The 115343-nt window shown below is 41.4% G+C and carries 95 protein-coding genes and 1 tRNA gene (1 of these 96 running past the window's edge); 47 read left to right on the top strand and 49 right to left on the bottom strand.

What is annotated here, in order from left to right:
- From pnp to Q7J63_RS15350, 4 genes are all read right to left on the bottom strand, one after another.
- On the bottom strand, positions 1 to 988 hold the beginning of the coding sequence (gene pnp / locus Q7J63_RS15365) for a polyribonucleotide nucleotidyltransferase (protein ID WP_019600246.1). It extends 1154 nt beyond the left edge of the window; only the first 988 of its 2142 coding nucleotides appear in the window; the start codon lies at positions 986 to 988; its stop codon lies beyond the left edge, outside the window.
- Between the two features lie 110 nt (positions 989 to 1098).
- Positions 1099 to 1374, bottom strand: a complete 276-nt coding sequence (gene rpsO, locus Q7J63_RS15360; RefSeq protein ID WP_019600245.1) for a 30S ribosomal protein S15 — start codon at positions 1372 to 1374, stop codon at positions 1099 to 1101.
- Between the two features lie 74 nt (positions 1375 to 1448).
- On the bottom strand, positions 1449 to 3242 hold the full coding sequence (locus Q7J63_RS15355; RefSeq protein ID WP_304887401.1) for an LptF/LptG family permease: 1794 nt from the start codon (positions 3240 to 3242) through the stop codon (positions 1449 to 1451).
- An 81-nt stretch (positions 3243 to 3323) separates the two neighbouring features.
- Positions 3324 to 3719: an START-like domain-containing protein gene (locus Q7J63_RS15350; RefSeq protein WP_019600243.1), complete on the bottom strand. Its 396-nt coding sequence runs from the start codon at positions 3717 to 3719 to the stop codon at positions 3324 to 3326.
- A gap of 90 nt (positions 3720 to 3809) precedes the next feature.
- Between Q7J63_RS15350 and Q7J63_RS15345 the strand changes: the two genes are divergently transcribed.
- Positions 3810 to 3883 (top strand) — tRNA-Met (locus Q7J63_RS15345).
- Between the two features lie 331 nt (positions 3884 to 4214).
- Here the strand turns inward: Q7J63_RS15345 and rplT are convergent.
- The 5 genes from rplT to Q7J63_RS15320 all read right to left on the bottom strand — a co-directional run bounded on the left by rplT (position 4215) and on the right by Q7J63_RS15320 (position 8771).
- Positions 4215 to 4559: a 50S ribosomal protein L20 gene (gene rplT, locus Q7J63_RS15340; RefSeq protein ID WP_019600242.1), complete on the bottom strand. Its 345-nt coding sequence runs from the start codon at positions 4557 to 4559 to the stop codon at positions 4215 to 4217.
- Between the two features lie 102 nt (positions 4560 to 4661).
- Positions 4662 to 4856, bottom strand: coding sequence for a 50S ribosomal protein L35 (gene rpmI, locus Q7J63_RS15335; protein ID WP_019600241.1), 195 nt, complete (start codon positions 4854 to 4856; stop codon positions 4662 to 4664).
- Positions 4857 to 4876: 20 nt separating this feature from the next.
- Positions 4877 to 5428, bottom strand: a complete 552-nt coding sequence (gene infC / locus Q7J63_RS15330; protein WP_019600240.1) for a translation initiation factor IF-3 — start codon at positions 5426 to 5428, stop codon at positions 4877 to 4879.
- Between the two features lie 82 nt (positions 5429 to 5510).
- The gene (gene thrS / locus Q7J63_RS15325) at positions 5511 to 7460 is read right to left on the bottom strand and encodes a threonine--tRNA ligase (protein WP_019600239.1); all 1950 of its coding nucleotides are present in this window, start codon (positions 7458 to 7460) and stop codon (positions 5511 to 5513) included.
- Between the two features lie 111 nt (positions 7461 to 7571).
- On the bottom strand, positions 7572 to 8771 hold the full coding sequence (locus tag Q7J63_RS15320; RefSeq protein ID WP_304887396.1) for a 6-bladed beta-propeller: 1200 nt from the start codon (positions 8769 to 8771) through the stop codon (positions 7572 to 7574).
- Positions 8772 to 8861: 90 nt separating this feature from the next.
- On the opposite strand from Q7J63_RS15320, the gene lhgO reads away from it, so the two are divergent.
- From lhgO to Q7J63_RS15265, 11 genes are all read left to right on the top strand, one after another.
- Positions 8862 to 10061: an L-2-hydroxyglutarate oxidase gene (gene lhgO / locus Q7J63_RS15315; RefSeq protein ID WP_304887394.1), complete on the top strand. Its 1200-nt coding sequence runs from the start codon at positions 8862 to 8864 to the stop codon at positions 10059 to 10061.
- Positions 10062 to 10569: 508 nt separating this feature from the next.
- Positions 10570 to 11082, top strand: coding sequence for a sigma factor (locus Q7J63_RS15310; RefSeq protein WP_304887392.1), 513 nt, complete (start codon positions 10570 to 10572; stop codon positions 11080 to 11082).
- 32 nt (positions 11083 to 11114) lie between these two features.
- The gene (locus Q7J63_RS15305; RefSeq protein WP_304887390.1) at positions 11115 to 11723 is read left to right on the top strand and encodes a Crp/Fnr family transcriptional regulator; all 609 of its coding nucleotides are present in this window, start codon (positions 11115 to 11117) and stop codon (positions 11721 to 11723) included.
- A 92-nt stretch (positions 11724 to 11815) separates the two neighbouring features.
- Positions 11816 to 12346 carry a DinB family protein gene (locus tag Q7J63_RS15300; RefSeq protein ID WP_304887388.1) on the top strand — a complete coding sequence of 177 codons (531 nt, stop codon included), beginning with the start codon at positions 11816 to 11818 and terminating at the stop codon, positions 12344 to 12346.
- Between the two features lie 52 nt (positions 12347 to 12398).
- Entirely contained in the window at positions 12399 to 13478 is a 1080-nt protein-coding gene (locus Q7J63_RS15295) for a hypothetical protein (protein ID WP_304887386.1), read from the top strand.
- A 326-nt stretch (positions 13479 to 13804) separates the two neighbouring features.
- Positions 13805 to 14683, top strand: coding sequence for an alpha/beta fold hydrolase (locus tag Q7J63_RS15290; protein ID WP_304887384.1), 879 nt, complete (start codon positions 13805 to 13807; stop codon positions 14681 to 14683).
- Between the two features lie 350 nt (positions 14684 to 15033).
- Positions 15034 to 16182, top strand: a complete 1149-nt coding sequence (locus Q7J63_RS15285; RefSeq protein WP_304887382.1) for an aldo/keto reductase — start codon at positions 15034 to 15036, stop codon at positions 16180 to 16182.
- Between the two features lie 493 nt (positions 16183 to 16675).
- Positions 16676 to 17071, top strand: coding sequence for a PAS domain-containing protein (locus Q7J63_RS15280; protein ID WP_019600014.1), 396 nt, complete (start codon positions 16676 to 16678; stop codon positions 17069 to 17071).
- The gene (locus tag Q7J63_RS15275; protein WP_304887380.1) at positions 17068 to 17901 is read left to right on the top strand and encodes an MBL fold metallo-hydrolase; all 834 of its coding nucleotides are present in this window, start codon (positions 17068 to 17070) and stop codon (positions 17899 to 17901) included. The genes Q7J63_RS15280 and Q7J63_RS15275 overlap by 4 nt, the downstream gene beginning before the upstream one ends.
- A 363-nt stretch (positions 17902 to 18264) precedes the next feature.
- The gene (locus tag Q7J63_RS15270; RefSeq protein WP_304887378.1) at positions 18265 to 21042 is read left to right on the top strand and encodes a DEAD/DEAH box helicase; all 2778 of its coding nucleotides are present in this window, start codon (positions 18265 to 18267) and stop codon (positions 21040 to 21042) included.
- A 12-nt stretch (positions 21043 to 21054) separates the two neighbouring features.
- Positions 21055 to 22851, top strand: a complete 1797-nt coding sequence (locus tag Q7J63_RS15265) for a hypothetical protein (RefSeq protein WP_304887376.1) — start codon at positions 21055 to 21057, stop codon at positions 22849 to 22851.
- 85 nt (positions 22852 to 22936) lie between these two features.
- Here Q7J63_RS15265 and Q7J63_RS15260 read toward each other — a convergent pair whose 3' ends face one another.
- Positions 22937 to 28138, bottom strand: a complete 5202-nt coding sequence (locus Q7J63_RS15260; RefSeq protein ID WP_304887374.1) for a T9SS type A sorting domain-containing protein — start codon at positions 28136 to 28138, stop codon at positions 22937 to 22939.
- 516 nt (positions 28139 to 28654) lie between these two features.
- On the opposite strand from Q7J63_RS15260, the gene Q7J63_RS15255 reads away from it, so the two are divergent.
- Positions 28655 to 29074 (top strand): hypothetical protein, encoded by a 420-nt coding sequence (locus Q7J63_RS15255; RefSeq protein ID WP_304887372.1) that lies wholly within the window; start codon positions 28655 to 28657, stop codon positions 29072 to 29074.
- A gap of 18 nt (positions 29075 to 29092) precedes the next feature.
- Here the strand turns inward: Q7J63_RS15255 and tnpA are convergent, their stop codons facing one another.
- From tnpA to Q7J63_RS15215, 8 genes are all read right to left on the bottom strand, one after another.
- Positions 29093 to 29539, bottom strand: a complete 447-nt coding sequence (gene tnpA / locus Q7J63_RS15250; RefSeq protein WP_304887370.1) for an IS200/IS605 family transposase — start codon at positions 29537 to 29539, stop codon at positions 29093 to 29095.
- Positions 29540 to 30562: 1023 nt separating this feature from the next.
- Positions 30563 to 30952 (bottom strand): hypothetical protein, encoded by a 390-nt coding sequence (locus Q7J63_RS15245; RefSeq protein ID WP_304887368.1) that lies wholly within the window; start codon positions 30950 to 30952, stop codon positions 30563 to 30565.
- A 110-nt stretch (positions 30953 to 31062) separates the two neighbouring features.
- The gene (locus tag Q7J63_RS15240; RefSeq protein ID WP_304887366.1) at positions 31063 to 31839 is read right to left on the bottom strand and encodes a hypothetical protein; all 777 of its coding nucleotides are present in this window, start codon (positions 31837 to 31839) and stop codon (positions 31063 to 31065) included.
- 131 nt (positions 31840 to 31970) lie between these two features.
- Complete coding sequence (locus tag Q7J63_RS15235; protein ID WP_304887364.1) at positions 31971 to 32726, bottom strand: hypothetical protein; 756 nt, start codon at positions 32724 to 32726, stop codon at positions 31971 to 31973.
- Positions 32727 to 32827: 101 nt separating this feature from the next.
- On the bottom strand, positions 32828 to 33394 hold the full coding sequence (locus Q7J63_RS15230; RefSeq protein ID WP_304887362.1) for a hypothetical protein: 567 nt from the start codon (positions 33392 to 33394) through the stop codon (positions 32828 to 32830).
- A gap of 248 nt (positions 33395 to 33642) precedes the next feature.
- Positions 33643 to 34305, bottom strand: coding sequence for a hypothetical protein (locus Q7J63_RS15225; RefSeq protein ID WP_304887360.1), 663 nt, complete (start codon positions 34303 to 34305; stop codon positions 33643 to 33645).
- A 48-nt stretch (positions 34306 to 34353) separates the two neighbouring features.
- On the bottom strand, positions 34354 to 34668 hold the full coding sequence (locus Q7J63_RS15220) for a hypothetical protein (RefSeq protein WP_304887358.1): 315 nt from the start codon (positions 34666 to 34668) through the stop codon (positions 34354 to 34356).
- A 21-nt stretch (positions 34669 to 34689) separates the two neighbouring features.
- On the bottom strand, positions 34690 to 37917 hold the full coding sequence (locus Q7J63_RS15215; protein WP_304887356.1) for a type ISP restriction/modification enzyme: 3228 nt from the start codon (positions 37915 to 37917) through the stop codon (positions 34690 to 34692).
- Between the two features lie 446 nt (positions 37918 to 38363).
- On the opposite strand from Q7J63_RS15215, the gene Q7J63_RS15210 reads away from it, so the two are divergent.
- The 5 genes from Q7J63_RS15210 (at position 38364) to Q7J63_RS15190 (ending at position 43679) form a co-directional block, all read left to right on the top strand.
- Positions 38364 to 38498, top strand: a complete 135-nt coding sequence (locus tag Q7J63_RS15210; RefSeq protein ID WP_304887354.1) for a hypothetical protein — start codon at positions 38364 to 38366, stop codon at positions 38496 to 38498.
- A 290-nt stretch (positions 38499 to 38788) separates the two neighbouring features.
- Positions 38789 to 39244 (top strand): (2Fe-2S)-binding protein, encoded by a 456-nt coding sequence (locus Q7J63_RS15205; RefSeq protein ID WP_304887352.1) that lies wholly within the window; start codon positions 38789 to 38791, stop codon positions 39242 to 39244.
- A gap of 21 nt (positions 39245 to 39265) precedes the next feature.
- Positions 39266 to 41527: a molybdopterin cofactor-binding domain-containing protein gene (locus Q7J63_RS15200; protein WP_304887350.1), complete on the top strand. Its 2262-nt coding sequence runs from the start codon at positions 39266 to 39268 to the stop codon at positions 41525 to 41527.
- A gap of 324 nt (positions 41528 to 41851) precedes the next feature.
- Entirely contained in the window at positions 41852 to 42721 is an 870-nt protein-coding gene (locus Q7J63_RS15195) for a hypothetical protein (protein WP_304887348.1), read from the top strand.
- Between the two features lie 52 nt (positions 42722 to 42773).
- Positions 42774 to 43679 carry an AraC family transcriptional regulator gene (locus tag Q7J63_RS15190; RefSeq protein ID WP_304887346.1) on the top strand — a complete coding sequence of 302 codons (906 nt, stop codon included), beginning with the start codon at positions 42774 to 42776 and terminating at the stop codon, positions 43677 to 43679.
- A gap of 424 nt (positions 43680 to 44103) precedes the next feature.
- Here the strand turns inward: Q7J63_RS15190 and Q7J63_RS15185 are convergent, their stop codons facing one another.
- Positions 44104 to 45075: a YheT family hydrolase gene (locus Q7J63_RS15185; protein ID WP_304887344.1), complete on the bottom strand. Its 972-nt coding sequence runs from the start codon at positions 45073 to 45075 to the stop codon at positions 44104 to 44106.
- A gap of 250 nt (positions 45076 to 45325) precedes the next feature.
- Between Q7J63_RS15185 and Q7J63_RS15180 the strand changes: the two genes are divergently transcribed.
- Positions 45326 to 46681: an amidohydrolase gene (locus tag Q7J63_RS15180; RefSeq protein WP_304887342.1), complete on the top strand. Its 1356-nt coding sequence runs from the start codon at positions 45326 to 45328 to the stop codon at positions 46679 to 46681.
- Between the two features lie 81 nt (positions 46682 to 46762).
- Here Q7J63_RS15180 and Q7J63_RS15175 read toward each other — a convergent pair whose 3' ends face one another.
- From Q7J63_RS15175 to Q7J63_RS15145, 7 genes are all read right to left on the bottom strand, one after another.
- Complete coding sequence (locus Q7J63_RS15175; protein WP_026333851.1) at positions 46763 to 47839, bottom strand: VOC family protein; 1077 nt, start codon at positions 47837 to 47839, stop codon at positions 46763 to 46765.
- A 161-nt stretch (positions 47840 to 48000) separates the two neighbouring features.
- Positions 48001 to 48693 carry a TIGR04283 family arsenosugar biosynthesis glycosyltransferase gene (locus tag Q7J63_RS15170; protein WP_304887339.1) on the bottom strand — a complete coding sequence of 231 codons (693 nt, stop codon included), beginning with the start codon at positions 48691 to 48693 and terminating at the stop codon, positions 48001 to 48003.
- A gap of 11 nt (positions 48694 to 48704) precedes the next feature.
- The gene (locus Q7J63_RS15165; protein ID WP_304887337.1) at positions 48705 to 49298 is read right to left on the bottom strand and encodes a DUF6134 family protein; all 594 of its coding nucleotides are present in this window, start codon (positions 49296 to 49298) and stop codon (positions 48705 to 48707) included.
- Positions 49299 to 49352: 54 nt separating this feature from the next.
- A complete protein-coding gene (gene arsM / locus Q7J63_RS15160) occupies positions 49353 to 50324 on the bottom strand; it encodes an arsenosugar biosynthesis arsenite methyltransferase ArsM (RefSeq protein WP_304887335.1) in 972 nt (323 codons plus the stop codon).
- Complete coding sequence (locus Q7J63_RS15155; protein WP_304887333.1) at positions 50321 to 50944, bottom strand: TIGR04282 family arsenosugar biosynthesis glycosyltransferase; 624 nt, start codon at positions 50942 to 50944, stop codon at positions 50321 to 50323. Before Q7J63_RS15155 ends, arsM begins: the two co-directional genes overlap by 4 nt.
- A gap of 4 nt (positions 50945 to 50948) precedes the next feature.
- A complete protein-coding gene (gene arsS, locus Q7J63_RS15150) occupies positions 50949 to 51992 on the bottom strand; it encodes an arsenosugar biosynthesis radical SAM (seleno)protein ArsS (protein ID WP_304887331.1) in 1044 nt (347 codons plus the stop codon).
- On the bottom strand, positions 51992 to 52324 hold the full coding sequence (locus Q7J63_RS15145; RefSeq protein WP_304887329.1) for an arsenosugar biosynthesis-associated peroxidase-like protein: 333 nt from the start codon (positions 52322 to 52324) through the stop codon (positions 51992 to 51994). Before Q7J63_RS15145 ends, arsS begins: the two co-directional genes overlap by 1 nt.
- A 261-nt stretch (positions 52325 to 52585) precedes the next feature.
- Here Q7J63_RS15145 and Q7J63_RS15140 point away from each other — a divergent pair, with 261 nt between their 5' ends.
- Entirely contained in the window at positions 52586 to 53221 is a 636-nt protein-coding gene (locus Q7J63_RS15140; RefSeq protein WP_304887327.1) for a peroxiredoxin, read from the top strand.
- Positions 53222 to 53367: 146 nt separating this feature from the next.
- Entirely contained in the window at positions 53368 to 54444 is a 1077-nt protein-coding gene (locus Q7J63_RS15135) for a 3-oxoacyl-ACP synthase III family protein (RefSeq protein ID WP_304887325.1), read from the top strand.
- Between the two features lie 4 nt (positions 54445 to 54448).
- On the opposite strand, the gene Q7J63_RS15130 is transcribed toward Q7J63_RS15135, so the two are convergent.
- The 4 genes from Q7J63_RS15130 to Q7J63_RS15115 form a co-directional block, all read right to left on the bottom strand.
- Positions 54449 to 55234, bottom strand: a complete 786-nt coding sequence (locus Q7J63_RS15130; protein WP_304887323.1) for a PhzF family phenazine biosynthesis protein — start codon at positions 55232 to 55234, stop codon at positions 54449 to 54451.
- Between the two features lie 8 nt (positions 55235 to 55242).
- Complete coding sequence (locus Q7J63_RS15125; RefSeq protein WP_304887322.1) at positions 55243 to 55755, bottom strand: META domain-containing protein; 513 nt, start codon at positions 55753 to 55755, stop codon at positions 55243 to 55245.
- Positions 55756 to 55986: 231 nt separating this feature from the next.
- Complete coding sequence (locus Q7J63_RS15120) at positions 55987 to 56991, bottom strand: bile acid:sodium symporter family protein (RefSeq protein ID WP_019600039.1); 1005 nt, start codon at positions 56989 to 56991, stop codon at positions 55987 to 55989.
- A 59-nt stretch (positions 56992 to 57050) separates the two neighbouring features.
- Positions 57051 to 57791 (bottom strand): RNA methyltransferase, encoded by a 741-nt coding sequence (locus Q7J63_RS15115; protein ID WP_304887319.1) that lies wholly within the window; start codon positions 57789 to 57791, stop codon positions 57051 to 57053.
- 17 nt (positions 57792 to 57808) lie between these two features.
- On the opposite strand from Q7J63_RS15115, the gene Q7J63_RS15110 reads away from it, so the two are divergent.
- Both Q7J63_RS15110 and Q7J63_RS15105 read left to right on the top strand, forming a co-directional pair.
- On the top strand, positions 57809 to 60223 hold the full coding sequence (locus tag Q7J63_RS15110) for a BamA/TamA family outer membrane protein (RefSeq protein ID WP_304887317.1): 2415 nt from the start codon (positions 57809 to 57811) through the stop codon (positions 60221 to 60223).
- Between the two features lie 93 nt (positions 60224 to 60316).
- Complete coding sequence (locus Q7J63_RS15105) at positions 60317 to 60610, top strand: hypothetical protein (RefSeq protein WP_019600042.1); 294 nt, start codon at positions 60317 to 60319, stop codon at positions 60608 to 60610.
- 32 nt (positions 60611 to 60642) lie between these two features.
- Here the strand turns inward: Q7J63_RS15105 and Q7J63_RS15100 are convergent, their stop codons facing one another.
- The 4 genes from Q7J63_RS15100 to Q7J63_RS15085 all read right to left on the bottom strand — a co-directional run bounded on the left by Q7J63_RS15100 (position 60643) and on the right by Q7J63_RS15085 (position 65405).
- The gene (locus tag Q7J63_RS15100; protein ID WP_304887314.1) at positions 60643 to 61575 is read right to left on the bottom strand and encodes a YihY/virulence factor BrkB family protein; all 933 of its coding nucleotides are present in this window, start codon (positions 61573 to 61575) and stop codon (positions 60643 to 60645) included.
- 153 nt (positions 61576 to 61728) lie between these two features.
- On the bottom strand, positions 61729 to 62685 hold the full coding sequence (locus Q7J63_RS15095) for an aldo/keto reductase (RefSeq protein ID WP_304887312.1): 957 nt from the start codon (positions 62683 to 62685) through the stop codon (positions 61729 to 61731).
- Between the two features lie 83 nt (positions 62686 to 62768).
- Complete coding sequence (locus Q7J63_RS15090; protein ID WP_304887311.1) at positions 62769 to 64154, bottom strand: NAD(P)H-binding protein; 1386 nt, start codon at positions 64152 to 64154, stop codon at positions 62769 to 62771.
- Entirely contained in the window at positions 64155 to 65405 is a 1251-nt protein-coding gene (locus tag Q7J63_RS15085; protein ID WP_304887310.1) for an NAD(P)/FAD-dependent oxidoreductase, read from the bottom strand.
- Between the two features lie 166 nt (positions 65406 to 65571).
- Here Q7J63_RS15085 and Q7J63_RS15080 point away from each other — a divergent pair, with 166 nt between their 5' ends.
- A complete protein-coding gene (locus Q7J63_RS15080) occupies positions 65572 to 66801 on the top strand; it encodes a serine hydrolase (protein WP_304887309.1) in 1230 nt (409 codons plus the stop codon).
- A 121-nt stretch (positions 66802 to 66922) separates the two neighbouring features.
- Here Q7J63_RS15080 and Q7J63_RS15075 read toward each other — a convergent pair whose 3' ends face one another.
- Entirely contained in the window at positions 66923 to 68464 is a 1542-nt protein-coding gene (locus tag Q7J63_RS15075; RefSeq protein WP_304887307.1) for a DEAD/DEAH box helicase, read from the bottom strand.
- A gap of 499 nt (positions 68465 to 68963) precedes the next feature.
- On the opposite strand from Q7J63_RS15075, the gene Q7J63_RS15065 reads away from it, so the two are divergent.
- From Q7J63_RS15065 to Q7J63_RS15035, 7 genes are all read left to right on the top strand, one after another.
- Positions 68964 to 70007 (top strand): carboxypeptidase-like regulatory domain-containing protein, encoded by a 1044-nt coding sequence (locus tag Q7J63_RS15065; protein WP_304887304.1) that lies wholly within the window; start codon positions 68964 to 68966, stop codon positions 70005 to 70007.
- A gap of 1 nt (position 70008) precedes the next feature.
- Positions 70009 to 71853 carry a gamma-glutamyltransferase family protein gene (locus Q7J63_RS15060; RefSeq protein WP_304887302.1) on the top strand — a complete coding sequence of 615 codons (1845 nt, stop codon included), beginning with the start codon at positions 70009 to 70011 and terminating at the stop codon, positions 71851 to 71853.
- Between the two features lie 385 nt (positions 71854 to 72238).
- Positions 72239 to 73534, top strand: coding sequence for a tyrosine--tRNA ligase (gene tyrS / locus Q7J63_RS15055; protein WP_304887300.1), 1296 nt, complete (start codon positions 72239 to 72241; stop codon positions 73532 to 73534).
- Positions 73535 to 73757: 223 nt separating this feature from the next.
- The gene (locus tag Q7J63_RS15050) at positions 73758 to 74459 is read left to right on the top strand and encodes a TetR/AcrR family transcriptional regulator (RefSeq protein WP_019600056.1); all 702 of its coding nucleotides are present in this window, start codon (positions 73758 to 73760) and stop codon (positions 74457 to 74459) included.
- Positions 74460 to 74982: 523 nt separating this feature from the next.
- A complete protein-coding gene (locus Q7J63_RS15045) occupies positions 74983 to 76110 on the top strand; it encodes a chemotaxis protein CheB (RefSeq protein ID WP_304887297.1) in 1128 nt (375 codons plus the stop codon).
- Positions 75993 to 77543 (top strand): CheR family methyltransferase, encoded by a 1551-nt coding sequence (locus Q7J63_RS15040; protein WP_304887296.1) that lies wholly within the window; start codon positions 75993 to 75995, stop codon positions 77541 to 77543. Before Q7J63_RS15045 ends, Q7J63_RS15040 begins: the two co-directional genes overlap by 118 nt.
- Positions 77544 to 77597: 54 nt before the next feature.
- Positions 77598 to 80048, top strand: a complete 2451-nt coding sequence (locus Q7J63_RS15035; protein ID WP_304887294.1) for a PAS domain-containing sensor histidine kinase — start codon at positions 77598 to 77600, stop codon at positions 80046 to 80048.
- Positions 80049 to 80151: 103 nt separating this feature from the next.
- Here the strand turns inward: Q7J63_RS15035 and Q7J63_RS15030 are convergent, their stop codons facing one another.
- Positions 80152 to 81120 carry a zinc-dependent alcohol dehydrogenase family protein gene (locus tag Q7J63_RS15030; RefSeq protein WP_304887292.1) on the bottom strand — a complete coding sequence of 323 codons (969 nt, stop codon included), beginning with the start codon at positions 81118 to 81120 and terminating at the stop codon, positions 80152 to 80154.
- A 322-nt stretch (positions 81121 to 81442) separates the two neighbouring features.
- On the opposite strand from Q7J63_RS15030, the gene Q7J63_RS15025 reads away from it, so the two are divergent.
- From Q7J63_RS15025 to Q7J63_RS15005, 5 genes are all read left to right on the top strand, one after another.
- A complete protein-coding gene (locus Q7J63_RS15025; protein ID WP_304887290.1) occupies positions 81443 to 82210 on the top strand; it encodes an SDR family NAD(P)-dependent oxidoreductase in 768 nt (255 codons plus the stop codon).
- A gap of 11 nt (positions 82211 to 82221) precedes the next feature.
- Positions 82222 to 83430: an acyl-CoA dehydrogenase family protein gene (locus Q7J63_RS15020; protein ID WP_304887288.1), complete on the top strand. Its 1209-nt coding sequence runs from the start codon at positions 82222 to 82224 to the stop codon at positions 83428 to 83430.
- A complete protein-coding gene (locus Q7J63_RS15015; RefSeq protein ID WP_304887286.1) occupies positions 83427 to 84470 on the top strand; it encodes a phosphotransferase family protein in 1044 nt (347 codons plus the stop codon). Before Q7J63_RS15020 ends, Q7J63_RS15015 begins: the two co-directional genes overlap by 4 nt.
- A gap of 3 nt (positions 84471 to 84473) precedes the next feature.
- Positions 84474 to 85352 carry a 3-hydroxyacyl-CoA dehydrogenase gene (locus Q7J63_RS15010; protein WP_304887284.1) on the top strand — a complete coding sequence of 293 codons (879 nt, stop codon included), beginning with the start codon at positions 84474 to 84476 and terminating at the stop codon, positions 85350 to 85352.
- Between the two features lie 141 nt (positions 85353 to 85493).
- A complete protein-coding gene (locus Q7J63_RS15005) occupies positions 85494 to 87833 on the top strand; it encodes a hybrid sensor histidine kinase/response regulator (protein WP_304887282.1) in 2340 nt (779 codons plus the stop codon).
- A 1-nt stretch (position 87834) separates the two neighbouring features.
- Here Q7J63_RS15005 and trmB read toward each other — a convergent pair whose 3' ends face one another.
- From trmB to holA, 9 genes are all read right to left on the bottom strand, one after another.
- Positions 87835 to 88497 carry a tRNA (guanosine(46)-N7)-methyltransferase TrmB gene (trmB, locus tag Q7J63_RS15000; protein WP_019600066.1) on the bottom strand — a complete coding sequence of 221 codons (663 nt, stop codon included), beginning with the start codon at positions 88495 to 88497 and terminating at the stop codon, positions 87835 to 87837.
- Position 88498: 1 nt separating this feature from the next.
- On the bottom strand, positions 88499 to 89791 hold the full coding sequence (locus tag Q7J63_RS14995; RefSeq protein WP_304887279.1) for a folylpolyglutamate synthase/dihydrofolate synthase family protein: 1293 nt from the start codon (positions 89789 to 89791) through the stop codon (positions 88499 to 88501).
- A 4-nt stretch (positions 89792 to 89795) separates the two neighbouring features.
- Positions 89796 to 90761, bottom strand: coding sequence for an energy transducer TonB (locus Q7J63_RS14990; RefSeq protein ID WP_304887277.1), 966 nt, complete (start codon positions 90759 to 90761; stop codon positions 89796 to 89798).
- Between the two features lie 6 nt (positions 90762 to 90767).
- A complete protein-coding gene (locus tag Q7J63_RS14985) occupies positions 90768 to 91160 on the bottom strand; it encodes a biopolymer transporter ExbD (protein WP_026333853.1) in 393 nt (130 codons plus the stop codon).
- 1 nt (position 91161) lies between these two features.
- Complete coding sequence (locus Q7J63_RS14980) at positions 91162 to 91854, bottom strand: MotA/TolQ/ExbB proton channel family protein (protein ID WP_019600071.1); 693 nt, start codon at positions 91852 to 91854, stop codon at positions 91162 to 91164.
- A gap of 1 nt (position 91855) precedes the next feature.
- Positions 91856 to 92572 (bottom strand): SPOR domain-containing protein, encoded by a 717-nt coding sequence (locus Q7J63_RS14975; protein WP_304887274.1) that lies wholly within the window; start codon positions 92570 to 92572, stop codon positions 91856 to 91858.
- Positions 92573 to 92664: 92 nt separating this feature from the next.
- The gene (locus Q7J63_RS14970) at positions 92665 to 94329 is read right to left on the bottom strand and encodes a TonB-dependent receptor (RefSeq protein ID WP_236613182.1); all 1665 of its coding nucleotides are present in this window, start codon (positions 94327 to 94329) and stop codon (positions 92665 to 92667) included.
- 29 nt (positions 94330 to 94358) lie between these two features.
- Complete coding sequence (locus Q7J63_RS14965) at positions 94359 to 97346, bottom strand: tetratricopeptide repeat protein (RefSeq protein ID WP_304887271.1); 2988 nt, start codon at positions 97344 to 97346, stop codon at positions 94359 to 94361.
- A 16-nt stretch (positions 97347 to 97362) separates the two neighbouring features.
- Entirely contained in the window at positions 97363 to 98385 is a 1023-nt protein-coding gene (gene holA, locus Q7J63_RS14960) for a DNA polymerase III subunit delta (RefSeq protein WP_304887269.1), read from the bottom strand.
- A gap of 299 nt (positions 98386 to 98684) precedes the next feature.
- On the opposite strand from holA, the gene Q7J63_RS14955 reads away from it, so the two are divergent.
- Positions 98685 to 99410: a tetratricopeptide repeat protein gene (locus tag Q7J63_RS14955; protein ID WP_304887267.1), complete on the top strand. Its 726-nt coding sequence runs from the start codon at positions 98685 to 98687 to the stop codon at positions 99408 to 99410.
- On the opposite strand, the gene Q7J63_RS14950 is transcribed toward Q7J63_RS14955, so the two are convergent.
- Positions 99407 to 100249 carry a universal stress protein gene (locus Q7J63_RS14950; RefSeq protein ID WP_304887266.1) on the bottom strand — a complete coding sequence of 281 codons (843 nt, stop codon included), beginning with the start codon at positions 100247 to 100249 and terminating at the stop codon, positions 99407 to 99409. The two genes, Q7J63_RS14955 and Q7J63_RS14950, sit on opposite strands and share 4 nt — an antisense overlap.
- A 10-nt stretch (positions 100250 to 100259) precedes the next feature.
- The gene (locus Q7J63_RS14945) at positions 100260 to 101180 is read right to left on the bottom strand and encodes a glyoxylate/hydroxypyruvate reductase A (RefSeq protein WP_304887264.1); all 921 of its coding nucleotides are present in this window, start codon (positions 101178 to 101180) and stop codon (positions 100260 to 100262) included.
- Positions 101181 to 101398: 218 nt separating this feature from the next.
- On the opposite strand from Q7J63_RS14945, the gene Q7J63_RS14940 reads away from it, so the two are divergent.
- The 4 genes from Q7J63_RS14940 (at position 101399) to serA (ending at position 105048) form a co-directional block, all read left to right on the top strand.
- The gene (locus tag Q7J63_RS14940) at positions 101399 to 102250 is read left to right on the top strand and encodes a DUF2911 domain-containing protein (protein ID WP_304887262.1); all 852 of its coding nucleotides are present in this window, start codon (positions 101399 to 101401) and stop codon (positions 102248 to 102250) included.
- Between the two features lie 102 nt (positions 102251 to 102352).
- Positions 102353 to 102859, top strand: coding sequence for a CatA-like O-acetyltransferase (locus tag Q7J63_RS14935; protein WP_304887260.1), 507 nt, complete (start codon positions 102353 to 102355; stop codon positions 102857 to 102859).
- Entirely contained in the window at positions 102856 to 102978 is a 123-nt protein-coding gene (locus Q7J63_RS14930) for a CatA-like O-acetyltransferase (protein ID WP_304887258.1), read from the top strand. The genes Q7J63_RS14935 and Q7J63_RS14930 overlap by 4 nt, the downstream gene beginning before the upstream one ends.
- A gap of 177 nt (positions 102979 to 103155) precedes the next feature.
- A complete protein-coding gene (gene serA / locus Q7J63_RS14925; RefSeq protein WP_304887256.1) occupies positions 103156 to 105048 on the top strand; it encodes a phosphoglycerate dehydrogenase in 1893 nt (630 codons plus the stop codon).
- A 147-nt stretch (positions 105049 to 105195) separates the two neighbouring features.
- Here serA and Q7J63_RS14920 read toward each other — a convergent pair whose 3' ends face one another.
- The gene (locus Q7J63_RS14920; protein WP_304887254.1) at positions 105196 to 105945 is read right to left on the bottom strand and encodes a TerC family protein; all 750 of its coding nucleotides are present in this window, start codon (positions 105943 to 105945) and stop codon (positions 105196 to 105198) included.
- A gap of 166 nt (positions 105946 to 106111) precedes the next feature.
- Here Q7J63_RS14920 and Q7J63_RS14915 point away from each other — a divergent pair, with 166 nt between their 5' ends.
- The 5 genes from Q7J63_RS14915 to Q7J63_RS14895 are packed head-to-tail and all read left to right on the top strand — an operon-like array spanning position 106112 to position 110932.
- Positions 106112 to 106723, top strand: a complete 612-nt coding sequence (locus tag Q7J63_RS14915; protein ID WP_304887253.1) for a fumarylacetoacetate hydrolase family protein — start codon at positions 106112 to 106114, stop codon at positions 106721 to 106723.
- A complete protein-coding gene (locus Q7J63_RS14910) occupies positions 106710 to 108566 on the top strand; it encodes a M23 family metallopeptidase (protein ID WP_304887251.1) in 1857 nt (618 codons plus the stop codon). Before Q7J63_RS14915 ends, Q7J63_RS14910 begins: the two co-directional genes overlap by 14 nt.
- Positions 108567 to 108591: 25 nt before the next feature.
- Positions 108592 to 109041 (top strand): thioredoxin-dependent thiol peroxidase, encoded by a 450-nt coding sequence (gene bcp, locus Q7J63_RS14905; RefSeq protein ID WP_304887249.1) that lies wholly within the window; start codon positions 108592 to 108594, stop codon positions 109039 to 109041.
- A gap of 10 nt (positions 109042 to 109051) precedes the next feature.
- A complete protein-coding gene (locus Q7J63_RS14900) occupies positions 109052 to 109903 on the top strand; it encodes a transketolase (protein WP_304887247.1) in 852 nt (283 codons plus the stop codon).
- Positions 109904 to 109963: 60 nt separating this feature from the next.
- Positions 109964 to 110932, top strand: coding sequence for a transketolase family protein (locus Q7J63_RS14895; protein WP_019600087.1), 969 nt, complete (start codon positions 109964 to 109966; stop codon positions 110930 to 110932).
- Between the two features lie 92 nt (positions 110933 to 111024).
- Here the strand turns inward: Q7J63_RS14895 and Q7J63_RS14890 are convergent, their stop codons facing one another.
- The gene (locus tag Q7J63_RS14890) at positions 111025 to 111780 is read right to left on the bottom strand and encodes a DUF1080 domain-containing protein (RefSeq protein WP_304887245.1); all 756 of its coding nucleotides are present in this window, start codon (positions 111778 to 111780) and stop codon (positions 111025 to 111027) included.
- A gap of 131 nt (positions 111781 to 111911) precedes the next feature.
- On the opposite strand from Q7J63_RS14890, the gene Q7J63_RS14885 reads away from it, so the two are divergent.
- The gene (locus tag Q7J63_RS14885) at positions 111912 to 114452 is read left to right on the top strand and encodes a M14 metallopeptidase family protein (RefSeq protein WP_304887243.1); all 2541 of its coding nucleotides are present in this window, start codon (positions 111912 to 111914) and stop codon (positions 114450 to 114452) included.
- Positions 114453 to 115343: the final 891 nt, after the last annotated feature.

The following is a 115343-nucleotide window of genomic DNA, read 5'->3' as shown; positions in this document are numbered from 1 at the left end:
GTCTGATTTCGTCCGTTCTTCTACCATCTAGTCTTTTCTTTTCATTCAGCGTAAGATTTCTGGCCGCTTCCTTGTGGATTTTGGCGAAATATGGGCTGATCAAGCTTGCTTCAAATCCATGGTCTTCGCCCAAACTCTGGACAAATCCTTCCTTGATGGCTTTGATCAATGCGCTTCTTTCGTTTTTGTTTGGAATCTGCCTTGCGACAACTTCGTAACACTTTTCGTATAATTCAGCCCTCATTTTTTCAAACAATTGAGGATCTGATTTCTCGTGGTTGTATTCTCTTTTGATTTCTTTTCCTACTGCCTTTGTCAATTCCAATTGAACTTGACAATGTCTCTTGATTTCTTCATGGCCAAATGCGATCGCATCTACCATTTCGTCCTCAGAAATTTCATTGGACTCACCCTCTACCATCAAGATAAAATCAAGTGATCCGGCAACGATGAATTCACATGTTGCTTTTTCCAATTGTTTAGGAGTCGGATTGATCATGAATTCACCATCAATTTTGGCAACTCTTACTTCTGAAATAGGTCCATTGAATGGGATATCAGAAACTGCCAATGCAGCTGATGCAGCCAATCCAGCCAAACAATCAGGCAAAACTTCGGAGTCAGAAGACATCAAGGTGATCGCTATTTGGGTGTCAGCGTGGTAATCATCCGGGAAAATTGGTCTGATGGCCCTATCGACCATTCGGCTTATCAAAATCTCGTAGTCGGACAATCTGCCCTCTCTTTTCAGAAATCCGCCGGGGATTTTGCCTGAAGCAGCAAATTTCTCTTGGTAATCCACTGACATCGGGAGGAAATCAACGCCTTCACCAGCTTCTTTTTTTGACATTGCAGTGGCCAAGAGCATCGTATTGCCCATTCTTACCACTACTGCACCATCAGCCTGTTTGGCCAATGCACCTGTCTCAATAATAATCTCTCTACCATCCTTAAGGATTATAGATTTTGAAATAACATTTGGTAACATAAAGTTTTTTTAAGAATTACTCTAGACTATAATAGATTTAAAAGTAAGGTTTAATCTTTGGTGAAAGCAAAAAAGTAAGGTCCTCCCGAAAGAGAACCTCACAATGTCAATTATTTACGTATTCCTAGGTCAGCAAGCACAGCTCTATATCTTTCAATATCATTCTTGATAAGATAATTCAAAAGACTTCTTCTCTTACCTACAAGTTTCAAAAGACCCAATCTTGAAGAGTGGTCTTTTTTGTTGGTTTTCAAATGGTTTGTTAAATGCTGAATCCTATAAGTGAATAGTGCGATTTGGGATTCAGGAGAACCTGTGTCCGTATCAGCTTTTAACCTGCCATGATTTTTAAACAACTCCGTTTTTTTCTCTGATGTTAAATACATGCTTAGTTAATTAATTTTGTAAAACAAACACAAATATAAGCCTATTATTTTGAATATAAAAACCAGTTTTCGTTTTAGGAAAACTTTGACTTAAACCAATTGATGAGTTTTTTCACCCCTTCCGTGTAGGTTTCTGGCTCAAACAACCGAGCGTCTTTTCGTGCCTGTCTCAGGAAGAAAAGCCCGAAAGGCAAAAGCATCAAATTTGAAAAGGCGGTACCGAAAAATGGATCCGTCAACCCCTCCTTCACCCACTTTTCCCCTGTGATGGTAAGCATGTAATAAACAATAAAGAAAATAATGGAAATAAGAACAGGCATACCCAGTCCCCCTTTCTTGATGATCGCTCCCAAAGGTGCCCCAATCATGAACATGACGATACAGGCAAATGCGGAAGTATACTTTTGATACCATGCGATTTGGTATCTTCTGTATTCCCTTTCCAGATTATCTATTTGTGAAAGTTTGTTGTTGAAATTATTTTTGAGCGTTCTGGCATTGTTCAGTGCCACTGTGGCTGCACGGGTTTTGTAATTACCCGCAACTATCATCGAATCCATCCACGCCTTCTTTTCGGGGGAAAACACTCTTTGGGGAATTTCCTTTTGAACCTGTACGGGAAAAGTAGGTTTGGCCAAGCTGGAATCATTTCCCGAGTCGGACGCGGCAGGATCCTGAACATCATCCATCAATTTTTTCCTTTTTTCAATCAGCGCATTTGGATCGAATCCACCATCGGAACGCTGTGAAAGGTCAGAATCAAGGGATGCCAAAGCCTGATCCTGGGTTTCGGACATCACGGAAAAAGCCAAGGAGTCAAGAGCCCCCGATCCATTCACTGTGATACTATCTTTTCTCCTTGTCAACTCACGGTCTCGTCTCTCCTGCTCAAGCGTTTTTAGGGCTCGGATGGAATCGTCTGTTCTTTTCCTTTCAGAAATATCTTTTGGGGGAGTTAGTTTCCTTTCCCTTGCGAAATAGGGATAGGAAGATTCCGTATTGAGGTAGTTGAGATAGGTGATTTGATTGATTTCACTTGCCAGGGAATCTAGGCCCATTCGCAATCCCGCTATATTCTTGATGGACCGATTGGTAGACCAGAGGTCCTCCGGGGTCCGGTTCAACTGAAAAGACTCCAAATTGAAAATTATCTGGTTTTCGGAAAATTTGGTTCGACTGAAATCCACGGGTTTTTCCATTATCCCCCGTTGTCCCCTAGATTCTTTATAGTTATACCCATGGTAAAGGGTAAGACTCATATAACTGTCATTGAAAAACGGTTCCATACGACCGGAATCTGCCAGTATGATGCCGATATTGCCCTGTCCCTCTGAATGGTCATAGATAATGACATCCTGCAACCTGACTTCGTCCAATTTCCTATTGACTTTGATGCTATAATTTGGGATACCATTATAAAATACTCCTTCCTTGATGTCCAATGCCGGAGATTTCATCCGGATGTCGTACAGGAGTCCAAAGGTCTTGAGGTTCACTTTTGGCACCAGATAATTGTTGGATAAATAAGCGCCGATGGCCAGGAAAAACACAAAAATCCCAATGGGTCTCAATGCCCTCAGCAGGGAAATGCCACTGCTCTTGATCGCCGTGAGCTCAAAATGCTCCCCAAGATTCCCAAAAGTCATCAAGGAGGAAAGCAATACCGCCAAGGGCAAAGCCATGGGAGATATACTGATGACAAAGTAGCCAATAAGCTCCATGTACACCGAGAAGGCCAAACCTTTGCCGAAGATTTCGTCAAAGTATTTCAGCATATTCACGGTGAGCAGAATAAAATCCACTACAATAAAAGTCAATAAAAAGGGACCTAAAAAGGACCCTAGTATTAATTTATCAAGTTTTTTCATGAAACCCCGAGGCTCTTTTTCTTTTTGTTAAGAACGTCAAAGGTCATGATAATATTCCAAAAACAGGAACACTTCATAAAACTAACCTCCAATTATCTCTTTTAATGAACCGATAAGGCTTTCCCAAATCGATTCTTGCTCGTCATCATCATAAGTATCGCTATAATCAACGACCTTCAAAAACAAGGTTTGGGTAAGTTCATTTTCATCAAGTCGGAATTCTATGAAAGAATGATCGGTCTCATCAGGGTTTTTTGGATCATAGAAATCAAACTTGATATGGATATTGGTTCTCAGCGCCACGATTCTGGCATAGTGATCCTCTCCATCGTAATTGAAAATATAATTTTTATCCTCATTGATCTTCACGTCATCTGCAAACCATTCCGATAAACCACTCGCTGTACTCAGGTACGGGAAAATTATTTTCCTTGAAGTATTTATCTGATAATCAGAAACAAATTTATTCTTAACCATTTTAATTTTAATTGATTTGTAAATAATGCTTTTTTTAACGCGTAAGACTTGCATTTTAGTCCTTAACCCTGCATATTTGCATTCCGATTTGGCGAGGTAGCTCAGTTGGTTAGAGCGCAGGATTCATAACCCTGAGGTCACGGGTTCAACTCCCGTCCTCGCTACATTAAAAGCTTCTCCATGTGAGAGGCTTTTTTTATGCCTTTATTTTTTTGATGGACAATGGTTCAGAGAACCATCGGTTGAATTGGACAAAACCACTTTCATTTATTTGTTAACGTTAGATTCAAATCTTTGACCAGCAAAAGAGCGCCTTCCCATTCCACAGGTATTTTTTGAAATTATCCAAGTTGCAATTGGAGATATGCTTTCGGGTCTGATTTGATCTTTTGTAATATAGTGAAAAATAAGAAAGAGAACCTATTGGCTTAAAAAAAATGCACAAAAAAAAAGCCCCTTTATCAGGGGCTTTTAACAAGTAAGTTAAGTGCCTTCTTACTTTACTTTTTCAACAACAGCTTTGAATGCCTCGGGATGATTCATAGCAAGATCGGCTAGAACTTTTCTGTTCAATTCGATTTCTGCTTTTTTCAACATTCCCATCAATTGTGAATATGAAATACCATGTTCTCTGGCACCGGCGTTGATACGTTGGATCCATAAAGCTCTGAATTCTCTTTTCTTCGCTTTTCTGTCCCTGTAAGCATACTGTAAGCCTTTCTCATATTTGTTCTTTGCTACCGTCCAAACGTTTTTACCTCTTCCGAAGTAACCTTTGGTGGCTTTTAATACTTTTTTCCTTCTAGCTCTAGACGCGACGGAGTTTACTGACCTTGGCATAATTTACTGATTTTTGACTCTTGGTGCCTTTCGGACTTTATACCAATGAATCTGGTGAATAATTTAACCTTACTGATGATTTTTAATGGACGAATCGTTTGATCAGATTCTCAACATTGCTTTTACTCTTCCTTCATCTGACTCGTGAACCATTCCCATTTGGGTAAGATTTCTCTTTTGTTTGGTTGTCTTTTTTGTCAGGATGTGGCTTTTGTAAGCATGCTTCCTTCTGATTTTACCGGATCCAGTCAATTTGAATCGCTTTTTTGCACTTGATTTTGTTTTTACTTTAGGCATAACTGTATTATTTGTTGAAATTATTTTTTTCCTGGTTTGGCGGCAATAAAGATATGCATCCTTTTACCTTCCATTTTTGGCATTTGTTCTACGATGCCGTATTCTTCGAGGGCTTGCGCAAACTTTAGCAATAGCATTTCCCCTCTTTCCTTAAACACGATACTCCTTCCCACAAAATGAACATAGGCTTTTACCTTTGCTCCCTCTTTCAAGAAATTGATGGCATGTTTCAGTTTAAAATTGAAATCGTGATCATCGGTATTCGGACCAAAACGAATTTCCTTTAAAACAGTCTTGGAAGCATTGGCTTTGATTTCCTTTTGCTTCTTTTTTTGCTCATATTTAAATTTCGCATAATCAATCACCTTACACACAGGAGGCTCGGCATTTGGTGAAATTTCTACGAGATCAAGTTCATTTGCCTGGGCAATTTTAATTGCTTCATCTAAAGGTAAAACGGCGTTTCCGCCTTCTACAAAATCACCTACAACCCTTACTTCTTTGGCTCTGATTCTGTTATTTACTTTATAAGGCTCTTCTTGTCTTGGTTTGAACGGTGTTCTTCCTCTCAAAATATTTTATGGTTATTTAATGAAATAGGACGCAAATATCGAAATAATTATGAGATTTAAAAAACCTCCTGCCTTTTTACTTTTAATTTTTCAGTGAATCCGCAATTAGGCCCTTGAAATATTTTACAAATTCCTCAGGAGTATAACTTCCCAAATCACCGTCAATGTGTTTCCTTACCGATACTTTTTCCTCCTCCTGCTCTTTTTCTCCTACGATCAACATGAATGGGATCTTTTTAACTTCTGCATCCCGGATTTTTCTCCCGATCTTTTCATCTCTGTTGTCGATAAATCCGGTGATGTCATTTTCATCCAATAACATCCTGATTTTTTCGGCATATTCGGTAAATTTCTCTGAAATCGGCAAAATGGTGATTTGATCAGGGGACAACCAAAGTGGGAAATTCCCTGCACAATGTTCTATCAATACGGCCACAAATCTCTCCAAAGAGCCAAATGGCGCGCGGTGGATCATCACTGGTCTGTGTTTCTGATTGTCTGCTCCGATATATTCCAATTCGAACCTATCCGGCAACTGGTAATCCACCTGAATGGTACCCAACTGCCATCTTCTGCCCAAGGCATCCTTCACCATGAAATCCAATTTTGGACCATAAAAAGCTGCTTCTCCCAGGACTGTGACGGTTTCAAGACCTTTCTCAGCAGCCGCTTCTATAATTGCGGATTCTGCTTTGTTCCATGCCTCATCTCCTCCAATGTATTTTTCTCTGTTATTGGGATCTCTCAAGGATATCTGGGCTGTGTAATCATTAAATCCCAACACCTTAAAGACATGCAATACTAGGTCGATGACTTTGATAAATTCTTCCTTAACCTGATTCGGCATACAAAAGATATGCGCATCATCCTGCGTAAATCCACGTACACGGGTCAAACCGTGTAATTCACCACTCTGCTCGTATCGATAAACAGTACCAAATTCAGCATAGCGAATCGGTAGATCTTTGTAGGATCTTGGTTTGTATTTGTAGATCTCACAGTGGTGAGGACAGTTCATTGGTTTCAATAAAAACTCCTCTCCTTCATTTGGAGTAGCGATCGGCTGGAATGAATCCTTGCCGTATTTTTCATAATGGCCAGAGGTTTCATACAAAGCCTTGTGCCCAATATGTGGAGTGGTCACTTGCTGATACCCGGATTTGTCCTGGGCCTTTTTCATGAAATTGATCAAACGCTCCCGAAGCAAGGTGCCTTTTGGCAACCACAATGGAAGTCCCATGCCTACTTTTTCGGAAAAGGTAAACAATTCCAATTCCCGTCCGAGCTTTCTGTGATCCCTCTTTTTGGCTTCCTCCAGCATAAATAAATATTCCTGAAGTTCTTTCGCCTTGGGAAAGGTTATGCCATAAATACGGGTGAGCATCTTGTTCTTCTCATCTCCTCTCCAATAGGCACCGGCGATGTTCAATAACTTTACCGCTTTGATGAACCCCGTGTTTGGAATGTGGGGTCCACGGCAAAGGTCTACAAAGTTGCCTTGCTCGTAAAAAGTAATGGTGCCGTCGGCAAGTCCTTCCAACAAGTCCAATTTATATTCGTCTCCCTTGTTTTCGAAATAAGCGATGGCTTCGCTTTTGGAGATGTCTTTTCGTATGTATTCGCTTTTGTTTCGGGCCAACTCTATCATTTTGGCCTCAATGGTTTCCAATTCGGCGCCTTCAAAAGTCCTGTCGCCGAAGTCAACATCGTAATAAAACCCGTTTTCGATAGAAGGGCCAATACCAAGTTTAACACCCGGATAAAGGGCTTCCAAGGCTTCAGCCATCAAGTGGGCTGATGAATGCCAAAAAGTGGATTTCCCTTCCTTATCATTCCAGGTGAGCAATTGAACGGTGGCATCTTGCTCAATCGGACGGTTTGAGTCCCATATTTCGCCGTTTACCTTTGCCGCCAATACGTTTCTGGCCAAACCCTCGCTGATACCAAGAGCAATTTGTAGTCCTGAAACTCCTTTGTCCATTTCCCTTTCCGAACCATCCGGAAGGGTTATTTTGATTTTTTGATTAGACATTTATGATTTTAATTTTATGAAACATGCCATTCTATACAAACAGATGGCTTACTGAACGCAAATATGCAAATTCATAGGCGGTTTAGAAAGGCTGACCCTAAGAAGATGTTGTTATTTTTTTGTTTTGAGAATCATCAAGACATAATTCTCTGTTTCCTTTCCATAAAAAGCTGCCTCGATGAAATCCTTTCCCTTTCCTTTTTGGTAAGCTTTCCACTCCTCATCTGACATGGTTTGCTTTTTTGCCACCGCTTGATTGTACAAAGCAGGTCCCCGCATGGAAATGGCAACTTCTCCATTGGCTAGATTATGAGACGGATGATAAAAATCAAAGGATTCATCAATATCATTGACGAGCTTGAAATTGATTATTTCAAAAGATTGATTCTGCTTATCAAAAATTGACACATAGGCTTTGTCATTATGATAAACTCTTGTCATCAAAAATTTGGAATTTGAAAATCCAAAAGGAGAGAATGACATTCCTTTGTTATTTTTGAAATATTCAGAGAAATCTTTTCTATCCATTTGGGTTTCCTTTTCAATCATTTCCCTGTGATTCATTTTCAACTCTCTATAATCAAATATAATTTTTGGCTCAAATTGACCACTTTCATACCTGTAAAGAGTATCCAAATATGTCTTCGTAAAGTAAAAACCGTCTGATTCCCCATAAAAATTGTAGGGATCACCCATATTACCAACATAGTTATCAGAATATGGCGTAAAATAATGATGAATCGTTTTGCCAGAATGATCCACTGCTTTCACCAAATGATCAGCTCTCGATCCCGGATAAATAAAAAATAAATTTGAACCGGTATCATAGTGGAAAGTTCTGCCCAGGAAGTCAATTTTAAACTCATTGATAAATCGACCATTTAAGTCGAATTTCATGATTTTAAGCGGTTGGGCCAAAACATAAATAGTATCCTGAACAACATGGATATCAGCAAGCTCTATATACTTTTCAGGTCCTTCTCCAAAACTTCTTATCCTATTTATAAAATTCCCTTGTCGGTCAAATATTTGAATGCTTTTCCCAATCCACCAATCAAATACAAATAATCTATCCTTATAAGCGACCAATTTAGCTATTTCACCAATCTGAGCTTCGGAAATATCATTGTCCTCAAGCAAAACATATTCAATCTCAGGCTCAAAATAATCTGTCAACTTCCCATCTTTCACGGACTCCAAATCAACCTTGATAGCAATGATTCCGTCTTTTTTGGTTACTGTACCTGTTTCTTGTTGACTGGTACAGCCAACAAGAAACAAAAAGAAGATTCCAATGATTTTATTCCCCATATTCAAAACTAAGATTTTAAACTAAATTCCAATCATCCATTCGATACATTTTTATCAAACAACAGTATATTTGTCCAAAGCTTAAATTTCATGTTATACGACATCATCATCATTGGCGGAGGAATAGTTGGACTGGCCACCGGTTTAAAAATCAAACAGCAAAAACCCGAATTGAAGATTGCTCTTTTGGAAAAGGAATCCGATGTAGCGATGCATCAGACCGGAAACAATAGTGGCGTGATCCATTCAGGATTGTATTACAAACCCGGTTCTCTCAAAGCGACCAATTGTATTGATGGATACCATGAACTGATCCGGTTTTGCCAAGAAGAGAACATTCCGTTTGAATTGACGGGGAAAGTTGTTGTGGCCACCAACCAAGAACAAGTACCCTTGTTAAATGGGCTTTTGGAAAGGGGATTGCAAAATGGACTGACAGGCATCCGCTCGATTTCCCTGGATGAGCTCAAGCAACTTGAGCCCTATTGCAGCGGTGTAGCGGCCATTCATGTTCCCCAAACTGGAATCGTGGATTATAAAAAGGTAGCGATTGGGTACAGTGAGAAATTCAAATCCCTTGGAGGAGAAGTGTTTCTATCGCACCGCGTGTTGAAAATCAAAAATTTGAATGCCATTTCTTATGTGGAGACTTCAAAAAAAGAATTTGCCGGAAAACTGGTTATTAATTGCGCGGGGCTTTATTCCGACAAGGTGGCACAAATGAACCAAACGGAAGAATCAGATGTCAAAATCATCCCTTTCAGAGGTGAATATTTTAAGCTTAAAAAAGAAAGGGAATACCTGGTAAAAAACCTGATTTACCCTGTTCCGGATCCAAATTTTCCATTTTTGGGGGTACATTTTACCCGTATGATGAAAGGGGGCGTTGAGGCCGGTCCCAATGCGGTTTTGGCCTTCAAAAGAGAAGGATATAAACGCTCCGATGTCAATTTGAAGGAACTTGCCGAAACCTTGGCTTGGCCTGGATTCCAAAAAGTGGCCGCAAAATACTGGAAAACGGGAATGGGTGAAATTTACAGGTCCTTTTCAAAAGCAGCCTTCACCAAAGCACTACAAGAACTCATCCCGGACATTCAAGAATCGGATCTGGTAGAAGGAGGTGCGGGAGTCCGTGCGCAGGCCTGTGACCGAACCGGCGGACTTTTGGATGATTTCAGCATCCAAGAATCCGAGTTTGCCATCAATGTGCTGAATGCCCCCTCCCCTGCCGCAACGAGTTCTTTGGCTATCGGTGGCACAGTGAGTGCCTTGGCTTTGAAGCGGTTTTAAAAGAAAAGGAAGAATTGACCAACACCTTATAATAAAAAAAGAGAAAATAAACCTTAAAAATCACTAAATGCGCACTAGGAATTCAATTGAAAATTAAATCCATTTTATTGTATCCTTTACACCATTTGTAAGTCTCCATATTGAATTAAAACTTATTTTGGTATGGAAAAATGTATCTGCACAAACTGCGAATGCCAGCAAGGCGAATGTAAAAATTGCAAAGAAAATGACTGCCCTTGTGAAAAATGCACGTGTACGAAATGTGAGTGTTGTTAAACCAGAAATATGAATTGGGTTTCCAAATGGAATCGAAACTGCAAGAAATCAGATGATTGGGAGACTAATTCCTGAATCCAATAGGGTGAAGTCAAAACAATCAACACCTAATTGATTACCCGTGAATTACAATCTTGAATTGAGTTTGTAATGCATAAAACTTGTTAACCACGCGGGTTGGCAACAATGCCAACCCGCGTATTTTCTGAAGAATTATGGAAACTGAGAGATTTTGGAAGGAATACCATCAATCCTTGTATTTTTTGGCCTGAAACGTGTTGGGGATTTAGAGGCCACAAGTGATATACTTCAAAATTCATTTCTCAAAGTGCACCTGCATCGCCATTCCCTCAAAAATACAAAACATGCTAAAGCTTGGGTTTATCAAATCGTGAGAAATGAAATTTCCGATTATTACAATAATATACAACAACAGAAACAAAATTCCGGATTGGAATTTCATCCAGCCAACCAAAACCTATTTCAGGACTATTGCTGTTTCGATAGATTTATGAATGATCTTCCGTTAATTTACAAAAGTCCAATCGAGATTGTCTATTTAATAGGTAAAAAGAAAAAAGAGGCCGCAGATATTTTGGGTATAGGTCTGTCAAATTTGAAAGCCAGAATAAGAAGAGGTAAAGCTCTTCAAAAAATGAATTTTTTAAATTGTTGTAAGTTTAAAATAGATAAGAATGGATATCTGACCGGCGAAGCAAATTGCGGTGTCTGTGGAAAATTATAAATAAAGTTGGAGAATAGTGATAAATTTCAGCAATGAACAAAAACTCAAAAACAACTTCCTGTCAACCCTTGCTCGACTATTTTGTAAATCTGATTCCATTGAACCAGAAAGAAAAAGACATGGTCATGACAAAATTCCATCCGCATTTGTTTTTAAAAAAACAATTCGTTTTGCAACATGGTGGGGTTTGTGAATATTTTGATTTTGTAGTGCAGGGATGCCTCAGGCTTTATAAACTGGATGATAAAGGAGTTTATCATATCCTTCAATTTGCCAATGAGAATTCCTGGATCCTGGATTTGACCAGTTTTCACAAAATAATTCCGGCGGTTTTGAATATTGATGCCTTGGAGGATACTGTAGTATTGCGGATCACCCACCAAGATCTTTTGGACCTATATGACAAAGCCCCAAAATTTGACAAGATATTCAGGGTGCTCTTGGAAAACCATTTCATGCAACAACAAGAGCGGATCGGACAACTGTTCAGTTCTACTGCCGAAGAGCGGTATGAATTATTTCTAAAAACCTATCCCCATCTTCTCAACAGAATTCCCCAAGTGCAGATCGCTTCTTATCTTGGGATTACTCCCGAATTTTTGAGCAGGATTAGAAGCCGTATGGCAAAGGGTGAGCGTTAATCTTAATACAGATCAATATTTTTTCTTAAACTAGGTCATTGGACTGCAGCGGTTACTTGATGTAGCTTTGCATAAATTAAAAGTCCAACACCATGAATACCAAAAAAACACTCCTAAGCATTGCCCTTTTTATTGGGGCTGTGCTGTTTTCTTATGCCCAAAAGTCAGTGGATGAATCAATCCAAGATTGGGAAAGAGCCAAAAACTATACCAAAGAATACTTGGACGCCATGCCTGAATCAGGCTATTCTCTAAAACCCACACCTGAAATCAGGTCATTCGCAGAAGTAATGCTGCATTTGACAGATGCGAATTATGGGTTTACAGCCGGAGCCTTGAGTATAGAAAGCCCGGTGGCATTTGGGGAATCAGATAAAACTGAGGACATCTCAAAAGAAAATGTCACCAAATTGGTTCTGGCAGGATATGACTTTGTTATCGCAAATCTAAAGAAAGTGACTGTTGACCAATTAAATGAAAAGACCACATTGTTTGGGAGCTTTGAAATGCCAAAAAGAACGGCTTTCGACAAACTATTTGAACACCAAACCCACCATAGGGGTCAGACCACTCTCTATTTGAGATTGGCTGGAGTTGTTCCTCCAAATGAAAAATTATTCTAAAAACCGCGATAAAACAATCCCTAAATTGGGTAATACTCAAAATTGACCTAACATGAAAAAGTTACTTGCAATACTTAGTTTGATTTTCTTTTCCCAATTCCCATCAATGGGACAAATTGAAAAAGGAAGCCTCTATATCAATCCTCAATCCGGGAGAGACGACAATTCCGGTGAAAAAGGAAGTCCACTTCAGTCTTTATATGAAGCTGGCCGTCGTATCAATGTTGCCAAAGGGAATGGAGCAATGACAATTTTCCTTTCTAAGGGAATTTATGCACTTGACACCACTGTTCGGTTTCAACCGGAAAACTGGAAATTCACCAAGGATGCCCGGTTGACCATTCGGGCTGAGATCCTACCGGATGATCCTAATTGGGATCATGGAAAAATGCCCGTTTTTATTTCAACCATGGCTTTTAACAATATTCCAGACGACAAATTGGGAGGCGCCTCCAATGGGATACAAATAGAGACCAGCCATGTAACGATACAGGGTTTGAGGATGTTGGGTTCACCGGTCCATGAGCGGCCCGAAGAAGGCATGGTGATCAGAAACTATCCCATTATCCGGGAAGGGAGAGATTTGGATGACCTTCGGGTGACGCAATGCTTGTTTTTGGGAGATATTCATGCGGCACCAAATCACCTTCCTGTTTTGGCGAGTGGACAAGGAGTGGTTGTTGATCATTGTGTCTTTTATGGAGTAAAGGATGCTGTGGTTTTTTGGCATTCCGATCGACCTTCTGAACGCTCCGAAATGCACCACAATCTGATCGTCAATATTTATGGCGCAGCAGTTTGGTCTTGGTCATTGGCGGAGGATTTCAAATATTATAACAATGTAGTGACCCAAGCAGAGGCGTTCTGGATATTGAATAAAGATGAGAAAAACAGCTTCAACTTAGAAAACTCCCTTGTAGTGGGATATAATCATTTGGTCAACAATGGAGGAGGTCCCGCTAATTTGGGGGAAACTTCAGATCCTACCAAACTGAAATCAGGCAAGAATGTAATTATTCAGAGAGAAGGGAGTCTGGAGATTGTCAAGGATCCAACAAGTAAATACTACCTTCATTTAAAGCCGGGATCATTGGGCAGCGAACTTGGAGCGGGATTGTTTTATAAAAAATGATGAATTGCCCTCGGAAAATTATTGTTAGGTTCAAATCCCATGTATTCATTCAGGTCCAATTATTCATCTCCACTATTGGAAAACAGTATCTAAGGACGATTTTGGCTTTAGAATGAACCCTTATTATGCATTACGAACCCAATGCAATAGTATAATTCACTGATAATCATTAGGTGTTGACTGTTTTTAACTTCACCCTATTGGTGCCGGGAATTATTCTCCCAAGAGCCTGATTTTCATGCAGTTTCGACCCCATTTGGAAACCTTTTGCATATTTCGGCTTGAAATAGGGTTGGAATTGAAATTCAAGAAATTAATTATTTAGAATGAAACATCTTCTGTTTTCCCTTGGGCTCCTGATCAGCTTCAGCAGTTTTGGCCAAACGCCAATAGCAAAACCAATGCGGCATTTTATGCAGCAGAATCCATCTTCATCAGGAGCCATATCATATGGTAACAACCCCTCAGCAGGAAGGTATGTCAATGTTGGGGATGCCCAGATTTACTATGAGGTTTATGGAACAGGAGATCCAATCCTGATCCTGCATGGGGGACTATTGGGTTCTACTTTCGAAATGCATCAGTTCATCGACAGCCTTTCCCAAAGTTTCCAGGTGATCGCTATTTCAACCCGAGGTCATGGAAAATCTGAGCTTGGAACCCAACCATTGAGCGTGGAACAAAAAGCAGGAGATATTATGGCTGTTGTAAATGCTGTGACCGATGAGTGCGTAAGCATCATTGGTTTCAGTGATGGCGGTTTTGGTGGATATATGTTTGCGAGCCTATATCCTGAGCGGGTGAAGAAACTGATTGTCATCGGAGCAGGTGAGCAAACCCCCAAATTAAGAAAAATGGAATTTAATGCTGTTGAATTGTTTCAAAATGATCCCGCCTACATGGAGCAACAATTGGCTTTGATGCCTGAACCAAACCGATTGATGGAATTGGGGAATCAAATTGCGGATTTTTACAATTCTACTTCGATAAGCAAAGATATGTTGGAGAAAATTCAGTGTCCGGTCTTGGTTATTGCAGGTGAAAAAGATCGGAATGCATCCTTGGAAACTGTCATCAATGCCTATCGAATGATCCCAAACAGTCAGCTTAGTATCATTCCCAATGGATCGCATGGCGTGTTTTTAGAAAATTTCCCAGCGGTATGGTACAGTTTGGTTCCTTTTCTCAAAACAAAAGGTGAATGAAACACATGATTTAACCCGTTTTATGCATCACGAACTCAATTCAACAGTAAAATTAACTGATGTTCAATTAGCTGTTGATTGTTTTTGACTTCACCCTTTTGGTGTCAGGAATTAGTCTCACATATAGTCTGATTTTCTTGCAGTTTGGATCCCATTTGGAAAATCATATGCAAATTTCCATATAACTTTCTTTAAGTCAACCCCTTTACATTACTTTTTCGGTCTCTTAGAATTCAGGTTAAATTCAATTTTGAAAAAAACTTGTTTGATTTTCGTAATTCATTATTTGCTTGCCGTTATTGGTTCCAATCGCATAACCTTAAATTTGGGATGCTAAAATAACTTACATCATGACAAAACTAAAAATCAACGAACCGGAATCGGGCAGACGCAGCTTTTTAAAAGTCGGTGCAACGTTAAGTGCTGCTTTGCTTGGCGCTCCTTCGATTGCACATGCATTTGATGGAGGTACAAAACAGAAAAACCCTGAAAATGCCAACATCACAAAATTCCGTACACTCGGTACAGGAAAACACAGTCTTGAAGTGACTGCCCTTGGTCTGGGTTGTATGGGTATGAGTTACCATAGAGGCCATATCCCCAATAAAAATGCAAGCATAGCCTTGATGCGCAAAGCGGTAGAAATGGGTGTAACCTTGTTTGATACAGCAGAAGTGTATGGAGCCTATACCAATGAAATATTGGTTGGTGAGGCTATTTCCCAATTTAAAAATGAAATCTCCATTACCACCAAGTTTGGGTTCAATATCGAAAATGGAAGGATGGCTGGACTCAACAGCCGACCAGAGCAAATCCGAAAAGTAGCCGATGAGTCCCTGAAAAGGTTGAAAATCGATGTGATTGACCTTTTCTATCAACATAGACAAGATCCTGACGTTCCTGTCGAAGAGGTTGCCGGTACTGTCAAAGACTTGATACAGGAAGGCAAAGTAAAAAACTTTGGCTTGAGTGAGGTCAACGTGGAGACTATCCGAAAAGCACATTTGGTACAACCCCTTACAGCCATTCAAAGTGAATACCACTTGATGTGGAAAAAGCCTGAAGAGGGTGTTTTGGCTGCTTGCGAGGAGTTGGGAATCGGCTTTGTGCCCTACAGTCCAATGAATAGAGGCTACCTGACAGGAATGCTCAACGGGCAAACCAATTTCTATGCCGCCAACGACAACCGAGCAGGATTGCCTAGATTTCAAAAAGAGGCCATGATAGCCAACTGGCCCATTGTGGAATTTATATCCAATTTTGGTCATGAAAGAGGCCTCACGCCTACTCAGGTAGCCTTGGCATGGCTTATGCATCAAAAACCTTGGATAGTACCGATCCCGGGAACAACCAAAATCGCGCATTTGCAGGAAAATATGGCTGTTGCCGATATTCAGTTTTCTGCCGAAGAAGTGCGTGAAATTAATGATGCAGTATCCAAAATCATAATTTATGGAGATCGGTATACACCTGTTGAGCAAAAACGTGTTGAGAATTGATTTTTCGGCAAGGTATTCTTATGTGAAAATTTCTGTTGGCTTGTCAAATGTTTGATCATTTTGGGCCAAAAAGATTTTCTGAGGATATAGGCAAACCAAGGTATGAGCACTTGGTCATTTAACCCGTGTTTTGCATTACGAACCCAATTCAAGATTGTAATTAATTGATAATCAATTAGATGTTGATCATTTTAACTTCACATTATTGGTGTCAGAAATTAATCTCCTAATAGTCTGATTTTCTTGTAGTTGAACCCTTTTTTTTTTAAACTAAATGCATACTACGGGTTTAAAGGTTCGATCCATTCAGGATGGATTTTTCTGCAAAGTGTAGCTAGAGAAATGCGGCGGAAAATTGGATCAGGTCATGATTCGCAAACTGAAAATCTGGAATCAAGGAACTTGGTTTTCGATCTATAATTGCATATTAAAGCGCTCATTTATATTGATTGTATTGCTTATATTTATATAAGCAATACAATCAACTCCCAAAATGGCCTCATACGAAATCGAAATCATTCTCAATCGGCAATTGGCAGATTGCCTTTCCATCCCGGTTTTTATCACGGATATTTCCGGGAACCTTATTTTCTACAATGAGCCCGCTGAGGAAATCCTGGGTACACGGTTCGGCGAGACCGGCGAAATGAAAGTTGAAACCTGGTCAACAATTTTCAAACCCCTTGATGAAAAAAGAAAACCTTTGCCTCCGGAAGGTCTCCCTCTGGTAAAGACTTTGCAGGACCAACATCCGCACCACAAAGTATTCTGGATTGAGAATTTGAAAGGAAAACTTGAAAAAATTTCGGTAACCTCCTATCCTATTATCGGCCGCATGGGAAAATTTCTTGGTGGAGTGGCTATTTTCTGGGAAACAAAAGACACATGAAGGTTTCCATCAAAGGCGTTCGGGGATCTATTCCCACATCCAGTCCAGAAACCTCCTATTTTGGAGGGAATACTTCATGCGTAACCGTCGTGGAAGATAATTGCTTGCTTATTTTGGATGGTGGTTCTGGAATGCAGAAAGTTATCCTTCCGGATCAGTCAACAAACCGTGTTGATATTTTATTGACTCATCTGCATTTTGATCACATTCAAGGGCTTGGATTTTTTAACCCATTGTTTGAGGCATCGAAAGAAGTGCATATTTGGGCGCCGGTCAGTACCACACAATCTTTACTGTCAAGACTTAGCAAGTTCCTCTCTCCACCTTTGTTTCCGGTATTGATGCGCGATCTCCCATGCCAACTCACTTTGCATGAAATTTCAAACAGTAGTTTTGAAATCGGTCCATTTCAAATTGACTCCCTGTATGTCATCCATCCAGGACCGACTGTTGGATTACGGATCAAGAGCAAAAATTCTGTGTTGGCTTACATTCCTGACCATGAACCTGCCTTGGGTCCCGCTGGGATGATCATGGACAAAAAATGGATTTCAGGATTTGACTTGGTGGACCAAGCGGATTTATTGATCCACGATGCCCAGTTCACCGCAGAGGAATATAAGGGCAAGATTGGATGGGGCCATTCCGGCATGGAAGACGTGATCAAACTTGCAACGTTTGCAGGCGTAAAAAAACTTCTATTTACCCACCATGACCCCTCACGTACCGATGCCCAACTTAAGGAAATCATGATCGGCTTGAAGGAAACCCATTCCGGAGATTTGGACTTTGAATTTGCGCGGGAAGGAATGGAAATAGAATTGGATTGATTTTTAACCCGTTTTTTGCATTAAGAACTCAATTAAATACGGCAATGTACTGATATTCAATTATTAGCTGATTTTTTTTTGACTTCACCCTATTGGTGTCAGGAAAAAGTCTCCCAATAGGCTGATTTTCTTGCAGTTTCGATCTAATTAGGAAACCTAATGCATATTTCGGGTTTAAGGTTTTTAAGGAGTTGAACTTATCTGCACAAAATTCAAAAATATTTAAGAGGAAAAGGTTCTATTCAATAAGGATTTTCTCAAAACTATTGACCAAAAAGTAATGGAGAAAGTAAAAAATTCTTTTCAATAAAAGAAAATATTACAGCCTGCTATTATCTTTAGGATAAAAATAAAATCAAAAGAATGTCTGATTTATCATTCGATCCTTTCGAAAGGCTCAAGAAAAAAACTTTCAATCTTTCTCAATCCAAAAAGCCGGAAGAAATCTTTTTTATGCTAGATTTTGACGACCATGGGGCTTTTATCCAGATCGTAGATGGGAAATTGAAACCTACGAAGGTCATTTATAACAATTACAATGGTGCAGTAAGGGATGCCGTCCGAACCATTAACAATATTGGGGAAAGAAATGATTTTGTGATTGATTGGGAAAAACAATCAGAAACCATCTACCTCGCTGAGAATGATTTTTTGCTCCGACAATTGAAGGATTGCGGTAATTTATTGACCAAAGATGGAGTCCTCATTCATTTCAACAAAGGTGAGGCAAATTTGACACTACAAATTTCTGAATTAGAATCCGGAAAAAGCGGCAGGTTGAGGCTAGAGCATGAAGGCATGATTTCATACGTATCCAAGTTTTTGAATGAAAACCATGTTTTTTCAGAGGATCAGATTTATGAGGTCAAACCACTCGGTGCCAATTTCAATCATCTCCCCTATTTTGTCACCCAATTTGGAAATCAAGATCTGGAAAAATTTATGAGTCTTGCTTGGAGCACATTTGAAAACCTCCAAATACAGTATTTGGATTTCAAGGTAAAGCTATCCAAAGAAACCATCCCTGCATTGCCCAGTCTTATCTTTGAAAAAATCGATGCCGACAATTCCTTGTATTTAAAAGTTTGCCACACGCTTAAAGGTTTTGAAATAGACCTCCTCTCAAAATATGAAATTAGCCATTTAGCCCGCTTGAATGAAATGGAGAAAACCATTTTCATCAATGAAATTTCAGATCAGGACAATTATGATATCATTTCCCAAATCAGCAAAATGCTGGACAAGCATGCAAAGAAAAAAAAATCCCTCATTTATGAAGTGGATGAAAATCTGCTCATTATAGATGAAGAAATTGCCAAGGAATTTATCACCAAGGACCTGCCTTCGCTTTTAGGGAAATTTGAACTCTTTGGCGCTGAAAAATTAAAAGCGTATAAGGTCAGACCCGTATTCCCAAAATTGAAACTTAACTTAAGCTATGGTATCGATTTTCTCGAAGGTGATGCTAGCCTGGATATTGGCGGTGAAAATTTCAGTCTTTTTGATGCCATCAACCAGTTTCGCAAAAATTCATATATCTCCTTAAGCGATGGAACCAGCGCCATCATTCGGGAGGAATACATCAAAAAGCTTGAAAGAATTTTCAAGAAGAAGAAAAACGGTGTCAAGCTTTCATTTTTTGACCTGCCTTTGGTCGAGGAGCTGCTCGAGAGCAATCAGGAGAACCATGTTTTCAACAAATCCAGAGAGGTCTTTGAAGGATTCAATTTACTTCAATCCAAAAAAACAAAGTTACCCAAGGTAAATGCTACACTCCGGCCCTATCAGGAACAGGGTTTCAAGTGGCTCGATTACCTCCATGACCACCAACTGGGAGGCTGCTTGGCAGATGACATGGGTTTGGGCAAAACCCTTCAGGCAATCACCTTACTTTCCAAAATCTATCCAAAGCAAAAACAGCCTTCCATCATCGTGATGCCCAAAAGCTTGCTATTCAACTGGGAAAATGAGTTGGCTAAGTTCAATCCGAATCTCTCTTTTTACACTTTTTATGGAAACAACAGAGATCTTTTGGAAGCCCAAAAACATCAGCTGATCCTCACCACTTATGCCATGGTGAGGAATGAAGTAAAAGGATTAAAGGATGTTCCCTTTTATTATGTGATTCTGGATGAGTCCCAAAACATCAAAAACATCAACACCCAATCAGCCCAATCCGTGATGCTGCTTCAAAGCAAGCACAGATTGGCACTGAGCGGAACACCTATCGAAAACAACCTGAACGAATTGTATTCACTTTTTCGCTTTCTCAATCCTTCCATGTTTGGGTCCGAAAATGATTTCAACCTGCATTACAGTGGCCCCATTCAAAAAAACAATGATAAGGACGCCATCCAGCAACTTCGAAAGAAGATCTATCCCTTCATCTTGAGACGTTTAAAAAAGGATGTTTTAAAAGAACTTCCCGACAAAATGGAACATACCATTTTTGTGGAAATGAGTGAAGACCAGAAAAAATTATATGAACAGCGGCGTCGGTATTTTTTCGAATCCGTCCAAAATCAGATCAAAGATCAGGGCGTCCAGAAGTCACAATTCGTCATCTTACAAGCCCTTAGTGAACTGAGGCAAATCGCTTCCATACCAGAATCCCGAACTGATGGTATGATTATTTCCCCTAAAAGAGAAGTATTGATCGACCAGGTACTGGATGCTGCCGCCAATGGACATAAAATCTTGATCTTTGCCAATTTCATAGCTGCCATAGAAGTCATCGGAGAGGAATTGGAAAAAGCCGGAATAGACTATGTCAGCATGACCGGTGCCACCAGAGACAGACAGGCATTGGTCAATCGGTTTCAAAATGATCCAGAATGTCAGGTGTTTTTGATGACCTTAAAGACTGGCGGCGTAGGTCTCAATCTTACAGCAGCCGATATGGTCTTTATATTTGATCCATGGTGGAACAAGGCCGCCGAAAACCAAGCGATAGACCGCGCCCATCGAATAGGTCAGCAAAATACGGTCATGAGTTATAAGTTGATTACAAAAGGAACAATCGAGGAGAAAATTCTTCTTTTGCAAGAAAAGAAAAGGGCGCTCTTGGAAAGTATCGTTTCCAGCGACAGTGCTTCCATCAAGTCACTCACCGAAAAAGATGTGGAATTTATCCTAGGTTAGATCAAGAAGAAAATGAATATCCCTGATAATTTATTAATTGACATCGATAAAAGCTACACCAAGCTATCTATTGAAACCTTTATCAAAAAACACCTGATCCAATTTTTTTCAAAAAATGAAGAACTGTTCAAAAAAAAGGGAATCAAGCTGGATATATTGACACAAAAGAAGTTGACCAAGCATGATTTCACAGATTTTTTTGCTCAAATCATTTATGACAAAGAAATATTCCTTCGACTGCTCGCCACCCTGCCGAAAACCATCCAAGAAATATTCCACTCTATTTTGTTAGAGGGAGCAAAGTCAAATATTGAGCTATTGCTGGAATTCCCAAAATTGGTTGAGCACCTTAGAATCTATGGCAACCAGATAATCATGAACCCGGAATGCTTTGTGCTGCCTCATAAAGTAGAGCAAAAATCATCCTATTATAATCCTAACGAAACAAAGATTCACTTCTATATCCCAGAAGAACTCAGAAAACATTTTCTCTCCTTTATCCCCATTCCCGATGAATACAAGCTTCAACCTGTAGACGGACCCTTTTTACAAAACCATGTATTCAATGTAGAAAAAGAAATCATTTCCGACCTACCACTTTACATCGCTTACTATCTTCAGGGCGACATCAAATATACCGCCAGTGAAAAGGTTCAACCGGGTTCTATCGCCAAAATGAAAAAAGCCTGTAATATCCGGGAATTTTATGAGGTTGGAGATAAAGAACTTTTGGGTTTAAGGACCACCTTTTTAGCAGACTTTTTACCCTCGCAAAAAAGAACCGATCCACCCCAGGCTGAGGACGTCCCCATTATTCTTGTCGAGATGATGACTTCCTTAATCAATGAAAATAGAATATCTCCTCTTTTCCACTGGCTTCGACATGTCAAAGGAACTGGTTATGTCAAAAACAATTACGAGGATTATACCGTAATCGTCAAACTGCTTAGGAGGATACAAACCCTCCCACCTGGAGAGTGGTTTTCTTATCATAATCTTCATAAGTACCTCAATCTGAACTTCCCAAAGCTTGAGCCTGTAACCCCATCAGTGGCGGTCAATTACCTCTATCTCGATGTTTATGGAAGATATGGTAATGACAAGTTGTTCATCACATCCGAGCTTTTTGATCAAGTGATCAGGGAACCCTTGGTCAAAGCCTTTTTCTTTTTTCTTGCTTCCCTGGGCCTGCTGGAAATCGCTTATGACTATCCACCAGATCAACCATCAGGGATCAACCAAAGCAATAGAAGTTACCTATCTCCTTATGATGGGCTTCAATTTGTAAGGACAACTGACTTGGGTGCTTTTGTTTTGGGACTGAAAAAAGATTACCAAGTCCCTGAGCAAGAAAAAAATTATACCCTGGACCTTCACACAGAGTTCCTACTCATCAGTTACTCGGGAGGGCATAAAATACTGGACATGTTCTTGGAAAAGATCGCCAACAAAAGTGGAGAGCACAGGTATAAGGTAGATTCCACCAGTTTTTTAAAGGACTGTAAAAGCCATGCGGATATCCACAACAAAATTGTACAATTCCACAAGCTCATTGAAGAAAACCCACCTTTGGTTTGGACAGAATTTTTCTTAACGCTCTTGGAAAAATTCGATCCATTACAGGAGGTCAGCAATTACCATGTCTTTAAAATTAAGCCGGACAACAGGGAATTGGCCTCCCTTATCGCCCGGGACGAGATCCTGAAAAAGATCATCATCAAGGCCGAAAACTTTCATTTCCTTGTCAAGGAAAACAACAAGTCCACGCTGAAAAACCGCCTTGCAAGCTTTGGATATTTGATGACTTGATGGGGATGGTTTAGATTTTTCCATAGCTAGAATTGCAAATCCTGTTCATCTGTGGTTCGAGATTGCGAATCTCGAACAGCACGCTTTACCTTTTTATCAGACGTTCGGTCATGATGATATGTCCGATCTTGACCTGAACCATGTACATACCTTGTGCCAGGCCGGTCAAGTCTAAGGTTTGAATAAAGGTCTCTTCCCGGTAAAGATGATCCTCGATGACCAATCGGCCCACGGCATCAAACACTTTTATTTCGACTTCTCCTCCATGATCTAAGTCAACCCTTACATTGGTTAGGTTTTGAGCTGGATTAGGATACAAGTGAAATCTATTCGATCCGATTTCTCTGGAAAGAAGAATTTCCTTGCTAATGGTTTGACCTGCTCGATCCGTACTGAAGACGGTTACTTTCATCTGATCTGCTGGAGGTTCTGTTCCTATCCAAATTAATCTGTTGCCTTTTATTGCCAGACTTGGATTTTCTTGACTGTAAATATGGATATTATCATCCGGATCAATGGTGCTTAGGGTTCCTATAAGGGATCCAACTTGTACATTTTTGGCAATCACTTGATTATTTAGCTCAATATCGAGGGCTTTTGGTTTGTCTTGAACAAGAATACTGAATGGAATAATATTTTTCCCCAACTCGTCCAACTCTAGTTTGTTAGCCAATGCAACCGCGTAGAATCCCGGTTGGAGTGGATTATAATCACTTTGTTTTATCTCCATTTCTTGAAGCACTTCCTTATCCAATCCAAGGAATTCTTCTTGAACCCTTGATAAGGATGTATTCCATGGAACCTGTATGCGGGAGCCATCCTCAATTTCCTCCATCCTAAAATTAAAGAGTGATTTAAATTTCAGTAGCCGTAGCCTGATTGTTAAACTTCTCTGTGATGTATTTCCAGCTGGGTCTACCGCAATAAACATTACTTGAATATTTCCAGACTTAGAAAATTTAGCTCCTGGAGCTGGGAATTGTTTTAAATCATAGCCACAGTTGTCCTCAGCTATAGCCAAAAATCTAAGGTCAGGCATTGTATAAGATTTCCCTTTTAAGACAATCCAAGGATAAGATGATCTTAACAATCTAAGCGTTGGTCTAATATTGTCTACTACATTTACCTTTATTTCTTTTGATTCCTTGAGACCAAATCCATCCGAAGCGGTTATCAAAACCTTGTTCAATCCGATATTGGTGCAATCAAATATCGATTTATCCAGCTTCAAGGTTATAGGACCACATTTGCTGGTTGTAGCAAGGTTAATTTGGCTAAGCGTTAGCATGGCTTCACCTGTAGCATTCAAATGCAGCGTAATATATTCTTTGATTTCCCAATCTACAGAACATACCTTACCAATAATTGTAACCAATTGGACTGCCGAAGAAACATTTCCATTTTCATCTTCTGCCGTCCATATTACCGATGTTGTTCCTATTCCAAAGCTTGTTGGTGCATTATTTCCGATTTTAACCGTACTGCAGTTATCTGTAGCCACTGCTAATCCCAAATCTATTTCAGAAATAGTCACTTGACCTGCCTCTAAAGTAATTAGTAGGTTTTCAGGTGCTTGAATTTCGGGAACAGTGGTATCCTTCACGAATACGGTTTGCTCCTGGGTTGTGGTATTTCCATTGCCATCGTTGTAAGTCCAGAGAATCGTATAAGTCCCCTGCGCGCTGTAGGTCAGCGGATTTTCTGTCGTTCCAGTGATGGATCCTTTGCAATTGTCTGCGGCAGTTGGTGCAGTGACTGTCGCTGAACACTGGCAATTGATTACTGGCAATTGAGCCAAAATCGGAACCGGTGCAGTGGTATCCTCCACGATTATGGTTTGCTCTTGGGTCGTAGTATTTCCATTGCCATTGTTGAAAGTCCACAGAATCGTATAAGCTCCCTGCGCGCTGTAGGTAAGCAGATTTTCTGTCGTTCCAGTGATGGATCCTTTGCAATTGTCAACAGCAGTTGGTGCCGTGACTGTTGCTGAACACTGGCCACTGATCACTGGCAACGCAGTCAAAGTCGGAACCGGTGCAGTGGTATCCTCCACGATTATGGTTTGCTCTTGATTAGTAGTATTTCCATTTCCATCGTCATAGGTCCAGAGAATCTTATATGTTCCCTGCTCGCTATAGGTAAGCGGATTTTCTGTCGTTCCGGTGATTGTTCCTTTGCAATTGTCTGCGGCAGTTGGAGCAGTTACTGTTGCTGAACACTGACCACTGATCACCGGCAACACAGTCAAAGTAGGAACCGGAACAGTGGTATCCTCCACGATTATGGTTTGCTCTTGGATTGTGGTGTTTCCATTGCCATCCTCGTAGGTCCAGATAATCTTATAAGTTCCCTGCTCGCTGTAGGTCAGCGGATTTTCTGTCGTTCCGGTGATTGTTCCTCTACAATTGTCTGCGGCAGTTGGTGCAGTTACTGTTGCTGAGCATTGACCACTGATCACTAGCAAGTTAGTTATGGTAGGAACCGGAGCAATGGTATCTTTCACAATTACGGCTTGCTCTTGAGTCGTAGTATTTCCATTGCCATCGTTGAAAGTCCAGATAATCCTATAAGTTCCCTGGTCGCTGTAGGTCAGCGGATTTTCTGTCGTGCCAGTAATCGTGCCCACGCAGTTATCTAAGGCCGTTGGATGATTGACCGTAGCTGAACACTGGCCTGTGATCACGGGCAACTCAGCTATGGACGGAACCGGTGCAGTGGTATCATCAATTATAATATTCTGGGTCTGAGAACTTGTATTTCCCGCTTCATCGGTGTAAATCCAAATGATGGTGATAGGCCCTTGGAGTGTAATCGGAAAAATGCTCCGATTGGTTGTCCCCTGAACGGTCCCATCTACATTGTCGGTGGCAGTAGGAATGATGACCTGATCATATAAAACATCGCATTGGAAATTGAGATCAGGAAGAATTTCAATGCTTGGCATCGGTTTTTCAGAATCTGATACCCAATCCCCGTAAAGTCTGGCTATCCTTCCCCGACTCACACCTTGATATTCAGTGAATTCTCCTGCTATCAAAATCTTCCCGTTGGGTTGAATGGCGAAATCGTGAATTTGGGTAGATGCCCCTGTCATCTGATTAAGTTTTCCTCCTGAGGGTCCTACACCTGGATCAAAAGAATAATCTAAGTGGCCATTTTCATTCAATCTCGCTATAAAATTTCTCGGTGTATTCGTGTAACTGGTAAACTCTCCTCCGATCAAAATCTTCCCGTCAGGCTGAAGTGCGAGTGCGCTAACTTGGCGCATTAAGCCTGCGTATGAAAAAGTTAAATCCATACTACCATCCGCATTTAGCCTCCTAATATGGTTGCTAAAAGTACCACTGAAAGAGGTGAAATCTCCTCCAAGCAAGATCTTTCCTCCGGGCTGAAGGACGATTTTCCAAATCCAGCCTAATATTTCATTACTGGGGTTAAAAGAAGCATCGAGACTACCATCAACATTCAAGCGGGCGACTGCTTTACTCGTAATGCCGTTGAATTGGGCAAAATCTCCTCCTATCAAGATCTTTCCGTCTGACTGCAGGGCGATGCTTAAAACATTAGCGTAATTATCAGCTCCTGCCATTAAACCATAGGCTACCCCCGTTCCTGGATTAAAAGTGGTATCAAGGCTGCCGTTAGCATTGAGCCTGGCTATTCCGTTAAGAGCGGTTCCGTTGTAAGAAGTATAGGCTCCTCCTACCATAATCTTCCCGTCCGGCAGCAGGGCAATAGCCCAAACTGTGCTGTTGGCCCCCGATCCCGGATTAAATGAGGTATCCAAGCTACCGTCAGCATTCAACCGGGCAATTCGATTATAAGATTTTCCGTTGAAGGAAGTAAATTCTCCAGCTATCAAAATCTTTCCGTCTGGCTGAAGTGCAATGCTATTCACTGTATTGTTTGCTCCTGTGCCTGGGTCAAAGAAGGAATCAAGGCTACCATCGGCATGCAAGCGGGCAATTCGGTTTATAGATGTTCCGTTATAGGAAATAAATTCTCCTCCTATCAAAACCTTCCCGTCTGGCTGAAGTGCAATAGACCTAACCCTGCTACTTGCCCCATTATCGGTGGTAAGGCTACCGTCCGTATTTAGTCTTGCTACATATTTAATCGGTGTACTGTCATAGAGGGTAAATTCTCCTCCTATTAAAATCTTTCCATTTGCTTGCAGGGAGATGGTAATTACTTGACTGAATGCCCCCGTATTTGAGGAAATTATGCCGCCGGATACTCCCAAACCTGGATTAAAAGAGGTGTCCAAATTGCCATCGGCATTTAATCTGGTGACGCCTCCCTGATATGTTTCGTTATAGTAGTTGAAATCTCCTCCTATCAAAATCTTTCCGTCTGCCTGAAGTTTAAGGGTTCTAACTTGGCTGTCTGTTCCGGTGCCGGGATTAAATGAGGCATCCAAGCTTCCATCTGTATTGAGTCGTGCAACATTGTTTCTTAAGGTTCCCGAATAGGAATGAAAAAATCCTCCTATTAAAATCTTTCCGTCTGGCTGAAATGCCGTGGACCAAACAAAGCCAGATGCCCCAGTGCCTGGATTAAAAGAGGTATCTAGGCTGCCTTCGGCATTCAACCTGGCAATTCCTCTTCTCGAAATGCCGTTATAAGTGCTGAAATTTCCTCCTATTAAAATCTTCCCATCTGCCTGTGGTGTGATGGTCAAAACTATGCCGTAATATTCATTCGTATTGGGATCAATAACGCCAAAGTCTACCCCTGTTCCGGGATCAAATGAGTTATCCAGACTTCCGTTCGCATTGAGTCGGGCAATTCCGTTAATAGATGTCCCATTGTAGGACGTAAAAGCACCACCTATCAAAATCCTGCCGTCCGGTAGCAAAGCAATGGTCCAAACTGTGCTGTTAGCCCCCGTTCCGGGATTAAAAGTGGTGTCCAGACTTCCATCCTCATTTAACCGGGTAAGTCCGTTAGTGAAAAATCCTCCAATTAAAATCTTGCCATCAGGTTGAATAGCAATGGTCAAAACTGCGCTGTTAGCTCCGGTAAATTTAAAAGAGGTATCAAGGCTACCATCGGCATTCAACCGGGCAATTCGACTAATATCTGTTCCGTTGTAGGAGGTGAATAATCCTCCTATCAAAATCTTCCCATCTGGTTGAATTGCGGAGGCATATACTGTGCTGTTTGGTCCTTCTCCATAAATCACTGCATCAGCATTAAAGCTCAGGTCAAGGTCAGCAGGGTTTTGGGCGTGGAGACCTGAAATACTTAAAAGCAATCCTGTCAATATAAGTAGAAATCGTTTCATGGCTCCGTGTGATTAAGAAAGCAGGCATTTCAGTTTGTAAAACAAAGAATCGCTATTTTTTATAATTTGAAGACGCTTGAGGCAAAAGCAAAATAAGTATTCAGCATGTTTGGGAGAGACATTGAAATGGGTTATATATTTCAAATCCTACCCCTAATCATGATATGTTTTATGCCTTTATTCTTCACTAAAGGAACTCAAAGGAATGTTTAAAACCAATGATTTAAATCATGTAAACACCTGTTAAAAGGACTAAATCCAAGCATTTTTCCTGAAAACCATTTTCTTATTTCGATTATCTATTTCGATCTGGTTTGAGAAGGAATTTTATTTTTAAAGGGGCAGAAAGATTGGGACAAAGTTATTCGGTGACCAGGATTGAAAATCCTGATTATCTGTAGTTCGAGATTATAAATCTCAAACAGCAGAAATCTCGAACAGCAGAAAAAAGGGCAGCGCCGTGATCTCTTCGTAGCACCAAATAAATCGGTTTTCCATGGGTTTCACCCATGGCTATTGAGAGGTTTGACCCCGTTGGGGTCGGGTATTTGGACAAATGTTCGCATTATCGATAAGACCACGAAGTGGTCAAACCTTTCAATAGCCCCCGGCGAAACCGGGGGTTTTGATGATCAGCGTATCGCATGGACAACACCGAATGGGGTTGAACCTTTTGACTACAGAATGGGAAATATCGGGATTGAAAAAAGTTCGACACCCTTCGGGGTCACGGGGATTTCCGGGATCGGTTTTCCACGGGTTTTACCCATGGCTATTGAGAGGTTTGACCCCGTTGGGGTCGGGAAATCAAAACATGTTTATGGTACCGCGACCACGGAGTGGTCAAACCTTTCAGTAGCCCCCGGCGAAACCGGGGGTTTTGATGAACATCGTATGGTATGGACAACCCCGAATGGGGTTGAACCCATATCTTAACATTTGCCTAATATAATCCTAAAGCATGTATTTGGGATCGAATTGGATTTCGTGTTTTTCCAACAAGGCCTGATATTCCTCTAAAAATGTGACTTTTTTGTGATGCTCTTCTTGGTTTTTGATATAATTCATCAAACCTTCTTTGGCTTTGATGCTTTCCGAAAAGGCACCATATCCATACTGCCAGCCCTTGAATTTTGGGAAAATTCCTTCCCTTGAAATAAAGTCGCTAGAGGCGAGTTTGATATCCTTTACAAGGGATGACACCGACAGAGATGGGTGGACATGAGACAAAATATGAATATGATCTTCCACTCCGTTGATCCGATATAGATGGCATTTTTTGTTGGTGAGCATGTTGTGGACGTAAGCAAATAACCTCTTTTTTTCTTCGTGCCGAAGTGTTGCTTCCCGATTCTTTGTGGAAAAAACGATGTGGTAAAGGATCTGTGTGTAAGTACTCATGGTGGTTTATGTTGAAAAGTAAAATATAAAGGAAATTAGTTAATATTTCTGAAGGAAAAAAGTTCGACCCTTCGGGGTCGATGGGGATTTTTGGGATTGGTTGTCCATGGGTTTTACCCATGGCTACTGAAAGGTTTGACCCCGTTGGGATCGGGTATTTGGACATGGTTGTGATGACCTTAGACTAATATTTAGGTGATATTCATGACCATAAATGATCGATATCTATGATCACAAAATATTCGACAATCCCTACCACGGAGTGGTCAAACCTTTAAATAGCCCCCGGCGAAACCGGGGGTTTTGTTGAACATCGTATGGTATGGACAACCCCGAATGGGGTTGAACTTTTTGTCCACGGAGTGGGAAATATCGGGACGGGAAAGTTCGACACCCTTCGGGGTCGGTGGGGATTTTTGGGATCGGTTGTCCATGGGTTTTACCCATGGCTATTGAAAGGTTTGACCCCGTTGGGGTCGGGTATTTGGACATGATTGTGATGACCTTTGACTAATATTTAGGCGATATTCATAACCATAAATGATCGATATTCATGATCACAAAATATTCGATAATCCCGACCACGGAGTGGTCAAACTTTTCAGTAGCCCCCGGCGAAACCGGGGGATTTGATGAATATCGTATGAAATGGACAACCCCGAATGGGGTTGAACTTTTTGTCCACGGAATGGGAAATATCGGGATGGGAAAGTTCGACACCCTTCGGGGTCGGTGGGGGTTTTTGATATTGGTTTTCCATGGGTTTTACCCATGGCTACTGAGAGGTTTGACCCCATTGGGGTCTGGTATTTGGACATGGTTGTGATGACCTTAGACTAATATTTAGGCGATATTCATGACCATAAATGATCGATATTCATGATCACAGAATATTCGACAATCCCGACCACGGAGTGGTCAAACCTTTCAATAGCCCCCGGCGAAACCGGGGGTTTTGTTGAACATCGTATCGCATGGACAACCCCGAATGGGGTTGAACTTTAGGTAAAGATTTAGTAAAACTTATACATTCAAATAAGTAATCGGATTAACAGCCCCTTTTTTGAAAAAATGGCGCACTGACTGTCCTATATATTGATTTCTGATGAATTCTTGGGCCAATCTTCCTTCAAATTCATAACGGTGAGACAGACCTTCCTTAAGATTGACTTTTGCTCCTTCCTGATAGCTTGGTAAGACAGGTAAACTTACCGCGGGATGCCAAGAAATAATTTCATAGACTTCCATTATTTCGCCTTTATAAACAGCAAATGCATACAAGGCCTTCTTTGCTCTTTCTGGATTGATTTTCCATTTGCTTCGGGTACATTCGTAAAGTTCCTCCTTACTCATGGAGGATTTATATGCCCGATTGATTCGGATCAAAATGGAAGGATATGGAATTTGGATCATCTGAGGGTTGATTTTAAAGAAGTATAAATTCTAATATATTTTATGAAGGAGTTGAAAACTAAATTGAGGCAAACGCTTATTTTACACCCTGATGAGCCATCCTCACTATTCTATTTCCGGCTAACTAAGGTCCGATCTTCCTGATTGTAAAAAAACAGCTTATCCACGTCCTTTCGATATTTGGCCAAATTAGCAAGATGCTGTACCGGTTTCTGAAATGCCTGAATGGGAATAATGTAAAGAGAATTAGGAGCTGATGGCTTGCCTCCGATACCTAAGGCGATAAAGACTGGATTGCCGGTTTTGTCCTCAAATTCCTGATACCGCTTCAACTGAGCTGGACTTGCAAACTGGACAAACGGGGAAGTAGGCTCACTTCTCCACTTACATTCCACAGACAACGGATAGACTTTTCCTGCTAATTTTAAAGAAAGTTGGATATCAGGATGCATGTTTGACTCAGCAAATTGACCATCAATAAACTTATCACTGGCCCAGTTCTGGATGGTAAAGTACTTTTTATCGAATTTGGCTACGATAAACTTCTCAAAATCATATCCTGCTTTTTGATTTTTATCGATCAACTCGGTTTCTGAATCCTCGGTAGAATCGGCAAGATCCTGTTTGATTTGGTCAAGGACCAAATCGGGGTTTTCACCTGCTAGGCCCGCATATTTCCGAATACTTTTTTCCTCATTTGGGGTAATCACTCCATCTGCTATGGCAGTAGCGATCACAAGTGAAAGAGAATCCAAAGCAATTTGCTTCGAATCAGAAGAAATGACTAACTCAGATTTTTCAGGAAAAACAACTACCTGAGCGATTTCAGCCTTTTGAGATTCAGGAGTTTTGGTCAACACCCAAATCCCACCAAGTAGAAAACTCATTCCGATACCTATTAATATGATTCCTAACATTTTTGACATTGAGTAATTTATATAAGTTTTTGGGGCGTATCCAATCGTTTATCAAATAGATTTATAAATTTTTTAATGGTAAAAATAAGCTTAAGGTTAAATCAAAGCGTAGGATCAAGTGCTTTTTCCAAGAATTTTATTGTGTTTTCAAATTTAATTTGAGTAAATGGATCAAGTGGTCCTTTTTTATAATTGTTGAAATTCTCAAAAATTGATTCCTTTTTATTTTTAAATGATTCCATATTTAATGTTCCATCCACTAACCTTAATGCAAACTCATTTTCAAAAAATATTCCGCGTTTATAGGGAATATTATACTTTATAGCATAACTATCTAAAAATATGTCTGGGTTTTCACCTAAATTAACGATTTGATCTAAAATAGATTGATCAATTACTGTTCCAGCCCAATCTTGAGACTCAGCCTTTTCATAAGCGTTTATAAGACCTTTTCCGTAGATAGAATTAATATTGTAAATGAAGTTTTTCTCATTTTTATGTGAAAAATTTGGTGATTCAATTTCTCCCCAAACTATTGATCCTCTAACAGGAAAGAAAAAAATATTTGTTTTCCAATTGAACAAATGCCCTACTTTTAATATTTCAATTAATGATTCTAAGGAATCATCATTCGTCCAATAAACAATTGTATCTGAGAAATTTATACAATTAATTTTAGCTTTATTTAAATCAGCAATTGCAGCACCACTTTTTGCTATAACTATCTCATCATTTGTAAGTGCTTGTTCAATATCTCTCCATCTATGTTCCATCCCCCTTTTTTGCTCATATAATTCATTATTTTCGATGAATTTTCTAAATCCTAAATAATCAAAGTATGCTATAAATTTTTTCATAATTTTTTAATTAATATTCATCAATCCTATAATTTTCTTTTATAACCTCGCCCATACTTTACATAAAAAAAAAATATTTAATTTTTACAAGAATTAATTACTCATAAGTAATTAGGAAGATATTTTAAAAGAATTTTAAGTTTTTGAATTTTGATGCTAGAAAGATGCGTTTTAATTCTTTTTTCATTATCTAAAAAACCATTATTCAAATAAACCTCAGTCCTTTCACCATTATAAGCGGTCATTTGAGATGCATTTATACTAGCATCGTTGTAAGGCACTGATAAAGGAAATAATAATCCAGTGGAAACAAAATCTTTCGTGAATTTTAAACCTCCATGTGTATATGATCCATTTAATTTTATTTTATTTACAGCATTGTTTATAAAATTCATTATAATTTGCTCTGTTAAAATTTCTTCCAAAATTAAATAAAGATTATTTATCCCTTCTTGAATTTTTGAATTTGACTTAAAGGTTGCTGAACTGTCAATTATCAAAGAGTTATTTTTTGTGATCAACATCAAAGATGCATAAGTTGAAAAATGAACAACGGAGACATCAAGTTCCCAATCTTGGATTTCCTTTAAAAGAATTTTTTCTTTTTTATATTGGATATAATCACTTGAAACAAGAATCTCATTTCCCAAAACGTTAAATCTTTTCATTTTCTTAAATTTTTTTTAGCTTCCATTCGTCTTCTTTCCTTTTCCTCATTTTTGAGATTTTGAGAATAAAAATACTTCCCAACTATCAGAATTAATACAATTACACCTAATACAACCATTTTACATTTAAATTTTGATGAAATAATTTTTATTATAATATAAGGATGCTCTATTTTTCTATAATTTAAAATTATACCCAGCAATATAACTAAGCTAAATTCCTTGGGTGCAGGAAATTTATAAATTATTTATTGACAAAATTCTTTAAGAAGTTCATATGCTTTTTCACTTCCTAAATCACCAGCTCTTCTCCAATCGGAACAAGCAACAGTGAAATTTCCAATTTGGTATTCATTCATTCCTTTATATAGATTACCTTCTTCATTTCTATCATTTATTTTTATTAAATCTTTAAAATCACGAAGAGAGGAAATATAATTTTTTAAAGCATAGTGGCATTTTCCTCTAATTAAATAAATATCTGTTTGGGATATGTCAGTAACATCTAACCTAAAGGGTGAAGATTTTATAAAGCAATATGTCCACGATTTATCAAAATCCAAAACTGCCCCCTTTAAATCATTTAATTTTATTTTTAAAATTCCTCTATGGTAATAACCATAATCGGATGGTTTAACTTCAATAGAAATAGTCAGATCAGAAATTGCCCCCATTTCATCAGAGTTATTCAACTTAACCATAGATCTGTATAAAAATAGTTTAGCTTGTAAATCTTTATTACATTCATACTTAAAAATAAGATTTGTATAATAATTTTCATCGTCAACAGAACTAGGAAATAATATAGCTTCACCACTCATGTTTCCACATGGATCCATATTTTGTGAATAAGAAGACCCCACTAAAAACAGATGAATAAATAAATTCAGAAATAATAGCTTTTGATACAATGTATTTTATATTTTAATGTTAAAATAATTTATTTCACACTTCTTATTTCAGTGATTCTTGTTATTATCAATGTCATTATCCTTTTCATTCAGATCTTGTTTAGATAGAAATTTTATTATCTTATCATTAAGATTTTGCACCTCTTTAATTTTTATACCTTCAATGACAGTAACTTCGCAGTCTCTTTTTCCATCATTATTTTCAAAATATAGTTTTCCATTTTTATCGATTTTATAAAGGTTAATTTTAGGATGATTTGAATCATATAAGATTGCAACAATATTATTGTCTTCCAATTCGAAAACTGAAAACATTGAATCTCCAATTTTCTGAGTGAATACTTCTTTAGCTATAACTTTCATTTTATAGTAGATTAAATTTTATTAATTGTTTTTCAAGTCATTGTCAATAATATTTCCCACCCCATCAATCTCCACCATCACCCTCTCCGTCTCAACCAACACCTTAATAATCTTCTGATAATGCATAATATCTTCAAAGTCTAGGGTTCGGCCTTTGCGGTCTTTGAGCCATTTTTGGGCGGGTTGGTAGCCGCCGATGTGGAAGGTCCAGGCGATTTGGGGGACGGAGTCGAAGTATTGTTCGGCGTTGATGTAGACTTTTCCGTCTTCATATTTGATCTTCTCTACCTCATTTTCGCCTGATATGGGGTATTGGGTGATCAGCTGACTGGAACTTGGGCTTTCCATCAGGTGTAGCTGTCGGAGTTCTCCGCCCAAGGCGACCAACTTCCAGAAGGTTTCCGCATCTGTCGGGTATGGTACCCGCGGGAAGTCAATCTTCAAAAACTCCTTGTAGGTCTCCCGATAGGTAGGTGAATGCAACACGGCATAGATGTAATCCAACAAATCAATCGGGGCGAAACTCTGCCGATATTCGGGCATCACTTCTCCACTTTCGGCAAAGCAAACTTCCACTTCTTCTACCTTCTCTGGTACAAAAGTCAATTTCAAACCCTTGACTATCTGATCCACGATTTCTGGATTTAAATTGGGGGTGCGGGATTTGGTTGAACTTAAACTTAACTGACCGGAAGATTCTGGATAGAGGTAGAGGGGAAATACTGTTCCAGTATCTAAAGAGGAAACAATATCCTTCCCTATAATACTTTTTGTTAACCAATAAGCTCCTTGTTCTCCATTTCTTGATTGTCTCATTGCGATAAGTCCCAAATTATCCTTTTCAATAAATTGTTTCATTACGGACTCTCTCCCTCTATCGATCAATTTTAATTCATAATAACAAATTCTTTTATCAAAAACTCTATAATCTATAATTGTCAACTTTTTCTCTTCAAATACAATTGATCTTCTAGCCAAATCAGGCTGAAAATTACTTGATTTTTTCAAAGAATATTTTTTAATAACTTCCTCATCATTAACTCTTAAGTCTAAAAATTCTTTTAATCTATTTACTCTGTCATTTTTTTTAAACTCAATCACAAAATGATCACGATGTGTTTTGATTCCCCCTGAATTTGTTTTGAAAATTTTTGACAATTCAAAATAACTATCATAAGTACTTTCTCCAGAAAAATCCTTTATTGTGAAATAAAAATGTGGTGATTCTAAATCAAGCTCCTTCCACTTTATTTTTGACAAACTTCCTTCATTTAAAAAGGAATATTTTTGTATTCTTTTTCCAAAAATTTCAGAATAAAACACTTTACCTACTTTCTCATTACTCTTGTGTTTTCTTTTTATAAATAAATTTATACTAACACCTTGTTGAATATCAAATACATTTTCATCTTTTGAGCCATCTAATGCTGTTTCTTTTTTCTTTGAATTCCCATGCAAATCGATGATGTAAATTTTATCAAAAGTCTCTAAGAGATTCTTCCGCATTTGTCGATGGATTATTCCATCCAAGAAACTATTATTGGTAATAAATGCTAAAATTCCAGATCCATTTTTTTCTATAAAATGCTGTCCATATCGTATGAATTTGATGTAGTCGTCAGAAAGTGGTTGGATATTTCGCTCATTGAGATCCTTCTTATAATCCGCAACCAAGTTTTCTATCCACTTTCCCTTATTTGTACTACTAACCGAATAAGGCGGATTTCCCGCCACTATCATCACAGGTGCATCCCGTTTGATTTGATTGGCTTCTGTCGCCTCTGTCGAGAGCCAGTTGGCAAAGAGGGTTCCGCTATCCTTGTGGTGTTCCTCCAGGGAGTTGGTCAAATAGATGCGGAAGCGTTGGTTTTTGGTTCCGGTATAGCCTGTCTGCTTGAGCAGCATGTCCAGCTTGAGATGGGCCATAGCGTAGGAAGCCATCAGGAGTTCGAAGCCGTTGATGCGGGGAAGCAGGTGATTTTCCACATAGCTGTTCCAGAGACCCTGCTGCCCTTTCATCTTGTCATAGATCTGCTGGATCGCCTCCGCCACAAAAGTTCCCGTCCCCGTGGCCGGATCGAGAAATTGGACCCGATGCACTTCCTGTTCGAATTCCCGCATGCCTCCCGCGAATCGCTTGTCATGGGTCGGGATGGGGATTTTGATCTTGGTCTTGGAAGTATCGGCCAAACCCATTGGCAAGTCAAATTCCGTCTGCAGGATCTCATCCACGGCACGGATGATAAAGTTCACCACCGGTTGGGGCGTGTACCAGACCCCACGCTGCTTGCGAAGCTTGGGATCGTATTGGGTCAGGAAGTCCTCGTAAAAGTGGATGATGGGATCTTCCATTTTGGTGGCCTTACCAAAGTTCTTGAGGATGGCATTCACGTCAGCCGCGCGGAAGATATCCGCCAGTGCATCCACAATCCAGGTGATCCGTTCGTCGAGGTCATAGCCCGCGATGTATTGAAAGAGCTTTCGCAGAAATGGATTTGACTTCGGAATCAATTCGGCCGCTTCCTGTCTGCTAAAGGTATCCAAGGAAGTATCGTATAGCCTAGCCGCAAACATCCCGCAGGCGATGGTCTGGGCATAGACATCGGAAAATTGCTTGGGCGTAATGTCGTGAATGAGGATTTCCTGAAAAGCCGTCAGTTGGTCCTTCAAGGTGGAATTGTCCTGATTTTCCACGTCGCTTTCGAGTGCGGCCTCGATCACATTGGCAAGAAGACGGGCTTTGCCCGCCATCATCTCGGCGAGCTTTTTGGAACTCTTGATCGTCTGCCCGATATGCGTGGTGAATTCCTTGATCAGGAGTTCGAAGGCTGGAAAATTCTCCGGAAGCGGAAGGATTTTGCCCTGATCGATGACGCCGATTCGAATGGAAGTGGCCAGTTCGCCATTGCGGTAATAAACAAACTCCAGGTAGTCGGTAAAGATCAGGTTTTCCAGAGAAGCCTTGTATCTGTCAAACTGCTCCTTGTTTCCGTTCTTTTTTGCTCCAATCAAATCAAGATCTCCGATGTCTTTGGCCTCGATATAACCGACTGGGATTCCTTTTTTGTTGGTCAAAATGTAATCTGGAGCACCGCAGGCCTGACGTTTGGGTTCGTTGGTGGCGCTGGTATCGGGAACAAGCGATTCAAGTAAGTGTTGAAGATCACCTCTAAAGGTATGTTCAGTTCCATTACCAAGACGGAAACGCTTATTAAGATTTTCCAGATAACTATTGATCAGTACACTCATTTAAATAATCTTCAAAAAGGATGAAAGGGAAGGGAAACAAAAAATATCATGGACGGGTATTTTGCCAATTTTTTGTTTTTGGCCATTTATCACCAATAACTAACAAAATATGGACATACGCAAACTTACCTGACTTAGGTAAATTAATTATTTAAAAATCAGTTCATTATTTTATTATGGCCTTGCGAAGAGGAAAGACAAGATAAGTCCGTGATTTGACAAAAAAATATTCAAGCCCTTGAGGCATTCATCCCAAAAAAACAGGAATTGAGCGGGGTTCTGGTTCCGACGCTTATCCTATTTGAAGTAGAAACTTGCCCGTTTGCTGAAAGTCATATTTTGCACTCTTGTTCACCACTGTTCAGGATTTTATTCCAGATCTTACCATTTGATTTTATGTTTTTTGCAGAAAACATTTTATGCTTTTGTTTTGCGGATAAAACAAAATGGAAAGCCTTTTTGAACTCTCCACCTTGTTTGAAAAAGCGGGGGAATGCTGGGGATTTTTTTGGGAATTGAAATTTGGGAAAAACGAGTATTGGGCTGTTGAAACTGCAGGAAAATCAGACCAATTGAAGTAGCAGAATAGGTAATCAAAAAACAGTAAACAAAGAATGATTATTGGGCAATTCCAAGCAGGAATGAAATTGGAAAAACGGGTTTAATCAGCAATTCCTAGATTCCCGTTTTTGAAAAGCTTAAATTAAAGGTCTGTTTTCCAAGATGCCCAAAGCATGAAGAAGAGCTATTGATGAACTTATGGCTGCTTCATTTACAATGTGTTTGATTTTCGTAACACATTGTTTGAAAGCAGTAATGAAATTACTTTAAAAAAACCGTCTTTTACCCATTCTTAAAAATAGACAATACCATGGCAAAATTCAATCTGAATATCAACGATAAATCCAAAGAGGTAGAGGTAGATGCCGCTACTCCCCTTTTATGGGTGTTGCGGGACCATTTAAATTTAACTGGAACCAAATATGGCTGCGGGATAGCAGCTTGCGGTGCATGCACCGTTCATTTAGATGGGGTGGCCGTGCGCTCCTGCCAAATGCCGGTATCAAACATAGAAAATCAAAAAATCACAACGATCGAAGGACTCTCTGAAAATGGAGACCATCCGGTTCAGAAAGCCTGGTTGGAACATGACGTACCGCAATGCGGATATTGTCAATCTGGGCAGATCATGACTGCTGTCGCTTTTTTGAAAGAAAACCCAAATCCGAGTGATCCAGAAATCGAGAATGCGATGAACGGAAATATTTGCCGCTGCGGCACTTATCTCCGGATCAAAGCTGCTGTCAAAACAGCTGCAAATTCTTAAGCACATTTAACCCACAAAGACATGTCAATCGAAAAAACATCCATAAACAGACGCTCTTTTCTGAAGGTTTCTGCCCTTGCAGGTGGAGGAATGGTCCTTAGCTTTAGTTGGCTGGCGGGTTGTAAACCCACACCAAAAGAAGTGTTGAGCATGCCCAAGGAATGGTTTGAACTCAATAGCTATATCAAAATCGGAGAAAACGGAGCTGTCACACTTTTCTCTCCCAATCCGGAATTTGGCTCCAATGTCAAAACCTCCATGCCGATGATCTTGGCAGATGAATTGGACATTGACTGGAAAAATGTATTTGTCGAGCAGGCAGATTTCTATCCTGAGCGATACGATCGCCAGTTTACAGGAGGAAGCCAGGGCATTCGTCAAGGCTGGACGCCCTTGCGAACTGCCGGAGCAACAGCCCGAATGATGCTTGTCAACGCAGCAGCCCAAACCTGGAAAGTGTCCGCAAGTGAAATCACCACGGGAGCCGGAACAATCCACCATAAATCCAGCAACAAAAAAGCTGGCTATGGGGAAATGGCATCTTTGGCAGCCACAATGCCTGTGCCGGAAGAAGTGAAATTGAAAGAGATCAAGGATTTCAAAATCATCGGAACTTCCAAAAAGAACGTGGACGGGCTAAAGATTGTCACCGGTCAACCCCTTTTCTCGATTGACCATAAAGTGGATGGGATGCTGTACAGTGCGATCGTCCACCCACCGGCTTTTGGGATGAAGCTGAAATCCTTTGACGCTTCTTCGGTGAAGTCCATGCAGGGAATCAAGGATATTTTTTCTGTTAAAGTATTCAGTGAAGATTACGAGCGCAATTTTTTCGATACTGCCACTTTCCCTGAGATGGTGGCGATCGTCGGCAATTCCACCTGGGAAGTGCTTCAGGCCAAAAAAGCATTGAAAGTCGAATGGGAAAATGCGCCACAGTCCAGCTTCGCCATGACCGATTTCGGAGGAAATAAATCCACAGGTACAATTCCGTCAGGCCTGGAAAACTCTGCCGACCACAAAGCCAAAATGGCTGAATATACGACCAAGCCCGGAAATATTCTCAGACGTGACGGAGATCCGGAAGCACAGTTTAAAAAAGCTGCAAAAGTGCTCCAGCGCACCTATTCGGCTCCTTTTTTGGCACACAATACCATGGAACCCATGAACTGCTTTGCTGATGTCAGCGGTGGCAAAGCTGTGGTTTATGGACCTACCCAAGCACCTGAATCGATCATGGGTACTTTGGTTCAGGCTTTGGGGATTCCCAAAGAAAACATTCAGATCAATTTGGCGAGAATGGGTGGAGGTTTTGGAAGACGGGCCTATAGCCACCACATGGTAGAAGCTGCCTTGATTTCCCAGAAAGTAAATGCTCCGGTAAAGATGGTTTACACGCGGGAAGATGACATGACTTCAGGGGTTTACCGTCCTACCTACTCTGCCACTTACCGTGCAGCCTTGGATGAAAACAACAAACTGATTGCTTTCCATGTAAAGGCAGGTGGAATTCCTGAAACGCCTATTGCCCCAAACAGATTTCCTGCCGGCGCGATCGACCATTATCTAGCAGAAGGATGGCAGATTGAGTCCAACATCACCATTGGAGCCTTTAGGGCACCGAGGTCCAATTTTATCGCAAGTGCAGAGCAATCCTTTCTGGATGAACTTGCAGAAGTAATGGAAAAAGATCCCATTGCATTCCGGCTTGAACTCTTGGATAGGGCTAAAACCAATCCGGTAGGAGAAAAAAATGATTATAATGCTGCTCGCTATGCAGGCGTATTGGAACTCGTGCGCGAAAAATCCAAATGGAACAGTCCTCTGGACAATGTACACCGCGGTGTATCGGCTTATTTTTGCCACAACTCCTACGTCGCCGAAGTATTGGATATCGTCATGAAAGACAACAAACCCCTGGTGGAAAAAGTCTATGCAGCCGTGGACTGTGGCATCGTGGTCAACCCAGATGCTGCAATCAATATGGGTGAAGGAGCGATTGTGGATGGAATCGGCAATGCTTTCTTTGGCGAATTAGCTTTTGAAAACGGCGTGCCAAACAAGACTAATTTTGATAAATACCGGATGATTCGGCAGGCCGAAGCACCGAAAGCAATTGAAGTTCACTTTGTGGACAGCAAGGAAGATCCGACAGGACTGGGCGAACCTTTCTTCCCTCCCGTCTTTGCGGCTTTGGCCAATTCGCTCTACAAGGCAACGGGCAGGCGGTATTACGATCAGCCTTTTGCTCCACAGTTGGAGATGCAGAATCTGAAAATGTGATTTGAAAAGTAATGCTAGGCGTAGTGTCAGGCGCTAGGCGTAGTATTCCACTACGCCTTCCTATTCTTCGAATTTGAAATTCGATAAGAAGGAGCATTCGGATGAAGCTGGATTGATTTTTCCTTTTGCCATTGGAAATGGCTTATTGCGTAAAGTTTTCCAGGGTGAATGCATCAATATTTGGGTGTAGTAGAACCTACACCCAGTGCGGAGACAACAAAAATTCATTGTTTGATTTTTGTAAGAATCGGTTTGAATTCTGTTCAAACGGTTAAGGGTCTAGCGGTAATTTTACATCGTTAAAATACTGCAAGATCCTTCATTATGAATATGCTACCCCCTCCATTCCTGGACAATCCATATAAGACAAAAGTTGATGGATTGTCCGTTGTTCGTTCAATGCTTTCAAAGAGGAATCAAAGAAAATCCATTCTGAAGTTGGGGTTGATCTTAACCATGATTTTCGGTTTGGCTTCTGTCGGTTTTTCCCAAACAGATGAAACCGAAAAACCAAGCTATACCTTCAGAGGCAATATCAGTGCAACCAACAATGGCATTTCATTGGTCCCCACCTTTTCTCTCGGAAGACCCGCTGTTGTTTTCGAATTGTCATTGGGAGGAGAAAGGTTGAGTTTTGACCCGGAAATCCGCTTTGCAATGGATGGAAAACCTTGGTCTTTTATCCTGTGGTGGAGGTACAAAGTGATCAAATCTGAAAAATTCAACCTCAATATGGGTGTACATCCGGCTTTTGTATTTAGGGAAGTCTTGTCAACAAACGGGTTTAAAAATGATTTGATGGTTGCCCAAAGATTTTTTGCCAGCGAGGTATCACCCAGTTACAATATTTCAAAAAAAGTGAAGATTGGACTGTATTACCTTCATTCATTGGGTTTGGACCAAGGCTTGACTAAGAACACCCAGTTTTTGGCTTTCAATATGAACTTCTCCGACATCCACTTGTCTGATCAGATTTATCTCAACATCAGACCCCAGGTATTTTATCTCAAAATGGATGAAAGAGACGGCTATTATGCAAACACTTCTGTACTCATTGCGAAAAGGAATTTCCCACTTGCAATTGGTTCAATCGTAAACAGAAGCCTAAGATCCGATATCATCGGAAACAAGGATTGGGTATGGAATGTGAGTTTAAATTATTCCTTCCATAAAACCTTCGCCAGAAATAATTAATATTGTCAGGAAAGGAATTCAAAATCTATCTTATCATTCGATTCCAATCAAAATGGAAAAAACCGAAAGTTTAGCCGAGTTTTACAAAAGGAAGTTCAACTGGATGCCTGAAAATTTCCGGAACGAAATCGGACACTTCAATATTTTCAGGATTGAGCCGCTTATAGGGGAAAATGGCAAACCAGTCATTCCTTACAAAAGACGGGATTTCTATAAAATTATGCTCGTGAAGGGAAACAGCAAAGTCCATTATGCAGACAAGATCTTCGAAGTAAAAAAACAAGCCCTCTCCTTTTCCAATCCCTATATCCCCTATAAATGGGAACACATCGATGATATCAGAAGCGGAGTATTTTGTATATTCAACCAACAATTTTTCCATCAATTTGGCAATTTAAACCAATATGAGGTTTTCCAGCCGAATGGAAACCATGTATTTGAATTGACCGATGAACAGGCAATTGAGGTTGAGTCGATTTTTGTAAAAATGGAACAAGAGATCCGTTCGGAATACAAATACAAATATGATATTCTGCGAAACCTGGTTTTTGAATTGTTGCATTATGGACTAAAAATGCAACCTTCCACCAACTTCGAAAAGCAACAGATCAATGCTTCTCAGAGGATTTCCGCACTGTTTATGGAACTTCTTGAACGTCAATTTCCAATAGAAGAGCACCATCCAAAAATCAATTTGCGAACCGCTTCCGATTTTGCCAATCAACTCAACGTCCATGTCAATCATCTGAACAGGGCCCTCAAAGAAACAATGCAGAAAACCACTTCACAGCTGATCTCAGACCGTGTTTTACAAGAAGCCAAGATATTGTTGAAACACAGTACTTGGAACGTTGGGGAGGTCGCTTATGCATTGGGTTTTACCGAAGTTACCCATTTCAACAATTTCTTCAAAAAGCACTTGGGAACAAGCCCTCTGAAATTCAGGAATATAACTTAAAAATGGTTCAAGTCGGACTTCGTTTTTGCCTTGGCCATTAGAAATGGCTTATGGCGTGAGGCATTCCATTGGGAATTAATCAATATTTGGGTGGAGTAGAAACTACACCCAGTGAAAGCGCTAGGCGTAGTATGCCACTTCGCCTTCCTTTCCTTCGAATTTGTAATTCGAGTAGGAAGAACATTTGCTTGAAGCCGGACTTCGTTTTTCCTTTTGCCATTGGAAATGGCTAATTGCGTGAGGTATTCCATTGGGGATTCACCAATATTTGGGTGGAGTTGAAACTACACCCAGTGCGGTTGATATCGGACTTCGTTTTGACTTATCCATTGGAAAAGGCTTATGGCGTGATGTTTTCCAGGATGAAAGCAACAATATTTGGGTGGAGTAGCAACTACAGCCATTGCGGATTTTTAAAAATCCCCTAATAATCTTTCCCTTCCAAAAATTCCAAAAACCGGATTTCAGCCCAGGTAAACTCTTGTCCTTTGACCAAAAATCCGGTGTGCCCTCCCCTTTTTGGCATTTCCAGAAAAATCTTCGCATGCTTTTCTGCCAATGAAACGGGATAACATGCATCTCCCAAAAGAGGATCATTGATGGCATTGATGATCAAGGTGGGGATTTGGATGCCCGCCATCCAATTGTCTGCACTTACGCTTTGGTAGAAATCCTTGGCGTCCTTGAACCCATGGACTTTTGCCGTGAAATGGGTGTCAAAGGTGTCGAAATCCTTCACCCTTTTCAGGAATTCCAAATCCACCATATTCGGATATTGCATCCCTTTCAGGAGCATTTTCTTCTTTAATTTCCCTAAAAACCGGTTCTTATAAAATGCATTCCCTTCCAATTTCAACATCGCCGCACTCGAAGGAAGGTTACATGGCGTGGAATAAACGGCTGCTTTCTTAATCTTTGAATTGAGGTCAACACCTCTTTCCCCGATGTATTTCAAAGTTTGGGCTCCTCCCATGCTGATGCCAACCAGATAGTATTCCTGGTAGCTTCCTTTTTTCTCCACATGTTGCATCACCGTCTCAAGATCATAGGAAGCGCCATGATGGTATAGAATGGGCGCTTTGTTCATCTCACCCCCGCAGGAGCGGTTGTTCCAAGCCAAGACATCGTAGCCATTTTGATTGAAAAGTTTTGCCAATCCCTTGGCATAGTGGCGGTCAGAACTTCCCTCCAATCCATGGGAAATCACCAGGAGTTTTTTGCTTCCTACTTTTGACCAATCCAAATCCAAAAAGTCATCGTCAGGCGTCAAAATCCTTTCTCTAAGGTATTGAAGTCCTTCTATTTTCCTGAAAATACTGGGGACAATGGTTTCCAGGTGTCCATTGAACAAATGCTTCGGGGGGCCCGAATAGGTGGATTGGGAAATTATAGGCATAAAAAAAGACAATGTTTGAAGAACGAAAGTAATCACATATCCCTTAAGATTGAATATTTTGATTTAAATTGATGGATTGGAAGTGGGATGTCCGAAGTTGGAAGTCCGAAGACAGAAGACCGAAGTTGGAAGACCGAAGACGGAAGATTGAAGTCGGATGACCGAAGAATCGGATATTTCAGTCTCTTGCCAAGACTTTATTGAGTTACCAAAACACCATTGCATACACACATAAACTAAATATATTTAAATGAAATTATTCTGTTTTAAGATTGCCTTGCCTACCCTTTTTGGATTGTTCTTTTCTGTTTCCACGTGCTTACAAGCTCAATCCATAGATGAATCGATTGACAAAATTTACCCTCAACTCGATCAATTGTACAAGCATCTCCACCAAAATCCAGAATTGTCTCTTCAGGAAAAAGAAACATCCGCTTTGATGGCCAAGGAACTGCGGGATCTTGGCTATAAGGTGACTGAAAATATTGGGGGCTATGGAGTGGTCGGGATGTTCAAAAACGGCCCAGGACCAGTCTTGCTGATCAGATCGGACATGGATGCCTTGCCGATGGAGGAAAAGACGGGACTCCCCTATTCCAGCACCAAAAAAGGAATCACCAACGATGGAAAAGAAACCTTCATCACGCATTCCTGCGGACATGATATCCACATGAGTGTTTTCGTAGGCACTGCCAAAATGATGATGCAATTCAAGAACGATTGGAAAGGAACGCTCTTGATGGTAGGCCAACCTTCCGAGGAAAACGGAATGGGTGCCTGGAACATGATGAATGATGGACTGTACGAACGCTTTCCCCATCCTGATTATGCCATTGCACTTCACGATGATCCTTTCTTGCCGGCAGGAATGCTGGGTTATAAATCAGGTGCTTTGATGGCTGGCGTGGACATGATGAACGTAACGGTTTATGGGCAAGGCGGACACGGAGCGGCGCCCCACACGACAATTGACCCGATTGTCTTAAGTGCCCAAATGATTGAGGCCTATCAGACAATCGTGAGCAGGAGAATCGCCCCAACCGAACCCGCAGTGGTCACGGTGGGATCAATCCATGGAGGATCTGTCCATAACATCATCCCGGATGAAGTGACAATGCAGTTGACCCTTAGGTCTTATTCTCCTGAAGTGCGGGAAGAAATGATCTCGAGCATCAAGAGAATCAGCGAAAACCTAGCCAAGGCAGCCGGTTTGTCGGAGGATAAATTGCCGACGTATTGGATCCGAAATCCCTATACACCAGCCTTGCTCAATGATCCCGAATTGACACAAAAGATGGTTTCGGTATTCAAAAACAATATCGGAGAAGATAAGGTCCAGGAAGTACAGGCACAAATGATCGGAGAGGATTTTAGCCGTTTTGGACTCCAGGAAAGAAACATTCCCATTTCCATGTTTTATCTAGGCGCCACAGATCCCGAGACTTTCAAAAACGCGAAGGAAAAAGGACTGGATTTGCCCGGATTACACTCCCCATATTTCGCTCCCCTTCCGGAGCCCACCATCAAAACCGGGGTAAAAGCCATGAGTCTCTTTGCAATGGAAATCCTGAAAAGAGATGAGGTGATGATGGACCATAAAAAATAAAACCTTCCTGTGTGATGCAGGAAGGTCTAAGAAATAATACTTAAGTTAAAGGAAAGCGGAACGCATTGCACGTTCCGCTTTTTAGTTTTTCTTTCGGTTGAGGGAAAGCATTTTCAACATCCATTTTGGAAGCGGTTTTTCAGGCTTCCGGTTTTTCATGTTCAAATACAATCCCAATTTTTCGATGATGGGGATTTTATGGGTTTCCACAAATTCGATCAGCGTTCCATCCGGATCTTCCACATACGAAAAATGGCCCGCGGCTTTTCCCATATCAAAACTGTTGCTGCTATCGACGGTAAACGGAAATCCCATTTTTGTGCATTTTTCGGAAAGTGCCTTCATTCCCCAAATGTCAAAGCAAAGGTGGATGAAACCCAAATCCCCCCAATTCCGATCCCTGAAGATTTTAATGGGTTCACGGGTTTTGACTTCCACCAATTCGATTTCTGTCTGGCAAAGCAATTTGCTGAATGCCCCTTTTCTTTCATTTTCACCCTGAAGCAAAATCCTTCTGAACTGGTCATTGCCTCCTGAGACTTGATTGAAATCCTCGAAAACAGCTGTTTTATCATAGCTGACAAATTTGTAGCGCAGTACATTTTGGTACAATGGCAACGCTTTTTCTATATCGGATACTCCTATCACACAACCGGCCACTCCTCCTGTGAGATCACCATTTTGGTTGAACCAAGAGCTGTTTTCCACCATTTCGAACATATTCCCATAAGGATCACGGAGGTAAAAATGCTGTCTTCCATCTGGGCACATGGTAGGCGTACCGATGACATCCAATCCTTCACTTTTAAAAAACCTATACGTCTCCGATATATCCCTGGTCCGGATTTTTACCGCAAAAACACCAAGATCTCCCAAAGTAATATGGAAATCTGCAGCTCGTGGTGTGATCGAAGTGTATTGCCAAATCTCAAAACCTCCTCCTCCCTGCAGGTTCAGGGCAAGGATGGCATACCGATCTTCCGCCTTTCCGGAAGTATATTTGGTCATCAAACTGGCAGTTGCGGCATCTTCAAAAATCGGAACATCCATTTTGAAGTATTTCCGATACCAATCCCAAGCTTCGTGGGCATCTTTTACGCCAATTCCAATTTGTTGTATGCCACTGATGAAAGGCAAAAGTTCTGGATGCTTCGTCATTTTCCGCTTTATTTTTTTGATTTTCGCTCTTGGTGATTTTGGCAAAATCAAAGCTTTTTTTATGCCATGGAGGACGGAAAGCTTCTTGGGCTATTGATCTTCAAACTATTTTTCGGCTAAAACCGCAATCCACTGGCATCACAAAGCATAAACATAACGATTTATCTATAATCCAACATTCTCTTGTAGGTCGATTTTATCTTTTGCGGATGGATTTTCAGGAAAAACATGAGAAAGGCCACCAAATTTGCCCACTGAACCCGAAGCCAGGAATTGGTTTCGTACTTGCGCGCGGAAACCAGGATGCTCTTGGGAAGCAATCGGAACGTATATTTTCTTTTTATTTTCCGTACCAGATCAAAATCCTCCATGATGGTATAATGCTCATCAAAACCTCCAAGAGCATTGAAAGTTGATTTCCCGATAAAAAGTGTCTGATCACCACCACCCACCAAAAGTCCATTGAACCTCGTAAACCATGAATTGATACGCAACATCAGTTTGGGTGAATCAAATCGGTACCGAAAGCAACCTGCGGCATACCCAACCGAAATGGCATTCTGGATCTCCTTTACAAAACCCGGAACGAGCCTAACATCTGCATGGACGAAATAAAGGATTTCGCCTTGGGCATATTTTGCACCAAGATTCATCTGCGCCGCCCTGCTCCTTACTTCGGAGTTGAGCACTTTGGCTCCAAGTGTGCGGGCAATTTCTTTGCTTTCGTCCCTACTACCGCCATCCACCACGATGATTTCGAGTAGATCCGATCCTCCAATCTTAAAAAGCGTCGGAATCGTGCACTGCAGGTTTTCCGATTCATCCAATACGGGAATGATGATACTAAGCCGCATGTTTAAAAAAATCAGTTGCTTTTCCTTTTGATGACATAGTTTTTGATGGGGCTTTGCATGATTGCCTTTTCCAATTTGCCATTGAGATAGTAGAATTTGTTTTTGTTGCCGTTGACATCTACTTCATAGTAATCTCCTTTTTTCTTGATAGGGGAAGAAAGCCCATAGTTTTCGGCCATAAATACGGCATGCAGGATGGGTTCTTCAAAATACAGTTTGGAAGAACTGAAATAAAATGGGTTGGCCAGTGCGGTGTCCAATTCATACTTGTAGCTGGTCGCGGAGATTTCATACTGCTCATTGATCCAATCAATTTTGGAAAAAAAGTCTCCCCTGTTGGATTTTGTTGTTGTTCTCGACTTCACCAAGAGATTGTCTTTATAATGGCTGATGATTTCAAAATTGACGGATATATTTCCAAAAAACCAAAAGCTCACCAAACTGGTGAGCTCATAGACTGTATTTTTATCTTTTGTGTTTTTCTTGGCATTCAATTCTCCAATGGAAATTCCAGCCACGGAAATATCATATTTGATATTTTCTTGACTATAGGTCTTGTTTGACCACAGGAAAGTCAAAAGAGAAAGGAAAAGCAATTTTTTCATGTTTCGACACCCTTGGGTTTCTTTAAAGGTTTTCTAAGATGGGAAAAATTTACCTTAACAGCAACCCCCTCCATCATAGAAGAAGGTCGCCGGTGAAATATGAATATCCTGCCTGCCTAAATCCATGAGTGCATTGGCAGTTTTGTCACAGATGGACAAGGGCTGGTTTTGCAGCAGGACATGTCCTTTATCGTCATCAAAATAATCCTCAGTTCCATAATAGATCGCGGATTTTCCGGTGAAGATACAAGGCCCATCGGATGGCATTGGGTCTTTGATGGCACAAACTTCCACACTGTCCAAAAAGATCATTTCTTTGGTGTCATATTGTCCTGGCGCAAGGATGCGGTAAGGCCTCTTTGCGCGAACTTCCATCGTTCCAAATCCGGCATCGGTGATCATTTTGAGGTATTCCTCAAGGGAAAGTGAACCGCTTAGGCATAGCGCCCTCAGGCGATCATCATTTCTTAGCGTCTCCGGCATTTCCTGGTCTGTAACTGGGTCACTCAAAACCAGTCTTCCATAGGGTTTCAAAACCCTGTACATTTCCTTCAATGCTTTTTGAAGATCCTGCTTGGTGAAGATATTGAACAAACAGTTTTGGGCTGCCACATCGATGGAATTGTCTTCAATTGGGAGTGCAAGTGCGGATCCTTTTCTCAGGGAGACAAAATCCCGCTTGAACCAATCGTTCTCCGATTCAGACTCGATAAGGTTTACATCACAGGCCGTCAGCATTTCATCCACAATATCGACCCCAATCACGCCATTTGTTTTCCGGGAAAAATAAGCAAATTGGAGGACTTCCATTCCTCCTCCGACACCGACATACAGGATATTGGGATCGTTGACAAGATCTCGCGGATGCACGGTGCTTCCACAACCATAATTCATCTCCTGCATTATTTTGGGTATGGTCAATCCCGGTAGTTGCCATACCGGTGTGGTGGTACAACAAAGGCCTACATTTGGTTTTAATGCGGCATCTCTGTACACATTGATGGTCTCATCTAAATAATCACTCATTTTGTCTCTAGGGTTAAGCGAATGTAAGCATTCCAATCTTTCTCATTGTCGATGTCCGACAACATGGGAAGCAATTGGAATGGAATGTTTTTATATTTTAATCTTGCTGCTGAAATTTTCAAAACCTCGGAAGTACTCCAAGGAATTTCCTCAAACAAGCTGTTCTCAAGCCGATTCATACCCAATAAATAATACCCTCCGTCTTTTGCGGGTCCAAATACTACCGGAAAAGAGGCCAGGTTGAGGAATGCATCCCGTATGATTTCAGCACTTATCTCAGGACAATCCGTACCAATGATTGCGATGTTTTCGAATCCGGCCTCAGACACTTCCCGAAAGGCATTTCTCATCCTATCGCCCAAATCCGATCCCTGTTGGACCCTGCGGTGGTTGCTATCCAAAGAAACCCTTTCCGGTGGTTCTTCCAAATAATCGGAATAATAAATGAAGACTTCGATTTCCTGGATTTGGGTGATTTGGGAATAGGTCAGTTTCAGCAGATGGTGATATATTTCCAAGGCTTTTTCATTTCCAACTGTGGCCGCCAGTCTGGTTTTGACTTTTCCCAAAACCGGATTTTTCTGGAAAACGATCAGCGCTTGTCCATTTGTTTTTTTCATGGCATTAAGACGTTGTGCCGCCACAGCTGGATCCTGCGCCAGCTGTACAGCCAAAACAATGTTGGTTTACGACAATGTTTCGGTTCAACAATTGGATTTGGTTCCATTCGGAAATGTGCTGACTTCCCGTGGTTTCCACTTTGAGTTCCAGCATCTGATTGAAATCACAATCATACAAAAACCCATCCCAGCCAACCGAAATGGTATTTCTACACATCACATTGGCCGCCGCGACGGGATTGTAGGCCTCCAGCAATTTTTCCATGTAGGACTCATAGTTTTCGGAACGGATCAAATATTCCAAAAATCTACTGATCGGCAGATTGGTAATGGTGAATAGGGAATTGAACTCAATTCCGTATTGGCTGCTGAGTTTTTTCTTAAACTCCAATTCCAAGTCGCTTTGCGAAGCGGGAAGAAAAGCTCCCGAAGGGTTGTAGACCAAGTCCAAAACCAATCCGGATCCCGCGATTCCATACCCTACGGCATTCAACATGTTCAGCGCTTTGATCGATTTTTCGAAAACACCCTCTCCTCTCTGGGAATCCGTTTTGACGGCAGTAAAATAAGGCAAAGAGGATGCGATGTCAATTCGATTCGTCTTGAAAAATTCCGGAAGGTCATTGTATTTTGGATTCGCCACAATGATGGTCAGATTGCACCTGACGATGATGTTGATCTTGTCACTGATTTTCCTGATTTCTTCCACAAACCATCTGAAATCAGGATTCATCTCGGGTGCACCTCCTGTCAAATCCACATTTTTGATGTTTTCATTCCTGATGACATCCAGACAAAACCCCATGATTTCCCTGGTCATGATTTCCTTTCTGTCTGGACCTGCATCCACATGGCAATGTTTGCAAACTTGGTTGCACATTTTGCCCATGTTGATTTGGAGGACTTCGATCTGGGTAGGTTTCAGGGGAAACAATCCGGATTCCTTCAGTTTTTTGTAAAATGGAGTGATTTCCGATTGGGCTTCCAACACCTCCAATTCATGGGTGCTGCTGGCTAAAGGATGGTTTTGTGCTTTGAGTGACTTCATTACATGGATATTTCTTTGACTTTATTCATCATTTGGGTGCTGTGAACCAAACTGGCTCCTCCCCTAATGGCAGCTGCAACGTGTACGGCTTCCATCATCTGTTCCTCATCGCATCCCTTTTCCATGGTATCCACAGTGTAGGCTTCAATGCAATAGGGACATTGGATCGCGTGGGAAACGGCCAGAGCGATCAATGATTTTTCTCTTGCTGTAAGGGCCCCAGGCTTGAATACTTCGCCGTAATAATCAAAAAACTTGTCCGCCATGGGCTTTTGAAAATCAGCGATTTTACCAAATTTCTTTAAATCTTCAGAATTGTAATATGTTTTCATGGTCTATATGTACGAATGTTGGATGATAGTCAGATGAGGTAATCTTTTATTTTAATCAAAGGTTTCACAATTTGTTGATTATTTTCTGATCTGCTATTTTTTCAAATCACAAACTATGGTTTCTTGGATGATTGTAAAAGAAGAATCAAAAAAACTTTCCATCCCTCGGAAAGTTTCATTTTTCATTGACTCCTACAAAAGGATTTTTTTTGTATATTTAATTCTAAATTTTGGCAACAATAAATTAAAACACTTTCAATTATGACACTAAGATTAGGTGATTTGGCTCCGAATTTTGTCGCGGAAACAACAGAAGGGACAATTGATTTTTATGAATATCTGGGTGATAGTTGGGGAATACTTTTTTCCCATCCTGCAGATTATACTCCGGTATGTACCACTGAATTGGGTGCGGTGGCAAAGCTGAAGGAAGAATTTGAAAAAAGAAACGTGAAGGTAATGGCATTGAGCGTTGATGGAATTCCAGACCACATGAATTGGATCAAAGACATCAATGAAACGCAAAACACAACGGTCAATTTCCCCATCATTGCGGACCAAGATCGGAAAATATCCACTTTGTATGACATGATCCATCCCAATGCCAGCGAGAATTTTACCGTGAGGTCGGTTTTCATCATTGGAAGAGATAAAAAAGTCAAACTCATCATCGTGTATCCAGCAAGTACCGGCAGGAATTTCGACGAATTGCTTAGGGTCATTGATTCTTTACAACTCACCGCAGATTATTCCGTGGCAACACCTGCCAACTGGAAAAACGGAGAAGACGTAGTGATTGCTCCCGCAATCAAAAACGAGGATATACCGGCAAAATTCCCGAAAGGACACAAAGAAATAAAACCTTACCTGAGAATGACTCCTCAGCCAAATCTTTAAACCTGTTGAACAAATATTTTTGAAGCCTTCAGTGAATACTGAAGGCTTTTTTTGAACATAAAATTTGGGGTCAATGCCCTTTTTAGGAATAAAAATCCTTAATTTTCATTTTTTCAAACCAAATAATCAAAAGACTAAAGTCACCTATGTCAGTTTACTCAATTATTATCGGTTCAGGCAAGTATATCCCCAATCTTGTCGTTAAAAATGAAGTTTTTTTATCAAATTCATTCTTCAATGATAAAGGAGAAAAAATCCTCAAAAAAAATGAAGATATCATCAACAAACTTCAAGAAATCACTGAAATAGAAGAAAGAAGATATCTAGACCCTGATTTGAATACGTCGGATATGGCATTTTATGCCTCCGAAAAAGCCATTTCCGATGCAGGCATAGATTCAGAAACACTCGATTATATCATTGTCGCCCACAACTTTGGCGATATTCGACATGACAACCAGAAATCCGACCTGGTCCCAACACTAGCCTCAAGAGTAAAACACCTTCTAAAAATCGAGAACCCTGATTGCGTAGCCTACGATCTTCCCTTTGGTTGTCCGGGCTGGCTTCAAGGAGTGATTCAAGCGGATTATTACATTAAATCCGGTGACGCAAAAAGAATTCTTGTGATTGGAGCTGAAACCTTGTCCCGAATTTCCGATCCACATGATATCGATAGCATGATTTATTCTGATGGAGCAGGTGCTGTTATTTTGGAAGGGAAATCTTCGGATACACCAATCGGCATTCTCGCTCATAAAACGCGAACAGATACCCTTACACAAGCCCATTATCTAAAAATGGATATTTCCTATGACCCGGATTTTAAAGACAACACGCTCTTCCTGAAAATGAACGGCAGGAAATTGTATGAATATGCCCTTACCAATGTTCCACTTGTGGTCAAACAAACCATCGAAAAAGCAGGCTTGACCATCCAAGACATCAATAAGGTACTCATTCATCAGGCCAACGCAAAGATGGATGCCGCCATTCTCGCAAGGACTTTTAAATTGTTTGAAGTAGAGGTCATTCCCGAAAAAATCATGCCCATGAGCATTTCAAAACTAGGGAACAACTCCGTGGCGACAATCCCAATTCTTTATGATATGATAGTCAAAGGAGAGCTGGAAGACCAAGCAATCCATTCGGGAGATTATTTGGTCTTGGCCTCTGTGGGTGCTGGAATGAATGTAAATGCGCTGATCTATTTGGTGCCCTGAAGCCTCAAATAAATATTTCGCCTATCAAATAGGTCACCGCTTTCCCGGAAATCAAAACCCTCTTGCCGGCCAATTCACAAGTCAATTCCCCTTTTCTAGGAGACATTTGAATAGCAGTCAAGGCATTTTTACCGAGTTTTTCGGACCAGAAAGGAGTCAAGGTGGTATGTGCGGATCCGGTGACCGGGTCCTCGTCCACTCCTACCTGTGGACCAAAAAAACGGGAAACAAAATCAACTTCATTTCCAGGGGCAGTGACGATGATTCCTCTTGCTTTGACTTTGGCGATACTGGGGATATCGAATTTGAGATTTTGTATTTGACTTTCATTTTCAAAAAGCAGCAGATAATCTGTTTTTCCTTTGAAAGCAGCAATCGGCTTGGGTTGGAATCCCATGTGTAAACTTTCTACCAATACCACTTCACTGAAATCATCGGCCGGAAAATCCAATTGCAAGACATCATTCTTCTTTCTGACATGAAGCGGTCCCGATCTTGGTGACATAAATTCGATTTCATCGCCTTGAAAGCCTTCATGCTGGAAAAGTACATGGGCAGCTGCCAAGGTAGCATGGCCACACAAATCCACTTCTACGGTTGGCGTAAACCACCTCAGCGTAAAATGATTTCCTTCCCTGACATAAAATGCCGTCTCGGACAGATTATTCTCGATCGCAATTTGCTGAAGGCACTCATCCTCCAACCAGGATGACAATGGAACAACAGCTGCGGGATTACCGCCAAAAACCTTGCTTGCAAAAGCATCCACTTGGTAGATTTTCAAATTCATTATTTGGATTAGTTTATAGATACAAAAATCATTTCCTCATTTCCCTCACCAAATTCCAGCGTGAGGATATTATTCGAAATACCATAACTGTTCATCAGCACAATGGCCTGAAAATACTTGTTTTCGTAAGCCGTATTTATTGCTGACCCGCCCACTTTTGTAGTAGACAGATTTCCCACAGTCCCTATCGTTTGATTTTGTCCCAAGCGGTAGCTTCCTCTGATTGAGTTGGAAATGCCATTCCCGGTCAATTCAAAATCCCCATCACCGCTTTGGTTTTCTGTCAGGTTAAGACGTATCAGCAAATTGTCCACATCATTTCCATAGGATGAATAGGCTTCGCAAGGTGGGAAATCAATGAACCCAGATCCCTTGGTTCGAAACCCAATCAATCTCCAGGAGTTTTGGATCCCGACATTTGTTTTTTTGACTTCATAGACCACAGGACAACCTGGCTGACCTTCAGGCGCACAAGCCAGTACCGTAAATGCAAAGCCGAAAGCAATCAGCAGTTTTTTCATGGCGTTCTTTTTATACTTTTGACCGTGTTATACATTACCAATTCTATTCCGTCCTGGAATTGCTTCATATGCTTCAGTTGATTACAATTTTTGCCTTCATCCTATCGGCAATATCCGTTAATCCCCGAATAGACTGATTTTACAAACTCAACTCCAGAAAGAAATCCAGTTTAAAACGTTTTGAAAGAAATGATCGTATCCCGTGTTCCAATTTTCCATTGGGCAGGATTGTCAAATTTTACCAGCGCCTTGCTTTTTTCTCTCGCCCATACGTTGGGCAATTGCACTCCCCACGATCAATTGCAAGGCATGATACATCATCAATGGCAGTAAAATCACCCCAAAAACAACGGGGTCCGGAAACATCACCCTTCCCATAACCGCTCCTTGGACGAGGGATTTTTTACTCCCACAAAACAAAACCGTGATCCTGTCCGGATCCGAGAACCCAAAAGCTTTGGAAATAACATGCATCAAGCCCAGCATAAACAGAAAAAAGGACAACATCAAAAATCCCAATAGCAGCAATTCCGAAGCAGTCTGGCCTTCAAACATCTTTTCGGCAAAAGATTCAGCAAAAGCGGTAAACACAATCAGAAGGATAATCAATTGATCAAAATTCTTCAAGACAGTGGCATATTTACTTACAACACCGATCAAATACGAATGGAGCAACAATCCCAAAACCACTGGCAAAATCACCTGAAGGCTCAATTTGATAAAGGTATCCATCAACTCAAAAGCCACGGCAGTTTCAGGCAAAAGTAAATCCATCCACAAAGGGGTGATGAAAATGCCGACAATACTCGATATGCTTGCATTGAAGATCGCTGCAGGAAGGTTTCCTCCCGCGATGGACACCATGACCACCGAAGAGGACACGGTGGAAGGCAATGCAGCCAAATAAAACACCCCTAACCAGATGTAAGAGCCTTCATTGCCCCAAATCCAATAAAGAAGAAGGATAACCAAAGGAAAGATTAGAAATGTGGTCGATTGTACCACTGCATGTAGCTTCCAGTTGGAAAGTCCGGCTTTAAGCATTTGTGGACTCAATTTCACGCCATAAAAAAAGAAAATGATGGAAATGCCTGCCCCTGTGATTGTTTTCCAAGGCAAAGCCCCATCGGATGTTCCCCATTCTGGAAAAAAACTGGCCAGAAAGATCACCCCTATCAATAAGAAGAAAAAAGTGTTGAGGCCAACACGCTTAAGCGTTTCTCGAATACTAGGCATTTACAAAATATTTAGCCGGTGATTTTTGGTGAATAAAAGGAGCATGCAACAATTTTTTCCTATTTCCTTCTGAAATTGTCACAGATTACTGCCGTGGCGATGGCCACATTGAGGGATTCTGCATTCCCAAATTTTGGAATGGTAAGTTTTTTGGTCACCAAGGGCACCAATGCGTCCGAAATCCCGTTGGATTCATTTCCCATCAGGATGATTCCAGATGGCGTAAGTTCCGCTTCGTGAATGGATTCCCCTTCCATAAATGCGCCATAAACAGGGAGTTTTGATTTCGGCAGAAAGGTATTTAAGTCAGTATAATAAACATTCACCCTGGTAAAACTGCCCATGCTGGAATGCAAAACTTTTGGATTGTAAAAATCCGCGGACTCCGTGGACAAGGCAATGTTTTGAATTCCATACCAATCGGCGATCCGGATGATCGTTCCCAGATTTCCGGGGTCACGTACATCATCCAATGCCAACATCAAATCATTGGGTCTTATTTCTAAAGGAGCATTGGCTTTGGTCGTGGCAACGGCAAGTGCTACATCGTTGGTTTGAAAAAATCCAACAGACTCCAGCACCTTTTGTGTGACTTCAAACGCCTCCCCATTAAAATCAGAAATCAAGGAAGAATGTTCGTTCCCGAACTTTGAGGTGAATAAAAGATGGGTAACATCAAAATCAGATGCCAACAATTCCATCACATTTTTCTCACCTTCCACAAAAAAAGAGTTTTCTTGTTTCCTGAATTTTTTCTGGTGCAAGGATTTAATAAACTTAAGCGTATTTTTGCTTAACATCCGGTATATAACTTCTCGTGAATAAGGCCAAATATATAAACTTTATACTTCTTCTTTTTTTGATTTCTGCATGTTCTTTGACCAAGGGACTGAGAAATGATCAATTTTTAGTAAACAAAGTTGAAATCAAGGGGATTAAAAAAAGTGATAAAAACGCCCTTGCGAACCTGATCCAACAAAATCCAAATACTAGAATCCCATTGCTCAATACATCCGTGGGTGTTTCTATTTACCGATTTGGCGAGTGGACCTTTGACAGCACCAAGCATGAGAACAAAATGATCAAATTGGAAGCGGAAAAGAAAGTACTCAGTGACTTGGCTCTAAATGAGTCCCTGAGTAACCAGCAGATAAAACGTTTCAACAAGATCAATAGCCAGATTTCATCCATCGAAAAGAAATTGGAATACGGGAATTTTTTCATGCGGACCGGAAATCCAAGAGTCATTTATGACAGTGTCATTACACGAGAGACAGCCAGGCAGATGGATTTTTACCTGTCCAACAATGGTTTTTTTGACAGTGACGTTGATTTTGAGGTAAAAAAAGCAAAAAAATTAGCCAAAGTCACTTACCTCATTACCGAAAATGAGCCTTATATAATCGACTCCTTTTACACGCGTTCAGATGATCCGGAGATATATCGTCTGTTGGAATTGAATGCGTCAAAAGTCCTAATCAAATCAAAATCCAGATATGAACAAACCCAGCTTACACGAGAAAGACAAAGGGTCGAAGATCTCCTCAAAGAAAATGGTTACTATACTTTTTCAAAATCCTACATTGAATTCAATGTCTACAAAGACACTGTCGAAAAATCATTAACCATAGAACAGCTTATCCGAAAACCCAGTTATGAGGGCAATCACAGAGTATATTACTTTGATTCGATCCAGTTTTTCATTGAGTCGCCTACTGATGAATTTTTCGAAAAGGAAAGCAAATTTACCTTTCGGGACATCAAATTCAATATTTACAATGACAAGTACTCGGAAAAAATCATCTCCTCAAGGATTTTCATCAACAAAGGAGACCTTTATAGCAGGTCGGAGGTATTGGAAACCCAAAGACAACTTGCAAATCTAGACCTTTTTCGTTTTGTCAATATCGCCTTCGATACCGTTGGGAACATCCTGCAACCAAAAATATACACCCAACCCAACCAAAAATACCAAATCACCAACCAACTCGGGGCAAGCATTACAGAACAGATACCAGGCCCTTTTTTCAGTCATTCTTTGAGGAATAGGAATCTTTTCCGGGGAGCTGAAATCTTTGAATTCAATTTCCGGGCAGGACTGGAAGGCGTGGTTTCTGCGACCGGAGAAGGCGGAGTTTTTAGAAGTCGGGAGTTGAACACCTCAGCATCCGTTATTTTCCCGAAATTCTTATTTCCCCTGAAAATTACTTCCTTGGAAAAATTTGGCCGATATAACCCCAGAACCAGAGCCTTGGTGGGGTACAATTACGTCAACCGGCAAGAATATACCCGAGAAAGTTTGAATGGAATTCTTGCCTATAATTGGAATACCCGGAATCTTAAAAATCAATTTACTTTCAATTTATTGGATGCGAATTTTATCCGATCCAGTCTCAACAATGATTTTCGAGTTTTACTGGAAAACCTTCAAAATCAAGGAAATAACCTCATCAACTCCTTTTTACCTTCTTATGTCAGCAGCATTTCAGGTCAGGCCATAATCAATTTCAATCAGTACGGGATATTCAACAGGACGAATGCTTCTCTTTTGCGCCTGTTTTTTGAAAGCGGAGGGTCGACCTTGAATTTCGTGAAAAGAGATTTTGTGGACAGAAGGAGCCTGGCTTATTTCCAATTTCTTAAATTTCAGGCGGATTTCAGACGATACATTCCCCTGACCCCAAAACAAACTTTTGCTTATAGACTCAATCTCGGGCTTGCCAAACCTTATGGTGTAAGCGATGGCGTATTGCCTTATGAAAAATATTTCTTTGCGGGAGGAAGCACGGGAATCAGGGCTTGGCAGCCCAGACGCTTGGGTCCTGGTTCTTATACACCAGACCGAAATGAAGACGGCTCTTTCGATTATCGATTTGAGCAGCCGGGAGAAATCCTATTTGAGGGAATGTTCGAATTGAGAAGCAAAATTTATGGCTATTTTGATGGGGTTTTCTTCATTGATGTGGGAAATTCATGGACTTTTGCTCCCGATCCTACCCGGCCTGGAGCAAATTTTGAAATAGACAAATTTTACAAAGATTTAGCCGTGGGCACGGGAATCGGATTGAGAATGGATTTCGATTTCTTGATTCTTCGATTGGACATGGGCGTCAAGGCGGTAGATCCAGCCAGGGTTACCGGAGAACGTTTCATTTTGGGTAATTTTTTCAATCGGTTTTTGGGAGAAAAAGGACAAACTGTCTTCAATGTCGGAATCGGCTATCCTTTTTAATCCTCATTTTTTGGGAATGAAAATTAAAAACAAGAAATTAGCCTTACCAGAGATCAAAACATTCCGAAAAATAAGGTTCTCAATGTTAAAGTAATGACAGTTTCAGTATTCAAACAATCCTTGGCTTCAGACTTCCCTCCTTCAGGAATCTCAAGCCAACTTACATCCTTGTGGTATGATGCCAAGAATGATTGGCAAAAGGCCCATGACTTGGCGGATGGACCTACGGATTTATTGTCTGCAAGGGTACATGCGTATCTCCATCGAAAAGAAGGGGATATTTGGAATGCGGATTATTGGTATCGGCGGGCGGGTGAAAAAAGACCAGATACTAGCCTTGAAGAGGAGTGGGAAATGTTGGTTTCCAGAATTTTAAACAAGGCCTAAAAAAATTTCACTCTAAAAGCCGATATTGGGGATCAATTGTCTGCCAAACTTTCATCGCTTTCTTCCACCTCTCTCAATTCCACTTTGACCGCCTGAGAAAGTGGAATAATGTCGCCACCTGTTTTTACAGCGATATAATATGTAATCTGGGCACCGAAAAGGAAAATCACCACTGAATAATATACCCAAACCAAAAGGACCACAAGAGATCCAGCAGTACCGTATGCACTTGCAAAATCAGTATTGCCCATGTAGAAGCCTATCAGATATTTGCCGGCGGCAAATAGGATCATCGTAACAAAAGCACCCATCCAGGTATCTCGCCACCTTACCTTGGCATCTGGCAAGATCTTATACATCAAAGCGAATATCACCACCAGCAATGCCTGTGCTAGGACCAAATGGATAATAGAAACCAAATACACGGTCACCGATTCCAGAAAATAATCGAAATAGGTAAACAACACAATAATCAGCGCATCCAAAACCAAGGAAACCAGTAAAATAAAACCAATAGAGGCGACCATGGAAAAGCTCAACAACCGATTGATGATAAATTTTAGAATCCCTTTTTCGGGTTTTGCTTTGATGTGCCAAATGTGATTGATGGCATTCTGTAAACTTACAAAGACAGTGGTGGCACTGAAACCCAAAACAAAGATGGCGATGATATTGGAAATCATTCCCCCAGAACTTTGGGTGATATTTTCCATGATGTTTTCCAAGGTGGCAACACTCTCCTCCCCTGCCAATTCGCCGACTTGGGACAATATTTCCTCTTTAATCCTGGATTCTTTGTAAAATGTGCTCCCAATATTAAGGATGATGATCAGGAAAGCCGGCAAACTGAAAATGGTGTAAAAAGCGGTTCCAGCAGAAAAAATCATAGAATCACTTTTGCCGAAATTTTTTACGCTATCAAACAGTATTTGAAAAAAAGTCAGCTCTTTAAATCGTTTAATCATGGAATTCTTTCTAAAATAAAGTCAAAAGAATTATATTATTCTTTCTCTAAATTGGAATCTCACAAATTTAACCACATTTCACAAAAAATATAGACAATTTGAATAAATAACCTTTTGACTTTTGATTCAATCTTTTATGGAATTATTATTTTTTCATTCCAATTCCCACAAATCCTCCATCTTGTATGGGCTTTGCCCCTTCGTGAAAAATGAGCCATCAATGAATCTATGCCTCGTTGAAATTGAATTCAATTTCTCAAAATCTCCTTCATCCAATTGGATTTTAGTGGCTTCCAAGTTCTGTTTGATCCGCTCCTGATTGACGGATTTGGGGATCACGACGATGTCCCGATGTATCGAATATGCGATCAGGATTTGAGCAGCGCTGCAGTGATGTTTCTCTGCCAAAACCCGTATCTTTTTATCTTCCAATAGTATCGGCTCATCAGGTTTTTTTGCCTCAGAAGACCTATCCCCAGAACCCAATGGAGAATATGCTGTTAGGTGAATTCCATTTGATTTGCAAAAATTCACCAGTTTTTCCTGTGGAAGGTAAGGATGCATTTCCACTTGGTTCATCTCTGGTTTTTCGGTGCAGTTTTTCAGGATTTCTCCCAATTTTGTAATATTAAAATTGGAGACTCCGATATTTCTGGCATAGCCGAGTTTTTTGACCTCTTCCATGGCCGCCCACGTTTGAGACAGCGGAACATCACTATAAGTATAAAAATCCTTTCGGATTTCGGCAAACCCCACTCCCGCTTTGAAACTTATTGGCCAATGAATCAGATACAAATCGAGATAATCCAGCTGGAGATCCTTTAACGTTTGTTTCAAAGCCGGTTTCACATCTTCCCTTCTGTGGGCATTGTTCCAAAGTTTAGAGGTGATAAACATTTCCTCTCTTTTCACCAAACCGTCCTCAAATGCTTTATGAAGGGCTTTTCCTACTTCTTTCTCGTTGTTATAAATAGCAGCACAATCTATATGTCTGTATCCTGCTTCAATCGCCCAAAGTACAGCTTGATAAACTTCCCCTGGTTTTGATTTCCAAGTTCCCAATCCCAAAATCGGGATTTGATCGCCATTGCTAAAAGTGATTGTTTTCATATTCAAAATTATTTATGATGTAAAGATATTGTTTGGGATTTCGATTGGAACCTGCACTTCATCCAAGCAAGCTCCGAATATCGTCAATACTCCCTAAGTTTGACCAAATATTTTTTAAAACTGTTCATCACAAAAAGATGCAACCTGGCCTGCGTGTTCAAATAGAGCAACCAAGGCAATCTGGGGACAAATTCATGAATAGCAGAAATGATGTATTTTCCTCCCAAAACCTCCCTGAATTCCAACCAGCCATAATCAAAACGCTTGACCAACCAGCCTCCCGTGATGTAAAACAATTGCCGCTCTACATCACTTCTGTCTGGGATCCATGTCAACTGCAACATGGGTTTGGAGCTGTTTAACAAATAGAATCCAAGGTCGCCATTCTCATTTTCCTTGGCCTTGATCAAAAAGCGAAAGTAAATCGGCAACCAAAGTTTATACCTGTTGGCTACCCAAAGTGAACTTTTTCTTCTGGCATTTGGCAAGCGTTGGATACTCCTAACCGTATTTTTAACGGCAGTGTCTCTTTTAAAGGTTGGAGATTTCGAAACTTTGTTGCTCGGATCCAAAGCCACTGCCACACTTTCCTTATAACTGAGATAATCAATTTCCTTCTCCTCAAATTTCAGTTCCTCCGACACAGTCAGGGTATGCTTGAGACTTTCAACCAAGGGATAAACCAGTTTTGTAGGACTATTTCCAAAGTAACTCACCCAAAGTTTCGAAAAACCAATTGAAAGGAGAGGCACCGAGAAAATCCATCGCTTTTTGCCCATCACTTCTGCCGTTTGAATCAGCATTTCCTTGTAGGTCATCACCTGGGGACTTCCGATTTCAAAGGATTTTCCATAAACATTTTCATTTCCAAGACAGGCATCCATGATGGTAAGCGTATCTTTAAGTGAAATGGGTTGGGTTTTAGAATTGGTCCAGGCTGGACAGACCAAAATGGGGAGTTTTTTGACAAGATTCCTGATCATGTCGAAGGAAGATCCTCCTGGGCCAACAATAATTCCAGCCCGCAATGCGGTAAGTGCGGGTTTTCTATTGCCCAAAGTTTTTTCAACTTCCAATCGACTTCTCAAATGGACGGACATGTTTTCTTCCAAAACCTCTTTGGGAAGGATACCTCCCATATACAGGATTTGTTTGATGCCATTGCTTTCGGCAGCCCGGGCAAAATTGTCCGCCAACAAAAGATCCGTATCTTCAAAATTCCCTTGGTTCAACCGGGTGGAAGCGCTCATGGAGTGAATGAGATAGATCGCAAAATCAACCCCCTCCAATGCTTTGGTGGTCGAAGTGATCGAATAGAGTTCGACTTGCCTCCATTCCACATCTGGGTCCGGGTTGACATCGACTTCTCTTCTGCTTAGGGCTACTATGTGGTACTTGTCCTTAAATTGGTCAATAAACCATTTTCCGATATATCCACCTGCACCTGCTATTGCGACTGACTTTTTCAATTAATGTGGGTTTTGTAAACTGTATAAACAAGCTTCTGCGGCCTTTCTTCCGGAGGTCATCGCCGCATTGATGGAGCCATTCAGCAAGTAATCTCCCGCCAAAAACACGCCGTCCATTATTTTGGTATTGCTGAAGGGAATACTATTCTGGAGGTCATCCAGATCCGGCAGCGCTTCTTGGATTTCATAGGTTTTTATCCATTTGAAATGTTCCGACTTGATTCCTGTTAAGGCTTCCATTTCAATTGCTATTTTTTTGGCTAGGGAATCATCGACACCCACATTTTTGATGACCGAGACGGAAAGCAACGCTTTTCCTTCCTTGGAATAGGCAGGGCTCACATCGGTCATGAAAACCAAATTATTGCTCAAAAAGCTTTCATCCGGCACAAGGGCAATCATTGGAGAAATCATAAATGATTTTTCCAGTGAGAAATAAAGGTTGATAACTTTCCTGTCTGGCTTGAATTGCCCGGACAACTGTGGCAGCAACAAATCGGGTCTAGTGGCAATGATGATTTTGTCAGCCAATATCCTTTCCCCTGATTTCAATATGATCTGATTTCCTTCTATTTTTTCGACAGGGGTATTCAGCTTGATCGTGGTTTTTTGCAGTTTTTGGGACAATTGGTTCGGAATGGCCTGCATTCCCAACTCAGGGACTGCTGCATTGCCGATACCGAACATCTTGAAAACAAACTTGAACATCCTTGATGATGTCTCTAGATTTTCTTCCAAAAAAATACCTTTGAAAAATGGCTTGAAGAAATTTTCTATGATTTTTTCTGAAAAACCATATTGTTGAAGAAACTTCAAGGTGCTCATGGAAGGTTCAGCAAAAATCTCTTCCTCGCTTTTCTTCTTGAGGGATTGGGTCAATAGGAAAATCTTGATTTTGTCTTTCAAGGTTCCAACGGGAGAAAATGCCATGTTGATGACCTTTGAAGGCTGCCGCAAGGGGTCATGAATGGTGAATAGATTTCCGGGTTTCATCACCACCGCTCCCGGATCAAAGGTTTTGAGGTGTAATTCCTGATAATCCAAATAGCGAATGGCTTCAGGATAAGCCGTCAAAAGCACTTGAAAACCCCTGTCCAAAAGAAATCCATTCACGTCATCCGTTCTCACCCTACCCCCAACGCCATCAGAAGCCTCCAGTATTACAGGAGAAATTCCCGCTCTTTCCAATTCATATGCGGCGATCAGTCCCGAAATCCCTGCACCAACAATATAAACCTTTGTTTCACTCATGATGTAGTTTGTTTATTTAAAAGACCAATATCCAATGAAATTGTTTAAAGATTCAATTTAACTTTTTCTATGGTACCAATTAAGGATTTTATTGCCTAATCCTGTAATTTACTTTTTGATGACGCAAAGAAATTTGTAATTTAAACCCGATCAAACCCATTTCTCCATGAGATTCTCCTTCCGGCTACTTCTTATTTCTTTTCTGATTTCGCTTTCTCCTGATTTGCAGGGACAACAAACTTCCTACTTCCCTCCAATGGGCTCTTGGGAAGAAAAAAGACCGGCAGAACTGAAAGTCAGTGCTTCCAAAATCAATGAAGCCGTCCAATTTGCCATCGACAACGAAAGTGAGGCGGACAAAAACCTGAAATTGGCCCATTACCAAAGCGCATTTGGAAGAGAGCCCCTTGGATTTCCTGTGGGTCCCATGAAAGACAGGGGATCAGCTGCCGGGCTGATCATTTACAAAGGCTATATCATTGGAAAATGGGGAGACACAGAGAGAGTCGATTTGACTTTCAGCGTGGCAAAAAGCATTTTGTCCACCACCGTTGGTTTGGCTGTGGAAAAAGGATTGATCCATAGTGAAAAGGATTTGGTCCATCCCTACATTGGACCAATCATTCCTTACGATCCAAACAAAGCCCTGATGAATAAATCAGATCATTTGATGGAAGAGGATGTGTTTGACCTTTTCGCCACTCCCCACAACAAAAAAATCACATGGGAGCATCTCTTGCGTCAAACTTCAGACTGGGAAGGAACACTTTGGGGGAAACCTGATTGGGCGGATAGACCGCAGGGGAACTCGGAAGAGTGGCTTACCCGGGAAAGGAATGAACCTGGAACGGTCTACAAATACAACGATACCAGAGTCAATGTCCTTGCATTGGCAATCATGAATGTCTGGAGAAAACCCTTGCCCGTGGTCTTGAGAGAAAATGTCATGGATAAAATCGGTGCAAGTCCCACATGGAGATGGACTGGTTATGAAAATTCATTTGTTATCCTGGATGGGCAGATCATGCAATCTGTCAGTGGTGGTTCCCACTGGGGTGGTGGGCTTTTTATCAGTGCCATGGATCAAGCCCGATTTGGGTACATGACCTTGCGCAAAGGCAATTGGAACGGCGTACAAGTCATTTCTCCACAATGGATCGAAAAATCAAGAGTACCCAGTCCAGTGCAACCCAACTATGGATTCATGAATTATTTCCTAAACACAGACAAGAAGGAAATCCCTGCTGCTCCTGAAAAAGCATTTTTCCACCTCGGTGCGGGAACGAATATGGTGTATGTAGATGAGGAAAACGATCTTGTGGTCGTCACCAGATGGATCAAAAATGATAAAAAAGCAGATTTGATCAAGTTGATATTAGAAAGCCTTCCCAAATAATCAATGAAGGCAAAAAAAGTGAATTCTAACAGATACCTCTCATGACAAAAAGCTTTATCGTAATTGGATTACGAATTAAAGCTTCGTGTCATATAAGGCTTGCTGTCAGGTATTGAAATTACTATTCCTGATCTTTGATTACGTTTGTCCTTGTTCCAAATTTGGATTCGCTCTTTGGCTTTTCCTGTTGTTTTGGTTCTGGAATGGTCTCTGAATTCGCCCTTGTTTTAAAGGTCCTTTCTTCTGATTTCACCTCTTTGGCTTTTTCAATGGCTGGAGTTTGCTGGGCAATTTCCACATTGGCTCTCGGCCTTTGGGTTCTTTCCTCTGTGCCTTCTCTTTTTTCCTCTGACCTTGGGCTTCTTTCTTCTGTCCTTGGGCTTCTCGTTTCCTGTCTTTGGGGTCTTTCTCCTGAACTTGTTGTTCTTTCACCGAATTTTGAACCGCCGGATTTACTCGGGAATTTCTTTTTGGCACCTGATTTTGGCTTGTCAAAACCTCCTTTTGGTTTCCCCCCTCCTGCCGAATAAGTTGGCCCTTCTTCGAATCCCTTTGGCAAAGGCAGTTTTGTAACTTCCATGCCAATCAGGTTTTCAATGCTCGAAAACTTGAACTGGTCTTTTTCATTGATAAAGGTAATCGCTTCCCCTTTGCTATCCGCTCTGGCTGTACGACCGACTCTGTGCACATAATCCTCAGGGTCATTTGGGGTGTCAAAATTGATAACCAATTCAATTCCTACCACATCGATTCCTCTGGATATAATATCTGTTCCCACAAGAATTTTCAGGGTTCTGTTCTTAAACCTTGACATGATTTTTTCACGTTCAACTTGCTCTAAATCAGAGTGAAATGCTTCTACTTCAAAATCCTTTTTCAAGATTTTGAACAGGCTTTTCACCTTGTCTTTAGTGGAACAGAAAATAATGACCGCTTCATAATCTCTCTGTTTGAGGATATGCTTTACCAATTCTTCTTTTTGGGTATTGTAAACCACATAAGCAGACTGGGTAACTCCTGCCGCGGTCTTTCCAAGTTCTATGCTGATTTCTTCCGGATCTTGGAGGATTTGTTTTGCAAACTGCCTGATTTTGGAAGGCATGGTTGCTGAAAAAAGTATGGTCTGCCTGTTCTTGGGAAGATAATTCACAATCTTGAGAATATCTTCAGAAAATCCCATGTCCATCATCCTGTCGGCTTCGTCCAATATCAAATGTTCAAGACTGTCCAGCTTGATCTTTCCTCCTGCCAACAAAGCGATAAGCCTACCAGGAGTCGCTACGACTATTTCGGCCCCTTCTTCAAGTGCCTTTTTTTGCTGCTCCCAGACGATTCCGTCTCCACCACCATATATGGAAATGGCAGATATTCCGAGGAAATAGGCAAATCCCTGTATCTGTTGATCTATTTGTATGGCAAGTTCTCTGGTGGGTGCCAGAACAAGTGTATTGAGATTTGGTGCACCACTTTTGGCTATTTTGTTCAAAACAGGCAAAATAAAAGCGGCTGTTTTTCCCGTTCCTGTCTGTGCACATGCGATAAGGTCTTTGCCTCCCATGATGACTGGGATCGCCAATTCCTGGATTGGAGTGGGTTTTTCAAAACCCATTGCATCCAGACCTTCCTTCAGTGCGGATTCAAAATTAAAACTATTGAAATTCAATGTAATTGTTGTTTAAGTGTAAGAATAAGCCCAAACAATCAAAAGAAATTGCAGGGGTAATCGTAATAATAATGCCCACTTGGGAATTCCTTTGGCCCCCCTCTGGTACATGTAGAGATTTGCGGGAAAAACAGCCAAAAGAAGCAAAATGATTCCAAAGGCCGAGATTGACCGCGTATTCTCAAATAACAACCCAATCCCAAAAAGAATTTCAAAAGCACCGGAAAGTGCATTGAGCAATTTGGGATAAGGAAGATAAGGCGGGATAATTCTCAGATACATTCGTGGCCTAACAAAGTGCATTATTCCAGCAAAGATGTAAATCCCGCTCATTAAATAAAGAAAAATTAGGTACATCAGTAAATTATGGAGAAATTAAGCATCAATCATTATATTTATAAATGTATGACTTAGGGGCCATATTACAAAACATTCCCTTTCTTACCTTAAGTTTATCAATTGGTTTCAAGTTAAATTTGTATTCATCAACAACAAGAAAATGAAAATACGGTATGCATTTGCCTTCTTTTTTTTAATCAGCCAGGGATTGGTTGCACAACAATTCAGTATAAAAGGATCTTTGAAGAATGGCTTGACCAGCGAAATGATCCAAGGAGCTGCAATTACCCTGAAGGGAACAGCTTTCTCAGCAGTATCCAAATCCAACGGAGAATTTGCGATCGAAAAGGTAAAAATGGAGAAATTTGTCCTCAACATCAATGCGGAAGGATTCCAGTCTTATCAAGCCCAAATCAACGTAAAAGAAGATTTGTCCTTAGGGACCATCACATTGTTTCCAATGGGCTATGAAGCACCATCCGGAGCCCTCCAAAAAACCATTCGGGCCACCAATGTGGCAGAATTGTTTATCAATAGACCCAATTTTCTGGGCGGAAACGCCGTTTATGGCATTCCTTCAGAACCAAAAAAATTAATTGGTGATTTCTATTTGGATCCCAATTGGAGCAAAGCTTCCATTCTTTTGTATGACAAGATGGAGGTCATGGAGGGCTTTTTTGTACGGTACAACATCAACTCCAACATGTTTGAAATCAGGGCGGCAGATTCTGATCAGGTGAGGATTATCCCAGGTCTAAAGATCCGGAATATTGTATGGATCGATGCCCATCATAAAATCCCCCGTTATTTTGTAAACGGAATGGACCTGAAAGAAGATGGAACTCCCATCTCCGGGTTTTTTGAGGTCTTGGTCGATGGAGAAATGCCTTTGGTAAGACGCACAAAGGCAATCATCAAAGAATCCAACTATAACACCGCATTGATGATCGGCGAAAAGGACGATCAAATTTTAAAAAGAGACACCTATTATTATATACAGGGAAAAAACCTCATCGAAATCCCCAAAAACAAAAAAAATCTCATGCCTGTTTTTGGAGAAAAGGCATCGGAAATGACAGCCTTCGCTTCGCAAAATAAAGTCAACCTTAAGGAAACATCAAGTCTTTTTGTGCTTTTCACGAAGTACAACAGCCTTTTTGAAGGCTTTGAACCCCTGATGCCCAAACCCACCGAAAACCAATAATATGAGAAAATTAATACTGCTCATCACCTTGACCCTAAGCGGAACCCTTGCTATGGGCCAGACCACCCAGAAACCTCCCCTACATGGAAAACACTGGATGGCCATCACTGGAAAACCACTTGCTGCCACTGCCGGGTCCATGATCTTCAACAAAGGCGGGAATGCCGTTGATGCTGCCTGTGGCATCCTTGCCGCCAATTGCACCATGTGGGATGTCTTGAGTTGGGGTGGTGAAACCCAAGCCCTTATTTACAATCCAAAAACCAAAAAAGTCATCGCCATCAATGCCATGGGCGTGGCGCCAACCGGTGCAACCCCTGAATTTTTCAAGGAAAAAGACATGGCCTATCCCCCGGAATTTGGGCCATTGGCCGCCACCACTCCGGGAACCCCAGGAGGATTGATGACCATGTTGGCAGAATATGGAACGCTCAGTTTGGCTGAAGTCTTGGCTCCAGCCATGGAAATGGCCAAAGGATATCCCATCGAGGCACAAACGGCCACTATCATTGAAAATCAAAAACACCACATCAAAGAATGGCCTTACTCCAAAAAAGTGTTTTTGCCGCACCTGGGAGAAGAAAGAGAAGCTCCATACCCGGGTGAAGTATTCGTACAGGCAGACCTTTTTCAAACCTTGAAGAAACTGGTAGATGCCGAGAAAGAAGCATTGACCCAAGGAAAAAACCGAAAGGAAGCCATTTATGCCGCCTACGCCCGTTTTTATACAGGAGATATCGCTGAAGAAATCGTGCGTGGAACCCGGGAACAAGGAGGACTATTTACGATGGAAGATCTCGCAAAATGGAAGGTGAAAATAGAAGAACCCCTTCAGGTCAATTACCGAGGAATTGATGTGTATAAGCTTCAAGAGTGGACGCAGGGTCCCGCCATGCTTCAATCCCTAAACATATTGGAAAATTTTGACTTGAAGTCAATGGGTTACAATTCGGCCAATTATATCCATACCGTTTACCAAGCGATGAATTTGGCTTTTGCGGATAGGGATTTTTATTATGGAGATCCGGCTTTTGAACCCAAAAGTCCGATGAAAGGCCTATTGTCCAAAGAATATGCAAGAGAAAGGGCAAAACTGATCAAACCCATCAATGATCCCGAAATAGGCCCAGGTGACCCCTACCCTTTTCAGGGAGAAAAAAACCCATTTCTGCACCTGCTTGAAAAGCAAAATGAAGCTATTGCCTACAACAATCACGGCACTGCGATCCTTGGTCCAGACGATCCCTTTTTGGAGAGTTTCTTGGCAGGCACCACTTCCATCCAAACTGCCGATGCAGAAGGATGGGTAGTTTCCGTGACCCCATCAGGTGGCTGGGTTCCCGCCACCATCGCCGGAAATACCGGTGTTGGATTGAGCCAAAGAATGCAAAGTTTCGTTTTGGATGAGAAATTGAATCCCTTCAATGTATTGGAGCCAGGAAAAAGACCTCGGGTCACCTTAACGCCGAGCATGGCTTTAAAGGATGGAAAACCTTATTTCTCCTTCGCTGTGCAGGCAGGAGACACCCAGGATCAAAATCTTTTGCAAATGTTTCTCAACGTGGTTGAATTCGACATGACCGTGCAAGAGGCGGCCGAAGCGGCGAATTTCAACAGTTACCAGATGCAATCCTCATTTGGAGCACACGAAAGCAAGCCTGGGGCGATTACGCTCAACACCCAAATCCCTTCCTGGACCAGAGGTGATTTGAAAAAAAGGGGCTACAAAATGGACTTTTTGGAGAAGACTTCAGGTCCTTTGAATGCCATTTGGTTCGACTGGAAACATGGTACTTTCTGGGGTGGTTCGAGCAATCATGGGGAAGATTATGGTATCGCTTGGTGATTTAATTTCAAATCCAACCTTGATCAAAAGCATTTCCAGAAGATTTCTGGGAATGCTTTTTTTATGCCGCTTGAAAAAAACTTGGATTTCTTTCAATTTTAACCCGTTTTATGCATTGCGAACTCAATTCAATATTACAAACAACTGATAATCATTCAGTTATTTATTATTTTCAACTTCACCCTATTGGTATCGGGATTTATGCTCCCAATATTCTGATTTTCTTTCAGCTTCAATCCCATTTGAAAACCTATTGCATATTACGGGTTTAAGCCCTTGCCTTTCAGTTTTTAAGAAGGGCTAAGCGTTGTGATGTCCTTAATTTTTCTTCCAACTTCTAGTCAGAAAACCTATATTTGCAGCTTTGAAAATTAAAGCGACGCACATGAATAATTTTATCGAAGAATTGAGATGGAGGGGAATGCTCCAGGATATGTCACCGGATATCGAAGAACACTTGAATAAAGGTATGTCTTCGGCCTATCTTGGATTCGATCCAACCGCCGATTCTTTGCATATTGGTCATTTGGTGGGCGTGATGACCCTCCTGCATTTTCAGAGAGCTGGGCACAAACCCTTTGCCCTGGTCGGTGGGGCAACAGGAATGATCGGTGATCCAAGTTTCAAATCAGATGAAAGGAATTTATTGGACAAGGCTACCTTGGACCACAATGTAGCCTGCATTAAAGGTCAGTTGGGGAAATTCCTCGATTTCGAAACCGAATCGAAAAACAAAGCCGCATTGGTCAACAACTATGACTGGATGTCGCAGTTTTCGTTCTTGGAATTCATCAGGGACGTGGGCAAACACATCACGGTCAATTACATGATGGCCAAAGATTCGGTCAAAAGAAGACTGGAAGATGGAAATGGTCTTTCCTTCACCGAATTCTCCTACCAGTTGATCCAAGGGTATGATTTTTTCCATCTTTGGAAAAACATGAACGTCAGCATACAATTGGGCGGATCTGACCAATGGGGAAATATCCTGACAGGAACCGAATTGATTCGGAAAATGGGACGGGGAAATGCGTATGCATTGACGGTACCTTTGATTACCAAAGCAGATGGAACCAAATTTGGGAAGACAGAAAGCGGTTCGGTTTGGTTGGATTCAGAAAAGACTTCTCCCTATGCATTCTACCAATTCTGGTTGAATGTGTCCGATGAGGATGCTTCCAAATATATTCGGATTTTCACCACGCTGGATCAGGAAACCGTAGAAAATCTGGAAAAAGAGCATCTTCAAGCGCCCCACTTGAGGATTTTGCAAAAAGAAATCGCCAAGGCCGTGACCACGATGGTCCACAGCGAAAAAGAATACCTCATGGCCATCAAAGCCTCTGAAATCCTTTTTGGGAAATCTTCCACGGAAGACTTGGCCGAACTGGATGAGCGAACATTCTTGCAGGTGTTTGAAGGCGTTCCTTTGGTGGAGATTGATATGGAAGAATTTGAGTCTATTGAAAATGTTCTGGAACTCTTGAGCGAAAAATCAAAAGGCTTGATTTTCCCTTCCAAGGGAGAAGGAAGGAAAATGATTTTAGGTGGTGGAGTCAGCATCAACAAGCAAAAAATCACTGATCCAAATGCTCCCTTGACTTTTGAATTGCTTCAGCATCAATACCTTTTGGTTCAAAAAGGTAAAAAGCACTACTTTATCATTCAAATAAAAAAATAGGTTGTAGAATTTCTATTCAAACCCATTTCACCTTGGCAAGCACGGAATTTTAAAAAAAATTCCGTGCTTGCCTTTTTTGCAAAAGGCAAATCAGAAAATTGACAAAATGAAAGCTTAATATTTTCAGTCTAGAAATCAGTAGTTTGGTCCAAATATAATCCTCACATTGAATTTTCTGACCAAGATTTAATATATTTGAATAACATTCGAATCCAATTGAACCATGGGAGCACAAGAAAGGCAACAAAAGGAAAAAGTCATTTTAGAATCGGCCATCAAACTGTTTATTTCAAAGGGGTTTCATCAAACCAAAATGGATGAGGTGGCGAAGGGCGCAAAGATATCCAAGGGACTGACCTATTTTTATTTCAAAAACAAAGAAGATCTTTACATGGCTGTCACCAAATTGGCTTTTGAAAACCTCAAAGGCATTTTTAAAGAGGTAAACAAAGTAAAGGGAAGATCGGGGATGGAAATGATCAATGAACTCGTTTTGAAGTACATTGATTTTACCCAAGAAAACAAAATGTACTATGCTTGTATTTTGAATTTTATGGGCATCATGAATCTCTATAATGACGAAAGTTTAAGGAGTAATATCGATCCCCTTATATTAGAAAGTGTCCATTTCCAAAAACTCTTGGAAATCCACCATGATTCTGGGAAAATAGGGATACAAATTGTTTCTCAAGGAATCAAAGATGGCAGCATCCGTCCAGAATTGCAGCCAGACATCACTTTTTACACGCTTTGGAGCATGATGATCGGATACGAAAGATTGATAGGCCCCGTGACTTATGAGGGAAAAGAAATCAAGATCAATATCGACAACTGGAAACCAGGCTTTATCAAATTGATGCAAGATATGCTCAAAGGGACCATTCAAGCCCAAAGGCCACAAATCGTACAAGGAAGTTTATTTTAACACTTGGATTTTTGAGATAGACTTTCGGAGTTCAGCTGTAGGGAATTTGAATTTGAAAATCCAACCAAATTTCTGGAATTCAAACCAGATGTGGTGAAGTCAAAAACGGTCACCAACTGGCTGACAATGAATCGTTTTTAGAATGGAATGGTTTTGACCATCCAAAACACGGACTTAAAGAAATTTAATTTTTCAAAACAAAGAATGAACAGGTTTTTTTTACTGAATTTATGTTTCAATGCAAATTAATCCGTAAAATTTTGTAGATTAAAACTTAAAGTTGTGGAAAGAAAAATGAACAGTAACCTCCAAAATTAAAACTTAAGTTTAACACAATATGCGCTATTTCATGGAACGGGTTTCTAAATAGAAAAACCATTTGTTAACAGATAAATAGGTTGATTTATTGACAGACAATATCCTTGATTTTTTATTAGACAAGAAAAAAAGTATACAACTAGAAAGCAAAGTCAGCAACAAGAATATGGGGGTAAAGTCATCCAAAAATCATTCCTTAAACCTTTTGAAACACAAAACCTTCCCGATCGTGGGCATCGGTGCTTCGGCGGGGGGACTGGAAGCCTTGGAGCAATTTTTCGGCAATATGCCTATCGACACGGGAATGGCATTTGTGGTTGTTACCCATTTGGATCCCAATCATGTGGGCATGATGCCGGAGTTGTTGCAACGCATCACGAAGATGCGGGTGATGCAGGCCACTGACAATTTGAAAGTTCAGCAAAACGTTGTCTATGTAATCCCTCCCAACAAAAGCCTTTCGGTCCTTTCAGGTACTTTGCACTTGTTTGACCCAGTCGAGTCCCGAGGCCTTCGTTTGCCCATCGATATTTTTCTAAGGTCCTTGGCTTTGGATCGACATGAGTTGGCCATAGGGGTAATCCTTTCCGGTATGGGTTCCGATGGTAGTCTTGGGGTAAAATCAATCAAGGAAAACAATGGGATCGTACTTGTACAAGAACCCTCCTCCGCAAAATTCGATGCAATGCCGCGAAGCGCTATAGAGGCAGTAATTGTGGATATCGTGGCCCCAGCCAATGAACTCCCAGAAAGGTTGATCTCTTATAATAAATTCATCCCCATCGAAAACCCCCTTTCAGAGACGGAATCCAAAATAAAAAGCAACCTTGAAAAAATAATCATTCTCCTAAGGATACAGTCGGGACATGATTTTTCTTTATATAAAAAAAACACCTTGTTTCGAAGGATAGAAAGAAGAAAAGGTGTCCATCAGATAGACAACATTCAAACCTATGTCCGGTTTTTACAAGAAAACCCAAAGGAGGTAGAGATTCTTTTCAAGGAATTGTTGATCGGTGTGACCAGTTTTTTCAGGGATACCCCTGTTTGGGAAAAACTCAAAAACGAGATTTTACCTGACTTGATAAACAGTTTGCCTGACGACTATATCATGAGGGCCTGGATTCCTGCCTGTTCCACTGGCGAGGAAGCTTATTCATTGGCGATGATTTTTACGGAAGCGAAAGAAAAAATCAAAAAAAGAAGAACCTGTTTTTGCAGATTTTTGCAACAGATCTCGACAATGATGCCATCGATAAAGCCAGGAAGGGATTTTTTCCCGCCAATATTGTTGCCGATGTCTCTCCTGATCGAATCAATAGGTTTTTTGTAAGCGAAGGTGATGGATATCGGGTGAACAACAGCATTCGGGAAATGGTGATTTTTGCACCCCAGAATGTGATCAAGGATCCCCCTTTTACAAAATTGGATATTCTCTCCTGCCGCAACATGCTGATCTACATGGAGCCAATATTACAGAAAAAACTGATCGCATTGTTCAATTACAGCCTGAACCCGGGAGGAATCCTGGTTTTGGGAAACGCAGAAACCCTCGGTAACCAAAACGAAGGTTTTGAAGCCATTGATAACAAACTTAAAATCTATAAAAGGACAATCACAAATTCGGAAACCGAACTCTTTGATTTTCCAAGTGCTTTTTATCCAAACAAAACTGTGACAGCCGAAAAGAAAAACCAACCAAAGGTAATAGAAAACATTCAAGCACTCGCCGATCAAATCATCTTGCAAACCTATTCCCCCGCCAGTGTTTTGGTCAATAGCAAAGGCGACATTTTGTACATCACGGGTCGAACCGGTAAATACCTGGAACCGGTGGCTGGTAAAGCAAACTGGAACATCCATGCCATGGCAAGGGAAGGCTTACAGAACGAATTGCCCGGCGCTTTTCGAAAGGCAATGAATGGTTTTGAACCTGTCATTTTGGATGGGATCAAGGTCGGAACCAATGGAGGGAGACAACTCCTGAAGGTCACCATCCAACAAATAGAAAAACCGGATGCTTTGAGGGGGATGGTCATGATCGTATTTAATGATCTTCCTCCCAAGACAGAGGAGGGCGAGTCAAGCACAGACAAATCAGATCCCCATAAATCAAGCAAAAGAAAAAAGGAGGATGAACTGGAATTAAAGCGCTGCCACGATGAGATGAGGGTTCTCCGGGAGGAGATGCAGACCTCACAGGAAGAGCTTAAATCCACCAATGAGGAATTGCAATCCACCAATGAGGAACTGCAATCCACAAACGAAGAGCTCACCACTTCCAAAGAGGAAATGCAAAGCCTCAACGAAGAATTGCAGACGGTCAACATTGAATTGCAAAGCAAGGTCAGTGACTTTGTCCAAGCGGACAATGACATGAAAAACCTGCTTAACAGCACAGAGATCGCCACACTATTTCTGGATAAGAGTTTGAATATCAGAAGATACACAGATGCTGTCATCAATTTATTCAAGCTTCGCAAAACAGATATTGGAAGACCCTTCACCGATCTTGTTTCTGACTTGGAATATCCGGAAATTGGAAATCATGCGGTGGAAGTCCTCAAATCTCTAAAACCAATTGAGATGGCCTCCATCACAAAAGGTGGAAAATGGTACAATGTAAGAATAATGCCTTACAGGACCCTTGACGACCGGATCGATGGTTTGGTGATTACCTTCTCTGACATTACTATTGCAAAAAAGCTGGAAATAGAACTGAAACGTGCCAATGAAGCCTTGCATAAGGAAAAAAAAGACCACTAGTATTTTTTTATAAAATGAGCAAAGCAGTATCACGATTTAAAGCATAAGGCAATTATGAAAGATACAGGTAAAAAAACAGAATCTGAATTCCTTCGAAAGAAGGCGGAGGAATTATTAAAAACCAGCCATCCCGATATGGAGGGAACAAACTTGGACGCGAAAACCTTAAAGTTGATCCATGAACTTGAGGTGCATCAGATTGAGCTCGAATTGCAAAATGATGAACTCATACGCGCGAAGATCGATGCACAAAATGCAGCGGATAAATATATTGAATTATACGATTTTGCACCCTCGGGTTATTTTACGCTTTCTCAGGAAGGTATTATTTTGGAAGTAAACCTTTTTGGTTCGCAAATGATTGGAAAAGAGCGTTCCCGGTTAAGAAAGACACCTTTTGGCATTTATGTCTCTGAAAGCTCGAAACCGATTTTTAGGCAATTTCTTTCCAATGTTTTCAAATCTGAAGCAAAGGAGGTTTGCGAATTAACTTTATCTTCCTTCGGTAAAGCACCAGTATTTGCGTATGTCACTGGTATTCTGACTGAAAGTGGGGAGGAATGCATCCTCACAGTAGTGGATATCACCGAACAAAAAAAATTGGAATCCAGTATTCAGGACCTTTCCCTGATTGCAACCCATACGGACAATTTGGTCTTGATCACTGATGTTTACGGTCAAATCGAATATGTCAACAAAGCTTTTGAAAAATTAACCGAATTTAGCCTAGAAGAGATCAAAGGGAGAAAACCAGGTAGTTTCTTACAAGGTCCCGAAACTGATCCTGAGCATATTGCCGCCATGAGAAAAGGCATCCAAGAGTTGAAGCCTTTTACCCAGGAAATCCTCAATTATTCAAAATCCGGAAAAAAATATTGGCTGTCGGTCACCATAGACCCCATTTTCGACAGCCAGGGAGCCCTTCTAAAATTTATCGGTGTCGAATGGGACATCACTCCCCAAAAATCACTTGAAAAATCACTGAAGGAAGCCTTGGAAAGTGAAAGATATTTTTTGAGTCAGATCATGAAGACCAATATCTCGGCGGTTTTGGAGGTGAATGCAAATGGACGGATTACTTTTGCCAACAAGGCTCTTGAAAATTTAGTTGGATTGTCAGTAGACAAGGTGATTTCTCGAACCATCAATGACCCAAGATGGAAAATCACAGATCCTCAAGGCAAGCCCGTTTTGGACGATCAGCTTCCTTTCTCATTGGTAATGAAAACCGGAAAGCCTGTCAATAACATCTGCCAAAGTATCGAGAGGCCAGATGGGCAAAAAAGAATACTTCTTATCAATGCAGCCCCTTTAAATTTCGAGGATGGAAAACCAAGTTCCGTGGTTTTTTCTATTTCCGATATAACCAAAGAAATTGAAACACGCCATGCGCTAGAAGGGATCAAAAGCAAACTTGAGAGTATTTTGAATGAAATGACCGACGTAGTTTGGTCCCTAAGCCTGATTGATTATCAAATGCTTTTTGCCTCTCCATCCATTGAAAAACTTTATGGGATATCGCAGGCCGAATTCCTGAAAGACAATTCTTATTGGAAAAAATCAATACACCCTGATGACAAATCCGTGGTGGATGAAATTTATCAGGAATTGGATACTGTGGGTTCATTCGAAAAGGAATACCGGATTATCGCCAAAAACAAGGAAATAAAGTGGGTTTTGAACAGGGGAAAAGTAATCGCAGATACCGAAGGAAAACCAATAAGGCTTGACGGATATCTTACCGACATCACCGAAAAGAAAAAGAAAGAAGAAGAAATCAACAGTTATCTTCAAATTACCAAGGAACAAAATGAGCGACTTAAAAATTTTGCACACATCGTCTCCCATAACCTAAGGACCCATTCCGCCAATATCATAGGCCTGCTGGATGTTCTTAAATTCCAACATCCGGAATTTTCAGAGAACCAACTTTTTTCCATGCTTTTTCTGGCATCCGAAAATCTTGGTGAGACCTTACATAACCTTGCACAGGTAGTTGGAATGGGTTCATCGAAAGAGAATTTGATCACCATCAACCTTTCCAGAGTCATTGAAAGTGCGGTGACGAATGTTTATTCGATTGCCAAAGAGGCAAACGTAGCCATCGAAAATCAAGTAAAACCTGACACAGAAATCATGGGATTGCCAGCCTATATGGACAGTGTGATCCTCAACTTTCTCACCAATGGAATAAAATACAAAGCAGAAAATCGAAAAAGCTATGTCAAACTCTCCGCCAAAACTCAAAATGGCTATTTGGTGCTCAGCATAGAAGACAATGGTTTGGGCATTAATTTGGAAAAATATGGATCAAAACTGTTTGGGATGTACAAGACTTTCCACAATCATCCGGATGCCCGAGGAATCGGCTTATTCATCACCAAAAATCAAGTAGAGACCATGGGCGGAAAAATTGAGGTGGAAAGCCAAGTGGGTGTCGGGACAACCTTCAAAATATTTTTCAAACAAAAAGTTAAATCCAATGGTGAAAACCAGCAGAATTAACTTTTTGAAACAATGCTTTTCATCCTCAATCTGGAGACCCAAAATTGGCTCCGCCAAAAATACGGGTAAATTGTGGAAAAAGGCCAAAAGCCCATCCAAAGCACTAGGAAACTAAAATCACCTTGCCATTCCTCCCTCCTTTTTCATACTCCTTGATTGCCTCGAGAAACTCGTTCAGGGGATAAATTGCCTGAACATCCACCTTTACTTTTTCAGACAAAAGATGGGACAATACGGTCTTGAAGGCAATCTCTCTTTGCTCATGATTGATACTTTCCATGTAGGAGGTCAACCAAAAGCCTTCTATTTTTAGATTTTTGAAAATGAGGAGTCCGCTGTTCAAGGGAATATTTTCGAGACTCAGTAATCCAAAAACCATCATTTTCCCATTGTTTTTGAGGCATGCCAAGGCTTTCGCACCAAGAATTCCACCTACGGCATCAAAAACAACGGCGACCCCCTCCCCTGTTTTTTCCATAATCACTTTTTGAAGTTTTTCTTTTTCTGTATTGATCACAAGAGATGCGCCCAGCGATATCAACACTTCTTTTTGTTCCTCTCTTCTGACCGTGCAGGCCACTTTTATGCCTTTTTGGTTGGCCATCTGAATCACCAACTTCCCGAAAGCAGAAGCCCCTGCGGTGACCAAAAGCCAGTCGCCTTCTTCCAAACCACTGGTCTCCAGCATCGCATAAGCTGTAAGTGGATTGACAAAAGCCTGGCAGGCTACCGCATCCGGCAATTCCTCAGGAATTGAAATGACTGATTGTACGGGAACCGTTACATATTCCTTCCAAGTTCCCAAAGCCGTAAATATCACCTTGGTTCCCAAGGCCAAAGTTTCCTTTTCATCCATGGCATCGACTATTCCCACCGCCTCAAACCCAGCGCTACTTGGCAGTTTGGGAGTGATGCCATACATTCCCCTAATAAACATGATATCGGAGGGATTGATATTTCTTGCCGTCACCTTGATTCTTACTTCATGGGGTTTTGGCTGAGGGATATCAGTCTCCTCATATTTCAGAACTTCCTGAGGAAGCCCAACTTCATGAAAAATTACCTGCTTCATAATGCTCATTTTTTGATTATAAAATTTTGACTAATGTTTATTTTTTTTTTTATAAAAAACAAACCACAACGGCATGAAAATGAATTTTTGGATCATCCAATCCAGTCATTGACTGAAAATGATTTTGGGATACATATGAAATCCATATCAATACAATTCATCAAATTAAGGAAAAATACTCGGTATGCATAATATATTTTTGGAACGCCAATAGTCTTTAAAAAGGATATTCTTTATCTTGAGATTTGGAACAGATTTTTCTTCTTTTTTTCCCATTGGAATCGAACTTTAATTTAAAACAAATAACGGAAACCTTTAAACTATGGATTTATCAACTGTATTTTCACTGATCGGAAAGGTCGCCTTGGTCACAGGTGCAAGTAAAGGCATAGGGTTAAGCATTGCTGAAGTTTTTGCCGCGGCAGGGGCCAAAGTGGTCATTAGCAGCAGAAACCAAGAGGCTTTGGATGAAATGGCCAAGTCATTGAAGCACAGAGGCTATGAAGTTTCAGGAATTGCCTGTAATGTTGGGAATTTTGATGAATTGAAACTCCTGGTGGATAAGACGGTTGAAAGATATGGCCAAATTGACGTCCTTGTCAACAACGCAGCCACAAATCCTATTTTTGGCCCCATCCATGACACAAGTTTGGAAGCTTATGAAAAAATCATGGATGTCAACCTCAAAGCTCCCTTCCAATTGATGAAGCTTTGTTTCCCTTATTTAAGGGAATCAGCGGAAGCATCTGTCATCAACATCAGTTCGATTGGCGGCATTTCACCAGAACCGGGCTTGGGAATGTACAGTGTCAGTAAGGCAGCACTTATCTCCATGACCAAGGTTTTTGCTAAAGAATGGGGCGACCATGGGATTAGAGTCAATGCATTGTGCCCGGGATTGATCAAAACCAAATTTTCAGAAGCCCTCTGGAGCAATGACAAAATTATGCAATCCATGATCAAGCAACTCGCAATCAAACGAATCGGCACCAGTGACGAGATCGCTTCAATGGCACTGTTCTTGGCAACTTCTGCTTCCTCATACACCACGGGTGCAGTCCTGACAGCGGATGGTGGTTTTACAATTTAGCCCAATATTTAATGCAATATTCAAGCAGCTCTTCCTCAAAAAAAGTGGAAGAATTAGTACCCAAATATGATCTGTTTATTCAAAAACACCTTTTTCCGATCGAAAAAGAAATTATTTATGGATCCTTCAAGTCCAATTTGCCTAGACTCCAAGCACTAAGGGAAATCGCCAAAAAAGAGGGCCTTTTTGCTCCGCACCTTAGTCTGCATGAAGGTGGTCTTGGATTGGAATTGATGGAATTTGCAAGGATTTCGGAAGTTTTGGGAAAAAGCCCCTTGGGACATTATATATTCAATTGTCAGGCACCTGATATTGGCAACATGGAATTGCTTCATCAATTTGCCAATGAAATGCTCAAGGAAAAGTACCTCGTGCCTCTGCAACGTGGTGATATCCGCAGTTGCTTTGCCATGACCGAGCCCAACAATGCCGGTAGCAACCCGGTACATCTATCCACACGTGCCATCCTTGAAGGAAATGAGTACGTGATCAATGGGCACAAATGGTTTACTTCCTCCGCTGATGGCGCAAATTTCACGATCGTCATGGCCATTACTGACCCCGATAACCCAAATCCCTACCAAAGAGCAAGCATGCTCCTGGTGCCCTTGGATAATCCAGGCTATCAACTGGTCCGGAATATACCCATCATGGGCGATATCGGGGATGATTACATGTCACATGGAGAAGTTACCTTCACGAATTGTAGGGTTCCTTCCAGTTATTTGATCGGAAAGGAAGGGCAAGGCTTTGCTTTGGCACAAGAAAGGCTTGGTCCAGGAAGAATCCACCACTGTATGCGCTGGATCGGCATTTGTGAAAGAGCTTTGGATCTGATGTGCAGAAGGGCTTTGGACAGAGAGTTGGATCCCGGCAAACCCTTATCCTCTCAGCAGACGATCCAAAACTGGATAGCTGAAAGTGCAGCGGATATCAAGGCCTCACGCTTGTTGGTTTTGGAAACGGCTTACCAAATCCAACACTTCGGTGCAAAATCTGCAAAGGAAGATATATCCACCATCAAATTTTTTGTGTCCGAAGTAATGATGAAAATAATCGACAGGGCGATACAAGTCCATGGAGCTTTGGGTATCACCGATGATACGGTGCTTTCCTTTTGGTACCGACACGAACGTGGAGCCAAGATCTACGATGGTCCGGACGAAGTCCATAAATCAGTCTTGGCGCGTCGCATTCTAAAATCCTATTCAAAACCATGAGTACCTCCCTACCGCATGATTCTTCGAAATTGGATAATATCATTCCATTTTTAGCAGAAAAGCTGGACCTGAATCCCAGTCAAATGGCGATTGAAAGGTTTGAAGGGGGATTTTCCAATCTCACCTTTGAAATCAAAACCGATCAAGGAAACTATGTTATGCGGCGTCCGCCCTTTGGTCTTAAAATCAGCAAGGCACATGATATGGTGCGGGAGTATAGGATTTTGGAAGGATTGGAAAAAGCGGGCTATTCAAAAATTCCAAAGCCCATTCTTTGTTGCGAAGATGAGTCCATCATCGGCGCTCCATTTTTCATCATGGAAAAAGTGGATGGTTTGATCCTCAGAAATAAATTGCCAGAAGGAAAACCGCTCAGCAAAGAATTTTTCAGCAAACTTTCCAGAAACAGCATCGATGTTTTGCTGGAACTTCATCAATTGGAGCTTTCAAAATCTGGGCTGGATCAGCTTGGAAAACCGGAAGGCTATGTAGAAAGGCAAGTTTCCGGTTGGTCCGAGCGCTACTTCAACTCCCAGACTGAAGACATCCCGGAAATGAGCGCGATATCTGAATGGTTGAAAATGAATTTGCCTTCAGCGCAAAACATCGGATTTATCCACAATGATTACAAATATGACAATCTTGTACTCGGAGGTCCTGAGAATCCCGGAATCAGGGCGGTTTTGGATTGGGAAATGGCTACGGTTGGTGATCCATTGATGGATTTGGGTACCACTTTGGCCTATTGGGCAGAAGAAGGTGATCCGGAAATCCTTAAAATGTTCAACCTCAGCTATCCTTCCGGGAATTTCACCAAGGCTGAGGTGATTGCCTATTATGCCTCAAAGAGCAACTTGGATCTTGAGCACATTCTTTTCTATTATATTTTTGGTGTTTTTAAAGTGGGGGTAATTGCCCAACAAATCTATAAGCGTTTTCAAATGGGATTTGCGAGGGACCCAAGATTTTCAGCTTTGATCCATGTGGTCAAGGCCTGTGGAAAAACCGCTTGGACCAGCATTCAAACCAATACAATCTAAACCATGGAAATACAAAAAGTATGCATTCTCGGTGCCGGTAACCTCGGAAGCAGGGTTGCCCTGCAATCCGCCATTTCTGGTTATCAAGTGACAGTATATGACATCGATCCCAATGCATTTGAAAATGCTAAAAAAACAATGTCCAAAATACTTTACCAACTTGAAAAGGAAGGCATAGTCACCAAGGAGGATTCAACCGATTCCATGAATAGAATTCACTTCACATTAGACGCACAAGAAGCGGTAAATGAAGCAGATATTATCAATGAAAGTGTGCTTGAGGATGTGGAAATCAAGCAAAAAGTATGGACTCAATTTGGAGAAATTGCCCCTGAAAAAACCATTTTCACCACCAATACTTCCTACCTGCTTCCTTCTATGTTTGCTTCATTTACAGGCAGGCCAGAGAAATTTTGTGCACTCCATTTTCATGATGTTTTTTATTCCCGGGTGGTGGACATCATGCCTCATTTGGGAACAGACCCTACCTTAATTCCCCTTTTGGAAGAATTCGGAAAATCCCTGAACCAAGTGCCGGTATTGGTCAAAAAGGAAAATCATGGCTATATATTCAATTCCATGCTGATGGCCTTTGTGGGTGCTGCCGGTAAACTCCTGACGAATGATGTGGCGAATATTTCCGATATCGATAAATCTTGGATGGTGAACTTCCACATGCCGATGGGTCCATTTGGGATATTGGATAGTGTTGGATTGGATACTGCCTGGCATGTGACACGGAATATGCCAGACAAATCCTCACAAGCCTTTGCGGCATTGTTGAAAACGTATATCGATGCAGGAAAATTGGGCGAAAAATCCGGTGAGGGATTTTATTCTTATCCAAAACCGTCCTATAGAGATGCGGATTTTCTTAGATAAATCCTTTTTTTGGATTAGATTCGTGGCTATCTGAAATCTTAGCCCAAATTTCATTTGTCACCCAACTTCCAAACCCTAAGCCTCTCCGTTTTCTTTGCGATAGGACTTTTCCTGTTTGCAAACCAAAATGGATACAGTCAAATGTTGCTTCAAGATGACGCCGGGTCTTCCCCGGTTTCCATCTTTGAATTTTCCAAAATCGCCAATGTTGGAAATGAGGAATTGTCTCTCAGCGAATTGCTGGACAAGGAAAGTAGCTTAGAATTTCAACCCATTCAAGGTGCCAACACCAATTTGGGATTTACGACCGATAAATATTGGCTTAAATTTTCCTTTCACAACGAAAGTGATGAAGATCTTCAATTTTATTTGGAAACCGGCAGACCCATCACGGACAAGGTGGATTTGTACTTTATTTCCACCACGGGAGATACGGTACAAATGAAAAACGGGGACCTCATTCCATTCAAAGAAAGGAGTTTCCCCCACCGGAAAATCATTTTTCCAATTTCCTTGGCGCCGGGAAATCAATATACCTACTACTTGCATTATCAGAGTGATGGTGAAGTCATCAACCTTCCTCTTCAACTCCATACCAAAACCAGCCTGATTTTAAGTGCCTATTTTGATCAACTCATATTTGGGATTTTTTATGGCGTATTGGTTTTGGCAGGGGTCATCTATTTATTCTTTTATTTCGGCATAAAGGAAAAAAGTTTTCTTCTTTATGTGGCATATGTAATTTCTGTCGCATTGTTGCACTTGGCGCTGGATGGTTTTTTTTTCCAATACTTCGCGCCTGGTGCGGGATGGTTTTCCAGGCATTCTGTACTGATTTTCGCAACCTTATCAGCTTTGGCTTTTGGGAGATACACCCAAACCTACCTAAAGGCAAAAGAAATTAGCACTAAACTCAACACCGCTTTCAATGGACTATCCATTGCCTTGATTTTATTGTTGGCGTCCATTTTCTTCATAGAAAAGGGATTGGCACTGTATTACCCAATCGTCAATATTCTTGGATTCATCCTTTTGTTCCTGATTGTGTATTCCCTCCTTTTGGGATATTGGACTAAAAAGGCACCGGACATTTTCTTCAGCATCGGCATACTCTGTTTCTTCCTGGGATTTCTTGTGTTTCTACTCAATAATTTCAGTGCAATTCCGAATTCCTTTCTTACCGAAAACAGTTCGAAATTGGGCACTGGAATGGAAATTGTATTTCTTTCTCTTTCGATGGCCAACAGAATAAGACTTTTGAAATCCGAAAAGGAAAAAATTCAAGAAGTAGCCTTGTTTAGGGCGCAGGAATCAAATCAGATCAAAACTTTCTTCCTTTCCAACATCAGCCATGAACTCCGTACCCCTCTCAATGCAATAATTGGCTTGTCCAGATCGATCCAGGAGAGTACAATGAGCGAGAATGTAAAAGAAGACCTTCAAGTAATTCAATACTCTTCCCTTGGTCTTCTCGGGGCCATTGACGATATCCTAGACTTCTCCAAAATCGAAAAAAAGGAGCTGAAACTGGAAATTAAGTCTTTTGATTTCTATAAACTCCTGCGCGAGATAAAATCGAATTATGAGAAACAATGCAGGGACAAAGGATTGACCTTCATCTTTGAGGAATCCAATAATTTGCCTAAAACCCTGATTGGGGACCTGGCCAGAACCCGGCAAATCATTCAAAACATTCTCAACAACGCCATAAAGTTTACGGCCTCAGGGGAAGTTAAAATGAAGATTCTTTCAAGTGTAACCTCCGAAAAATCGGTTAATCTCCAAGTGGAAATCTCAGACACTGGTATTGGGATAAAAAAAGAAAAGCTGGACAGTATTTTTGAATCTTTTATTCAGGGCCAATTAGATGACAAACGAGAGTTCGGTGGTTTTGGCTTGGGCCTTTGCATTGTTCATAATTTGGTGGAGCTGCATGGCGGTAAGGTATCCCTGGAAAGTGAGGAGGAAAAAGGAACAAGGGTAAGCCTGGAAATCCCTTATGATCTACCATATCCATTGCTTGAAAAAACATTGGCAAAGACCCCTGAAAAAGAGATTTTGGAACTGGAAGAAAAATTGATCTTGGTGGTGGAAGACAATCCTGTCAATCAATTGGTGATGAAATCCACGCTTCGGAAATGGAAACATTTCCCCTTTGAAATCGTCGGCAATGGCTTGGAGTGTTTAGAGAAAATAAAAACCCATAAATTCGACCTGATTTTGATGGATCTTCAAATGCCTGTAATGGATGGATATGAGGCTACCCTGGCGATCCGAAAAGGGGAATGTGGGGAAAAGATGATCAATATCCCGATTATCGCGGTGACCGCTGATGCAACAGACCGGGCAAAGAGGAAAGTTATGGAGGTGGGAATGGATGAATACATCTCCAAACCCTTGGATAAAGATGAGCTCTACACCAAGATCAATGCCTGCCTAAAAGCCAAGGAAGTCGCTTTGACAGAAACCGGAAATAGATAATCTAATCCTTAAACCTAAACTTGAGGTACTTGATCTTTTCTCCCTTGTCACTGAAGATCTTCTCGTATTTTGTTTTGATCCCAAAATGTTCGTCTCTCCATTCGGATTGGTCAAAATCCGAGGTTTCTGCTAAAATTTCACAGTCCTCTCTTTCCGACACGATGCCAAGGGTATAGTCAAAAAGTGGCGTATTGTCGGTTTTGAAATGAACAATCCCCTCTTTTTTCAAAATGGATTTATACATCTCCAAAAATTTTGGATAGGTAAGCCGTCGTTTTTCATCACCCTCTCTTACATAGGGATCGGGAAAAGTGATCCATATTTCACTCAACTCATCTTTCTCAAAATATTTGTCCAAAAGTTGAATTTGTGCCCTCAGAAATGCAACATTTTCCAATCCCTGCTCAATTGCGATTTTGCTCCCTTTCCATAAACGGGATCCTTTGATATCGACCCCGATAAAATTTAAGTCTGGATATACAGCTGCCAAACCAACTGAAAATTCACCTCTCCCACAGGCCAATTCCACCACGATGGGATTGTTGTTTTCAAATTGATCGGAACCCCAATTGCCTTTGATATTATCAAAAATTTCCTTTCCGGGCTGGACTACATTTTTGTTGTCTAGGTTTTCCCGGTATCTCTGAAGCTTATTCCTACTCATTTTATAAATCGTTGACTTCGGCGACCACAAAGGTACTGCCTCCTATAAATATCAAATCATTTTTATTGGCCCTTGCTTTGGCGATTCCAATCGCCTCATTTACATCGTTTACGACCTTTCCGATCAATCCCTGCTTCGTTGCATGTTCATAAAGGACATCTGCAGGCATCGCCCTTGGAATCTTGGCTTGGCAAAAAAAGTATTCAGCCTTTTTGGGCAAGAGCGAAAGCACTTTGGAAACATCTTTGTCATTTACCATACCTATCACCATAAACAAATGATCATAAGGGACTTCAGCGATTTGCTCAACAATGTACTTGATGCCATCTTCGTTGTGTCCCGTGTCGCAAATCACCCTAGGATGCTCCTGAATCGTCTGCCATCTACCCTTCAACCCCGTATTTTCAACAATATTCCTTAGGCCGTTTTTGACATGAATTTCTTCAATGGAAATGCCCATGTTCTGGAGTACATCAGTGGCTTTCAAAATACCTGCAAGATTCTTGGCCTGGTAATTCCCATGGAGATCCATTTCAAGGAATTCAGGTTTTCCATCCTTTAAAACCTTAAACAAACTATTGATGTTTATAGGGCTATCTTTTTGTTTTTCAACATGATAAAAATCTTCCGAAAAATACAATGGGGCGGTCATGGCCTTTGCCTTTTCAATGAAAACGGGGCTGGTTTCCTCTTGTCTTTGGCTAATGACCACGGGCACATTTTCCTTGATGATACCGGCTTTTTCACCAGCAATTTCAGGGAGTGTGTTTCCTAAAAATTGCATATGGTCATACCCAATGTTGGTGATCAAACAGAGTATGGGATGGATGATGTTGGTGCTGTCAAACCTTCCACCCATGCCTACCTCCACAACCGCATAGTCAATTTTCTCTTTGGCAAAATGCCAAAAGGCCATACCGACGGTCATCTCAAAAAAACTTGGCTGTTTTTCCTCAAAAAATTGTTTGTTTTTTGCCACAAACTCCACCACTTCTTCTTCAGGAATTTCATTTCCATTGATCTTGATCCGTTCTGTGAATGATTTGAGGTGCGGAGAAGTATACAAACCAACCTTAAAGCCGGCTTCTTGGAGAATGGAAGCAATGGCATGGGATGAACTCCCCTTGCCATTGGTACCTGCGATATGGATGCTCCTGAATTGATTCTGAGGATTCCCCAAAAGGTCACACAGAGCAAGTGTATTGCTCAAGTCTTTTTTGAAAGCTGCTCCACCTATGCGTTGAAACATGGGCAAAGCATTGAACAAGTAGTCCAAGGTTTGGGGATAATCCATTCCGTTAATCTACTTTGATGACAAAAGTGATTTTACCCGATGAGTATTCTGCAGTTGGGTTACCGCTTTGACGTTTAAAAGTAACTTGGTTTACGACCGTCCTGTAATATGCCAAAACCTCATTGGAAACATTGTATTCCAAGGGAATGGCTTGAACAATCTTTCCATTGTCATCCACGGTGATTTTGAAAACAATTCTTCCTGTTCGGGTGGAAACATTGTCGTTGATACTGGGTCGGGAAGCAAAATCCCATCCTGCCAAATCTAGATTATAGCCTGCTCCAGGACCTGGTTTGCCTTCTCCTGTACCTCCTGGCCCCATCAAGCCACGACCATCGATCGTACCTTGAGGCTTGCCTTCATCGCCTTTTTGGGTAGAAGAACCTTGGGCACTTCCTGCCGCAGGTTGGGTGCTTTTGCCAGTAGTGCCGCCACCTCCAAAAATGGCTCTTTGATCTACTTTTGGTTTTTCCTCCGCTTTAGTAGCTGTTTTCGCAGCCTCACTGGTAGCTGGAGTGGTTACGGGTGTGGGTGTTTCTTTTTTTACGGGACTTGGCTCCTTTGTCGCTGTGTTTGCTTTTTCTGCTCCTTTTATCGGGCTTGCCGTTTTGGATTTTGCCTCATAGGTTGTCTTGGCCGGAGTGCTTTTGGGCTTGGCGGCTTCGGTTTTCGGTTGGGCTACCGGCACAGCGGTTTCAACGGGTGTGGGTGCAGGATCTCCAGGTGCTGGAGCCTCAGTATTGGTGGATTGCACAGCAGATGGAGGAGCGGTAGTGGGTGTACTGCCGCTTCCCAGGTCTGAAAAACCAAGATTAAGTTCCAATCCAAACTGAGGGAGTGGCGGAATGGGTTGCTTCCAAACCACCAAGAAATAGATCGCCACCAAGACCAACACGTTGATCACGGTAGTAATTATCCAGGCTTTCCTCCTGTTGTCGTTTTCTTCCTTATTTGATTCCCAAACTTGCATCAAATGTTATTTAAATGGTTTTGTTGCAATGGACACGTTCGCCTCTAAACCGGCTGCAATTCCTCCAATTTCAACAAGGTATTCCACCGGAACTTCCTTGTCAATATGCAAGACCACTTGCCCTTTCTTTCCTGCCAGTAAGACCGCCAATTCACTTTTGATGGCATCCCTGCCGACTACTTTGTCATTAACGGAAAAACGCAAGTCTTTGGTTACCGTCACGGTCACTTCTTGCATGATAATGTCCGAGGCCTCACTTGAAGGAAGGTTTATAGGCAAGCCAGATGGGGTAATGAATGAAGAAGTCAGCATGAAGAAAATCAACAACAGAAAGATGATGTCTGTCATTGATGACATACTGAAGCTTGATTCTATTTTATTCTTGGATTGAAGTGCCATTTTATTTGTCTTGTAACATGTCCAAAAACTCTATGGTGGTATATTCCATGCTATGGATGAGTTTCGATACTTGGGAAACCAAGTAATTGTAACCCAAATAGGCAATAATACCTACGACCAATCCGGCCGCCGTCGTGATCATGGCCTCATAAATACCCGTAGAAAGGAGTTTGGGGGAAACCATCCCTTCTTCCTGTGCTACCCCGATAAATGCCCTGATCATCCCCGCAACTGTACCCAAGAAGCCGATCATAGGCGCTGCCCCGGATACGGTAGCCAATAGATTCAGATTTTTCTCCAGTTTGTAAATCTCGATTTTACCAACGTTTTCTATGGCTACCTCAATGTTTTTCAATGGGCTACCAATCCTTTCAAGACCTTTTGAAATCATGTTTGCCACGGGCGTATTTTCTCCCTGGCACAGGAATTTTGCATTGTCTACTTTTCCGCTTTGGACCAGTATCTTGGTTTGATCCATGAGATGTTTGGGTGATTTGGCGGCATTCCTAAGGGTGATCAAGCGCTCCACAAAAATGTAGACCGCCAACACGAACAGCGCATAGAGCGGAATCATCATGTATCCACCTTTGATCAATAAATCCAGGAGACCAATATCTCCTTTGGAGCCGTCCATCATGGACAGGCTATCCACGACCATTTCATTGTCAGTGGAAAGTGTTTGCAGTAGCATCATATTAATATTTCAAAATCCATAAAGATTCATCAAATTCCATTTTGGCTTTTTCTAAGGCCTCGGTGGCAGATTGGAAGTAATCATACTTTCCAACGGATATTCTGTAATTTCTAGTATCACCGGTGGGTGAAATCAACCAAACGGTAGCGCCTTTGGCCAATAATTTCTGGGCTTCTTCCCTTGCAAGCCGCTCGTTTGGCAAACTTCCAGCGATAATGTGAAAACTAGACCTTTGGCCTTTTTCAGTGATCAGAATGATTTCGCCTGCTTTGATCTCCTCTACAGGAGCATCTAAGACCTCAAGGGCTGGTGCCGTATCAAATTCTTCATCCTTCACGTCCTCTTCTTCCAACAAAATGGAAGGCTCCTCCACAACAACTATCTCTTCTGTGATCGAGGGTGTTTCGCGTTCTTGCTGATCCGGGAGAAAGTACAAGAAATATGCCATTGCCATCATTAGGATGACCATGAACAAAATAAGAAACAACAATACCGGTGTCTGGCTTTTCTTCTTCTTTTCCAAAGAGACCATCGGTCTGGAAATAACTTTTTCGGGTCTCTTGATTTCTATCGGATTGGCTTCCTCTGTAGAGATTTCTGCAATTGGCACCATTGCTTCCAATGTTGGTTCATCCAATATCGGGCGCACGGGAACTACCTCCACGAATGGAAAACCGTAGTCTTTTCCTTTTGCCCTCTCTTTGTTTTCTGAATCCATTTTTGCCTTAATTTTTTCCCTAATCAACCTGCAAACCTAAGACAATTGCACCAATTCCCCAATAATATGAGGGTGTATGATTTGGCCCTTTTTTAGAATTTAAAGGTAGCACCCAAAATCCCTTGAATTCCCCTCACAGGATAATTCATAAACCTCTGGTTATTCCGGTTAAGCAGGTTGTTCCCCACCACAAAGGCGGATATCCTATCGGTGATCTGGTAATCCGCTTTTAATTGAATGTCAATAATTGCTGGAAGATCCATTCCTGTATCTGTCTGAAAATTGTAGCCTTGAATTCCTCCCATGAGATTGGCATTTGCCTGAATCAACCATTTTTCGGTAGGATGAAAATTGTTGTTGATAGAAACTTCCCACTCAGGTCTCTGGTATGGAATGGAAAGGCTACCCAAAGTATATTGGTAATAATCGATTCCAGCCAATAGTCTGTACCAACCTTGGTACTCCCATCCTACTTTTGCGCCATAGTTGATAACCCGAGTATCGGTGTCATACAATAAATTGAACCGCAGGCTATCTGCGGCACTGTTGGCGAAGAAATGCATGTTTTGGTATTTTCCTACCTTCACTCCTGCTTCATAGGTAAATTCGCCATTGAGAACACCCTTCACACCCGCCTTTACCTGAAAGTTTTGAATAGTGTTCAACAGCTGGGTGCTGGGGCCCAAAAATGGGTTTTCCATCACAAAATCATAATAGGTGTTCCTGAGCACATCTCCCTCAAAACCTGCATAAACGCCGAATTCATCCTTTAACATGTAGGACCCCAAAAGCGAGGGGAATACATGGAAATCTGCTTTTTTGTTTTCCGTTATGTCATTTTCAAAAACGATATTGGCACCTGCGTGTATCTTAAGCCCATCATATTTGTATTCTACAAAAGGGTTGATTTTAAAATAATTGCGGCTGATACTGCCATAAAAAACATCCTTTGGGCTGGTCAAGGACAATGCTGTATTGACCTTTGTCTTCAGTTTGTCATTGAACCAATATTCCGCATTTCCTTTGATCGCAAATTCGTTTTCAGAAGCCTGATAATTGTCATTGAAGATCCTGGCGCTCATCGAAACATTGTAATTCAAAGGCGCCATTTTTTCGATGTTCTGAATGCCGGCATTCAACTTGAACGTGTTGAGCGTGTTTTGATTTGGAATATAGTTTTCCAAATTCGGATTTTCCGGATTGTAACCGTAGAAATTGTATTTGTCCCTATTGTAATCCACCCCTCCGTAAAGTTGGAAATAATCCTTGAAGAGACTTCCGTCCACACCAAACTGCGTATGGGTTTCTGCAGAATTCTTCCCCCCTACTGGACCGGTGTAAAATCCTTCATGCTTCACCTTGACGCCATAATTGTAATCCCCTTCTTCCCAGTTGTTGTACCGGATTTCCGCAAGTGGAGAACTGTAGTTTCCGAACCCAAACCTCGCAAAACCTGGATAGAGCTCCTCATTGCTTTTCGGGAATTGTTTCTGGGCAGCCTCTGGTTTGATATCCGTGGGAGGTATATTCAGAAAAAAGGATTTGACGTCAAACTGAAAAGTTGAAGTGCTTTTTGCTGTCGGCAAAACCGGAATGCGTTCAAAGTTCCGCGCTTGCTTGGGCAGTGTCAGCACCCTGTCTTTTCGAATGATAAACTCCTGATCTTGCACTTCTCCCCTTTGCTGAGCCTGAGTCACTAGCGCCAATCCGGAAAATCCAATCAGCAGTATATATTTTAAAACGATCGTATTGTTCATTTTTTGTTTCATTAAATTCCAGGTAAATCCTACTTGAGTTTTGCCAATTTTTCCCTGGCCATTGTTTTGATTTCTTCATTGGTCGATCTTTCTACGATGGATTCCAATGTTGCTTTTGCCTGAAATTCCTCACCCAGTTTGATGTAATTCTCGGCCAGTAAAAGAAAGCCTTTTCCATACCAGAAATCATGCGCTGAGAAGGGTTCCGAAAAGTCAAAGATCGCGTCGTTGGATTGCGCAAAGTTGCCTTTTAGGTGATAGCTCTCCGCCAAAAGAAACAATCCTTCAGCACCCTGAACGGTTTTGTATTCATTGACCAAAGCCATCAGTGCATCATCTGCCAAATCGTTCTTGCCTGCTTTTCTATAGGCTTTTCCCTTAAGTAACATCGCCTCGGGAATCGCATCAGGCGTCACGCTACCCAATTGGATCACCCGGTTGGAATAGAATACCGCGGAATCAAAACCGTTGGTGAAATAATGGGAATTCATCAAGCCTCTGTAGGCTTCGTGCTCCTCGATTTTGTTTCTCGCATTTTTGGCGGACGCCCTTAGATAAGGCAAAGCCTTTGCATAGTTTTTGTTTTCCAATTCTATTGAACCAATCCTTTGCATTGCCTTGGCACGCTCTGGAGAATTTTTCATTTTGTCTATTTCATAAAAACTTGCCAAAGCTTGATCCTTCCTTCCCAATCGATAGTGCGCATCTCCGATAAAGAAAGTGGCTTCATCTTTCAAACCAGACTGCGGGTAATTCCTGAGATAATCATTGAAGGCCTTGATAGACTGCTCCAAAGAATTGCTGAAGAAAAGGTTTTTGGCCGCCTCAAATTCCAAATTCTGAAGGCTTTTGTTGTCTGGATTGGCCCCTCTGTATCTGGAGAGGTATTGGGAAAATTCCCCTGATCTCCCCTGGAGTGCCAATGTCTCCTGGAGACCGACCAAAGCCGCTTCCGCATTCGAGGAATTGGGATGATTTTCCAAGATGCGTTTGTAATCGTCGATCGTGTTGTCATAGCTCTGTAAAGAGAAATTGGCGATCGCCCTTCCTTCCAACGCAAATGGAATGAATTGACTGTTGGGTCTGCTTGAAATCAATCTGGTAAACCCATCCCTTGCTTGCGCATATTGGGTTTCTTCCATATTGATCTGCGATTTTTGGTAGATCGCATCTTCAATATAAAGAGAGGATGGATAATTATTGATCAATTGATCGAGTTGCGAAATGGCTTCGCTGTTCCTGCTCTGGAAATTGAGTAAAACCCCTGACCTAAAATAGGCATAATCGATACTGGCATTTCTTTCCTGAATGGCCCTTTGAAAAACCGCCAACGACTGAGGAAATTTTTTCTGGACATAATAGATATCCCCCAATCGCATCAGGGCATCATCATAATTCTCCTTTTCGGGATTTCCTTGCATTTTGTCCACGTAGGCTTTGAACTGGCCTTCCGCTTTGCCGTATTGCTGGGAATTGAAAAAGGCATATCCCAAGCCATAATGGGATTTGATCAAATAAGTGTCATTTGCTCTGGGATTCAGTTTTTGGAGTGCTTCATAAGCGCTGATCGCTTGGGGAAGGTTTTCCCTTGCCGCAAAACTCTCCCCTTTCCAAAAATGTGCTTGAAGAACCAAATCTCTGTCCGAGGCTTGCTTCAGCGATTTGTCAAAATAGTTGTTGGCGAGGTCATAGCGCTTATCCCTGTAGTACACCAATCCTTGGTAAAAAGCAATCTTTTGGTATGCCGCATTGATCCTTGCCGATTTGCGGGGCATTTTTTCGATCTGTTCGATCGCCCTGAGGTAGTTGTTGGTGTTGACCAATGCATCGGTCAACAGATTCTCTGCTTCCTGTGCATAACTTCCCCTTGGGTAATTTTCGAGGTAGGTATCCAAGGCGGTTACGGCATCCTGAAAACTACCTCTTTCAAGGTTTACCTTTGCATAATTGATAAGTGCTTCTTCTTTGATCTTTGGATCTGCATCGCTTTTGTAGGCGGCATTGAAACTGTTGGAGGCAAACTGCGCATTGTTTAATTTCAAATAGGCATGACCCAAATAATAGCTGGAAACCTGGGCAAGGTTATCGTCCCCGGTAGCCACTACCTTGAAGTAATCTGTGGACCGCTGATAGTTTTGGGTTTCAAATTGGGCAACCCCAGCTTTATAAATCTGAGGTCTGGATAGATCTCCTTTTCTTGCGTTTACAAAAGCATCGTAATTGGCAGCAGCTTTGACAAAATTCCTTTTCTCAAAATAGCCTTCAGCCAAATACAAATGGATCTCCTCTTTTCTATCCAAGGTTTTCCTACTTGAGAGAACAGGCTCAGCATATGCGATCAACTCATCATAATATCCTTGTCTGTAATACAATCCAGAAAGCATGTAAGGTACTTTTCCGGCATAGAAAGGTGTTTTGTCGGCTTCCCTAAAATCCTTGATGGCCTGATCATAATTGCCGGATTCCATGGCGATAAAGCCTGCATAGTAAAAAGCATCCGGGCTGTACTCACTCCCCTGCCCTTTGACCTGGTTAAAATAAACCAGCGCATTTTTGTTATCCTTAAGTTGGAAATAGGAATAGCCAGTCTTAAAAAGCACTTCAGCTCTTTGCTCGGGCCAAATTTTTTCGATGTTCACTTTTTTGAATGCCGGAATGGCTTCTTTGAAATTTTTCCTGTCAAAGAAAAAATTGCCCAAAACATGGGCCGCCTCGTTTATTTTGGGATGGTCAGGATTGTTTCGGATAAAAGCATAGACCAAGTCGGACGCGCCTGGGTTTTCTGTTTTCAGTGCAGAAATGGCATGGTAAAAATCAGCGTATATTTTTTGGTCTGAATCAAGTTCCGATTCTTTGAAAGACTCGAACTCGAATCGCGCGGCACTGAACAATTTTTTCTGATAAAGCTCAAAATTGTCATCCAGTGTTTTGGAAGTGCTGTTTTGATGCAAGCTTGATTGCGCAATTGATAGATGACTTGCGCCAACCATCAAAAATAATACAAGAGTTTTTTTCATTATGGATGCTTGGAAATTAATGCATTAACTTAAAGATCAATTCTTTGAGGATTTTGGAGTTTTCGACTGCATTTACATCCACGCCCTTGGAACGCAAATCCGCCTCTTTGATGTACCCAAAACAATCAATAACCTTGCCCAATTGATAGTTTCTGGAGGCTGTTTTGTACTCTTTTACAAAGAAGGGATGCACGCCCAACAATCTCGCCAATTCTGCCTCTGCCAAATTCGCATTGCCATGGACCAGGGCGATTTTGGAGAAAAAACTAAAGATCAGGGAAATCATCGGAATCAGGGGATGTGCCTTGGGGTTCTGCACAAAATAATGAATGATTTTATTGGCCTTCATCACATCCTTCACCCCTATTGCCTTGGTGAGCTCAAAATTGTTGTAGTCCTTATTGATCCCGATAAACTGGTGGATGTGCGCGGCAGTAATGGCCGTCGGTTCGGAAAAATTGATCAACATCTTGCCGATTTCATTGGTCAAAACTTCAAGGTTGTTGCCTATGCTCTCGGAAAGCAAAGTCGCCGTACGTGTATCGATCTTATGACCTTTGTCTTTGATATATTCCTCGATCCAAGGGGCAAGCTTCCATTCCTGGATTTTCTCCGTCTTGACTAAAATGGCTTTTTTATCCAGCTCTTTTGCTATTTTTCTTTTGCCATCAATGGATTTGTATTTGTGTGCAAAAACAAGAATGGTACTTGGGAGTGGGTTTTGAAGATAATTCATCAAAAGACTGTCGCCCAATTCCTTTCCCAAATCTGGAATATTTTGGGCTTCCTTGACGATCACGACTTGTCTGTCGGCCATCATCGGGAATCTTCGTGCGTTTCCCAGGATCACATTCATGGGGTTGTCCTTGCCATACATGATGATTTGGTTGAATCCCTTCTCGTGTTCGGCGATGGCGTGCTTTTCGATATGGTCTGAAATCAAGTCAATAAAGTACGGTTCATCTCCTTGCAAAAAATAAATCGGAGCATACTTCCCTGCTTTGATATCCTTTAAAACGTCTTCTGGTTTGCTGGGCATAGGGGCTTTTTCAGGTCAAAGATAAAAATAATTCACTTTCTAAAAAGTTAAACCCGAAATAAGCATTCGGTTTCCTTTTAGGGGTGGAAACTGCAAAAAAAATCAGTCTATTTGGAGAATAATGAGTAGTACCAATATGGTGAAGTCAATAACAGTAAACAACCGGCTGATTATAAAGCATTTTTAGGCTAGAATTGAATTGGTAATGCATAAAACGGGTTAAAGTCTCCACCTCTATTTATTATTTTAAACTTTCTCCGCCTTATTTTTGTCTATCTATAAACAAATAACAGAAAACCGTGAGCAGATTCGATAAAGGTGTTGCTTTCTTCAGTGAAGGGAAATTTGAGGAGGCATTGGAAGTCATCAACAATTGCATAGCTGAGGAAAAAGGCAATACCGAATACTATTCTTTTAGAGCCAGGGTGTTGTCCAGGTTGGGCCGCTTTGATGCTTCTTTGTTGGATTTTGATTATTTGGTCGAAATGGAACCCTACAACACCAATTTTATCAGTGACCGGGCGGTGGTTTTGCACTTGCTGCAAAGACATCAGGAATCCTTGGAGGAATTTGATCGGGCACTGAACCTTGATCCAAAGAATCCTTACCGATATTCCAGCCGGGCATTTTTGAAGGACCGAATCGGTGATTTTCAAGGAGCAATCGAAGATTATGAAAAAGCGATTGAACTGGATCCCGAAGATGCGGTGGCATACAACAACAAAGGAATGGTAGAGGAAAAACTCGGTTACGTGGATTTTTCCAAAAAGAGTTTTGAAAAAGCCGATGCATTGGTCGGAAAACAACCGAATCCAAACAGCGATATCAACCAGATTCCAGCCGATTCGGAAAACATTGAAAAAAAGAATGGGCTTGCCGATCATACTGCGCATGAACAACAAACCCAATCTAAATTATCTTTTCAGCATTTTCTTGGAACCTTCTTAAAAGTCCTCGGAGACAAAAATACAAGAGCCGAGTTTTTAAAATTTGTGAAATCAAGATTCAAGAAAAAAACCGATTAAGCTGTTTTGAGCACCAAGAATGGTTTATTGATGAAATAGGACATTTTTCGGGAAAGATTCTGGGCAAAGAGTTGGTCAAACCAGCTCTTTTTTGTGCTCAAGGTCACCAAAACATCTCCCTTTGAGGTAATCAGATAATTTTCAAGTCCCAAGCCAGGTTCATCTCTGTAAGATTTAAGAACATAATTGATCTTTTCATACCTGATGAAAGGCTTCAGTTCCTGAACCATGGTCAAGTGCAGCGATTTGTCAATCACTTTGATTTTGGTTCCAACGTGGACAATATCTATTTCGCTTTCAAAAAAACCTGCCAATTCCACTATCTTTTGGACAGCGATTTTATCCTCTTCCAAGTAATCAGTGGCATAGACAAATTTTCTGGGCGCTTTGAAATACACTTTTCTTGGAATAAGGAAAACATCCACGGAAGACCGATCCACTACTTTGCTGGCTCTGGTTCCAATGAAATTCTTTTTGAAGTCATTGACGCCTTCAGTTCCCATCACGATCAAATCTGCATTTTTGGATTCGGCAAACTCCAAAATGGTGTCGACTGTTTTTCCTTCCACAAATTCGGCGGTGCAGGATTTGAGGCCTTTGGTCAGACTTTCCTCGTTTACGGTTTGTACCAAATTCTGGAGTTTTTTATTGATGAATCCGTATTGATCATCAATTTCAATCGTCCCTGAGGACAATTTTTGATAATCCTCCTTATTGGGAACATGAACCAAAAATAAATCGGCATTGTATTTTTCCCCTAATTTGGCAGCGTATTCTATTGCGTTTAAAGAACATTCGGAGAAGTCTGTTGGACAAATAATCGTAAAAGTTTTGTTCATGGGTTTTAAGTTAATAGCCTTTTTTTCTATCAATTTGGTTTTTAGGTGATTGATTAAGCTTCATTCGTTGATAATTCTCCACGATTTGAGGAGCTGCGGCATCCGGATTGGTGACGCTGGCAATATGCGGGGTGATGGTGATTTTTTCTGATTCCCAAAAAGGGTGATTTTTGGGAAGTGGTTCGTTTCTAAAGACATCCAGCAATGCACCTGAAATATAGCCATTTTCAATGGCTTCGATGAGATCTTCCTCCACCAAATGCTTTCCTCTGGCCACATTGATAAGGTAGGTTCCCTTGCTGCAATTTTTGAACAAGTCCAGATTCAGGTAATTTTCGGTATGAGGAGTCAAGGGCAGCAAGCAAACCAGTATGTTTACTTTCTTCAAAAACTCATTGATTTGGTTGCCATAATAGTAGGGGTAAGTTAAGCCTGATTTTTGGGAATAACCGTATCCGGACACATCAATGTTCAATGCCTGGAGTTTGTCGATCACGTCTCCACCCAATTCCCCAACTCCCAAAACCCCTACCCTGATGGGGATTTCCGGTCGACTCATGTCCCAAACCTTTTTTTTCTGGTTGATTTGATATCTTAGGGTTTGACGATGGTAATTGAGTATTCCCATGATCACGTAATTGGTCATGGAAAACGTCAGTTTTTTGTCCACGATTCGTGCAATGGGAAGTTCGGGCGATATTGATTCATCCGAAAGGATATGATCCACCCCTGCTCCCATCGAACAGATGAGTTTAAGGTTGGGAAAATCATTTAAAATTCCTTTCGGGTGTTGCCAAAGCATTACTGCTTCAACCTCGCTTTTGTCGATGATCTCTGGATACACATAAACGGTGATGGATGGGTCTATTTTTTTGATGTTTTCAACCCACACCGCTACATTTCTACCTGGAGCTATAATTGCTAATGCCATTTTTTTTAAAATTCCTTAATTTCAATCTTTCGTATTTGACTAATTTTTCGACGTTGACATCTGCCAATTTAGTTAATCATTAGTCTAAATATAAACACCTTTTATCTAAACCCTGAAAAATTAATTATAATCGGAGCCAAAAATGAATTCTTAACCGTTATTTTTGAGTTTGCGTATTAAAAAGCAACAATAATCAAAACAAAACCAATTCAACAAAAATGAAAACCAAATACATCATACTGTTCATGAGCTTGATTTTTTCCCTTAACATCGAAGGAATTGGTCAACAAATCCAAATGCCACAGGCCAGCCCATCTGCTCAAATCAGCCAGAAAGTTGGTCTTACCGATGTCACTGTCGAATACAGCCGACCAAGTACGAAAGGAAGAAAAATTTTCGGGGAACTGGTCCCTTTTGGAGAGGTTTGGAGAACGGGCGCAAATGCCGCGACCCTCATTACATTTTCCACTGATGTCAGCATCGAACGAAACCCTTTGCCAAAAGGTACCTATGCACTGTATTCCATCCCGGGTAAAAACGATTGGACAATCATTTTTTCTAAAAACACCAAACTTTGGGGATCTGTGGGATACAACCAAGAAGAGGACGTTTTCAGATTCAAAGTAAAACCGGGAAAAACTGGAAACAAATATGAAACGATGGAAATCACTTTCGTGGACATGACCGATACAGGGGCTTCGCTTTCCATCAAATGGGAAAATACAAGAGTTAAGTTCAGGATAGAAACCGAAGTGGATGAGATCGTCATGGCCGAAATCAAGGCAATGGTCATCGACAAAGAGCCAGAGAATCCAGGGTTGTACTATCAAGCTGCCAATTACTATTTCACCACCGGCAAAGACCTCAATACCGCTTTGGAATGGATTACCAAATCTGTTGAAAGTGATCCGAAATATTGGACCATGCACCTCAAAGCCAAAATCGAACTTGGTCTTGGCATGAAAAAAGAAGCTGCAGAAAGCGCCAAAAAATCAATGGAAATGGCCAGGGAGGCAAAAAACCCTGATTATGTCAGTCTCAATGAGCGTTTGATCAAATCCATCAAATAGAAGATAGGTTTTGTGGATTGAATATGGCAAGGACCATTGGATACAATGATATTTTTCCAAGAGAAGTGAAAATGATTTGAATTCATTTAAAGTCCCTATAGAATGTACAAAGAATTAGAAATCGAAAAGTGGTCCAGAAAGGACCACTTTCGTTTTTTCAGCCAATTTGAAGAACCGTTTTTTGGGGTCACTGTTCAGTTAGATTGCACCAAGGCCCACGCCTACAGCAAGAAGCATGGAGTTTCTTTTTTTCTTTATTATCTTCATTGTTCTCTTGTTGCAGCCAACCAGGCAAGGCCTTTCCGGTATCGTATCCAAGAGCATCGGGTTTTGGTGTATGAAAAAACCAATGCTTCACAGACGATCAACCGGCCGGATGGTACTTTTGGGTTTTCCTATATGGAATATGATGCCGATTTTGAAAGTTTTCACCTTTCAGCGAAGAAAGAAATTGAAAGGGTACAAAAAAGCACTGGCCTCCAACCCGCTGTGTCTGGAGAAAATGTGATCCATTATTCCACCCTTCCATGGATAAATTTTTCGTCCCTGTCCCATGCCAGAAGCTTTGCCCTCAAGGACAGCTGTCCAAAATTTCCTATGGGAAAATGATGGATTTTGAGGGGAGAAAAGTCATGCCTTTGGCCATTCATGTCCACCATACCTTAATGGATGGGACTCATGTAGGAGAATTCCTGGAAAAATTTCAAAACCTGATGAATCAAGAATAATCTAAAAGGACTAAAGCAAAACAAGAAATAAAATTGCTCTAATTTGCGAAATCAACCTATACAATCGTTTGCGGAGCGATAGAGAGAAAAATAAATAGTATTTTCTTCAACAAAAACGGATAGTTTTTAATAAAATCTTAATTTTGTGTCTGTATTCTTAAAAAAATCATTACAAAAATGCTCACAGGCAAAAAATTCATCATAGATTTTGACAGTACCTTTACTCAAGTGGAAGCCTTGGATATCTTGGGTGAAATCAGTTTGAAAAACGATGTAAACCGAGATCAAAAACTCAAATCCATAAAAGACATCACGGATGGCGGCATGGAAGGAACCGTAACCTTTCGGGAAAGCCTCGAAAAAAGGGTCGATTTGTTGAAGGCCACCAAGGCCCAAATCGGCGAATTGGTTGAGGTTTTGAAAAGTAAAGTGTCCACCTCTTTTCAACGAAACAAAGAATTTTTTGTCGAAAATGCAGAAAACATCTATATTATTTCGAACGGTTTCAAGGACTTCATCACGCCGATCGTCGGTGAATTTGGAATCAGCCCCGACAATGTGTTTGCCAATGATTTTGTTTACGATGAAAATGAAAATATCGTCGATTTCAATCGAGACAATGTCCTTTCCAAAAACGGAGGGAAATCAGAGACCATCAAAAGATTGAAGCTGGAAGGTGATATCTATGTCATAGGAGATGGCTACACCGACTATGAAATAAAAGCTGCCGGATTGGCCAACAAGTTCTACGCGTTTACCGAAAACGTGGAAAGGTTAAAGGTTACTTCATTGGCAGACCACATCGCCCCTAGTTTAGATGAAATCCTATATATCAATAAGATGAACAAAAAATATTCCTACCCAAAAAGCCGTATCAATGTCCTCTTGCTGGAAAATGTCCATCCCATAGCGGTGGAATTGCTACAAAAAGAAGGATACAATGTAGAAGTGGTCACTTCTGCCCTCAATGAAGAGGAACTTGCCGAAAAGATCAAGAACGTATCCGTCTTGGGTATCCGTTCCAAAACCAATGTCACCAAGAAAGTCTTGGAAAATGCCAATAGGCTCATCTCCATCGGGGCTTTCTGCATCGGTACCAATCAGATTGATTTGGAAACCTGTCAGGAAAAAGGCATCGCTGTTTTCAATGCACCTTTCAGCAATACCCGATCAGTAGTGGAATTGGCCATCGCCGAAATCATCTTTTTGATGCGTAACCTTGCCGACAAAAGTACAGCCATGCACCAAGGCAAGTGGGACAAATCAGCCACTGGCAGTTTTGAAATCAGAGGTAAAAAACTGGGTATTGTCGGTTATGGAAATATCGGTGCCCAACTGTCTGTCCTTGCGGAAAACATGGGCTTGAATGTTTTTTATTATGACGTGATCGAAAGACTTGCCCTGGGCAATGCGACCAAGGTGGATTCATTGGACGAACTGCTGTCCCTAAGTGACATCGTATCCCTTCATGTGGATGGCCGAAAGGAGAACAAAAACCTAATCAACCGTGAAAAGATCGCATTGATGAAACAAGGTGCGATTCTGGTCAATCTGAGCAGAGGGCATGTGGTCGAAATCGGCGCTTTGAAAGATGCCATCGTTTCAGGCCACTTGGCTGGAACCGCAGTGGATGTATTTCCCGAGGAACCAAAAAACAACAAGGAACCATTCGTATCCGAATTGATCGGTCTCCCCAATACGATCCTTACCCCCCATATCGGTGGATCCACATTGGAAGCCCAGGAAAATATCGCCCGCTTCGTGCCTGGAAAAATTATGGAATATATCAACACCGGGAATACATACAACTCGGTCAATTTCCCGAACATTCAGCTGCCATTCCTTCAGTCGGCGCACAGGTTGATCCATATCCATATGAATGAACCCGGCGTTTTGGCCAAAATCAATTTGAGTCTGGCAAATTTCAACATCAACATCGTCGGGCAATACCTCAAGACAAATGAAAAAATCGGCTACGTGATCACGGATATTGACAAAGCCTATTCACCTGAATTGATCGATGCGATGAAGCAGATTCCGGGAACCATCCGTTTCAGGGTCTTGTATTGATTCCTGTATTTTTCTGGACAAAGGGAGTTTACAAAAGGAAGGCGATGCTACAATTCTGAAATTTCCCACTTCAAATGAATAATCAAAAAAGGCTGAAATCTCTGGATTTCAGCCTTTTTTGATTATGGTATTGCTCTTTGTCTGGGATTATTTCTCTTCCTTTATCCGGGGAATCAATTTCACTTTTTGGCTTTCGGTTTTTTTCCTCATCCGCATGTTCAGCAGCTCGATGGTCAAGGAGAAGAATACGGCAAAATAAATATACCCTTTTGGCACTTCCACATGGAATCCTTCGACCAGCAGCATAAACCCGATTAGAATCAGAAACGACAAGGCCAGAATCTGTAAAGTCGGATTTTGGTTGATAAACCTGCTGATCTTTCCGGCAAAAGCCATCATCACCCCTAAGGCGATGACCACGGCAATAATCATGATAAGGACTTCCTTGACCAAACCAACGGCCGTCAGTATACTGTCAAAGGAAAAAATGATATCCAGAAGAATGATCTGAAGAATCACATTGGATATTTTCTTCGCCGAATTTGGCTTGACCTCTTCGGTGATTCCTTCCATTTTGTGATGGATTTCCACAGTGGATTTGAAGAGCAGGAAAAGACCGCCAAATGCAAGTATCAAATCCCTCCCACTCATCTCAAAATCAAAAACCATGATCAGGGGTTGGGTAAATTGGATGATGTAGGAAATCCCCAAAAGCAAAGCGATTCTAAAAACCAAGGCAAATGCCAAACCGATGTTCCGGGCTTTGGCTTGTTGGTGTTCTGGTAATTTGTTAGAGATAATGGAAATGAATATGATATTGTCTACACCCAACACAATTTCCAAAAATGTCAAGGTCAGCAATGCAATCCAAGCTTCTGTATGCAGGAATATTTCCATTTTTGAGTTTTGATTTAATCACAAATTAACAAATAGAAATCGTCGTTTTTTTATCCGGAATGGGTATTTAATTTTCTAGGAATCCTTGTTTGAAAAGGTAAGTGCAGTGTTCCTATGGGATTCATTTATTTTTTATTTTCTTTGTCCTATTCAAATCCCCCAAAACATGAAAATCATTGCCATCGGCAGAAATTATACCGAGCATATCGAAGAGTTAAAGAATGAAAGATCGGATGCTCCTGTTGTTTTTCTCAAACCAGACACTGCCCTTTTGAAGAACAATGCGCCTTTTTATCATCCTGACTTTTCCGAAAACATCCACCATGAGGTAGAAATCGTTTTGAAAGTATGCAAGGAGGGAAAACACATCAAGAAGGAATTTGCATCCCGCTACTTTGATGAGATTGGGATTGGTATCGATTTTACGGCAAGGGATCTTCAGGACAAGTGCAAAGCAAAAGGCCTTCCGTGGGAAATCGCCAAGGCCTTCAACGGTTCGGCCCCTATCGGACAGTTTATTCCCATAAAGGAAATCCGGGATACTCAAAACATCAATTTTCACTTGCTGATCAATGGAGAATTGAAACAAAAAGGAAATACTTCCATGATGCTCTTTGATTTCGAAACCATCATTGCGTATGTGTCCAATTTCTTTACCCTTAAAAAAGGAGACCTCATCTTTACGGGAACTCCTGCCGGTGTCAGCAAAGTGGACATCGGTGACCATTTAGAAGCATTTATTGAAGACCAGAAGCTGTTGGATTTTGAAATTAAATAAAGTTCTTTTCGTAGTGCTCCTGCTGTTGCCAAGTTGGCTGCAGGCACAGGATTATCTTTTTCCGGTCAAACCGGGTCAGCGCAATTTGCTTTCGGGAAATTTCAGTGAAATCAGACCCAATCATTTTCACAGTGGCATTGACGTGAAAATAGGAGGCGTTGACGGAGAACCCATCCTCGCCATTGCCGACGGCTATATCTACCGAATGAAAGTTTCCTCTTTCGGATATGGAAATGTCATTTACATGAAGCACCACAACGGTCAATATTCCGTCTATGGGCATCTGCGAAATCTCTCTCCCAAAATCATGGATTTTATGAGGAAGGAGATGTATTTCGCGCAGAAAAATGAGTTGGAAATCTATCCGGATTCTGAATTTTTACCCATAAAAAGAGGCGAAATAATCGGCAATGGAGGAAATACAGGAGGATCAGCAGGACCGCACCTTCATTTTGAAATCCGGGACAGCTTGGACAGGGCGATAGATCCACTCATATTCGGTTTTTCCGAAGTGGTGGACAAGACCCCTCCTATTTTGTACCGAGTTGCCCTACGGCCACTTGACTTCAATTCAAGAGTGAATGGCAAATACCAGAGACAGGAGTTTACCCCCATTTTGGAAGGAGGACGCTATATTTTACCCCAGACGGTTAAAATTTCGGGACAGGTAGGTTTGGAAGTTTATGGTGTGGACAAGCAAGACGGGGTCAACAATATTTTTGGAATCCCCATTTATGAGCTTTTTGAAGACAAGAAGCCTCTTTTCCGGATAAATGTAGACCATATTGATTTCAGCATGGGCAGGTTTTTGCTTTTGCATACCCATCAGAACAGGTTCATCAGGCTATACAACAATCCCAATAATCCGATGAACATCTATGAGATGGAGAACCTCCAAACTGGTGCCATAAGCGCCAAAACGGGGCAGAAAAAGCAACTCCAAGTAAACCTGAAGGATGTCTACGGAAACAGCAGAATGGTCAACATTTCCATAGAGGGCGAAGATTACCAACAATTCCAAAAAGGAGAAGCCGGTGCAGACAAGATGACCCGGGTTACCTTTGACAGAGAGGTCATGATGATCACCACGGGATTGTCCGAAAGGGGAACTTTGGCAAAGGTGTATGCCAAAAGTCTTGCCATGGAAATACCACCTGCATACACCACCGAAGGGAGAAGAACTTATCTCTGGGACATGAATTTTGGGATTCCCGATTCCATAGACCTTTGCACCGAGATCCTTTTTCCAGAAGTATTGGCAAAAATCCCTTTTGGAGAGGAATTTTCATTTGCCAATACGGTTCTACAGCTCAAATTCGAAAAAAACACGCTTTTGGATGACCTTTTTCTTCAGGCCAAAAAAAGCCTGAACAATGGAATGCCATCCCTTAAAATCAATGGGTCTGCTGATTACCTTCAAAACAGTATGGAGGTTCTTTTCAAAAGAACAGGATTTACTGGCAACAAAAGCAGAACCCATATCTATAATCTGGCTGAGAATGGCAGAAAAAGTTTCGTTGGAGGTGAATGGGAAGGGGATGATATTCGGTTTAAAACCAGAAATTTTGGTACTTTTGTTCTTGACCAAGATCAGGTGCCTCCAGTAATCAGCCCCGTACAAGTCACCGCAGGAGATTTGAAGTTTAAAATCACGGATGATAAGTCAGGTATAAGGGATTTTGAAGCCTACGTGGATGGCAATTGGGTGCTGATGCGGTACGAACACAAACAATCCCTCATTTGGTCCGAGAAATTGGAGAAAAAGCCTTTTAAGGGAGAAGTTTTATTGAAAGTAAGGGACATGGCAGGAAACGAATCCCAATACAAAACGACCATTAAATAGATTGTAACTTTTAAATATTCAAGAAATGTCATTAGAAGTAGGAAAACCAGCACCGGATTTTGAGGCCAAAGACCAAGATGGAAACCTCATCAAATTGTCTGATTTTAAAGGAAAAAAAGTGGTCCTTTATTTTTATCCAAAAGACAATACCCCTGGCTGCACCACGCAGGCCTGTAACCTTCGGGACAATTATGAAGCCCTCCAAAAAGTAGGTTATGTGATTTTGGGCATCTCCAGTGATTCCGAAAAATCCCACAAAAAATTCATAGAAAAGCAATCCCTTCCCTTTCCATTGATCGCTGACGAGGACCTTAAGGTCCACGAGGCCTACGGAACCTGGGTAGAGAAATCCATGTACGGTCGTCAATATATGGGCACAGCCCGGACCACTTTCATCATTGATGAAGCGGGCATTCTTTCCGAGATCATCCAAAAAGTAAATACTAAAGATCATACCAACCAAATTCTTAAATAATTCCAATACAATGGAAAAACAATCAATCGATCAACTTAAAGGAATATGTAATCAAGTCAGAAGGGACGCTTTGCGCATGGTGCATGCGGTTCAGTCTGGTCATCCAGGTGCAGCTTTGGGTTGTACCGAGTTCGTAGTCGCCCTTTATTTCCAGGAAATGGAACACAACAAGGACTTTAACATTGATGGCCCAGGTGAGGACCTTTTCTTCATGTCAAACGGCCATGTTTCCGCGCTTTGGTACAGTGTACTCGCAAGAAGTGGTTACTTCAATGTAGCCGAGCTGGCGACATTCAGGAAAATCAACAGCAGACTCCAAGGCCATCCAGCAACAGAAGAACACCTTCCAGGTATCCGGATTGCTTCAGGATCGCTTGGACAAGGCTTGTCCGTAGGAATTGGCGCAGCCCAAAGCAAAAAAATCAACAAGGACGATAAATTGGTCCATGTGATGATGGGTGATGGAGAGCAACAAGAGGGTCAAGTATGGGAAGCGGCCATGTATGCGGCGCACCACAAAATTGACAACCTGATCGCTACCATCGATTATAACGGACAGCAAATCGATGGCCCTACGGCCAAGATTATGGATCTCATGAATCTGAAGGCCAAATATGAGGCATTTGGTTGGGAAGTGGTTGAAACCAAGGCTGGCAACGACATGGAAGCCGTCTTGAAAGGATTACAAACAGCCAAAGGACTTACTGGAAAAGGCAAGCCAGTATTGAATCTGCTTTACACAGAAATGGGTTACGGCGTTGATTTTATGGTCGGCACGCACAAATGGCATGGAGTAGCGCCAGATGATGCCCAATTGGAAAATGCACTTGGACAATTGGAAGAAACCTTAGGAGACTATTAATCAAACCCATGTAGGCGAATTCAAGCTTCGCCTGACTGGACCAAAAAACAACATTATACAATGGAAAAGACCCTTGACTTAAAATACACTTTTACCGAGAAAAAAGATACACGTTCCGGTTTTGGAGACGGCTTATTGGAAGCTGGTAGAAAAAACCCAAATGTAGTTGGCCTTTGTGCCGATCTTATCGGATCCCTTAAAATGGGCGCATTTCAAAAAGAATTCCCTGAGCGTTTCTTTCAGGTGGGTATCGCAGAAGCCAACATGATGGGCATTGCGGCGGGCATGACCATCGGCGGAAAAATCCCCTTTACTGGAACTTTCGCCAACTTCTCCACAGGAAGGGTTTATGACCAAATCAGGCAATCCATCGCCTATTCCGACAAGAATGTCAAAATATGTGCATCACATGCGGGATTGACTCTTGGAGAAGATGGGGCTACCCACCAGATATTGGAAGATCTCGGCATGATGAAAATGCTGCCCAACATGACCGTCATCAATCCATGCGATTACAACCAGACCAAAGCAGCAACTTTGGCCATCGCTGAGTATGTTGGTCCAGTTTATTTGAGATTTGGCCGCCCAAGTTGGCCGATCTTCACCCCTGCCAATCAGAAATTCGAAATCGGGAAAGCCTGGAAGATGATTGAAGGCACTGATGTGACTATTTTTGCTACCGGCCATTTGGTTTGGGAAGCGGTAGTTGCTGAAGCAATGTTGAGAGAAGAAGGGATTTCGGCTGAGGTGATCAATATCCATACAATCAAGCCTTTGGACGTGGAAGCTATCCTGGCATCGGTATCCAAAACAGGATGTTGTGTGTCGGCAGAGGAACACCAATACAATGGTGGATTGGGTGACAGCATTGCCCAGACTTTGTCTAGAAATCAACCTGCACCACAAGAGTTTGTAGGTGTGGATGATTCCTTTGGAGAATCCGGAACACCAACCCAACTGTTGGAAAAATATGGCTTGAATGCAGAAAACATTGTAAAAGCTGCCAAGCGCGCCATCAAAAGAAAATAATACAAGCAGAAATACAATGAAGTTTGAGGCTTTGGGTTTGGAAATGATTTTCCGATTCAATTGCCTCAAACTTCATTTTTTTTTAATCTCAATTACAATTTCCTCACCCAGATATTTCTGAAGCGCACCAAATCCCCATGGTCCTGAAGGACTATTGGCAATTCTGAAGGATGGGCCAGATAATTGGGAATACCGATATATTCCGTTGGTCCTTTCAATTCCACTGCATTTTGTACCAAAACCCCATTGTGAATCAAGGTGACTTTAGCCGGAACCAGAAGGATCCCATCTGCATTGAACCTTGGTCCTGTGAAGAAAATATCATACGTGTTCCATTCACCCGGAGCTTTGGTTGCATTGACCAAAGGCACATGTTGTTTGTAGATACTTCCTGCCTGACCGTTTGAATAAGTCCTGCTTTCGTAAGAATCCAACACTTGTACTTCATATTTTCCCATCAGGAAAATCCCACTGTTGCCTCTCCCCTGTCCTTCACCTTTGACAACTGTTGGGGAGGCCCATTCAACGTGAAGTTGCATGTCCCCATAGGAATCCTTCGTACGGATGTCGCCAGTTTTGGGCACGACGGTCATGGCACCATTTTCGACTTTCCATTCGGCGGCATTCCCCGTTCTTAAACTTTGAAAATTATTGAGATTTTTTCCGTCGAAAATCACGATAGCATCAGAGGGTGCCAGGTGGTTTTCGGCTCCGGCAGTCACTTTTCTGGGAACAGGTTCCCAAAATTCAGTGGCCTCCGGTGGAAGTTTGATGTCTTTTTGTTGGGCGAAAAGGGGAAATGCTACCATCATGGCCACGCAAGTAAACCCATGCTTTAAAATTTTCATAATTGGTTATTAAGGTTTTTGAATATTAAATGGTCAATTTAATTCAATAATCAGCGATTCAAAAACCGTTGATGGATTTTTGATTTTTGAAATTGTCCCTTTTGGTTACATTCATAAAAAAATATCAACCTATGCAAAAATATTACCTGTTGTCTGCATTGCTTTTGGTGGTTTTGTTTCCGTCAATGGCCCAAAAAGACTATTTCTTTCCTGATGAAACTTTTTCCCCCTCCATTCCTTCACCCGAAGATTATTTTGGTTACCCGATCGGAGATTGGCATACGCGGTATGATTTGATGATTTCCTACTTCGAAAAACTTGCGGAAAGTTCCGATAGAGCGAGCTTGGAAGTCATTGGTTACACCAATCAAAGAAGACCCATCGTGGTCTTCACCATCAGCAATCCTGCAAATATCCAAAACCTTGAAGGTATCCGGACACAGCATCTCCGATTGGTGGATCCATCGCTGGCACTGCCGGATGTATCCAAAATGCCCGCCATCGTCAATTTGGCATATAGCGTCCATGGAAATGAGCCCTCTACCACAGAAGCCGCTATCCTGACGGCTTATTGGTTGGTCGCCTCAGAAAGCGACAAAGCCAAAAACATCCGGGAAAACGCGGTGGTATTGATCGATCCAGCCATCAACCCAGACGGAAGAGACCGACACAGCAATTGGGTAAACATGCACAAAAGTTTTCCGGCAGTCGCCGATCCACTGGACAGGGAGCACAATGAGATCTGGCCCAGTGGCAGGGTCAACCATTATTGGTTTGATCTCAACAGAGATTGGTTGCCTTTGGCCCAAGTGGAGCTCCAAACCAAGATAAAGTGGTACCACAGCTGGTATCCGAATGTCGTCGGTGATTTTCACGAAATGGGAACCAACAGTACCTACTTTTTTGAGCCCACCAAGCCCTTTGGAAGCGAAAACCCCATTATCCCCAGAAAAAACTACGAGGAGATCAACAATAAATTTGCAGGTTACTTTGCCAAGGCATTGGATGATTTGGGAAGCCTGTACTGGACAAAAGAAGTTTTTGACAACAGCTATCCGGGTTATGGATCCACCTATCCAGACATTCAGGGTGGACTTGGACTTGTCTTCGAACAGGGAAGTTCCAGGGGACATGTCCAAAGCTCACAAAGAGGTGACATCACCTTTGCTTTTACCATCAGGAATCAATTGGCCACCTCAATGGCGACATTGGAAGCGGCCGTGAACGAAAGGGAATACATGCACCGCTATTTGCGGGAATATTTTGAGACCGCCATAACCGAGGCGGGAAAGGATAAATCAAAAGCTTATGTTTTTGGCGATGAATATGATGAATCCCGCAACCGGCTTTTCCTAAAACTGCTTCTGGATCATAAAATCAAGGTGTTTGAAAACCAAAAAGATTTGTCTTCCGAAGGGAAATCCTTCAAAAAAGGAAAATCATGGATTGTGCCTACCTCCCAGCCCCAATACAGAATGGTCAGGACGATGTTTGAGAAAGTGACTACCTTTTCCGATTCCGTGTTCTATGACGCTTCCTCCTGGACCATGGCCCTGGCCTATGGGATTCCCTATTCTTCTCAAAGTGCTGCTGCAGGTGGAAACGAAATTCTTGCACTCCCAGAACTTGACTTGAATTTCCCAGAGCTTGGAAAGTATGTAGCTTATTTGGCGGATTGGTCGGATTACTTTGCCCCAAAACTGCTCCATCAGCTTCAGGAGGCTGGAGTACATGTGGAAACCACCGCCGTTCCTTTCACCTCCAATACCAACCAAGGCGCAAAGGAATTTCCAGCAGGTTCACTGATCATTCCAACCGGTTTTCAAAAATTGAACCCCGAGGAACTCAGGGCTGCGGTCCAAAAAGCTGCCGATGGTTCTTCACAGCACATTTGGGCGACCACAACAGGTTTCAGTGCCAAAGGAATCGACTTGGGAAGCAATAATGTTTCCGCAGTCACGGTTCCAAAGGTGCTCATGCTCATCGGGCAAGGTACCTCCCAATACGAAGCTGGAGAAATTTGGCACTTAATGGATACGAAAGTTGGTATGCCGATGTCAAAAGTGGATGTGTCCCTTTTCGGAAGGATCAACCTTTTCGATTTCACCACGCTCATCCTGCCTTCGGGAAATTATAACGCTTTGACCTCAGGTCAAATCAATCATTTGAAGGATTGGCTGTCAAAGGGCGGAACGTTGATTTCCCTGAGGTCTGCCAGCCAATGGCTCCAAAGCCAGGAAATCGTCAAGGAAGAATACCTGACCGTGGATGCAGAAAAGGAACCTGATCTCCTTTCTTTCGCTAACCAAAGGAATTATCAAGGCGCCAAAAATATTGGTGGAAGTATCTATTTGGCCAATTTGGACACCAGCCATCCTTTGGGTTATGGCTATCGGAGCAACGAAATCCCGGTGTACCGAAACAGCACCATTTTCTTCAAGCCCTCCAAAATCAAATACCAAACCCCGGTAAGATACACCGCCAATCCCCTGTTGGGCGGATATATTTCGGATTCAAATCTCGAAAAAATCAAGTCCAGTGCCAGTGTTTTTGTCTCAGAAGTGGGTTCAGGTCGGGTCATCCATTTCATTGACAATCCAAACTTTAGGGGTACTTGGTTTGGTACCAACAAGTTGTTTTTCAATGCCATTTTCTTTGGAAATAAAATGTAGGAAGTAAACAGGTTGCTCATGTGGGTTGCCTCTATTTTACCCTTTCCAAGTTCAAATGAATCTGGTTTCCTCAAACCATTTTCAAGAACAATTAAAACAAAGCCCCGCTGGAAAGCGGGGCTTTGTTTTGTTAGCCATTAATTGAAAAGTTGACTGAATTGGATAAACCTAAATGTAGATGCGCCTTTAAAGAAGTTGAAACTTATACTCGCAATACCCAATATATCAGGCATTTATTTTTTTCTGGGATCTTATAATGTTTTAGGAGTCCCTTTTTAGCGTTTGTTCTGATTTTCCTTATGGTTCCAAGTGGACAAACATTTCGGTCGTGCCGATGGCACTTTGATTGGAGGATTGGTTGCTGCATTCCCCACAATGAATTATGGGGTTAAGAATTGAGCCGTGCCGATGGCACTTTGATTGGAAGATTGGTTGCTTCTTCCCCACAGTAAATTATGGGGTTAAGATTTTGGTCGTGCTGCTGGCACTTTGATTGGAGGATTGGTTGCTGCCTTCCCCTCAATGAATTGTGGGGTTAAGATTTCGGTCGTGCTGATGGCACTTTGATTGGAGGATGGTATGCTTCTTCCCCACAATGAATTATGGGCTTAAGAATTGAGTCGTGCCGATGGCACTTTTGTCGGGGAGTTGTTTGCTGCATTCCCCACAATGAATTATGGGGTTAAGATTTCGGTCGTGCTTATTGCACTTTGATTGGAGGATTGGTTGCTTCTTCCCCACAATAAATTATGGGGTTAAGAATTGATCCGTGCCGATGGCACTTTGATTGGAAGATTGGTTGCTGCCTTCCCCACAATGAATTGAGGGGTTAAGATTTCGGTCGTGCTGATGGCACTTTGATTGGAGGATTGGTTGCTTCTTCCCCACAAT

This window comes from Rhodonellum sp. (assembly GCF_030656585.1).
Classification (GTDB): domain Bacteria; phylum Bacteroidota; class Bacteroidia; order Cytophagales; family Cyclobacteriaceae; genus Rhodonellum; species Rhodonellum psychrophilum.
Note: the sequence above shows the minus strand (reverse complement) of the source record. Positions and strands in the feature narration are given on the sequence as shown.

Coding starts and splice junctions, on each gene's coding strand:
- Q7J63_RS14940 (WP_304887262.1), top strand. CDS start 101,399: ATGAAAACCAAATACATCATACTGTTCATGAGCTTGATTTTTTCCCTT.
- Q7J63_RS15175 (WP_026333851.1), bottom strand. CDS start 47,839: ATGACGAAGCATCCAGAACTTTTGCCTTTCATCAGTGGCATACAACAA.
- Q7J63_RS15290 (WP_304887384.1), top strand. CDS start 13,805: ATGAAACATCTTCTGTTTTCCCTTGGGCTCCTGATCAGCTTCAGCAGT.
- Q7J63_RS15010 (WP_304887284.1), top strand. CDS start 84,474: ATGGAAATACAAAAAGTATGCATTCTCGGTGCCGGTAACCTCGGAAGC.
- Q7J63_RS15280 (WP_019600014.1), top strand. CDS start 16,676: ATGGCCTCATACGAAATCGAAATCATTCTCAATCGGCAATTGGCAGAT.
- serA (WP_304887256.1), top strand. CDS start 103,156: ATGCTCACAGGCAAAAAATTCATCATAGATTTTGACAGTACCTTTACT.
- Q7J63_RS15060 (WP_304887302.1), top strand. CDS start 70,009: ATGAGAAAATTAATACTGCTCATCACCTTGACCCTAAGCGGAACCCTT.
- Q7J63_RS15095 (WP_304887312.1), bottom strand. CDS start 62,685: ATGAAAACAATCACTTTTAGCAATGGCGATCAAATCCCGATTTTGGGA.
- Q7J63_RS15035 (WP_304887294.1), top strand. CDS start 77,598: ATGAAAGATACAGGTAAAAAAACAGAATCTGAATTCCTTCGAAAGAAG.
- holA (WP_304887269.1), bottom strand. CDS start 98,385: ATGCCCAGCAAACCAGAAGACGTTTTAAAGGATATCAAAGCAGGGAAG.
- Q7J63_RS15210 (WP_304887354.1), top strand. CDS start 38,364: ATGGAAAGCCTTTTTGAACTCTCCACCTTGTTTGAAAAAGCGGGGGAA.
- trmB (WP_019600066.1), bottom strand. CDS start 88,497: ATGAGTAGGAATAAGCTTCAGAGATACCGGGAAAACCTAGACAACAAA.
- Q7J63_RS15275 (WP_304887380.1), top strand. CDS start 17,068: ATGAAGGTTTCCATCAAAGGCGTTCGGGGATCTATTCCCACATCCAGT.
- Q7J63_RS14965 (WP_304887271.1), bottom strand. CDS start 97,346: ATGAAAAAAACTCTTGTATTATTTTTGATGGTTGGCGCAAGTCATCTA.
- Q7J63_RS15265 (WP_304887376.1), top strand. CDS start 21,055: ATGAATATCCCTGATAATTTATTAATTGACATCGATAAAAGCTACACC.
- Q7J63_RS15350 (WP_019600243.1), bottom strand. CDS start 3,719: ATGGTTAAGAATAAATTTGTTTCTGATTATCAGATAAATACTTCAAGG.
- Q7J63_RS15240 (WP_304887366.1), bottom strand. CDS start 31,839: ATGAGTTTTCTACTTGGTGGGATTTGGGTGTTGACCAAAACTCCTGAA.
- Q7J63_RS15050 (WP_019600056.1), top strand. CDS start 73,758: ATGGGAGCACAAGAAAGGCAACAAAAGGAAAAAGTCATTTTAGAATCG.
- Q7J63_RS14935 (WP_304887260.1), top strand. CDS start 102,353: ATGTACAAAGAATTAGAAATCGAAAAGTGGTCCAGAAAGGACCACTTT.
- Q7J63_RS15245 (WP_304887368.1), bottom strand. CDS start 30,952: ATGATCCAAATTCCATATCCTTCCATTTTGATCCGAATCAATCGGGCA.
- Q7J63_RS15260 (WP_304887374.1), bottom strand. CDS start 28,138: ATGAAACGATTTCTACTTATATTGACAGGATTGCTTTTAAGTATTTCA.
- Q7J63_RS15155 (WP_304887333.1), bottom strand. CDS start 50,944: ATGAAAAAAACAAATGGACAAGCGCTGATCGTTTTCCAGAAAAATCCG.
- Q7J63_RS15220 (WP_304887358.1), bottom strand. CDS start 34,668: ATGAAAGTTATAGCTAAAGAAGTATTCACTCAGAAAATTGGAGATTCA.
- tyrS (WP_304887300.1), top strand. CDS start 72,239: ATGAATAATTTTATCGAAGAATTGAGATGGAGGGGAATGCTCCAGGAT.
- Q7J63_RS15085 (WP_304887310.1), bottom strand. CDS start 65,405: ATGAGTGAAACAAAGGTTTATATTGTTGGTGCAGGGATTTCGGGACTG.
- Q7J63_RS15300 (WP_304887388.1), top strand. CDS start 11,816: ATGAATACCAAAAAAACACTCCTAAGCATTGCCCTTTTTATTGGGGCT.
- Q7J63_RS15295 (WP_304887386.1), top strand. CDS start 12,399: ATGAAAAAGTTACTTGCAATACTTAGTTTGATTTTCTTTTCCCAATTC.
- Q7J63_RS15235 (WP_304887364.1), bottom strand. CDS start 32,726: ATGAAAAAATTTATAGCATACTTTGATTATTTAGGATTTAGAAAATTC.
- rpmI (WP_019600241.1), bottom strand. CDS start 4,856: ATGCCTAAAGTAAAAACAAAATCAAGTGCAAAAAAGCGATTCAAATTG.
- Q7J63_RS14930 (WP_304887258.1), top strand. CDS start 102,856: ATGATGGATTTTGAGGGGAGAAAAGTCATGCCTTTGGCCATTCATGTC.
- Q7J63_RS15190 (WP_304887346.1), top strand. CDS start 42,774: ATGGAAAAAACCGAAAGTTTAGCCGAGTTTTACAAAAGGAAGTTCAAC.
- Q7J63_RS14990 (WP_304887277.1), bottom strand. CDS start 90,761: ATGCAAGTTTGGGAATCAAATAAGGAAGAAAACGACAACAGGAGGAAA.
- Q7J63_RS15170 (WP_304887339.1), bottom strand. CDS start 48,693: ATGCGGCTTAGTATCATCATTCCCGTATTGGATGAATCGGAAAACCTG.
- Q7J63_RS15270 (WP_304887378.1), top strand. CDS start 18,265: ATGTCTGATTTATCATTCGATCCTTTCGAAAGGCTCAAGAAAAAAACT.
- Q7J63_RS14915 (WP_304887253.1), top strand. CDS start 106,112: ATGAAAATCATTGCCATCGGCAGAAATTATACCGAGCATATCGAAGAG.
- Q7J63_RS15195 (WP_304887348.1), top strand. CDS start 41,852: ATGAATATGCTACCCCCTCCATTCCTGGACAATCCATATAAGACAAAA.
- rpsO (WP_019600245.1), bottom strand. CDS start 1,374: ATGTATTTAACATCAGAGAAAAAAACGGAGTTGTTTAAAAATCATGGC.
- Q7J63_RS15205 (WP_304887352.1), top strand. CDS start 38,789: ATGGCAAAATTCAATCTGAATATCAACGATAAATCCAAAGAGGTAGAG.
- Q7J63_RS15015 (WP_304887286.1), top strand. CDS start 83,427: ATGAGTACCTCCCTACCGCATGATTCTTCGAAATTGGATAATATCATT.
- Q7J63_RS14995 (WP_304887279.1), bottom strand. CDS start 89,791: ATGGATTATCCCCAAACCTTGGACTACTTGTTCAATGCTTTGCCCATG.
- Q7J63_RS14920 (WP_304887254.1), bottom strand. CDS start 105,945: ATGGAAATATTCCTGCATACAGAAGCTTGGATTGCATTGCTGACCTTG.
- Q7J63_RS14900 (WP_304887247.1), top strand. CDS start 109,052: ATGGAAAAACAATCAATCGATCAACTTAAAGGAATATGTAATCAAGTC.
- Q7J63_RS15230 (WP_304887362.1), bottom strand. CDS start 33,394: ATGAAAAGATTTAACGTTTTGGGAAATGAGATTCTTGTTTCAAGTGAT.
- arsM (WP_304887335.1), bottom strand. CDS start 50,324: ATGAGTGATTATTTAGATGAGACCATCAATGTGTACAGAGATGCCGCA.
- Q7J63_RS14980 (WP_019600071.1), bottom strand. CDS start 91,854: ATGATGCTACTGCAAACACTTTCCACTGACAATGAAATGGTCGTGGAT.
- Q7J63_RS14950 (WP_304887266.1), bottom strand. CDS start 100,249: ATGAACAAAACTTTTACGATTATTTGTCCAACAGACTTCTCCGAATGT.
- Q7J63_RS15020 (WP_304887288.1), top strand. CDS start 82,222: ATGCAATATTCAAGCAGCTCTTCCTCAAAAAAAGTGGAAGAATTAGTA.
- Q7J63_RS15115 (WP_304887319.1), bottom strand. CDS start 57,791: ATGTTAAGCAAAAATACGCTTAAGTTTATTAAATCCTTGCACCAGAAA.
- Q7J63_RS15215 (WP_304887356.1), bottom strand. CDS start 37,917: ATGAGTGTACTGATCAATAGTTATCTGGAAAATCTTAATAAGCGTTTC.
- Q7J63_RS14970 (WP_236613182.1), bottom strand. CDS start 94,329: ATGAACAATACGATCGTTTTAAAATATATACTGCTGATTGGATTTTCC.
- Q7J63_RS15130 (WP_304887323.1), bottom strand. CDS start 55,234: ATGAATTTGAAAATCTACCAAGTGGATGCTTTTGCAAGCAAGGTTTTT.
- Q7J63_RS15105 (WP_019600042.1), top strand. CDS start 60,317: ATGACAGTTTCAGTATTCAAACAATCCTTGGCTTCAGACTTCCCTCCT.
- Q7J63_RS14985 (WP_026333853.1), bottom strand. CDS start 91,160: ATGGCACTTCAATCCAAGAATAAAATAGAATCAAGCTTCAGTATGTCA.
- Q7J63_RS15305 (WP_304887390.1), top strand. CDS start 11,115: ATGAACAAAAACTCAAAAACAACTTCCTGTCAACCCTTGCTCGACTAT.
- Q7J63_RS15120 (WP_019600039.1), bottom strand. CDS start 56,991: ATGCCTAGTATTCGAGAAACGCTTAAGCGTGTTGGCCTCAACACTTTT.
- Q7J63_RS14895 (WP_019600087.1), top strand. CDS start 109,964: ATGGAAAAGACCCTTGACTTAAAATACACTTTTACCGAGAAAAAAGAT.
- Q7J63_RS14975 (WP_304887274.1), bottom strand. CDS start 92,572: ATGGATTCAGAAAACAAAGAGAGGGCAAAAGGAAAAGACTACGGTTTT.
- Q7J63_RS15080 (WP_304887309.1), top strand. CDS start 65,572: ATGAGATTCTCCTTCCGGCTACTTCTTATTTCTTTTCTGATTTCGCTT.
- Q7J63_RS15355 (WP_304887401.1), bottom strand. CDS start 3,242: ATGAAAAAACTTGATAAATTAATACTAGGGTCCTTTTTAGGTCCCTTT.
- arsS (WP_304887331.1), bottom strand. CDS start 51,992: ATGAAGTCACTCAAAGCACAAAACCATCCTTTAGCCAGCAGCACCCAT.
- Q7J63_RS15185 (WP_304887344.1), bottom strand. CDS start 45,075: ATGCCTATAATTTCCCAATCCACCTATTCGGGCCCCCCGAAGCATTTG.
- Q7J63_RS15025 (WP_304887290.1), top strand. CDS start 81,443: ATGGATTTATCAACTGTATTTTCACTGATCGGAAAGGTCGCCTTGGTC.
- Q7J63_RS14945 (WP_304887264.1), bottom strand. CDS start 101,180: ATGGCATTAGCAATTATAGCTCCAGGTAGAAATGTAGCGGTGTGGGTT.
- Q7J63_RS15100 (WP_304887314.1), bottom strand. CDS start 61,575: ATGATTAAACGATTTAAAGAGCTGACTTTTTTTCAAATACTGTTTGAT.
- rplT (WP_019600242.1), bottom strand. CDS start 4,559: ATGCCAAGGTCAGTAAACTCCGTCGCGTCTAGAGCTAGAAGGAAAAAA.
- Q7J63_RS15140 (WP_304887327.1), top strand. CDS start 52,586: ATGACACTAAGATTAGGTGATTTGGCTCCGAATTTTGTCGCGGAAACA.
- lhgO (WP_304887394.1), top strand. CDS start 8,862: ATGTTATACGACATCATCATCATTGGCGGAGGAATAGTTGGACTGGCC.
- Q7J63_RS15285 (WP_304887382.1), top strand. CDS start 15,034: ATGACAAAACTAAAAATCAACGAACCGGAATCGGGCAGACGCAGCTTT.
- Q7J63_RS15320 (WP_304887396.1), bottom strand. CDS start 8,771: ATGGGGAATAAAATCATTGGAATCTTCTTTTTGTTTCTTGTTGGCTGT.
- bcp (WP_304887249.1), top strand. CDS start 108,592: ATGTCATTAGAAGTAGGAAAACCAGCACCGGATTTTGAGGCCAAAGAC.
- Q7J63_RS14890 (WP_304887245.1), bottom strand. CDS start 111,780: ATGAAAATTTTAAAGCATGGGTTTACTTGCGTGGCCATGATGGTAGCA.
- Q7J63_RS15125 (WP_304887322.1), bottom strand. CDS start 55,755: ATGAAAAAACTGCTGATTGCTTTCGGCTTTGCATTTACGGTACTGGCT.
- Q7J63_RS15135 (WP_304887325.1), top strand. CDS start 53,368: ATGTCAGTTTACTCAATTATTATCGGTTCAGGCAAGTATATCCCCAAT.
- Q7J63_RS15200 (WP_304887350.1), top strand. CDS start 39,266: ATGTCAATCGAAAAAACATCCATAAACAGACGCTCTTTTCTGAAGGTT.
- tnpA (WP_304887370.1), bottom strand. CDS start 29,539: ATGAGTACTTACACACAGATCCTTTACCACATCGTTTTTTCCACAAAG.
- Q7J63_RS15165 (WP_304887337.1), bottom strand. CDS start 49,298: ATGAAAAAATTGCTTTTCCTTTCTCTTTTGACTTTCCTGTGGTCAAAC.
- Q7J63_RS15180 (WP_304887342.1), top strand. CDS start 45,326: ATGAAATTATTCTGTTTTAAGATTGCCTTGCCTACCCTTTTTGGATTG.
- Q7J63_RS14885 (WP_304887243.1), top strand. CDS start 111,912: ATGCAAAAATATTACCTGTTGTCTGCATTGCTTTTGGTGGTTTTGTTT.
- Q7J63_RS15145 (WP_304887329.1), bottom strand. CDS start 52,324: ATGAAAACATATTACAATTCTGAAGATTTAAAGAAATTTGGTAAAATC.
- Q7J63_RS15030 (WP_304887292.1), bottom strand. CDS start 81,120: ATGAAGCAGGTAATTTTTCATGAAGTTGGGCTTCCTCAGGAAGTTCTG.
- Q7J63_RS15005 (WP_304887282.1), top strand. CDS start 85,494: ATGTTGCTTCAAGATGACGCCGGGTCTTCCCCGGTTTCCATCTTTGAA.
- thrS (WP_019600239.1), bottom strand. CDS start 7,460: ATGTCTAATCAAAAAATCAAAATAACCCTTCCGGATGGTTCGGAAAGG.
- Q7J63_RS15065 (WP_304887304.1), top strand. CDS start 68,964: ATGAAAATACGGTATGCATTTGCCTTCTTTTTTTTAATCAGCCAGGGA.